Source organism: Cyclobacterium sediminis (assembly GCF_054781075.1).
This window is the reverse complement of the sequence record NZ_BAAGVC010000007.1, coordinates 173,015-288,357: the sequence shown is the minus strand read 5'-3', so window position 1 is coordinate 288,357 and position 115,343 is coordinate 173,015. Positions and strand designations below refer to the sequence as shown.

Here is a 115,343-nt window from a genome sequence, read left to right as displayed (position 1 = left end):
AGGTATTTGACTTAGTTTAAACCTCTCGGCCTTAATTCTTGTTACCCTACTATGAAAGGTTTTAGATTCAGTAAATTTGTCCCTCAAAAGGACGAAGATAAAAATACTTTTGAACAGCTTTTGGATATATTCCTTCAGTTGGTCACCATGACAGGAGGAGATGCTGCGGAGGCACTCAGCTGGCTCACCGATTTGGACAAGAGGTACAATATGACCAAGCCGGGCTATGGCATTGGAGACTTCATTGATGACCTCAAGAGCAAAGGTTACTTGGATGAAAAAAAAGGCAAGGGAGAAATAAATATTACCGGAAAGGCAGAGCAATCCATCCGAAAAAATGCCTTGGAAGAAATTTTCGGAAAACTCAAGCGGGGAAAAGGCGGACAGCACAAGACCAACCACACCGGCCCCGGAGAAGAAAGGGGTACAGACCGCAGACCTTTTGCTTTTGGCGACAATTTGGATCAGATTGCTTTGACAGATTCGCTAAGAAATGCTCAGATTAACCACGGTTTCTCCGGAGATTTCCTTCTAACCGAAGATGACCTTGAAGTAGTGGAAAGTGAAATGCGGACCCAGACTTCCACTGTTTTGATGATTGACATCTCCCATAGCATGATCCTCTACGGTGAAGACCGGATCACCCCGGCCAAAAAGGTAGCCATGGCCTTGGCCGAATTGGTGAAGACCAGATACCCCAAAGATACGCTAGATGTGATTGTGTTTGGGAATGACGCTTGGCAAATTGAAATCAAAGACTTACCCTACCTTCAGGTTGGGCCTTACCACACCAATACAGTGGCCGGACTTGAACTGGCCATGAATCTTTTAAGGAGAAGAAAAAATCCAAACAAACAGATTTTCATGATCACTGATGGCAAGCCTACCTGCCTTAAGGTGGGCATCAAATACTATAAAAACAGCTTTGGTATAGACAGCAAAATTCTCAAGGAAACGCTTAAACTTGCTGCACAATGCAGAAGGTTAAAAATCCCTGTCACCACATTTATGATCGCCTCTGACCCTTACCTGAAAGAGTTTGTTAAAGAATTTACTACGGTGAATAACGGCAATGCCTATTATAGCAACTTGCAGGGCTTGGGACATTTAATTTTTGAAGATTACCGAAGAAACAGAACCAAACGTTTTTAAAACATGGAATACAGCAAAATGAAAGCAAAAGATCTATTAAAAATAAAAAACCTGGGACAATTAAAAGCGGTTGGTTACAGTCCCAAATCCATCAAAGAAGAACTAAGAGACAATCTCATTCGCAAAATCAAAAACAAAGAAAATGTTTTTGAAGGCGTTTGGGGATATGAGGATACGGTAATACCGGACATAGAAAGGGCCATTCTTTCCAAACACAACATCAACTTTCTGGGATTGAGAGGGCAAGCCAAAACAAGGATTGCAAGAATGATGACCATGCTGTTGGACGATTATGTACCGGTAGTGGAAGGAGCAGAACTCAATGATGACCCACTCATGCCCATTTCAACTTTTGCCAAAACATTGATTGCTGAAAAGGGAGATGATACGCCCATCACTTGGTGGGCAAAAGAAGACCGCTATACGGAGAAACTGGCAACTCCTGATGTATCCGTTGCAGACCTAATAGGTGATGTAGACCCCATCAAGGCGGCCACCATGAAGCTGTCCTATAACGACGAAAAAGTCATCCATTTTGGCCTTGTTCCTAGGTCAAACCGTTCTCTATTTGTGATCAATGAATTACCGGATCTACAAGCCAGAATTCAAGTGGCATTGTTTAATATTCTACAAGAAGGAGATATACAAATCAGGGGGTTTAAATTAAGGCTTCCTTTGGATATACAATTTGTTTTCACAGCCAACCCTGAGGATTATACAAACAGAGGAAGTATCGTCACTCCACTCAAAGACCGGATTGAAAGTCAAATCATTACCCATTATCCGAAAAGCATCGAAATAGGAAGAAAAATAACCGAGCAGGAAGCTAAAGTCAACAACAGGCCAATGGATAGAATCCATGTTCCTGAGCTGATGAAAGACCTGATCGAACAAATTGCAGTAGAGGCCAGAGAAAGTGAATATGTGGATGAGAAAAGTGGTGTTTCTGCCAGACTGACCATTTCTGCCTATGAAAATCTTATTTCGGCTGCAGAACGAAGGTTGTACCTGAATGGTGAAAATGAAACCATTGTTCGGATAGTCGACCTAATAGGAGTAATTCCCGCCATCACCGGTAAGGTAGAACTGGTCTATGAAGGAGAACAGGAAGGTGCAGGATTGGTGGCTTACAACCTTATCGGCAAAGCCATTCGCACCCTATTTTCTCAGCATTTCCCTTCCCCTGAACAGAAAAAGAAAGCCAAAGAAGGCAATCCTTATGTCTTACCACTTTCCTGGTTTGGCGAAGGCAATAGCTTGGACATATTGGCCTCACAAAGCGATAAAGAATACAAAAAATTATTGCAGGATGTTCCGGGACTGGAGAAAATCACCACACAATTTGTAAAAGAGCTTCCGGAGAAAGAAAAAGAGTTTTACATGGAGTTCGCACTTCATGGTTTGGCAGAGCACAGCCAGCTGAGCAAGAAGCTACTGGACACAGGCATGCAATTCAATGATCTTTTCAGCAGCATGTTTGACTTGGGAGCACCCGGAGAAGATGATATTGAGGACGATTTTGATGAATAAATAATAGCTTACTCGAATTGACAAGTGTCTAAATTGACCGGAAAAAAGGGACAACTCCCAAAAGAGTTTGTTCCTTTTTTTATGTCTAGTTCCGGATACGGTTTTTCTATCCTATCTACCCTTTTTTTACCAAACCTACTAAGGGAATAGAAAATTGAAGCTTCTCCTTTTAATGCGTCTTACATGATTTGATACCAAACAAAGTATAAAGCGGACAAAAACTAACCAAACTCGTTATTAGAAAAATGGCGGAAATGATAATTAACACAATGCCCAATACTCCCGTTACAATTCCCGAGAAATAAAGGTACAAGGCAACAATTGCAATAATTGTCCTTATAATTCTGTCGGTTGATCCCATATTTTTTGTCATGATACAATTATTTTTATTGAAAAAGAATTTTTGAAAAACAGCAGATCCCTTAGAAGGATTCATACATTTAATACAATAAAAATAATGGTTACCCTACAGAAAATAAGTGATTTAAGTCACCAAAGCCAAGTTATCTTTACAAACTGTATTTCCTTAAATCTACTCATTTAATTGGAGTCAATAAATTTTAGAATTTCACTTACCATTAGTTCTTTCTCTGTAAAAGGAATCAGATGGCCTTCTCCCGGAATGGTTTTAACTTCCAACCATTTTTTTGGAATGTTTCGCATTGAAAAATTTATATTACCATAAGGCACCAAGCCATCCTTGTCACCATGGATGTGCAATATTGGGGAGTTTATTTTATCCCATTGATTTACGAATGTTCTAAGCTCTTCTTCATGGGAATATTTCTCATCTGCCGCAACCCTTAAAGACTTAGAAACCATCCATCGGGTACTTTTATACCAAGCCAACTTTCCAAACCAAAAGTATTTTTCCTGCTCAGGATCTATGGCCGGCGCGATCATTACACTGCCTGTGAGCCATTTCGGATCCCGAATGGCAATATAGCCGGCGATGGTTCCTCCATAGGAATGTCCTACTGTAAAGACCTGCTGATTGTTGGTGCGTGCTTTATTCAATAAGTTGTCGATGGCTTCGAATTGCCGGGGAATCGCTTGATAATTGCCATAATCTGAATAACCATACCCTAGCCGATCAATGATTAAAATAGAAAATTGCTCCCTTAAGGTGTCATCCTGAATATAGGAAAGAAAAGCTGAAGAAGAACCAGGTGCACCATGGATAAACAGCAATATAGGCGCCTCCTTGTCAGTATTTTCGTACCATAACCAGCGCAAAGGATATTCCTGCAAATAATTTATTTCAAAAGTAATGGCCTTCTTCTCCATCAACCGGTAGAGACTTTTGTCGCTCTCCCTAAATGAGAAACATCCGGACATGAATAGTAATAAGAAAATTAAAAACGAAGAAAACCTAAGGGGTTTGAAATTCATACAGTGTAATTTATTTAAGAAACGAGAATCTCAACGCATCAGTTTTAATTCGAGCCCGGATTATGCGATAGACTTTGTGATGCCTGTCCCGAACTTTCACTGGGAGGGTGGTATCAGACTTTTTTTTCAAGCGGTACATGCAGGTAATTGAAGGACCATTACCTTCTCTGTTAAAGCACAAAGCCATAAATAATCCTGCTCGATTAGCCCTAAGCATTGCATTTTAACCCAAAGATGTTTTTATTGTCCCCCGTTATGAAAGGAAAGTTAATCATTCAATTTGTATTATTGGTTTCTATTATGGGCATTTCAGACTTAAAAGCACAAATGTATTTTTCCGACCAGTACCCTGAGGTTTGGCAACGCAATATGGATTATTCACAGCTTGTAGCAGAAGCCATGCCCGCCGAACTTTATGATTACAAGCCAAGCCCTGAGTCCATGTCTTTTAGGGATCAGCTACTGCATATCGTGGACAATATCAGCTATCTTACCGCCAAAATCAATGGGCAAAAAAAATCTTTTTATAACAAAGAAAATAAAGACTCCATCGATAAAAAAGAAACCATGGAGCTGCTTTCACTGGCAAATAATTATGTATTGGGGTTAATTAAAAATGCAGAAAAAATCCAACTGGATGAAAAGATCGTCTTTGGCAATGAAAACATGACCAAAGAAAATATTTTTTATTTATTGCGTGGGCATCAAGTACACCACCGTGCGCAGTGTTTGGTATACCTGAGGCTTAAAGGCATAGCTGCTCCACCCTATGTAGGTTGGTAAGCATTTATAAAGAGGGATAAATTTTTAAAAATTTAGAAATTATTGGGACTAAAGTTTTGTTCTAGTTCCATGAAAGTTTTACACATTCTTTCCCTATGTTTATTTGTTTCCTCCCTTCCGGTAGAGAAAGGCTATGGTCAAAGCTTGGCTTATAAGGCATTACTTAACAGCACTTATGATCAAAATTTTGATTTGGTTTATCCCGAACAAAAGGAGCTCATCAATAATGCCATAGTATTGGACACCCGTGAAGCAAACGAATTTGAGGTAAGCCACTTGAAAGGGGCTCAATGGGTAGGGTATGAAACTTTTGACATTTCTTCGGTAAATGGAATTCCAAAGGACAGCACCATAGTTGTTTATTGTTCAATTGGTGCCCGAAGTCAAGAAATTGGAAAAATATTAAAACAAAATGGTTTTAGTAAAGTATATAACCTTTATGGAGGAATTTTTCATTGGGTAAATGAAAACAATCCCGTGTTTCAAGCAGACACCTTGCCGACCAACAAAGTCCATACCTACAATAAGATGTGGGGAATATGGCTAAACAAAGGCGAAAAAGTTAATTAATCCCCACAGACAATTTATAGTCACCCGCTAAATTAGAAAATTATGTCTTCCTCACCCCAATTGTTAATATTTGATGTGAATGAAACCCTGCTAGATACAAAAGCAGTGCAGACTGCAATAAATAAAGAAATAGGAAATTCTGAGGCAGCAGGCAAGTGGTTTCAATCTTTATTGCACTATTCATTGGTGGAAACTGTATCTGGTGATTTTGCTGATTTCTCTCTAATTGCTGATGCCTGTTTGGAAATGACTGCCGAAAATTATGGCAAAGCGCTTTCAGCTGAAAAACGAGAAATAATTTTAAGTGAATTCAAAAAGCTTTCTCCACATTCAGAAGTCTTTGAAGGCCTACAACGCTTAAAAAATGCAGGTTTTATAATTGTCGCCCTAAGCAATGGCACCCTGGAAACTATCAATGAACAGTTAAAATCTGCCGGCATCAGTCAGTTGTTTGATAGAATATTTAGCATTCAAAGTGTAGGTAAATTTAAACCACATCCCTCCACCTATGCGTATGTCCTCGACAAAATGGAAATTTCTGCAGATAAGGCCTTGATGATTGCTGCACATCCTTGGGACTTGCTGGGTGCTGCCAGAGCAGGATTACAGACCGCTTTTATCAAAAGGGCAGGAAAATCAGATTATCCGCTTTCACCAAAGAATGATTTTGTAGCGGAAGACTTGCTGCAGCTTTCCAACCAACTTATTCACTGACAGCCTAACCTATCATGATAAAACTGTTTATTTACTACAGCATTCTTTTGATCAACCTTTCTTGCGGAAGTTCCGGGTTGGGGCAATCAGGTACAAATCCACCTAGCCACGCATCTTTTGACAAGCTCCTTCATGCCCACGTAAGCGAGCAGGGAAAGGTAGACTATAAAGGATTTAATGCTGATGTGGATAAATTAGATGCTTATTTGGCTTTGCTCAGCACCAATCCTCCTGATAGGGAAACCTGGTCGGAACAAGAGCAGTTGGCTTATTGGATCAATACCTACAATGCATTCACCATTAAATTGATCCTCAATCACTATCCCGTAAAAAGTATCAAAGACATTGGACCAAAGCTAAGCATACCGATTGTCAATACCGTATGGCATCTGGAGTTCTTTGAAATAGGAGGTAAACCGGCAAGCCTGGATGAAATAGAACATAAAATCCTGAGAAAAGAATTCAATGAACCAAGAATTCATTTTGCCATAAACTGTGCTTCTATCTCTTGCCCCCAATTAATGAACCAGGCCTACACAGCCAATAATTTAGAGGCACAATTGGAGCAAGCTGCCCATGCATTCATCAATAATCCCAAGCACAACACCCTGGCCAATAAACAAGCGGAATTGTCACCACTATTTTCTTGGTTTAAGGAAGATTTTACCCGAAACGGTAGTTTAGCAGAATTTATCAATCAATATGCTGATAATAAACTGAGCAAAGAAGCTAAAATTTCTTTCAAAAAATACAATTGGTCACTGAATGAATAAAAAAAATTGCTACTGCTTGCCTGCTTTGGCAAGTCGGGATTTTGTAGTGGAAGGTGCTACACCAAAATCGCTATCTACCAAATGCACAAGTCCTTGATCTAAAAGGGAAATTTTAATCAAAGCCTGGTGGTGTATGCTATGCTCCAGACAATAAACCAACTCCCTTAGAAAAGAAGATGGAATAACGCATTCACAATCATCCAAAAGGGAAAAATTGGTAACGAGAGACGCATCACCCGAAAAATTTTCTCCCTCTAAAAACTGTACAAAATTGTCAACGGCAGCTAAGGCTATTTTAGGATCCTCTTCTATTGAATTATCTCGTTTTCTTTTGTCATAATTGATCGCCGTCATTTTTGAATCCACGGCTTCTCTAATACAAATATAAAATTCAAGAATATGCCGAATGTGTTGACCTATGGTGGCTCCTGAAAGAAATTTAGACTTATAATTGTATTGCTGGGCGCTTAGCTTTTCCAAAAGACGGGAAATTTGTTTAAGGTTCTGTTTACATTCAGCTTTCATAATTCAATATTCGGAATCCTAATTTCGATTACAGTATAAAACCATTCTTTAAAATAGACGTATCTGGCCATCAAACCTGACAAAATCCCGTCATTTTTTTATTTTTTCCCTTTGCACATAATGCTCCCAAGCTTCTTTTAATGAGGTAGTTGAATGCTTTGACGCACCATTTTTATTACTAATTTCATAGATCAAGCTCCAATGTTTTAATAGTGTTTTGATCCCTTCCCACAGCTTTGTGTTAGGGTCATAAATATGCGCCGGCTCCGCATTCACCCCATTTATCTCCAAGACCTTAATTCCTCTACCTTGAACAAAATCTTCCACAGAATTGGCCTTTAAATCTACCCTTCCATAATAAAAGCTGTCTAGCTGAAGACTCAACTTATCAAAAAACCGGACCAGGGTAGGGTTACTTAATTTTGTTCCATCGATAAATTTGGTTCCTCTATTGTGATTGCCAATGGGCTCAAGTATTCTTTCTTTTCCTAAAGGCAAAATCTCCTTAGGATTCGGACCATCACCTTTGAATAGATTTTTGCTTACGAGTCTACCTCGAGGAGATTCATCAACCAAATCTTTAAGGCTAGTTTTACCATCACCCACTACGGTCAAAAATTCCTTCAATACTATGGAAGGTATATTCCCTGCTTCCTCAGTAGGGAGCCTGTAATAAAAAACCCCTGCCTCAAAAGGCGTTTGGATAAATTCCTGCAATAGAATATCTGCCTTGCTATGTTCCAGATAGGCTGCCAAGCCCTTCTTGTCTCTAATGACCTTTACTGCCGTGCCCCTTTCTCCCCTGTCTGGTTTTGCGATCAAGGGAAATTTAATGCCTACATTAGAAAGGGCTTCAAGGGCGACTTCCACCGAAGTTCCCGGTTTGAGAAAAACTGTTTTTGGAATTAAGTTAGGTGGGAGTTTACGAAGTTGCCGGAATTTGCTGCAGTTATAAAGCCCTCCCATTTCCATATCCGGATTGGTTAGGGTGAAGAAAAAGAAAGACCTGGCCTTTGCTGAAAGTAACAGGTAATAAAATACGACAGGAGAATAAACCAACCAGGTTGGCCAATATTCCCAGTGGGTCAGTTTGGTGATGAAGTTACTTTTAAATTTCATTGTTTTAAAAAGCCTCTGCAAAATAAATGTAGAAACCACGTGAATCAGAAGTAAAGCTGTAATCCAACCTTACATTGGTCCTGTCTTTTTTACTTATACGCAACCTTAGGCCTCCACCGGCGGCAAGGTGTATGTTTTTATATAATTTTTCCTGTAAGCTTTTGTATACCCTTCCTGCAGAACCAAATACGACAAAACCAAACCTCCCGATCACATGATGCCTGTATTCAGACTGGAGGATCGCAGAATGGTTGTCCCTAAACCTTCCTTGATAGTATCCCCTATGAAGAAATGGTCCTCCCAAGGTTGGTAAAGTCCGAAATGGAACTTCACCGAAAGACAACTGGGTCAAAAATTGATTGGCCCAGGTAATATTGTCAGCAAGTGCCAAATAATGCCTCATGTCCAAACTTAGTAAACCAAAATTAATCGCAGAATGATTGCTTTTCCCTACACCAATTAAAGGACTAAACTCAATAAAGCTTCCGGAAGAAGGGGATAAAATATGATCCCTTTTGTCCCACATCACAGCCGGTCCAAAGCCCATATAGCCGTATCCTTCTCTTCCATTCTCCTCCAAAACATCCTCAAAAAGGAGTTCCATCTCCGGAAATTTCGGTTTCAGCCATTGACCTTGAAGTGCCAGACCAATATAGGTGTCTTTTTTTAGCCTTTTATAACTTTTACTCTTAAATGTAAGGGCTTTAAATGCATAAAGTGCCCTCGAGGTCTCCTTGGTATTATTTCCCAATCCATAATAATATTCAGGAAATTTGCGATAGTCAATGCTACCGTTCAAGAAATATTGATCCCCTGAGGTGTATACTTGCCAAGGCAGAATTAGTAAATACTGCTTGTTTTGGGTGTAGGTAACAAACATCCGCAAATTGGACTTTCTTTTGCTTTCTTTGGCATAAAAACTATAAAATGCAAAGGCCTCTACTGCAATCCTCGTTTCAGGGGTAAAATAGGCCAAAGGCAAAGCCTTAAATATTGTACTGTCTTGCTTTGACTGTCTGGATTCAGCTTCGGGAACCAAAGCAAAAAACAGGATGATGGCAATATAGCACTTCAACATTATAGACATTATATTAAGCTTTTAGCTAGTCATTGTCAGCAAGGGGTGGTGCTTACAAGCAATTTGCAAGGAAAAGGGGTTAAAGCAATAGGAATCTGAAGCAAGCAATTAAGCTGAACATTAATTCACAATAAGAAGGTCTAAGTAGACATCATCGGACATTACCCAGCTGCTCCCCCCAACCTTATAATCTCTTCGGTCGAGTTCGCCCTCGATACTAAATTCCCTTACTGATCCTTTGTTTATAATGGACACAGTTAGGGTTATTGGGAGTGTTTTCCCTTTTATTGTTAAGTCACCAAAAACCTTGAGCTCATCTTCTCCCACTGCTGATACCTTTGTAGACTTAAAGCTAATGGTAGGGTATTGGGCTACATCGAAGTACTCAGGATTTTTAAGGTGATTGTCTCGCTTGGTGATGCCTGTATCTATAGAATTACTTTGAATTTCTGCCGAAAAGCTACTTTTTTCAGGTTGAGATTCATTGTATTGCACCTTGGTTTTAAAGGACTTAAAAGCGCCTTCCACATTTAATCCAAGATTTCGAATATTGAATTTAATGTAAGATTCTTCCAGGTTGTCGCCAGGTTCCGGTTCAAGGGCAACTACATTTGGCGCCAAAAACCAATAAAACAGGAGGATGAAAATCGAAGATTTCATGATAACTATGGGTTAATTGTTAATCACTTGAAGGGATTGTAGGAAACTGCTACAAAAAACAGTGTAGCTTTGTTTCTGAACCTATCGTTTTCATTGGTCAGCACCTGATTGCTCGTATATTCTGAAAAGGTCATGTCGAAACCTGCCCTGAGCCATGCTTTTTCAGCAACAGCATATGCCAGGTAAAATTCGGATTTCAATTGACCAATATCATTGTCCCCCACCAATAGCAAGTTAAAGGAGGTAGGTTTTGCATTTAGGTTTTGTGGAAACTGACCTGTGTTTTCTGAACTGATAAAATTGGCACTTTGCTCCCCGCCAAAACCGAGACCTATGGCATCGATATTAAATCCAAGTTTTATTTTCGGGTGAAATTGGTATTGGATATTTATCATTGCATTCAAAGCCATGGTATTGGCTTTTCCCATATACAAGGTGTCAATGGTGGCATCATCCCCTGTTAGGTTTGCAGGAGCAGTGATATAATTTATTTCTTTACCGTTTAGTCCGGAAAAGCGAATACCATAACCTAACCTTAATTTTTTTGAGGAGAAGAGTCCATAATTCTTATTCCAAGACAGGGAATAACTGGTAAGGCTGTTTTCTCCCATACCAAAAGCCAAATCAAAATATTGATCTTTTTCAGGAATACTTGTTTGCTGTGCTTTGGCACAAGTGATGGCTAAAAAAAACGAAGCAATAAACAGATAAAATTTTAGTAAACGTAAATTTCCCATAATTACAGTGGTTTGGGTTTGATTAATAGGTGAATAATAGTATTTATTTTGATGGCACAATAGCTATCCAAACTCAGCGGTACTCCGGATTTGGATGATCTTTACTTGACCTATTGTCCCAAGCGTCTCTTTGATTCCCATAAGCGGGTATTCCTCCCTGCTTAAGCATATGGGCCAGATGCATCAAGTTCCAGGTCATAAAAGTGGTATTTCTATTGGTAAAGTCATTTTCCGGTCCACCGGAATTTTCATCCAAATAGGAAGGGCCCGGCCCGGCTTCCCCTATCCAGCCTGAATCTGCCTGTGGTGGAATGACATAGCCTAAATGTTGAAGACTGTATAAAATATTCATCGCACAATGTTTGATTCCATCTTCATTACCTGTAATCAAACAGCCGCCGGCTTTCCCATAGTAGGCATATTGGCCATTGTCATTCATTTTTCCGGAGTAGCCATACAAACGTTCTATCACGAGAGAGGCAATAGAAGATTTTTCTCCAAGCCAAATAGGACTACCTATGACCAAAATATCTGCCTCCATTACTTTTTCTTGGATTCCCGGCCAATCGTCCCTGTCCCAGCCATGCGTTGTCATGTCGGGATAAACGCCAAAAGCAATTTGGTGGTCTACCGGGCGGATGATTTCAGTTGCTATACCATTGGCATGCATGATACGCTCACTCATGCTGATTAGTCCTGCTGTATGAGAGTTTACGGGTGATTTTTTTAATGTGCAGTTTAAAAAGACTGCCTTTAATGCAGAAAAATCAAATGGGTTGTTGTGATTCAGTTCTTTTTGAAAAGTACTTAAGTCCATATTAAGTCTATTTTTATTTTCATAAATACATTGAGTGAAAAAAGACTTTATTCCTTTCTCTTCAATAGCATTTCACTGTGATAATCAAATAGACGCAAACTTGTTAGCTTCCTGACAAAATCATCAAAATATTTTAGCGATTAATTTCTTTTATAATTTCTGATTTAACTTTTGAGGGGAGTTCTTTTGACAAAACACTGCCTTCGGTCCATTTTTTCAAGGCTTTGTTTATGGTTTCGCTCTGATGCTGGTAGGCACTGCAAACTTTACAGAGCTTCAAATGGATGCTTAACCTGAACTTTTCCATAAAAGTCAGAGAAGATTCCATTTGCTTTTCTACCAAAAAGGTTGCTTCCTTGCATGAAAGTAGCATACGACTCATCAATTTTTCCATAAATATGCTCAGGTATTAATTTTTGGCAAACCAGTTGACTTCCAAACATTTCTTTAAAAGCAATTTGGCCCTGTGAATCACCTGCCAATAATTAGACGTCGTGAGATCCAAATCCTGACAAATTGCTACAGCTTCTTTTTCGAGCAAGAACTTGGACAAAATTGCCAGCCTCCATTTGGCCGGCAGATCATTCATGCAAATCTCCATCACCTCATTAAAGGCCTCATTATCCAACAAATGCTCTTCGGCTACCCATGCCTCCTCAAGTCCATTTGCCTTCCAATTTCCAACAGGGTTAAAAAATGAATCGGTAAACTGGCTAGTAGCATCCTCTTGCTTGCCTTCATTATTGGACAACTTCCTGTAGTGATCAATTATTTTATTATTCAGAATTTTCAACAACCAGGTTTTGGGGCTACTTCTTCCTTCAAACTTGTCATAGTTTTTGAATGCAGCAAAATATACTTCCTGAACCAGGTCCTCTGCCGTCTCATTGCAGCTCGTTTTATGATAAGCCCAACTATATAGGTAATCGCCGTAAACGTGAACCCATTCACTGATGGTCTTTTTTTTGGACGGATAATCTGATCTCTCTTTCATTTTTAAAATTACGATCCGGTTAAAGGGTAATTGCTATGGAAGACAGGAAGCACCAAAGCCCCTATTCTGGCAACTAAGCCTTTTATTTCATTCCAATGATTAATTCAGGTGATAGATAGGTCATAAAGGGGTAAACATTTTATTTAGAAATAAAGCAACTGGTATCCGCTACAATTTAAAAAGCCCATATATTATTTAAAACCCAAAACTAGCAATAAGCTGCTTTAATAGGACCAATACCTATTTCTTGAATTGAAAATAGGTAGTTGGATTTAATTTTCTGGAACAAAACGCAGAAGTTCCTTGGCTCCATCCATCAATGTCAAATTATCTTTGCTTACTTTAAAATCACTTACCATGGAAAGTGCATTCAAAAATTCATTTTCTCCTGAACCCTGACATGCTTTTTTGGTCATGGCACCGGGATCTAGTGAAAGACTTTTTCCATCTAAATTAAAATTTCCGGAAAAATTATTACAACCGGTGAAACCACTTAACTTGCCACCGTCCATAAAACTTAGCATTGGTAGAGCATCAGCAAATTTTCCAACATCTAGGGCTTTGCCCATCATTCCGGCAAGCTTCCATTTGTTTCCTGTAAGTAAACTTAGTGGGTTCATGGAACTAAGTGAGCTACAGGAGGTAAAAGATAGGAGTAAGATTAGAACAATTAAGTGTCTGGACTTTTTCATAAAAGTTTGAGTTTAAGTGACCCCAAGATTAACGAAGTCATTAACAGGTTAATTTTCAATAACTTAAAGTCTTTCAACAAACTTTAGTCAATTATTATCAGGTTATTTTGTCAATTGGTATTCTGCTATATTTTCTTATTGTATAGTTAATAGATCAAACTCAAAACATTCCCGTTAAGTTTAAATTCAGCTAAAATCTCCTTAAGCAATCTAAGCAAACTTGTTTCAATTATACTTATTTCCTACATTTTGAACAAAACCCCGGCGTTCTTAAGACCCAAGAATTTATTATAATTAAAGAAATGAAATTCTAAGCCGATATAATTCTTTTAGTAATTTAAAATAATTGTCGTAAATATTGTGACAGAAAACAAAAAAATGAGGCTGTGGCTTATAAATTTTTCTTAAATCTAATTTAGCCATAAGAAATATTCATCAGCACTTTCTTAATTTTAAAAGTAGAAATTCCAAAAAATAATTTCAATGACAAAGTCTAGATATAACAATAGGGTGGCAGTAATTACCGGAGCTGCAGATGGCATAGGCAAAGCCATTGCCGAAAGATTGGCTGCTGAAGGTGCAAGTATTGCGCTTTGGGACTTCAATCAGGACAAACTACTTGCCTTAGAAAAGGAATGGCAAGAAGCAGGCCTACCGGTAAAAGCTTTTGTCGTGGACATTTCCAATGAAGCTGCAGTACAAGATGCTTATCATGCAAGCATCAGTCATTTCGGAAAACTTGACATACTGGTAAATTCCGCAGGAATAGTAGGTCCTACCCAAATAAAAATAACCGATTATGCTACTGAGGAATTTGACAAAATATATAATGTCAATTTGAGGGGCTCTTTTTTAACTGCCAAATATGCCTTAAAATATATGGAGAAGGCCCAATATGGAAGAATTCTCCTTATCGCCTCCATTGCCGGTAAAGAAGGAAACCCAAATATGGTGGGATATTCTGCCACCAAAGCAGGAGTAATAGGCTTGGTAAAGGCTTTAGGGAAAGAATATGCCACCTCCGGAATCACAGTCAATGGTTTGGCCCCTGCGGTTATTCTTACTGCCATGAACAAAGACACGGATCCGGCGCAATTAGAATATATGGCTTCAAAAATCCCCATGCAGCGCCTTGGTACTGTAGATGAAGCAGCTGCTATTGCCAGTTGGATACTATCTGAGGAAGCCAGTTTTAATACCGGTTTTGTGTTTGATTTATCCGGAGGAAGGGCTACCTACTAGCTTTTCAAGCTTTCCATAAAATCGCAAATGGCAGCTTGCGTTTTTTCCTTTTGCTCAAACATTCCCATATGTCCGCAATCCGAAAGTTGACAGAACTGATCGACAAGCTTCTTGTGGTTCAGGCTGTCTGCTAGGGATACGGCAGTGTCTTCAACCCCACAGATCATCAGTTTTGGTTTTGGAAAGGCTGCAAGAGTTTCCCTATTGTCATCTCTGTCCCGCATGGCCTTCAGGTAATTTATGATACTGTCTCGGGAAAGTAGGCTGGCATGTGCTATAAGTTGGTCAATGGCTCCCTTGCAACGATCCCTATTTTCTCTTTTGAACAGCAGTGGCAATGAGGAGCTGATAAATTTATTTACCCCGTGCTTGTTCACAAATTCTATTGTCTTTTCCCTATTATCCTTTTTCTCTTCACTGTCTGGGTATGCCGTGGAATGAAACAATCCCAACCCACTTAAGTTGAGATTTGGCAGTTGTGCCATTTCCAGGGCCAAATAACCACCAAGGGAGTGACCTATTAGGCTTGCATGGCCTATATTATTGGTTAGCATCCAATGGGCCAGTTCTTTTCCTATATCTGAAATGGTAAAATCACCTTTATAGGCATCGCTGCTACCAAATCCCGGCAAATCAGGGCACCAGACTTCACAACTCGTCAATAGTGGCTCCACAAAATCTGTCCACATTTCTTTTGTTTCGCAAAAACCGGGAAGCAAAACGAGCGGTTGGCCCTTTCCTTTTTTCCAATAGGATATCTCAGGCATATTTCATCAATAAATTTAACAATTCCCTATCTAATTTTTCTCCGTACCAATCTTCATATGCTATATCTGTCCTTCCGGAGTTAAGCAGGCCGAAAGAGCCGGAAAACTCCCATAAACCAAAACCTATTCCATTGTCATCCAAAATGTCTAAAATATCCCCAAACCAGGATAAAAAGACTTTATGGGGAGTTTGGTTGTAACAACCCAACTCTCCGCAGTGAACACCTACCCCTTGCTCCAGCAAAGCAATCCAAGGTGCGTAATGTTTTTCCAAGTCTGCTTTGCCATAATGCCGCTCATTGTGCATGCCCGGCCAATTGGGCTCCGACAGGCTTTCAGGATCTTTAAAAACCCAAGGTGCTTTGTGATGGGAAATATGCATGGGAAAGTAACCCCGGCAACTTTGGTGCAAATCCAAATCAGCAAATTCAGGAATAGCCATCCCTCCACCTCCATTTCCATCTGCAATGACCAATCGGTTTTTATTGACGCCTTTAATTGTTTTCAACGCAGCCTCTGCCACTTTCCTATATTCATTTACCGGCACAGGACCGCCCGGCGAATGCTGGTCATTCGGGTCAAGTCTTTTGTACGGTTCATTGACCAAATCAAAACTTAACTTCTTAGAAGATATATTTTTGTAGCGTTTGGCCCACATTTCCCAGTGGGCACAAAAGGCTTCCAAAGCTTCCTCGTCCTCCCAAAGGTTGTACGGCTCTCTAAAACCTGCATTGATACAAAACCCAGGCGCTCTGTGTAAATTTAAACTAACATGCAATCCTTGTTGGTGACAATTGTGAACAATTTCATCAATCTCATCCAGTATTTTGTTATTGAATTGAAGTACCTCATCCGGACGTATGGGCTTGCTTCGATCAAAGGACAAATAACTTGGATAGGAAATAGGGATTCTGGCAAAATCAAAACCCCAATCGGCCATGTATTTATAATAAGCAGGTTTTGTCTTCCGTCCTTTTTCGGGAATGGGGTTAAAAAAATCCAGCAAATTAAAGCCTCGCCATTGTGGAAGCTTATTCTTTTTCTTTTCTAAGGGTTTTGTAAATGACGGCCGGCTAAGAGTCAGCGCAACAGATGCCGCCGTAGCTTTCTTCAAAAATTCCCTTCTTGGGTTTATTATATCGGACATGGAAGTAGCGGATTAAATTACTTATACATGGGTCCAATTTAAAAAAAAATGAGGAAACCGGCCGGATTTCCTCATCTATAATAAAACTGATATTTTTAAATCTTAATTTTATCTTCCACATTTAGGTTCATCATATCTTTCACCGTTTGTAGGATTCCGGAAGCATCAAAACCGCATTCATGGTGCAATTCTATTTGCTCTCCATGTTCGATGACTTTATCAGGTATGCCCAAACGTTTTATTCTTGCCTGATAACCGTGGTCCATCATCCATTCCAAGACAGCACTACCAAATCCCCCCATCAGACAACCGTCCTCCACCGTGATCACTTTGTCAAATTTACCAAAAACCTCATGCAGCAATGACTCGTCAAGAGGTTTGACAAAACGCATGTCATAATGGGCAACGCTAAGTCCTAGCGATTCAAACTTCTCCGAATTGTCGAGCACATAATTACCAATATGCCCAATACTTAGTATGGCAATGTCTTTACCTTCGGTAATTATCCTTCCCTGACCTGTTGGTATTTTCCTTAGCGGTTTTTTCCAATCAGGCATAACACCCTGACCTCTTGGATACCTGATGGCATAAGGGGCCTGGTGCTCCGCACCTGAAAACATTAGGTTTCGCAACTCCTCTTCGTTCATAGGGGCGCTAACCACTAGGTTAGGTACACAACGCAAATAAGCCAAATCATAGGCACCATGGTGAGTAGGCCCATCTGCACCGGCAAACCCCGCCCTATCCAGGCAAAGCACAACCGGCAAATCTTGAAGGCAAACATCATGAATCACCTGATCATATGCCCGCTGCATAAAGGTGCTGTAAATATTACAAAAGGGAACCAAGCCCTGAGTAGACAGTCCTGCGGAAAAAGTAACTGCATGTTGTTCTGCTATTCCCACATCAAATGATCGATCAGGAAAAGCCTTCATCATGATATTCATGGAAGATCCGGAGGGCATTGCAGGAGTAACCCCTACGATTTTATCATTCTTTTCTGCCAGCTCTACCAAGGTGTGTCCAAATACATCCTGGTATTTGGGTGCTTGGGGAGTAGTAGGTATTTTCTTAGAAATTTCTCCGGTAATTTTATCAAATTTCCCCGGAGCATGCCATTTGGTCTGGTCTTTTTCTGCGGGGGCAAAGCCTTTACCCTTTACGGTTATGCAATGAAGAATCTTTGGTCCCGGAATATCTTTAAGGTCATTGAGTACCTCCACCAGATGATTTACATCATGCCCATCCACCGGTCCGAAATAGCGCAAGTTTAAGGACTCAAATAAGTTGCTCTGTTTCAGCAAGGCAGATTTTATGGCTCCCTCCACTTTTGAAACTACATCTTGAGCACTGAATCCGAATTTACTGATTTTACCCAACAGGTGCCATACTTCGTCCTTCACTTTGTTGTAAGTATGGGAGGTGGTGATGTCTGTAAGGTAATCCTTCAATGCCCCAACATTAGGGTCAATAGACATGCAATTGTCATTGAGGATAATCACCATATTACTGTCTGAAACACCGGCATGATTCATTGCTTCAAAGGCCATTCCTCCTGTCATCGCACCATCACCTATTACGGCCACATGTTGCCTTTTGGTATCCCCCTTATATTTTGAAGCCATGGCCATTCCCAGAGCAGCCGAGATGGAAGTACTGGAATGTCCTACGCCAAAAGAATCAAAAGGACTTTCTTTCCTTTTGGGAAATCCGGATAGGCCCTTGTATAGTCTATTGGTATGAAAGTCATTTCTACGGCCGGTAAGGATCTTGTGTCCATAGGCCTGATGGCCCACATCCCAAATCAACTGATCATCAGGAGTATTGAGCACATAATGCAATGCTACAGTAAGTTCTACGACGCCTAAGCCAGCACCAAAGTGACCTCCATAAACAGAAACATGGTCAATGATAAACTGTCTCAATTCATCACAGATTTGAACCAATTGGTCTTTACTGAGGTTTTTAAGGTCTTCCGGGTAATGGATTCCTCTAAGTAATTTTCCAGGTTCTATTTGCATATACTTATCTTCATTTACAGAAAACTATAACCTATTCATAGGATATAATGTTTAATATTACCAATAATTATTCAGGCCTCCATACCTTTATGGAAATTATTGACATGCCTATTGATTTAACAAGATATGTGATATCTTTGAACACAATAAGAAATACAAAAATAACAAAAAATAATCTTATCCAGTGAGTTTCGAAATCAAATTACCTTTATTCGAAGGGCCATTTGACCTTATGCTGTTTTTCATTGAGCGTGATGAACTGGATATATATGATATTCCCATATCTAAAATCACCAATGATTTTCTTGATTATATTCACCATCTGGAAAAAATGGAAATTGAGGTGGCCAGTGAATTTATATTATTTGCAGCCACTTTGATGAAAGTGAAATCGAAAATGCTACTCCCCAGGCCTGAACTTAATGAAGATGGAGAAGAAATTGATCCCCGGGAAGATCTAATTAAGCATTTATTGGAATATAAAAAATACAAGTCCGTAGTTGGCGAACTTGCAAGTATGGAAGAGGAAAGGATGTCCAAATTTGCTAGAGGCAATGTGGTGCAAGAGCTAAAGCAGATCAATCAAATCGATCAGGTGGATGCCGAACTCCAAGACCTTGACCTGTATCGCCTATTAAAAGTGTACCAAAGGGTTTTGACGAAATATGCCCATAGCCAGGATACCACAAAGCATACGGTGATTCAATATCCCTATTCCATAGAACAACAAAAATCATTGGTTTTAGATCGACTGGAAGAAAATCCCAGAATCCCTTTTTCAGACTTTATTGTCCTGAATCCAGATAAAATTTTTATTATCTATACTTTTTTAGCCATTTTAGAGCTCCTTCAGCTTACGTTGGTGACAATAAAAATAGGAGAGGGTTTTAACAATTTCTGGGTAGAACGATTAGAAGCTATACCTGTAGAAAACTTATGAAATTAGACAATAGGGAAGTATTTAAAACCTTAAATCCAAATAAGGTTTGGGTTCCTGTGTTTATTGGGATCGCCATAGTCTTTGCCATGTTTTACATGGATCCGACTGTGAATGCCCAAACTTTAAGGGGAGTTTTTGACGCTTCAATTTGGTCCATATTATTGGCATTGGTTTTTATCATCTTACGGGATGCCGGCTACGTTTTTCGGATCAGGGAAGTAACCAATAAGCACTTGACTTGGTCCAGGGCCATATATGTAATCATTTTGTGGGAATTTGCCTCAGCAGTTACTCCTTCTATTGTAGGAGGAACGGCTGTAGCTGTGTTTATCCTAAATAAAGAAGGCATTCCCCTAGGTAAAGCTTTGGCTTTCACCATGCTGACAGCCATTATGGACAATTTATTCTTTGTCATAGGTGCGCCAATCATTTTGTTTTTAGCCCAGGGCTATATTTTCCCTGAAAGCAGAGTGCTGGAAATGAGATTGGGCTCAAGCATGGAATACCTGTTTTGGGGAAGTTATACCTTGTACACCATTTATTCAGTATTAATGGCCCTGGCCTTGTTTTACCGTCCCAGGGTCTTCAAGTGGATAATGCTCAGGTTATTTTCAATCAAATGGCTTCGAAAATGGAAATATCAGGCCAATAATTATGGGGATCAAATCATTGAGGCTAGCAAAGAACTCAAAGGGAAGAATTTCAAATATTGGCTGATTATTATCCTTACCACCGTTTTCATTTGGTCTTCAAGGTACTTAATGCTCAACTCCCTAATATCTGCCTTTGAAACACTTTCGGTTTTCGAACACGTGGTCGTTTTTGCGAGGCAGATTATCATGTGGATCGTAATGATGATCAGCCCAACTCCCGGAAGTAGTGGAACAGCAGAGTTTTTCTTTACACAGTTCTTCAACGAATTCCTGACCGGTTATACCTTTGTCACCAGTATACTTTGGCGGATGTTTTCTTATTATCCCTATCTATTGTTAGGGGCCATCTTTTTACCTAGGTGGGTGAGGCAAGTGTTTTTCAAGAAAAAAAGTGAAAATAAGGAAGCAAGGAAGTCCGACTAAATGGCATCCAAAACCATCACCCAATCGTGTCCCTTTCCGCCTGAGCTTGGCGCCGTATAAGTAAATGATGGAGAACTGCTGACAAATCCGGCATCAGTCCAGGCACCTGTTCGTGGGTCATACCATGAACATTTCAAGGTTTTGGATTTCATGATGGAGGTGTTTAAGGTGACTGTTTTTCCGGTGGGAATATAGATCATCGCATAACTTCCCTCCTGATCTCTGGTAGCTATTACATAACTTTCATCATCTTCCTGTTTATCAACCACCATGTTCTGATCCGGGATCCTGGTTAAGAAAGGCCTACTCAACATCAAGTTTTTGAGGTGTTGAACTTGTGTAGCCATGGGGAGGTCCAAGGCAACTTTCCATGGTCTCAAGGGAAAGTTGATTCCTTCCCGATCCGGTGTAAACATCTGCCAGACTGCATGACAGCCATAGGACTGACCAAATGCGCCGGCAAAAACATTCCAATACATAATTCTGCGAATATCCTCCGGTATGCTGTGCCCCAATTCCTCCGGCTTAAAGCAATTGGGGTGATCTTCGTAAAGTGGTTCCCCATCAATGGTAGGTTTAATGGGTGTTAGATTATAATCATGTGTGATCTTTTTATAGGTAGCTTGATTCGGGCAATGGCCCGTTTGGTGCATATTAAAGTCCAGCCACTTGTCTTGATGAAACCAATTGCTTGACCCTCCCGGAGCTGTAGGCTGGGGGTGAAAGGTCATCAGGGTGTTTTCATTGCCTCCGGTCTGGCTGGCAATACCTTTGGCCATTGCACGCCATATATCAATATCTGTGCTGTTCTCTCTTGGGTTTCTATCCCCTCCAATAACCCATATCACATTAGTGAAATCCTTGAATCGATTACCTATCCACCTACCAAATACCTCCGCATTCTCCACATTAAAAACCTCAGGGCCTACACCCCAACCCTTCTTAAAGACCTTATCTCCCCAAGTCGGCAGCAAGGCAACATATAAGCCTTTAGCCTCTGCCTTTTTCAATACTTCAGCGATATAATCAAAATAGCGGGGATTTGGTTGAGTGGGGTCATTTTCAAATAAAGGGGTCTCTCCCAAGGCATTTGGGCTGTTTAATCCATCAATTTCTGCCAGAGCGACCGCCTGAATTACATTGAACCCTTGTTCTGCTCTTTTATTTAGGTAGTAGTCTATCTCCTCATCATCACATCTATGGAATAACTCCCAGGCTGTATCTGCCATCCAAAAAAAGGGGCTGCCATCTTCGGTAACAAGAAACCTTTGATTGTCAGCGATTTTAATTCTAGGTAAAGACGCTTGAGAAAAACTTAGGGTAGCAAGGGTTAACAGAAAAAATAGCGAAGAAATTAGTTTTTTCATGGCATATCAGGTTTATCTGTTGCCAATTTAAAAAAAATCCTTTAAGGCTGTGATTTTTAATCTGATGAATCAACAGCAATTGTTAAAAAATCTTAAATTTTTCTATCCCTCTCAGAATCCGAGAGGGATAGAAAACAAACTCACTTTATTTTTCAAATGCATTAAAAAAGAAGCTTCCTTCGATTTCAGCATTTTCATCAGAGTCGGATCCATGAACAGCATTGGCTTCAATGGAGGTAGCATATAATTTTCTAATGGTGCCTTCCTCAGCATCATCAGGATTGGTCGCGCCTATTAATTTTCTAAAATCGGCAATGGCATTGTCTTTTTCTAAAATTGCAGCAATAATGGGCCCTGAAGACATATACTTACACAATGCGCTGTAAAAGGGTCTTTCTTCATGAACTTTGTAAAATTCTCCAGCCAATTCTTCATTCAATTGGGTTTTTTTCAAAGCAATGATTTTGAATCCTGCCTCTTCAATCATTTTTAAGATTGCTCCTGAATTCCCAGCACCGAAGGCATCAGGCTTGATCATTGTAAACGTTCTATTGGTAGCCATAAAATTTTATTTGGATTATTAGTTATGGCTGTAAAATTAATCCTTTTAAGTTAAAGTGCGAAAGTTTAAAACAGATAATAAATAAAGTCTATCTTTCGATAAAATAGGAATTGGGAATTTCAGAAAATTATATGGAACTTTGTCATCTGTGTTTTTTAAATACGGTACTCAATTATTACACATGCAGAATATAAATCTATTTAAAGAACAGATTTCTTCAGCTTCGTCCAAAAAGATTATAATCACAACCCATCATAAACCTGACGCAGATGCGCTTGGATCTTCATTAGCTTTAGCCGGCTATTTAAATAAGAAAAAACACCAGGTAGAAGTAATTACGCCGTCAGATTATCCTGTTTTCCTTCATTGGATGAAAGGGAATGATGAAGTGATAAATTATGAAGACCCTGAGCAAGTTGAGAAAGCTGAAAAATTGATTGCTGAGGCAGATATTATATTCTGCTTGGACTTCTGTTGTCTTAGTCGACTTCAAAAAATGGAAGATTCCGTGCGTCAATCCAAAGCTTATATTGTCAATATAGACCACCATCAGGAACCGGAAGACTTTGCGGATTTCAGCTTTTGCAGCACTGAAGCAGCAGCTACCTGTGAGTTATTGTATGACTTAATGGTAAAGGTAGGGGATAGAGATCTGATCGATAAGGACATTGCTGAATGCCTTTATTCGGGCATCATGACCGATACAGGAGGGTTCAGACATCCCAATACCACCAAAAATGTACATTTAGTAACAGCGGAATTAATCGATCTGGGCGCTGACAACTCCAAGATTGCTCGGTTAATATATGATACTTACTCAGTAAATCGACTAAAATTTTTAGGATTTGCCCTTACCAGAAGGTTGACTATTTTACCGGAACTTAACACTGCTTTTTTTGCTATTAGTAAAAAGGACCTGAGGAAATACCAATCCCAAACCGGGGATACAGAAGGTCTTGTAAATTATGCCCTTTCTTTGGATGGAATTAAAATAGCAGCCTTATTTACAGAAAGGAAAGATGGAGTCAAAATCTCTTTTCGTTCTGCTGAAGACGTATCTGTAAATAAATTTGCAGCCAAGTACTTTAATGGAGGTGGTCATAAAAATGCCTCCGGCGGTATTTCAGATGTAAATTTAGAACAAACCGTAGATCGGTTTAAAGAATTAATAAAAGAAAACAAACAAATCTTATTTAATCAATTAGAATTAGTCGATGAAAAAAATCAATAATTTAGTTTTTGGTGCCTTGGTGTTGGCATCTAGTTCCCTGTTGTACTCTTGTGAGAAAACAGAAACAACCTCGGACGGAATAGAATATCGATATGTAACACAAGGTGACAAAGAAACCAAAGACGGAGAATTTGTCGTTTACCACTTTACTGCCAAAACCGGAAGTGACTCCTTGTTTATTTCCAGTTATGATCAGCCAATGCCTCCGTATTTGCAGCATTTAGATACTGCAACAGCCAGAACAGGCGTTGATGAGATTTTCCTAAATCTTAACAATGGTGACAGTATCGTAATTACTTCTACTGCAGAAAAAATCTTTACTCCTGAGGGCGTGCCTCCATTCTTGGAAAATGACGAAACTGTAAGTATACAGATAGGTGTGGTAAATGTATTGGAAGAAGAAGTATTCCAAGACTACTTTAATGATCTGGCTGCCGAAGGACAAAGAAAACAGGCTGAAGAAGCTAAAGTTCAATTGGAAGATGATATCCAATCCATAGAAAGCTATATTTCTGAAAATAATTTGGACGCTGACAAGACAGAATCAGGTGTTTATTACGTCATAGAGGAAGAAGGTTCAGGTGCACAAATAGAACAAGGAGACGAAATCTCTGTAAACTATACCGGTTATGTGCTTGACGGTACTGTTTTCGATACCAGTGTTGAAAGCAAAGCCAAAGAGGCTGGAACCTATACTGAGGGAAGACCTTACGAACCATTTACATTCAGTGTAGGCCAGGGAATGGTTATTCCGGGTTGGGATGAAGGTCTTCAATTGTTAAAAAAGGGTTCAAAAGCCAAGTTATTGATTCCTTCTCCACTAGCCTATGGGCCTAGCCAAAGAGGGGCGGTAATTGTACCTAACTCTATTTTAATATTTGACGTGGAAGTAACTGACGTAAAAAAGCAGTAATTCCCTAAAGCCTGCTTTTGTAACTATTATTATATACATACCTACCATGATTAGAAATATTAAGTATTTGGCATTCATGCCTCTTTTCGCTGTTTTACTTTCCTGTGTCTCTGAAGAGGAAAATTTGGACGTGATTTTTCAAGAAGATCTCGATAAAATTGAAACCTATATTCAGAATTTCCCGGACGAATACATGAAAAAGGAAGAAATAGAAGGGACAGGTATTGTACTTTTGTTTACGGAAGTAGTAGAAGAAGGTGAAGTAGCAGTCGCCAGGGATACTTTGGCTGTGGATTATACCGGTATGCTATTGGACGGTACCGTATTTGACACTTCCATTGAGCAAACGGCAAGGGACAATGGACTCTACAGTGAATCCAGAACCTACGAACCCTATGAACTAGTGCTGGGAGTTTCAGGTGTTATCCAAGGTTGGCACGGGGCATTGTCTCTAATGAAGGAAGGAGAGAAAGCTACGGCACTTATTCCTTCCTATTATGGTTATGGAAGTCAGGGAGCAGGTTCTATCCCACCAAATTCTGTTTTGGTGTTTGAATTAGACCTGACTGAAAACAGACCTTATCAACCTTAAACAAATAGCTAAAGGATGCGTACTAATCAATTAATTATAATTTTCTGTCTGGCCATTTTCAGTTTTTCTTGTGATGACAATTTGAGTGGCTATGGCTATCCTACCTATGACACGGAAGGAAATTTAGCCATTGACAGGGAAAAAATTGATACCTATTTAGAAACTGCTCAATATGACAGCCTTTATAGGATCCACGATCCTTCGGGAGTGGTGGTCATCGTGACAGAGGAAGGAACCGGGTCAAGACCTGTTTCAGGGAATGTGGTTTATACCAATTACACCGGTTATTTGCTGGATGGAACTGTTTTTGACTCCAACCTTGAAGACGTGGCCATGGAAAATGATATTTATGATGAAGACAGAAATTACGATATATTTTCTTTCTTCCTTGGGCAAAGTACTTCTAATGGAGGGGCCATTCAAGGCTTTACTTATGGATTTCAAAGAATTCGAAGTGGCGCGAAAGCTACCATTATCATCCCATCCCCCTATGCCTATCAAGACAATGAGAACGTTGCAAGGGTTCCGGCCAACTCCGTGTTGGTTTTTGATATCGCCTTTCTAGGCATGGATTAAACTCGAAATAGGCAATAGAAAATCTATTTCATAATCCGGATTAAAAATCCCTTTTATACATTAAAAAAGGCCGGTGGAAAATTTCCACCGGCCTTTTTTATTATTATAAATGTCCCGTATTAAGATTTGGCACTATAGTTTGGTGCTTCTCTTGTTATGTTGATGTCATGAGGATGTGACTCCCTTACTCCGGCAGCTGTGATCTTGACAAATTTTCCTTTCTCTCTGAGGTCATCTATGGTAGCTGTTCCGCAATAACCCATGCCTGCCTGCAAGCCTCCTACCATTTGGTACAGCACTTCTGAAACCAGGCCTTTGAAAGCTATTCGTCCCACTATACCTTCAGGTACCAGTTTTTTAATGTTTTCTTCGGCATCTTGGAAATAACGATCTTTGGATCCCGATTCCATGGCCTCTAGAGAGCCCATACCGCGGTAAGATTTAAATTTCCTTCCGTCAAAGATTATTATCTCTCCGGGTGCTTCCTCTGTTCCAGCAAGGATAGAACCAATCATTACTGAAGCAGCTCCGGCAGCTAAGGCTTTTACAATATCTCCGGAATATCGAATTCCTCCATCTGCAATAACAGGAACATCTCTTCCTTTCAAGGCATTTGAACACTCCATGACAGCGGACAGTTGAGGCATACCCACACCGGCAATTACCCTAGTGGTACAAATACTACCCGGCCCAACGCCCACTTTTACTCCATCGGCCCCGGCATCTGCCAAAGCTATGGCGGCTTCTGCAGTGGCGATGTTCCCAACAATCACATCAAGGTCTGGGAATATGGTTTTGATCTTTTTACAAGTCTCAATCACTCCTTTGGAATGGCCATGAGCGGTATCGATACTAATAACATCTACTCCTGCATTTACCAAGGCTCCCACTCTTTGCTCTATATCAGCAGTAACACCTACTGCAGCGCCTACACGTAATCGGCCGAAACTATCCTTACACGCATGAGGTTTATCTCTGCGCTTTAGGATATCCTTATAAGTAATTAAGCCGGTCAACTTATAGTCTTCATCCACTATAGGCAGCTTCTCGATTTTGTATTCTTGAAGGACTTCTTCAGCCTCTTCTAACGTAATCCCTGCTTTTGCAGTGATTAGCTTTTCCATGGTCATGATCTCCTTTACCGGTCGACTTAGGTCCTTGATAAATCGTAAATCCCTATTGGTGATGATTCCTTTGAGAAACCTGTTCTCGTCTACCACAGGAATGCCCCCAATATTGTATTCACTCATTATAGCCTCTGCATCTTTTACCTTGGCATCAATGTCTAAGGTAATGGGATCCAAGATCATTCCACTTTGAGATCTTTTTACCTTTCTTACCTGAGCTGCCTGCTTTTCGATGGTCATGTTTTTGTGAATAAAACCAAGCCCGCCTTCTAAGGCAATGGCAATGGCCAATTCAGCTTCAGTAACAGTGTCCATGGCTGCAGAAACCAATGGAATTTCCAATTGAATGTTTTTGGTAAGGCGCGTAGAAGTGGAGGTGTCGCGGGGAAGTACCTCGGAATATCCTGGTACTAAAAGCACATCATCATAGGTGAGTGCTTCGAAGAGAAATTTATCTGTGTTTGGATTCATGGCAAATGGTTAAATACCCTATTTGCCCGTCAAAGATACAATGAATTTAACATGCGAATCAATTTTTTTCTAAAAAAAATGTTAAAAAAATTAAATTTGTCTCTGCTAAAAGGAATAATCTTTGGAGGGAGTCATTATTCCATATCCTTAACTGCCTTGGACAAAGCTGCACTTATGCCCCTCATTCCTCGGTCATTTGGATGAGAAGCCACCGCTTGATTTTCGAATTTTCCGATAGCCATATTATCAGGATCTGCTCCTAAGTCACTAATATCAACTACCTTCCATAAATTTTTATTGGCAGCATGAATCAATTGTTCATTCACTAGGGGTCTTGGCCAGAAAGTAGTCGTCACAATATATTTTGTATCCTCTCTTCCAAGATAAAAGGCAAATTCCTCAATGGCCTCGGCTAAATTCCAATTTGAAATTTCTCCATCTTCTATATTCTCCCCCAGCCTAATAATAATTATATCTGCATCAAAGGCTTTCAGGTGAGCATATTGTTCAAAGTTTAATGTTTCAAAGCCTCTTTCAAATGGATACACATTCTCACGCATCATATACAATTGAGACATTAGGTTTTGTAAATCGGCTTTCAATAATGCAAAATAATCCTGCTCGGGGCCACTGGCAGCCATGCCCCAATTGGCATTCCAACCTATGGAAGAATCCGGAGGGTGGATGGTGATACTGTTGCCTATCACCAATATTTTGTGTGAGGAAAGAGGTTTTTCGCTTGTCTCACATGATACTATTACTAAAATTAGCCCCAGTAAAAATGACCTCATTACTTTTTCTTTCTCAATTTGGCAATATAAAACCCATCAAAGCCACTTTCATGGGAAAGCACCTGAGTTTCTTCCATGAGTTCAAATTGCTGACCATTTTCACTGTTTAGGAAAGCCTCCACTTGCTTGTGATTTTCAGAAGGAAGAATACTACAAGTAGCATAGATCATAATTCCACCCGGTTTGAGCATGGAGGGATACTGAAACAAGATCTCTTTTTGTAAGGCTTCTACTTTTGCTATGGATGCCGGGTTGAGCTTCCACTTGGTATCCGGATTTCTCTTTAAAACTCCCAAGCCAGAACAAGGAACGTCTAACAACAAACGGTCAGCACTTTCATGAAGCCTTTTAATGGTTTTGTTACTCTCAATGGCCTTGGTTTCCATTATTGAAATCCCGGCTCTTCTGGCTCTTAACTTGGCGTTTTTTAACTTCCAGGCCTCTGTGTCCATGGCTAAAATTCTGCCTTTGTTCTGCATCAAGGCCGCCAAATGTAAGGCTTTACCTCCGGCTCCTGAGCAGGCATCGATCACCCTCATACCCGGCTCCACTTCCAAAGCTGCAGCTACCATTTGCGAAGAAGCATCCTGCACCTCAAATAGCCCCTCTTTAAATAATGGGGTCCGAAACACATTCTTGCGCTTTAGCAAAACCAAAGCATCAGGATATTCTTTTGGAACATATGCTTTTACTTCCAGTTCCTCCAGTTTATTTTTGAGCTCAGTGCGCTGTGTCTTAAGCGTATTGGCACGCAATACCACCTGCGCTTGTTCATTTAGACTGGCCAATTCGTGCTCCCAATTGTCACCCAATTGTGCAGCTCCCATTTCATCTAACCAATCAGGAATGGACTGCAACACGGCCCGGTCTTCTATCTTAGACCTATGTTGCCTGATTTTCTCTCCATTGATACCTTTGAACTCTCTCCAATCGGGCAAGACCCTGTCATGCAATACCCAATAGGTACCGAACCAGTGATAATAATCATTCGAAGGACTTAGTTTCTCAATCAACCTTTTCCATCGAACGATCTCATAAACACTTTCTGCAATAAATGCCCGGTCTCTGGCCCCCCATTTTGGATTTGATCGCAAAACTTTTTCTATTACTTTGTCAGCGTAATGGTTATTGTCAAATATTTCTTCCAACGCTTTGACCACTGCGTTAACTGTATTTGGAAAGAGCTTCATATAGGCATTTTTAATTTAACCACAAATATAGAAAATATGTACGGGGAATATGCCCAAGAAGCATAAGAGGAGTTGGCAGAAGATGGATATTTTGGTATTTTTGCCGCTATGGGAGAAAAAAAATGCCCAAATTGTGGAAAATGGACTGAATGGAATCAAAACCTGACAGATACCTGCGAACATTGCGGTGAAATACTCGGAAAGGAAGAATTGGCCTTCGAAGAAAAAAGAGCTGCTCAAAAGAAAGTCAATGAAGAACAGTGGATTTTCTACATTAAGGAAAGCGACAGTGCATTTGTAAAGAAATCCAAAATAGTGGGTAATTTCTTCTATAGCCTATATATCACCATTATCACAATAATTGCTTGGCTGATAGCTGCCTTGCCCGGATAATGTCGGTGCTCAAAAATCCCTTCTTCTGGTTTCCATGTATACTATTCTGGGCCAATCAATACCTTGAAAAGATTCAAGGCCTGTTTTTGCCATTTTTGCACAGTTACCTGGATGACCTCCTTGCCATACCGGTGGTCCTCGGCATTACCTTACAAGCGTTTAGGTGGATGCATCAAGACCCTACAAAACTGATCTTCACCAAAAAGCAAATCATCATTGGCCTGGTATACTTTGGCCTGTTATTCGAAGGGTTCCTGCCCGCTTGGTCTTCTGTGTATGTTCGAGACCCCTTGGATTTGGTCTGTTATGCTATAGGCGCCATTTATTTTTGGTTTTTCATCAATAACAAAGGGATCGGTAACCCAATTAAAAAATGAATTTAAGAGACGTATACAAGGCCTATGTAAGCCAATTAACCTCCCTTTATCCGGATACTGAAGCACGCAGTCTGGTGATGTGGCTTTTCGAAGCCTATTTGTCTGTGGACCGTAAAGATGTATTAAATAAAAAACCCATTCCTTTAGTTCCTGAAAACTTAGAAAATGCCATGGCCAAATTAATGGCTGGTGAACCCATACAATACATATTGGCAAAAGCACCGTTTTATGGAAGAGAATTTAGGGTTGGCCCCGGTGTACTGATTCCCAGAAATGAGACCGAAGAACTGGTCCAACTGATTCTACAAAACAACAAAGGAAAAATGAAAGTCCTTGACCTTGGGACAGGCTCTGGTTGCATTGCCATATCCTTGGCGCTGGAATGGGCAGAAGCGGAGGTGTCGGCCCTAGATATTAGTGAGCAAGCTTTGGCCATCGCCAAACACAATGCAGCAAAACATGGAGCAAAGCTCAATTTTATCAAAGCAGATGTTTTGAATAAAGATTTGCATTTGGATCAATATGACCTTATGGTCAGCAACCCTCCCTATGTGTTGGAAAAAGAACGTGCATTGATGCAAGCCAATGTGCTGAAACATGAGCCTGAATTGGCTTTGTTTGTACCCAATGAGGACCCCTTGCGCTTCTACAAAGCCATATGCCTTCATGCCAAAGAATCTCTCAACCCTAATGGCTTCCTGTATTTTGAAATCAATGAAGCTTTTGGTCCGGAAGTCGTTTCCATGATGAACAGTGAAGGCTTTGGAGAAGTCCGGCTTATCCGGGACATCAACGGAAAGGATCGCATCGTATATGGCCAAGTCCGGCAAACGGTACCTTAAAACTTTATACCAGGATTGTATAAAAGGGTTGCCATTGATTTATGGGCAGGAGAATCCTAATTTTTTTAGCCCATTCGTCTACAGCATATTTTTGGCTTGATTTTTCGGCTACACCAAGGTACCTATCCAAAACAAATCATTGCTACTAAAGGTATGAAAGCCCTCTTCAAGCTCTAAAAAGGTAGTGTATTGGATGCGAAAAACATTGGAAGCAGATGCCGATTGATGTTCAATAAATTGTCCTTCAGCACCATTTACCTGTATGGGACCTTCGGGGAACCATTTTTTCATTTTTCCTTTCCTTGCCGGAAAATACCTTATTCCATTGTAAAAAAATACGATGTCCAAATTTGATAGTTGAGGAAGCAACTCCCCTATACGCAAGGGATCAAAGTTCAGGATATTTACCGCATGATGCTCTTTTTCCCTAAGGTAGTTGAGGCCGGCTTCTAAGAAGTCACCTTCAGCCGAAGTGATAAATATTACCGGATGCTGTTCTTCAAGCAAGTAAGGGTTGGCATTCTGGAATTCCTTTGTGGCAAGAATCCCATCAATTTTGATACCCAAGGACATGATTTTTTGCACATTGTTTTGGGTAACCAGGACGGTAGGCACCCATTCGAGCAGGGAAGAGAGAGTTTCCGTATCTCCAATTTCTTCAAGCAACAGAAGCAAAGCCGGTTCTTGTTGTTCTTTTACAAAATGGTGTGAGGACATAAGGGCTTAAAAAAGGCTGAATTGAATCATTTTAGCGGGTCAAAGCAAAGCAATCATTTACTTTTTCGGGCAAGTTACTGAATAGCAATGATAAAAAATTGGTAGGTCACCATTTATTCAAAACCATGCAAAAAACCTTTGTAAACAATCATTTTTACCATTTTGTTAATGCTAAGGTTTATATAGTTCATTAATAGGATATTTTTTATAATTTTGGCCGTTCGCCTTAGGCCTATAATTCATTTCAGTAGGATCAAGAAAGCCCAGGCATAATCATTAAAACTATTCAAATTATGGCCGTTTCCCAACCAATCAATTTCACCAAATGGATAGATGATCACCGCCATTTATTAAAACCTCCAGTGGGCAATCAACAAATGTACCTGGAAAATGACGACTTTATCGTCATGGTGGTAGGAGGTCCAAACGCCAGAAAGGATTACCATTATAACGAAGGTGAGGAGTTCTTTTACCAAGTTGAAGGTGATATTGTTCTTAAAATAGTAGACGATGGGGTAATGAAAGACATACCCATCAAAGAAGGGGAAGTGTTTCTACTGCCTCCCAGAGTGCCTCATAGCCCCAGAAGACCGGCCAATACAGTGGGCCTGGTGATAGAAAGGTATAGAAAACCGGGTGAAGAAGATGGTTTCCTTTGGTTTTGTGAAAACTGTGACAACAAACTTTACGAAGAATATGCCACCATCACAGATATAGTAAACCAACTGCCACCTATAATGGATCGTTTTTGGGCCAACCCCGAAAACACATGCTGTAAAAAATGTGGTACAGTAATGCAAAAATAGGCCGGGTATGATTTCTGGAATTTTGATTTAAAATAAATACACCATTTTCCCATCCAGATATGGATCAGATTGCATTTGAATTAACACCGGAATTTGCGCACAGAATGGATCAAGCTGATCCACTGTCCACTTTCCGGGAAAAATTTTATATTCCGGAACAAAATGGCCAACCACTGATCTATTTTTGTGGCAATTCTCTTGGTTTACAGCCCCGAACCGTCAATGCTTACTTGAAACAAGAACTGGAAAAATGGGCTGATAAAGGAGTGGACGGTCACTTTGAAGGCAAAGTACCCTGGGTCGATGCCAGAAAACCTTCTAAAAGCCTGCTTGGACCTTTGGTTGGAGCCAATCCGGAGGAGGTTGTAGCCATGAATAGCCTAAGTGTAAACCTCCACCTATTGATGGTGTCATTCTATCAACCCAAAGGAAAAAAATTCAAGATCCTAACCGAAGCCGGGGCTTTTCCTTCTGATCAGTATATATTGGAGTCTCAGGTAAAATTTCATGGCTTGATTCCAGATGAAGCCATACTGGAATTGGCGCCAAGACCAAATGAACACCTGTTACGCACCGAAGACATTCTTCAAAATATAGAAAGCCATAAAGATGAATTGGCCTTGGTCATGCTTTCGGGACTTCAGTACTATACAGGACAGTTGTTTGACTTAAAAGCCATAAGTAAAGCAGCCAATCAACACAATATCCCTGTAGGCTTTGATCTTGCCCATGCCATAGGCAATGTTCCGCTCCAGCTTCATGACTGGGGAGTAGACTTCGCAACTTGGTGTAGCTACAAATACCTCAACTCAGGACCCGGTAATGTCGCGGGAATCTTCGTGCACGAAAAACACCGTGACAATCCCCTACTGCCTAGATTTGCCGGCTGGTGGGGACATGATGAAAAAGAACGATTTAAAATGAATAAGGGCTTCAAGCATATGCCTGGAGCAGATGGCTGGTTATTAAGCAACGACAATGTACTGGGCTTAGCTGCCCACCAGGCTTCGCTGGAATTATTTGCCAAAGCCGGCTTAGAAAATTTAAGAAAAAAGAGTATTCAATTAACCGGTTATCTCGAATTTGCTATTCGCGAAACAATTAAAGACCCGGAATTGTTAGAGATTATAACTCCTTTAAAACCAACAGAAAGGGGCTGCCAGCTCTCTTTATTGATTCACAAAAAAGGCAAAGAAGTTTTTGATTTGTGGATTGATAACGGAGTGGTGGCGGATTGGAGAAATCCGAATGTCATCAGACTTGCACCCACCCCTATGTACAATAGCTTTCAGGATGTTTTTGAATTCAGTAAAATCCTCAAAAACTCATTGAAAGAATAACCCCACGAATTAAACCTATTAAAAAATGAAAGAGAAAATAGACCTATTGGGCGCGGGACTCATCGGATCCCTACTTGCCATATACCTCAAAAAAAGAGGACTAGATGTGACTATCTATGAAAAACGTCAGGATTGGCGCAATTCAAATAAAACCGGAGAAGGCAGATCAATCAATATGGCGTTGAGTGACAGAGGCTGGAATGCCCTGGAAAAAGCAGGCTTGAAAGAAAAAGTTTTGCCCTATACCTTAGCCTTGTCCGGCAGAAGAATCCATGATGAACATGGGAATACCTACTTTCAGCCCTACGGAAAAGAAAACCAAGCCATTTATTCCATCAGCAGAAATGTATTTAACGAACTGCTAATGGATGAAGCAGAAGCACTTGGCACAAAGATTTATTTTAACCACAAGGTGGAAAATGTCAATGTTTCTAAGCGAGAAGTGGAATTTTGCCTTAAAGATGGCTCAGAAAAACGGATGACTTCAGATGTATTAATTGGTTCTGATGGTTCCTATTCTGCACTAAGAAATGCCTTTCAAAGTCAAGTAAGATTTAATTTTTACCAAAAATTTATCTCTCACGGCTATAAGGAATTACATATTCCTCCTACTGCTACCGGAGATTTCGCACTGGACCCCAATGCCCTTCATATTTGGCCAAGGGGAAAGTTCATGCTCATAGCATTGCCTAATTTGGACAAGTCGTTTACCTGTACCCTGTTTTTACCTTTTGAAGGTTATAAAGTTAGCTTTGAAAATATCTATGATGACAAGGATATCAATCTAATTTTTAAAACTTATTTCAATGACGCCTTTGATTTGATGCCGAATTTGTTGGCTGATTTTAAAAACAATCCTACTTCTTCACTTATCAATACAGAATGCTATCCATGGACCGAAAACAACGCCTTGCTCATAGGGGATGCGGCCCATGCCATGGTTCCTTTCTATGGACAAGGCATGAACTGTGGATTTGAAGATTGTTTTATTTTGGACAACCTTATCGAGAAATACGGCACCTCCTCCTGGGACTTGGTCTTCGGAAAATTTCAGAAAACAAGGAAACCGGATACTGATGCCATCTGCCAGCTGGCCATGGATAATTTCAAAGAGATGAGTGACAATATAGCTGATCCTAAATTTCTGATACGGAAAAAAATTGAAGCCAAACTGCATGAATTGTATCCCAAAGAATGGCAACCCCTATACAGCATGGTAACTTTTTCTAATATGCGTTATTCGGAGGCCTATGCCATTGGGAAACTTCAGGAAAAAGTGATGGATGAGGTAATGAAAGACCCGGATGTCCCCAAGAATTGGAATGATTTGGATTATGCTGCCATTCTAGAAAAAGTGGAAACTTCCGGAGAGGTGTAGGTCAAAACTTAATGCCGAGTCTTTGCTCATACCCGCGGATTCCTTGCAATCCTCCGGTGTGTAAAACCAATATTTTACTTCCCCTGGGGAAATAATCTTTCTGAATCAAGTCAAAAAGGCCAAATAGCATCTTTCCTGTATATACAGGCTCAAGTGGTAGATTGGCTTTTGTTTTTATTTCCTGTATAAATGATATCAAGGTTGGCTTTTGCTTGGCGTATCCTCCAAAATGATAGGCGGTCTGGATTTCATACGCACAATTGGGCTGAATCCCATATTTGCGGAGCAACTGATCCACCTCAGAAATTATAAAATCACCTTTCAAAGAAGAAAAGCCAATAAGCTTTTGCTTGAATCTGGCACTTGCCAAGAGCCCTGCAAATGTACCTCCGGTCCCAATAGGACAAGTAACAAAATCCATTGTCAAATCCTTGTCCTCCAATATTTCCTGGGTTCCTTTTATGGCCAGGGCATTGGTTCCTCCCTCAGGGATCAAATAAAACTCCCCAAATTTGTCTTTCAAGCTTTTAAGTATCGTATCACTGTCTTTTTGCCTGTACTCTTCCCTAGACATTGGGTACAATTCCATCCCTTGATTCCGCGCATCATCCAAGGTTGGATTAAGTGGAGTGACAAGTTCACCTCTAATGACTCCTATGGCCTTCAACCCCTTTGCAGAAGCCGCCAAGGCGGTGGCATGAATATGGTTGGAATATGCCCCTCCAAAGGTCAATACTTGTGAAAGCCCCGATTTCTTCGCCGCTTCAAGGTTATAATGTAGTTTATAAAATTTGTTACCTTGAACATCCGGATGAAGTAGATCCAGTCTTTTAACAATTACTTCTAAGCCCTTTTCACTGATTAACGGGTCGTAAAGTGGCTGATATATGGCAGGTTTTAACGCAGTCAAAATAAATTTATCCAATGATTTTAAGTCAAAACTCTAATTGTTTTTGATCAAATCCTAATTTTGCACCATGACAGAGATCACGAATGAAGAATTACCGGAAGAGGAAAGTTTTTTCGATCACCATGAATTGACTGTAGATCCCGGCCAAAGTTCGATTAGAATAGACAAATTTATTACCGATAAACTGGCCTATGCTACTAGAAATAAGGTTCAGCAAAGCATTCTTTCAGGAATAGTTAAAGTAAATGGGGAGGTAGTAAAAGCCAACTATAAAATCAAAGCCGGCGACCTGATTACCTTTGCCATGGAAAAAAGTCGCAAGGAAACAGAGGTGGTAGCGGAGGATCTTCCTTTAGACATCAGGTATGAAGATGACCACCTAATGGTGGTTTATAAACCTGCAGGCATGGTGGTGCACCCTGCACATGGCAACTGGACCGGCACCTTAGTTAATGCCTTGGCCTATTATTTTAAAAATCTTCCTGAATTACCCGGAAATTCAGGGCGTCCGGGTTTGGTACACAGGATAGACAAAGACACCAGTGGACTCTTGGTAATTGCTAAATCTGAAAGGGCCATGAGTCATCTTGCCAAGCAGTTTTTTGATCATTCCATATCAAGAACCTATGTGGCCTTGGTCTGGGGAGAACCAGTTGAGGATGAAGGAACAATCAATGTACCCATAGGCCGGGGTGTCAAAGACCGGAAAGTGATGCAGGCCTACCCTGAAGGTGATGCCGGAAAGTCAGCCATCACTCACTGGAAGGTTATCAAAAGACTTCGGTATGTCAGCCTTTTAAGCTGCGAGCTAGAAACCGGAAGGACACACCAGATTCGGGCTCATATGAAATACATCGGCCACCCGCTATTTAATGATGCCATGTATGGAGGAGATCAAATTCGAAAAGGTACCCAATATTCAAAGTACAAATCCTACATTCAAAATTGTTTTCAGATACTTCCCAGGCAGGCACTACATGCCAAATCTTTGGGTTTTATTCACCCGATAAGTGGCGAAGAATTGTATTTTGAAGGGGAAATACCGGAGGACATGTTAACGGTCATCGAAAAGTGGGAAAATTATGTGAAATTTGAAAAATAGCCAATTATTGAATCTCTAAAAGCGACAATATAATAAGACTTATAATTTCCAATAAGTCTTATTTTTAGATGCTTTTTTAAGAATATTATAATTTTTTAATATTTCTAATGATAATATTTTCTTAATCTCTACGATTTATTACATTTGCTATATCAAAATATAATTCGGTTTCCGCTCTGGAAAAGCGAAGTGATTTTTGATAAAGTTCTCAAACACTGTAGGGTGTTGAAATTGGCAGACATGCCCTCCTGTCTCGGGGGTGAGGAAACCGGTTTATCCGGCGTATTGGACAAAGCACACATCGAGCTCAATGTGTTGCCTAACAACCTCGTGGAGGTTCGAATCCTTCTCCTACAGCATTTATACCCAAGCCGGTGAATATATTGAAACATATATCCACCGGCTTTTTTATTTATGGCAGCTCAAATTTTTCTTTTAGCAGTCTTTCTTAAACATTTTCCTCTTTATTTTGTATTCTTGATCTGAAAAATGAGTGGAGAAGAAATAGATATCAAAAAATCCGGAAAAAAAAGAAAGCGATTGCTGAAAATCATTTCAGTTCTCGCCTTTCTTGCTGTCTCAACCCACTTTATTCTTTTTTTTGGAGCGGACTGGTTATTTAGAGAGTATATACAGCAACAGGTAGAGAAAGTTTCAAAAGGCAAATACGCTGTAGACTTTGAAAGGGTGTACCTTTCTTTGTTTCAGCGTGGTCTTTTTGTCGAAAAGTTTCAACTTGTACCAACAGACCCCACAATTTTTGATGCCCTAGAGATCCCCTATTATAAAATTTCAGTAGATCAATTGGATATATTGGGCCTAAACTTCCTAGGTGAAGACGGCAAGTTAACAGCTGATGAACTACGCTTGACAGCTCCCATGATCCAGTCCAAACAACAATTGGAACTTACTGATAACAAAGAATTCAGCCCACTCAAACAACTTGAATTCGAAATTAAAAAATCACTTAATGGTCCCTTAAAGGAGATTTTTATCAATGATTTTTACATCGATCAGGCCAATTTTTTAATAGAAAATTTCCTAAGTCAAAAATCCATTGCTGCCCAAAACACCAACCTTTACCTCAAAAACATTCACCTCATTGGAGAAAAGGAAGAGAATGCTCCTTTTGGCATCGAGGGCTTTCAATTGGATTTTGATGACTTTGAGGTTTCATTAGCAGATAGCATTCATAGGGTCATGGCAGAAAAGGTAGCCATCTCTTCTCTGGACAAGCAAATATTGGCGAGCAAGGTAAGGGTTACCCCTAATTTGGAAAAAGCTGCAGACGTCTACTATGAAATATTTTTGGAAAAGCTAGCCTTGACAGATGCTGACATCATGGAGATGTTCCAAACGTCAAAAGTCGCCATTGGAGACCTCAATCTTAATGCACCGCATATCGTTTTGTATACGGACAGGAATGCGATGGATGAGGAGGCAAGAACCACAGACATGTATGGCTTGGTGGAAGATTTACTGGAGTCGATCACCATAAAAGCTTTGACCATTGACGATGGACAATTCTTGCAAAGGGGTGTTCATAATCCAAATAAGAACAGGATTGAAGCAGATGAAATCCAATTTTCTTTGGAAGATGTATATCTGGGACAAGATGAAGAACTTAAAAAAGATAATTTCCTATATGCAAGAAATGCAACATTAGAAATTGATCGGGCAAAAATAGCATTGGCCGACGGGGTGCATTGGATTTCAGGACACAATATTTACCTGTCTACTTTAGATGACAAGGTTAAGATCAATGAAATAGAACTTAAACCGGAAGTGAATGAAGACAGCCTTGCGGAAGCTTCCCTTTTTGAAATAAAAGTACCACTGCTGGAATTTGCCAATGCAAATCTGAGAAAAGTTTACAATGAAAACATCATTGACATAGGAGAGTTGCTAATAAATGCACCGGATGTAGTGATCAAAGACATCCTTGGCAATGCTACCGAAGAAAGCGATCCCTCCCAAATGACCGACTTGCAGCAATTAACCAAAGGGTTTTTTAAAGCTGTATATGTCCAGAAATTAGAAGTAGAAAATGGTAGTCTGGTGCTAGACAATCACCTAAGAGTAAGGCAGGACAGTCTGGCTTTCGGGAAAATAAGCTTTCTGCTAGAAAATTTCCAGTTGGATGACAAATACATGTCAGACACTTCTTCGAGGATTTTTCTGGCCGACAACCTTAGGCTTGAGATTGAAGACTATGCCCTAAAATTGTCGGATAACCTGCATCTTTTTGTGGCGGACAAAATATTGATTGACACCCAAAAGGATCTATTGAATATAGAAGGGTTTAAACTTAAACCCTTCTCCCCTGAAGCGGTACTTCCCTTGCTGGATAAATATGGCAGAACAACCGTTTTGGACATTGAGATACCGGAATTTTCTGCTACCGGAGTGGACATCAACCAAGCATATTTTCAAAACAAGTTATTTATCAATCATATTGATATCCCCAGTCCTATCATCCATTGGACAAAATACATCCCCAAAGAAAATAACAAGCAAGAAAAGCTAAAACGTGGAGATGTATTGGATTTGATAACCAGCTATTTCAAAGTGATCAGCATTGACTCTTTGAGCACCGAAAAAGGTACTTTCAACTATGAAAACTTTGCCAATGAACAGTTTAGATCTTTCGCCGAAAATGACATCTCAGTAAAAATTAGGAATTTTTATCTGGACGAAAACATCAACCCTGCAGCTAACAGGACCTTGTTTTCAGATGAAGTAGACGTCAATCTCAACAATTATCTATTCAACTTGGCCAATGGAAAATACAGCATTGTGGCCGGCCGTATAGGCTTCAATTCTGCTCGGGAAGAAATCAATACCTTCGATGTTAAGTTAATGCCCAATAAAGACCTCGAATCAAAGGTCAGTATTGAGGCGAGTTTTCCCGATTTGAGCTTTAGTGGAGTAGACCTGGAAGCCTTTTTGTTTGACAACACCTTGGCATTGACCAAACTTCGGTTTTCAGATGCTGAAGTGAATTTGTCCATCAACCGGGCCTTTAACAAAGAAGAAGACAAGCCAAATGGGGAAAAAAAGAAAAGTAGAAACCTTCCAAAAACCATTGATGTAATCAAAATAGATTCCATTTTGGCCACCAATGGTTCTTTTAATGTGGCGAATTACCAGAATGGAAATGATTTACAATTGATCAATACCGGAATCAACATAGCCATAGCAGACTTTCTGCTTGATTCTACCAGGTTATCACATGGAGACATTGCCAGCTTCTTTTCGACAATGGCTTTGGATGTAGACAATTTTTCTCTGGCACTTAAGGACAGTGTTCATACAGTCACTTTTTCAAAAATCCAACTTGACTCTCGGAAGGAAGAAATATTAATCGAGAATGTGAATGTGGTGCCTAAAGAAGCCCCTGAAAATCTGCAAGGCCCAATAATTAAAGCACATATTCCCCAGATCAGCATCAATACCCGCTCCCTTACAAGTTTTCAAAAAACCGGAGAGCTTGATGTATCCCTATTGCGATTAACAGATCCTGAGGTCAACCTCTACCTAAGCAAAAATGAACCCCCTATTGAATTACCTAATGGGCAGGGAAAGGAAGTGAGCCGCAAAATATTGGAAAGCATCCTGATCAGGAATTTCAAACTCAATGGTGGAAGTTTTGCCTTGATAGACAAGTCTGACACCCTACCAAAAAGAGCTTTTCATAACCTACGTCTAATCCTTAGTGACCTGAATTTTGACTTTACACAAAAACAACAATTCAATTCTGATTTCTTTTTCAATGAGGATTTCCGCTTTGAGTTCAAGGACTATGAACTGAATTTACCGGACAGCTTAAATAAAATAAGCATTGGTAAATTAATGGTTTCTAAGGACAAATTGATCCTTAATGAAGTTCGGTTTTTACCTAGGGTAGGGCGGTTTGCCTATGCTCGAGCAGTAGGAAAGCAAACAGATGTGATGGAATTGTATGTGCCGAAAATCACTATAGAAGGCTTAAACCTAAAACGGTTTATTGCTGAAGAGAAGATTGAAGCCCTTAGCATGACCCTGGAAATGCCACAATTGGAAGTGTTTAGAGACAAAAGAATTGAAGAGGATACCACAGTGGTCAAGATGATGCCTCAGCAGTTGATGGAGCTATCCAAGCAGATCATCGAGTTGGACACCTTAATTGTAAAAGAGGGCATGCTTACTTATACAGAGTTTCCAATCAAAGGAATGGTCCCGGGTGAGATTACTTTTGATCAGTTCAATGCCAAAATGTACCCTTTTAGATTGGGGGAATTTGGAGAAGACAGGAAAAATCCCGAGGTGGAAGCCGATTTTAGAATCAACAAGGTAGCTCCGATAAAGGCCAAAGTTCAAATGGAATTTGAAGACCCTTACCCTATTGCAGTGGAGGCAGAGGTAGGTGCTTTTGACCTTCCTTCCATCAACTCCATATTGGCTACCAATGCTTTTATTACGGTAAAAAGAGGCAAGGTAAGGGAGGGAAAATGGCATTTTGTGGTGGATAAAAATGAAGCCATTGGTGAGATGACCTTAAAATACAACAAGCTTAAAGTGCAGCTTCTGGATGAGCGTACCTTAAAAGATGCCGGAGGAAGAAAAGGAATTTTAACTTTTGTCATCAATGCTTTGGCTTTAAGAAAAAACAACCCTAGGCCTATTTTTAACCGGCTGGTAAGTTCTCCAATCTATGTGGAAAGGATTCCTTATAAGTTTGTTTTCAATTATATGTGGAAGGCTACTTTTTCAGGATTAATGGGAAGTTCAGGATTAATGCAACCCAAAATTCCCAAGAAAGAAGAGGAAGAAGATAGCTTATAGTAGAAAGAATCCCTTTTAGCTCTTTTAAAAGATAGGTGGCCTCAAAAAATTATTTTAGATTTGTGGTCTTACAAAGATGAATTTCCACATGCATAGTGAAAAAATAAACCAGATTAAAGCTGAATTAGCAGCAGCCAAAGCCGATTCTGCAGAAGAACTAGAAGCTTTCAGAATGAGGTTTATAAGTAAAAAGAGCATTATAGGTGCCCTTTTTGCTGAAATGAGGAATATACCGAATGATCAGAAAAAAGCATTTGGCCAGGAAGTCAATGAAGTAAAAAATCTGGCTGAAGAAAAATTTAAGGAATTGATCGCCCAATCTGAAAGTGGTAGCCAACAGAAAAGAGTGCTCGATCAGGACCTCACCTTGCCACCCACGGCTTGGCCTGTTGGAGGAATTCATCCATTAACAGCCGTAAGGCAAAGAATTGTAACCATTTTTGAAAGAATAGGCTTCAACCTTTCTGAGGGACCTGAAATTGAGGACGACTGGCACAATTTCACCGCATTAAACTTCCCGGAAAACCATCCGGCACGTGAAATGCAAGACACGTTTTTCATTGAAAAAAACCCCGACATCGCATTGCGGACCCATACCTCTTCTGTTCAAGTTAGGGTGATGGAAAATGAAGAACCTCCTATTCGTACCCTGTCACCGGGTCGTGTATTTAGAAACGAGGCAATTTCTGCCAGAGCGCATTGTATATTTCATCAGGTGGAAGGTTTGTATGTGGATGAAAATGTCAGTTTCTCGGATTTGAAGCAGACTTTATATCATTTCGCAAAAGAGATGTTTGGGAAACAAACCCAGGTAAGGTTCAGGCCTTCCTATTTCCCTTTTACGGAACCAAGTGCAGAAATCGATATTTCTTGTCAACTCTGCGGGGGTAAAGGTTGCAATATTTGTAAAGGCAGTGGTTGGGTTGAAATTGGAGGTTCCGGTATGGTAGACCCCAATGTGCTTAAAAACTGTGGAATTGACCCTGAAAAATTTACCGGATTTGCCTTTGGTATGGGCATAGAGCGAATTGCCATGTTGAAGTATCAAATCAATGACCTTAGGCTATTCACCGAAAATGACATTAGGTTTTTAAATCAGTTTAGAGGGTTATTATAACTTATCGCAAATCCTTAAACAAAGGACAAATAGGATATTAGTGAATATTTAACATCATAAAATTTTCTGAATTTGTAAAGCACCCAAATTTTAATAACTTTGATTGATGCACAAAAATCATTCACTAATATCCTTAAAGCGAAAACTACAGCAGCAATACAAGTCTTTACGGTTCAACTTAAGTGCCTCTAATAATCTTGCTTTTATTGGGTTTTACAAATACTTTTATAAACCGAAGGAGGGAAGCCTAAGTGATTTTCTGAACCTATTCTCCCAGTCTAAAAAAAATAACTTTACGGTTATTCAGATCGGTGCCAATGATGGTATTACACATGATCCCATTCATAAATTTATAAAAAGAGACAACTGGAAGGGTGTTTTGCTAGAACCTCAACCGGGAGTATACCATCAATACCTTAAAAAAATTTATGTAAAAAATAAGGGAATCAATACCCTATGTGCCGCCATAGGGGAAAAAGACGGTTGCCAACCCATCTATAAAATTGGTTTTTCAGACATGAGGTGGGCGACAGGATTGACCTCATTTTCAAAGGAAAAAATTCTCAAAGCCTTTGAAGATGGGATAGTTGCCTCAAACTGTGAAAAATTTGGAATCGCAATACCCCAAGACAAAAGCCAATGGGTAAACCATGAAGACGTTGCTGTGATCTCTCCGAAAAGCCTTTTGGAAAAATACAAAATTTCAAAGATAGACCTTTTGCAAATTGATGCGGAGGGTTATGACTTAGAGGTTATCCGCATCTTTGACATTCCCAAAACTCAACCTGAAGCCATCATTTTTGAAAATGTTGGTCTCAATAATAGCGATTACAATTCCTGCTTAAGAATCTTGAGAGAAAACCACTATAGCATCAGAAAGTTTGGCCCAAATACCTTGGCACTTAAAGAACCCATTGACGATATGTTCCAAAAATTCTTTCATTGATGACTAAGGCACTGGTATCCATTGTGATTCCCTGTTATAATCAGGGCAAATATCTTGAAGAAACGGTTCAATCTGTTTTGGCTTCCTCTTATAAACCTTTAGAAATTATTATTGTAAATGATGGATCGAAGGACAATTCCTTGACAATTGCCCAACAACTGGCAAAAAAACACAGCGAAATAAAGGTGTTGGACCAAAAAAATGGGGGAGTTGCCAAAGCCAGAAATAAGGGGATAAGGGCGGCTAAGGGAACCTATATCTTACCTTTGGATGGTGATGATCTCATTTCTCCACAATACCTGGAAAAAGGGGTGGAAACATTGAGTAGCAGTCCCAATGTAAAGGTTGTTTATTGCCAAGCTGTCAAATTCAATGAAAGTGGCCAAAAACCCTGGAAGTTAAAACCCTTTAGTCGTAATCAACTGGCCAGAGACAATATGATCTTTGTCGCTGCTTTGTTCCGGAAGTCAGATTTTCTTGAAATTGGCGGTTTTTCTGAGGACATGAGCATGGGACGTGAAGATTGGGAGTTCTGGATCAAAATGCTAAAAAACGGAGGGGACGTCATCCAACTCCCATTTATAGGTTTTTACTATCGATTAACACCCACAAGTAAACGCAAGAAAACAGGTACCAATCAAAAGAAGAGAGAAAGGATTGCTTACCTAAATGCCCATCATAGGTCTTTCTTTGAACAAGAATTAAATGGCCCGCTTAGGTTTCAGCGCACCTGGTCAAAACCCTACAATACCCTTTTAAAGTGGTTGGGGAAACTATAGGACATCTTAATTATTAGACCAAAATATAGAGGCTACCTCTATTAAAAGCCTTTCCTTATGAATGCCCTAAACCCGGATTGTGTAATAGGGTTTCCGGTGTTTCCTGGAATTGTTGCAATCAGGGGATAATCAGGTTGCTTGGAGATTTTAGCTTAGCGGTGCTATGTTGAAACTCCCATCAAAAGCGAAGGACAACAATTCCCCATTTGAATAGCAGCATGCGCAAAAAAACGACATTCACAATAGATTATTTGCAATAGTCTATGCAAACCAACACAAGTCGTTAAAGGCCCCATGAAAACTTACTGATATTTTGGAATCAAGAGAAATAATATTAAATTAAGGTGACTTTGAACCCAAACCCATGAAAGAAAAAATCAATTTTACCCTCCACAGCATAAGCCTAATCCTTATTTTAGGGCTCCTTGCTTGGTATTTTGTAGGTACCGGAATTACTGCAGCTACTGCGTTTACCTATATGATCATGGTTTTAATCGTTGTTGAAATTACCAGTTTGGCTTTGATTAGCAGTACTTATCCGGAAAGCCATACCTCATTTAAAATAGGAATCATTGCAGCCTTATTTATCCTTTTTGGTATAAAAACAATGATGCCCTCTTTTTTCATTCCAATTTCCGTAACCCTGATTACCATTAATTTTCTCTATAATTTTTATAGCAACAATAAACGGAGAAAGGGTGCTTTTAAGCGAAGGAAGAACAAAACTGCTCGTTTCTAAGATTTCTTCATTCTACTTTTATTTAAAAAATGCGAATAAAGGGGTGATCAGAAGCAACAAGCATCCTGTATTGCTAATTCCAGCTCCTGCAAAAAGCAGATTTCACTTATTTCAACTAAATTTAGCTTAAAACCATTGATCGTTTTCAAAACAACTACTGTTCGGAATCGATCAGTAAAACCAAATTATTACCCACATTATCAACTACTTATATTTTTAATTATTTTTTTTTACATTATTTTTTAAAAGGTTTGAGCAAGTTTTTATGGTAAAATAATGAACGGTGCTTTAACAAAGAACCGTCCGATTGTCCGCTTTTGATACAACTTATCCTAATCTGCCTGATCTTTTAAGGTTGCATCAGCTTTAAAATAAGTCACTATTGGGTTTAGGGCTCGACTGCTTTCATCGATTTGGTATGTGCTTGGCAATAATCGAGAAAACAACAAAACCTCTAAACTTCACAATATCATGAAAGCATTAGTAACATTATTTCTCGTATTTGGAATGTCCTATTCAAGTTTTGCATGGGATAAAAGCCTAAAGGAAGTTTCCTCCGTAGAAACAAAAGAACAAAGGTTTATCATTAAATTAGCTGACTCCATAGGAAAAGTCCGAATCAGCATTTATGATAAGAATAACATAATCATAAGCAGGAATTTTTTCACAGTGGAAGGTCCTGAAAATATTCCTTTCAACTTAAGCAGTGTCCCTGAGGGTCAATACAGAGTAAAGCTTGAAACCAAAGAGGAAGCGCAAATTTTTGAAATAAAAAGCTATAAAAAAGTAGAAAAGAAACTGATGGCTTATGCCAAACCAATCGATGAGAAAAGCTTCAATCTTAAGGTACTTGGCCTAACAGATCCGGGCACAGAAGTCACTATTTTTAGAACAGATCACAAAGTGCTTTTGAAAGACAAAATTCAAGAAGAAGGTGGTTTTTCAAAAAATTATCGACTTAAGTTTTTAAAACTTCACCAGGTATATTTAAAAGTAGAAAATGAAGGAAAAAAGAAATTCTTGTATTTCGATTGAAAAAAATAAGTGCAATAAAAAGTAAAAGCCTTCCCATACACAGGAAGGCTTTTGCACTACAGCTATAATGCTACAATATCGGCTAGCTCCATCATTTTGGTATTATTTATCGATAGGCTGCAATGAGCTCCTTGAATTTCTCTTCGCTCATAAGCCCAGTATGAAAATGCCTGCTGCCATCAGCAGCAACAAACAAAGTAGCCGGAATGGCTCCTGACCAATCTTTCTCCAATTGCCTCTTCCAGTTTTTTTGTTCTTTTTCACTGAGCAACCAAACCGGTGATATTATCTCCAATTTTTCAATAAAAGCCTCTACCCGCTCCGGTTTTCTATCGTCGTCTATGGACACAAATACCAGCTTGGTGTTTTCCATATTTTTTACAGCAGCTTCAAAGTAGGGCATTTCCTTGATGCAAGGTGCACACCATGTGGCCCAGAAATTATAGATCCTCAATTCATCTGACTTCGTCTCAATTTTATTTTTAAAATCATCATAGTCCAAAGTTAGCATGGGTTCAGGGTTATTGAAACCTAGCCCTATGATGATTAACAATACTTTAATATTTATGAACATAAAATTCTACTTTTTTTAAATCAATTGTTTAAAGCCTGGTTGATGTAATAAACGGACTGTGGAATTTGGGCCACGGACTTGGAAGACTCATCCTCAATTATCAAAAATTGTGTGCCTCCTTTTTTCGCTTGCAAAATAATATTTTTGATGTCAATATCGCCTTTTCCAAGCACCACATTCGATTCTACATCGCCAGTTCCATCGCTACTTCCCGGGGTTCCCTTCTTTCTGTCTTTTAAATGCAGCAATGGGAATTTGTCAGGATGCGCTTTCAAAATTGCCAAAGGATCTCCTCCACCCATTTTTACCCAAAACACATCCATTTCAAACTTAAAATCTGTGGCATTGTCCAGCATATAGTCAAAAAGTGTTCCCTCGCCCTGGGGCTTAAATTCATAGCCATGTGGGTGGTAACAAAATGTTAATCCCTCTTCTTTTGCCCTTTTGCCAAATTCATTAAAAAGCTCAGTCGCTTCTTTTGCTTTTTCAAGGTCAAATGCTCCATTATGTGGAATCCAAAAAGTTACAATGTACTTGGCACCAAAATCTTTGGCCTTTTTTATCACTGCTTCAGGATCATTGATCAGCTCATCATAGGCTCCACCCACGCTTATCATTTGAAGGTTATATTTTTCCAGGAGGGCTTTGTATTTTTTATCACTCATTTCATAGGTACTTCCCCCCTCAATATAACGGATGCCCCATTGCTGGATAAGTTCATGATTTCTTTCAACATCCAATTTCATTTGCTCCCTTAAACTATATAGTTGTAGCCCAATCTCTTGAGCTTTAGAAGTCATGACAAGTGAAAGAGCGGCAAATATGCCAACGAGCATTAGTAAGTTTAAGTTTTTCATGGGGTTTATCATTATAAACTAAAATAATAAAATCCCCGCAGACATACAAAAAAATAAAAAATTAAGGCAGTAGATTAAGAGAAAGTCTCCAATCAATCCTCTTTAAAAGTATCTAATACATACAGAAATATATTAAGCGAAAGGGTTGATGTTTCCTCATTTGCAGTGCTATTTTTCACCCCATCGGCCTTTTTTTCCTGAAGCAAAATTTCTTTTGACTGAGATGATTTTTGAATCAATTCTTTATCGTAACCAATGAAGCGGTTTTTATTATTTTCAGAATTCTCTCCTTGAATCATTTCAGTCTTCTTCAAAGTCGCTTTTTGTTGCACATAATTGTAAACGTTACCGTCATCATTTTGTGAAAAAGTTTCTCCGGATATAAAACAGAAAAATAATCCCCCTAGAATAAAAGGCATATTGGAAAGAATCCGAATATTATTTTGACAAATCATGATATTGTTCGTAAATGGGCGAAGAAAGACTTCAATTAACTGTTTATAAATCAATAATAAACAATTATTTATTCTTATACAAATGAAAAACAAGGCCTTAAGCCTATCCTATAAAGCCTTGTTAATAAAGCCTTGTTAAAGAATTTTATTATTTCCACTAAACAATTTTAGCTAAAAATTTTAGTTCTAAATTTGTTGAAGTTCCAATTGCTTAACCCAGCTGAAACACCAATGCAAACGATCAATTTCTCTCAATTCGCTTCAAATAATGGCAGTCAATTTATTCATGGCAGTCCTGATGACAGCATTCTTTTTGGGGTTATTGACTCCAGAAAAATTCACGCCGGAAAAGAAACCCTTTTTATCGCACTGCAGGGATCGAGACATGCCGGGTGGGAATTTGCAACAGATGCTTTTGCCAAAGGTGTGCGAAACTTCGTATTGCCCAATCACTGTCCTCGTCCTCTCTTAAAAGAGCTAAAGAATGCCAATATTCTGCTTTCTTCTTCCCCTTTAAAGAAATTACAACAATTGGCACAAATCAACAGAAAGGCTTTTACTGGAGTTGTTATTGGAATTACCGGAAGCAATGGGAAGACCATTGTTAAAGAATGGTTGGCTCAGGTATTGTCAGCCAAATATAATTTATGGAAAAGCCCCAAAAGTTACAATAGTCAAATAGGAGTAGCACTTTCAGCGTTGGGAATAAATCCTCAACACCAACTTGCCCTACTTGAAGCGGGGATTTCTGCTCCCAATGAAATGCAGGCTTTGCAGGAGATCATCCAGCCCCAACTTGGTATTTTCACCAATATTGGAAGTGCCCATGATGAGAATTTTAAGGATACAGCATCAAAGATCATTGAAAAGTGCAAGCTTTTTAAAGAAGTCAAATTCTTGGTCTACAATAAGGATCAGGAGTTGGTAAATAAGCATTTAACCTCAACTTTTGACCCTTCTGTACTCATTAGCTGGTCTGACAAGCCCGGTGCTGATTATGTCCTGTCGGTTAAGTCTCATCGGAATGGCACCAAGATTTATATGATGGGCAAAAACCTGCAAACTTTTACATTTTATACTTCATTCAGAGACAAGGCCTCTCTGGAAAACCTAAGGCATGTAATCACCGCTGCCCTTAGTCTGGGGATGGAACCTGCCATGATTCAGCAAGGACTGGAACTGCTACATGCTGTTGACATGAGGCTTACCCTGAAGTCCGGTCTAAACGGCTGCAAACTGATTGATGACAGTTATAACAATGACCTTGCAGGACTGGAATTGGCCTTAGAGTTTATGAGCCAACAAGTCACTACAAGTGGCCGAAAGATGCTTATTCTATCAGAAATTCAACAAGATGGAGATGTGGCTACCACTTTTAAAAAAATAGCCTGGCTGCTAGACCAGTATGAGATAGACCTCTTTATTGGGGTTGGAAAAGGGTTTGAAGAATCCAAGGCCTTGTTTCCTTCTGAAAGCAGGTGCTATGACGATACCGAGGCACTCTTAAATGGCCTGGAAAGCTTGTCCCTGGCCAATGACCTGGTCCTCATCAAAGGGGCTAGGGTTTATCAATTTGAGCGCATCGTCCAAAAACTAGAAGCCCTCGCCCATGAAACCATTTTAGAAATCAACTTGAATGCCCTCCGCCACAATTTTATGCATTACCGCAAAAAAATTAAAGCCGGAACCAAGATCATGGTGATGGTAAAGGCTTTTGCTTATGGAGGTGGAGCTGCTGAAATCGCCAACTTTTTACAAGAAATTGGGGCTGATTACCTGTCTGTAGCCTATACTGATGAAGGAATTTTCCTTAGAAACAATGGCATCAGCCTGCCAATAATGGTAATGAACCCTGGAAGTTTTCATTTGGATTTGCTTCAGACGCATGCTTTGGAGCCTGTTGTATATAACCTACAGCAACTTCGGTCCTTGTCTACCAGCATTGATAATTATTCCGGAGAAATACCTGTTCATTTGGAATTTGATACCGGTATGCGAAGACTGGGAATGACAGATGAAGACCTTGGTGAAGCCATTGCTATTCTTCAACAAGCTAAAAACATCAAAGTCGCCGGGATTTTCACCCATTTGGCCGGAGCCGATGAAGCAATCCATAAAGATTACACCCTATCGCAGCTTGCTTCTTTTGAAAAATGGAGTAAAAAATTAATGGATAGTACCGGTTGCCGACCTTTGAGACATTGCCTTAATTCAGCAGGTATCATTCGTTATCCGGAATATGCCCATGATATGGTAAGATTAGGCATTGGCTTATATGGCATAGAAGTCAATCAAATGGAACAAAATAAATTAGAACCGGCCATGGTCCTGAAAACAGTGGTTTCTCAAGTAAAAACACTTGCCAAAGGTGCAACGATTGGCTACGGAAGAGTCGGGCAAATGAAAACAGAAGGCGAAGTGGCAACATTGGCTATCGGTTATGCAGATGGCTATAATAGAAGATTTAGCAATGGAAATGCCAAGGTTTTAATTAAAGGTAAATTGGTGCCTATCATTGGCAATGTTTGCATGGACATGTGTATGGCAGATGTTACTGGTTTAAATGTCTGTGTGGGAGATGAAGCCATACTCTTTGGTAAACAACCTTCTATCATTGACCTTGCTGATAAAATTGGGACCATACCCTATGAATTGCTCACAGGGATTGGCCCCAGAGTAAAGCGCCAGTATGTACTCGACTAAGACCTTATCCAAATTCAGCATAATTTGGCCTGAAATTGGATAATATTTTGTTTCTTTGTCTCTTATTTTGGAGCTTTTTGTACCCATTACTTAATGAAGGATAACTCATTGACATTTAACTTTTCGTTTTTTCGAAAACAAGGCTTAGGATTCATTGTTTTTTTTGCGGCATGCTGTTTTTCTTGTGAAGACATCCTCCGGGAAGAGATGATGGTATACAACAACGATTTCTCAAAAGCTGACCTTGCGAATTTTGAAAATGGAAAATTATTCATCTATGAAGAAGACACTGTCCTAGGATATTATCATGATGAAGAGGTTCGCTTAAGCTTGGATAATTTACCGGCTCACAATACCATTAAAATAACTTTAGAGATTCTCCTTCACGACAGTTGGGATGGCAATCCGGACAATGTCGGAGGCCCGGATTTTTGGTATTTAAAACTGGATGATCAATCCATCGTTCGTACCACTTTTTCTAACTCCCCTTGTGAATCCAGCTATTGCCTATACCAGTCCTATCCGGACAATTACCCAAGATTCAATGATCCAAAAACAGGAGCCCTTCGCACCGATCTGCCAGGAAGATGCCAGTATATTGATGTAGAGGGCTGGACAAGTCTTTATCGGATTACCAAATTAATTAAGCATAAAGACGGGCAATTGTCAATTGCAATAGGAGACGAACTGAAGCAGGAAAACACCCCTGAGCCTGTATGTGACGAAAGTTGGTCTGTAGCCACTATTCAAGTGAGTACCTTGACCATAAATTGAAGCCGAAATGAGTAAAAGATTTTCTTTATTTGTACCTATTTTTCTTTGGGCAGCTTTAATTTGTTTGACACCTATTTCAAAGGTTTTGGCCCAAAGTATTGGGCTGCATTACCCGGTTTATGACGATTATATGCGCAGGCAACAACTCCTTGGCAACCTGTCTGAGGAGAGTAGCTTTATGATTCGGCCCATATTGCCAAAACAAGTTTTCAATACAACAGGAGCATTTAATTTTGAGCAGAACAGTAGGGTTGAGGAGAAAAACCTGACCGGCTTAGCAAGTTTTGATGAAGTAAAGTTCATGACCCTCCCCGTCATGATCAAATCCAGGTACAATAGTAATCTTCCATTTGGAATCAACGATGGGGAAATGATTCCAAACAAGGGCCTACAACTGAATGCCAGCTTAGGCATTTATTTTGAATACGGTCCCTTGACCTTACAATTGCAGCCGGAGATTTTGCATGCAGCTAATTCAGATTTTACAACCTTTCCTTTGGAACACTGGGGTAGCACCTGGCTCCAGTATTTTGAATGGGTCAATACCTCAGATATACCGGAGAGATTTGATGGAGGGCCAATCACCCGCCTTTCATTAGGCCAGTCCAGCTTGCGTTTTAATTTCAAAGAATACTCTATTGGCATCTCTAACGAAAACCTATGGTGGGGGCCGGGCAGGAGGGCCTCACTATTGATGAGTAACAATGCCCCGGGATTTTTGCACTTCACATTCAATACCCGAAAACCGGTAAAGACCGTATTAGGTAGTTTTGAAGGGCAGCTTATTGCCGGGCAGTTAAGATCTTCCGGAGTGGATCCGGTCAACTCCTATTATACTTACACCAATACGCCGCTGTATGTCCCCAAAAGAGCAGATGATGACTGGCGTTATTTATCCGGCTTGACCATAAGCTACCAACCCAAGTGGCTTCCCGGTTTGTTTTTAGGTTTTAGTAGTGTTTCTCAAATGTACCACACTGACATGGATCAATTCGCTGATTACCTTCCGGTTTTCAATGGTGAAAAAGGTCCTGAAAGCATTACCAAACCCAATGTAGACCAAAGAAATCAACTCAGCTCCGGTCAATTCCGCTGGATAAACCCCAATGGCCATTTTGAGTTTTACGGGGAATATGGAAGCAATGGCAACAGTAGAACCCTGCATGACTTTTTGATAAATCCCGACAAAAACAGGGCTTTTACCTTTGGATTTACCAATTTAACCAGCCTAAAGAAGAAGGACGAATTCTTTCAGTTAGGAATGGAAATGACCCAAACAGGGCAGTCTGTGAGAGAAGAAATTCTAAGCCGAAACAGTTGGTACACCCATCCTTATGTAAGGCATGGCTATACACACAAGGGCCAAGTATTGGGATTTGGGTACGGCCCGGGGAGTAGTGTCCTTTCCTTTGACATGGCATGGGTAAAAAACTTTAACCGAATCGGTATTGAGTTTGAATACATCAATTATAACAACGATTTCTATTACAAACGTTTTGAAGTAATCAAAGACCTTCGCAGAAAATATGTGGACCTGGCGCCTGCTATCGTAGGAGAATGGAGATTTGACAAATTACTTGTTTCAGCCAATTTTAAATATGTCCGCTCATTGAATTATAAGTGGTACTTGGAAAATGATCCGGACGATTACTTTATTCCAGGTTTGGATAAGGATAATTTTGTTGGAAATTTAAGTTTCTCGTATATAATCGATTGATTCAAACTGCTTATTCCATGGCAGCATCAATTTCTAAAATACTGTTCAAGATAAGCTCACAGGCTTGTATATAAAATGTTTGATCAATGTTTTCGAAGGTATCAGTAGGTTGGTGATAATCTTTATGATCGGCCACTCCAAAATAAATAAAAGGTATCTCTTCCTTATGAAAAGGGCCATGGTCTGAAGCATTGGTCCAGTCAAGCTCTCCTTTGGCTCCATCATTTCCGAATACCAGTTGAATGGCTGATCGCTCTCCGCAGCTTTCAAGATAAGGCTTAAACTGAGGATAAAATCGTGTACCCACTGCATACAGAATATTGTCTTCACTTCGGCTGATCATGTCCATATTCACCACCAATTGGATCTGATTCAAAGGAAATGGGAAGTCTTTTAGTAAAGCTTTAGCACCCAACAGCCCTTCCTCTTCTGCATCTGTTGCAGCAAAAAGAATGGAATGAAGGGGACGGTTTTTCTTAAAATAGGCCGCCATATTCAACAAAGCAGCTGTACCTGATGCATTGTCATCTGCACCATTGTAAATGTCCTTTCCTTTTGTGCCCAAATGGTCATAGTGAGCCATGATTAAAAGTATCTTGGAAGAAGCAGACCCGGGTACAAAGCCAATGATATTTTCCCCAGTGCCTAATTGCTCCAATCTTTTATTCAAGGAAAACGATTGAGTATATTCCGGAAATTGGCTGCTTAGGTCCAAGTCTTTGAACCTTTCTTTAATATAGTTTGCTGCCTTTTTATTGCCTTCACTAGTAGCTGATCTTCCTTTCAGTTGGTCAGAGGAAAGGAATTGGATATCTTCCAACAAGACCCGGGTATCCATTTTTTGAGCCCGGGAATGGAAGGGTAAGCAACAAAAAAGTAATAAAATAAAGGAGGTAATCGTTTTCATAACGAAAGATTTTACAATGGCTTGTGTATATTCGTGAAAATACTAAACTTTCAGATGTGGAATTGGTTTTGTTTATGAAAAATATTTCTTTGACGGTGCTGGTAAGTTTTTTTTCATTGGTAAGTCTGGCCCAACCAACGCCTGTTGAGCAATTTTTAGATGGAAAATCGGTAGTACTTGTTTCTGCGGCCCCTGCCGAAACAGCTCCTATCACCTGGAAGGAATTGGTGGAAGAAGTTCATCCTGCATTTGTAGAGGCGGGCGGAGATCCTGTTGCCTATTTTGATCTAGAAGAAGTCATCCTCTCTGAGGGCATTAAAAACACCTATGCCAGCCATTTTATTACCCGGCAGATCAGAAATATTATATTGCTGATTAGAAAAACGGATGGTCGATTATTTTGTCATATTTACCCCTTTTCAGGCAATAGAAATATTATTTCTCCCGGAAACAATTGGTCAACCAAAGCTACTCATTTGGAAGATCTAAAAGAACAAATCCAATCCATAGGCCTCAACAAAAAAAGTCAAAACTTTCTGGTAATTGAAGTTCCTGAATATCCTTCCATTCCCGGATTAGAAAATAATTCAGTGGGGAACAATTATATACAAGCACCACCTTTAAACTTAGATGTCTTTAAACTGGGTATCCTACTTACAGGGGCTGCGGGAAATGAAGATTTTCTCAATACTTTCCGTCAAGATATTTACGGAAAAGATCCCAATCAAGTGGAAGCAGAACAGCTGGCAGAAAAAGAAGGCCTTGAACAGATATTTAATGCTGAATATCCCTTTGAAACCGAATTCCTGACTACCGCTAAGTCCAATCAAGAACTCATCAATGAAAAAGTACAGTTTATCCTTATGAAACAGGAAGGTCGGGAGGCGGACCTTATGAGAAGCATGGGAGTACCTTTGGAACAAGGTAAAAATCCTGACAAGATAGTGGTCAAGTATTACATCCGTTTCTTGGTAAGAAATGAATTGTATATTGGTGAAAAATGGGATGCTTCTCCCGACTGGAAAGTGGCCTTAAGAAACTTCTTGGAACAAATAACATCGGAAAATTAAATCCAATTAAGCTTGGTTTTACTTAATTTAAGTCGTTTTTATAAACTTGGCTAGCCTGCTTAGGATGCGGACCAAAAAAAGAGGTAGATCCTAAGGACCTACCTCCACACTTCGATATAGCAGATTTTTTATTTAGGGTGATAAACAACTTTTCTACTTCCCAAAGTGGAAATTATTTATCGATGGAACCCATTACTCTTTTGAGAAAAGCATTCATGGCTTCCTTCTTATCCATTCCTTCTTCCTTGATCATTTTCTGAACTTCCAGCGTGCCATATAAATTAGAAAGTAACTCGCCCATCACATCCAACTCTTCGTCTTTCAGCGTGCTAATTTCAGTCATTGACTCCAGGAGTTCTATGGTTTCAACTACCCAATCTTCATCGTTTTCTTCGATGAAACCCAGTACATGTTTAATTATTGGCAACCTCATCGATCAATGTTTTTAAAGCTTCTTCTTTATTTGTTTGAATTTGATTTTTTAGGGCCCCACCTTCAAAAACTGCGAAAGTTGGTAAATTATTTACTTCCGCAAGTTTTCTGGATTCTGGTAATTTCTCTGCATCCACGTACAAAAATGTGAGTCCCTCGTAGGATTTACTTAGCCTTTTCATTTTCGGCTTCATAATCCTGCAGTTTCCACACCAAGTAGCTCCGTATTGAACCACTACTTTATCATTGTCTTTAATTACTTGTCCTAAATTATCTGATTCTAATTCTTGTAGCATAATTCTTTTGGTTTAATTGAAGATCAAAGGTAATTACTATTGGTGTCAAAATCCAATTGAAAATATCTATGAGTCATTTCAACTTTTTAATACAGCTCTTTTTGAATAAAGGGAATAAGGGCCAGCGACAAGGCTTGTTGGTAATAGTTGGATCTGCTGATGGCACCTTTGGTTAAAATACCTACAGCTCCACCTGATTCTTTGGAATTCCTTTTATCGAATAGCTTGTCATCAGCTTCGCCTAGTTCCATTCCATCACTGACCATTTTATTTAAGGCTTCGGGCAGAAAAAATGTTGCGGTTTTAGCTTTTCCTATCTTGCCTTCACCATCCATGATAACCATCCAGGCAAATGAAACCATTTGTTCGCCTACATGGTCTACACCGCCTTCTATGCCCACCCAGAAATCTGCTTCTGGGAAAGCGTTTTTGGAGGCGTAGGCTCTATTGTAAGCCCCTGTATAGGTTTCTACATCACCCTTGGGCTGGTCACTCACTTTAGAATCCACATTCAATCCCTGAACAATGAAACTATCATCAAATATACTTGAAAATGCATTTTCGGTGCATTTAACTTTTACAGGGTTTTTACTTCCGACGATTACTAACTGCTGTCTTTTCTGCTCCTGTAAATTTCTTCTTTTAGGGAATGCCATTATGTGAATTAAAATTGCTAAATATTTGCTTTAGGCCATATTATGGTAAACATGATTGACGTCATCGTCCTCTTCCATCCGCTCAATCATTTTGTTGATGTCTTCCTCTTGCTCAGAGGTTAATTCTGTGGTAGACATAGGAAAACGCTGCATTTCAGCACTTATTACTTCTATGCCTTTGTCTTCAAGTGCTTTTTGCATGTTTCCAAAGTCTTCGAAGGCAGTGTAAACAAAAATTTCCCCCTCATTCTCGTCTATATCTTCCAAACCATAGTCAATTAATTCCAATTCAAGTTCTTCCAAATCATAGTCGGCTTTGGCAAATCGGAATACCGCTTTTCTATCAAAGGTGAAGCTAACCGAACCACTGGTGCCCAATGAACCACCCGCTTTGGTAAAATAGTGTCTTACATTGGCAACGGTTCTATTGATATTGTCTGTAGAAGTCTCTACGATGACGGCAATGCCATGTGGGCCATACCCTTCATACACTACTTCTTCATAATCGCTTTCATCTTTATTGCTTGCCCTTGATATGGCAGCTTCTATCCTGTCTTTGGGCATGGAGGCACCCTTGGCATTCTGAATGATGGTCCGCAGCTTGGAATTATTAGCCGGGTCGGGTCCACCTGCCTTGACAGCCATGACAATTTCTTTGCCCAAGCGTGTAAACACCTTGGACATTTGACTCCATCTTTTGAATTTTCTTTCTTTTCTAAATTCAAATGCTCTTCCCATAATTTTTTATTTTTCCAATTTTGTAAAAATAATTAAAATTTTTGATAGCACTAATATGATTACAAAACTTACCACGACTAAACTAATCACAAGGTTTTGTGGATTTAATGAACTATGACACCCGATATACGTTTTATTTTTAGGTAATACAACCCTCATCTAAAAATTTTTAGTTATGGATCAACCCCTTCCAAACCTCCCTAAATTATCCCTTCCTCGAATAGTTATTATAGGTGCAGGATTCGCAGGTCTCAAGCTTGCCAGAAAACTAAAAAACAAAAACTATCAGGTGATCCTATTGGACAAAAACAATTATCACCAGTTTCAACCTCTCTTTTACCAGGTAGCCACGGCAGGATTGGAACCCAGTGCCATTTCATTCCCTTTGCGAAAGGTTTTTCACAATACTCCTAATGTGACCTTCCGAATGGCTGAAGCACAAAGAATCGATCAAGAAAAGAATCGGGTATATACTGACATCGGCTATTTGGACTATGATTACCTCATCTTAGCCATGGGAGCAGATACCAATTACTTTGGGATGAAAAACATTATGGAAAACAGTGTTCCCATGAAATCTGTCTCCGAAGCCTTATTTATAAGAAATAAAATAATCTCTAACTATGAAAGGGCCATCAATATTGCTGATCTAGACAAACGAAAAGCATTAATGAATGTAGTGATAGTAGGAGGAGGACCTACTGGGGTGGAATTGGCCGGAGCAATGGCCGAACTTAGGAATAAGGTTTTTCCAATGGACTATCCCCAGCTTAACTTTGACAATATGAAGGTGGTTTTGATAGAAATGGGGCCATCATTGCTGGCCGGAATGTCCGCTTCTTCAGGCCAAAAGGCCAAAGAATACCTGGAAAGCCTAAAAGTAGATGTTATGCTTAATACTGCTGTTGAGAATTACGATGGGCTAAACGTCATTATCAATGGTGAAGAAAAACTTAAAACGAATACATTGCTTTGGGCCGCAGGGATTGCGCCCAACGGCATAGAAGGAATCGTAGACACACAAAAGTTCAAGAATGGGCGACTGCTGGTGGATGAATTCAACCTTGTTCACAACAGCAAAAACATTTATGCACTCGGAGATCTTTGTTTGCAACAATTGCCGGATTACCCTAAAGGCCATCCGCAAGTTGCACAAGTTGCCATTCAACAAGCAGATAACTTAGCGAATAATTTTCTGGGGCAATTAAAAGGAAAAGCACCAAAAGCTTTCCGTTACAAAGATCTGGGGAGCATGGCCACGGTTGGTAGGAAATTAGCTGTGGTTGACCTTCCATTTATTAAATTTCAAGGTATCCTTGCTTGGCTTACCTGGCTATTCGTCCATTTGATGGCAATTCTAGGTGTCAAAAACAGGATTTTTATTTTCCTTGATTGGTCTTGGAATTATCTGGCTTTTGATCCATCTCTAAGGTTGCTAATTAGGCCTACCTACGTAAAGCCCAAAGACAGGGAAGAATTAATTGAAGACAAAACCTAAAAATAAGGCTTTTTAACATTCCTTAACATCGGGTCATTAAACTTGTGTACTTGCAGCTGGTCTAACAGCTATACAAACACACAAAAAGTAAGAATTATGAAAAAGTTAGTAATTATTTGTGCATTGGTAGGAGCTACTTTTGCACAGGCCCAGGCCCAAAGGCAAGGAAATAGAGAAAGAGATCCCGAAAAAATGGCTGAAAGAATGAGTCAAAGAATGGGAGAAAAGCTTGACTTGACATCTGAACAGGAATCCCAATTGAAAAACCTCTTCATCGAAGATGCGAATAAGCGGAAAGAAATCGAAGAAGCCAGAAAAGCCGAAATGAAAGCCGCTAAAGAAAATCACCGGGAACAACTAGAGGCCATTCTTAGCCCCGAGCAGTTAGAAAAATGGGAAGCAGAAAGAAAAGAAATGGGTGATAAAATGCGAGAAAGAAGAAAAAGGCGTCGTGGCCCTAATGAATAATTGGCCGCTAAGGTGTCAAAAAAGGTATTGATGCTGTTTCAACCCTTGTTGTCAAAGCCTGAGAATGAGGATTGATAACACAGCAAAACCTAAGCTTTAGGTGCCTAATCATTAATCCTAAAGGTTCATTAGAAATGGACAAAGCATCAGACTTTATAATTATTATTCTGTACAGATTAGGTATCCCATTGCCTATTTGAGCCAAGGTTTCTATACGACCTAAACAATGTTGTTTTGGCCGTATAGAAACCATTGGCTTTTTTTATGCGTATAGCCAACTTAGTGTAATTTTACCCAGTCCATGAAAAAAGCCATCATTGTTTTCCAAAAATTTCCATCTCCAGGAAAAGTAAAAACCCGGCTAGCCGCGACTATCGGCAATGAGAAAGCCGTTTATATTTATTCCTATCTTTTAAACTATACCCATAAGATACTCTCCTCAATCAAGGCTGATGTTTTGATTTTTCATGAAGGCCAAATTGATAAACAACAATACGCAGAAGACAATTACTCTTTTTACCCGCAATGCGGTAAAGACCTAGGACAAAAAATGAGCAACGCTTTTGACCAAACCTTTGAGCAAGGGTATGATCAAATTATCATCATTGGCACAGATTGTCTCGAACTTCGTTCTAGACATATTGAAGAGGCCTTTGCTTGCCTAAAAAATAATGATCTGATATTAGGCCCTGCCGAAGATGGGGGCTATTACCTGATCGGGCTGAATAAAAATGATGGACAATTGTTTGAAAACATAGTTTGGAGCAGTGATTCCGTATTTGCAAATACCATGGCCATTGCCACCGAAAAGCAGCTAAAAGTACATCTCTTGGAATGCCTCAATGATATCGATGAATATTCAGACTTAAATGATCAATTAATAGCACTCATTTCAGAAATTGATTCCAAATAATTAAAACCAAATATGCAAGCCCAAGCCCACATAGAAACCTTGAAAGCCAAACAACTGGTAGGCCTTAGTTGCTCAACGAGTCTCGTAAAAAATCAAACAGTGGCCTTATGGAAACATTTTATGAAAAATAGACCAACTCATTCGAGCGAATTTATCGCCATGCAGGTCTATGGACCGGACTATTTCACCTCTTTTGATCCCACAAAAGTATTTCAACAGTGGGCTTGTGTGGAAGTTGATAATTTAGAAATTATTCCGGAGAATATGGTACCCTTTCTGATTCCTGCAGGCTTGTATGCCAAGTTTAATTATAAAGGCCCAAGTACAGACCATAGCATCTATGATTATATTTACAGGCAGTGGGTCCCACAATCAAAGTATCAATTAGACGATCGCCCTCATTTTCAGGTGATGGGAGAGAAATACAGCAATACCTCAGCAAGTTCAGAAGAAGAAATATGGATCCCAATTCTAAACAAAAAATCCTAATTAATCCCAATCTTGAACGCGGATTAGGCAATCGAGCCTTCGGTTTTACAGTGAAAATTTAAAAATAAAATAGAATCTGGGGACTTGTAATGATAGGTTCATGCTATTGAAGGCTTCGTCTAACTGATTTAAATTATAAAGGAGAAAATAAGACATACTCTTTTCGATTATAACTGGTAACAGGAATACAGATACTGGATAGTAAAGGACTACAGGTTTTGGTTATTTCTAAAATTTGCCTGTTACTTTTAAATGCTAAACCTAAAGTTGTATTTTCTATCACCTCAATCTCTGAAAGACCTTCGATTTCTTCAAATAGGTTAACACCTAAATTTAAAAGCCTACGTTCTTCTTCCAACACAAGTTCATTTCCTTCCAAAATATAATTTCCCACCAAATACATGGCATAGCCCAAAGTTTGATTGCTCTCCGGATCTTTAAAGTAAATATATCTAAAATACCTTCCGCTTTCATCAAACCCATAAGCATCTACTTGATTAACGCCCTGGTTTTCCATGTAAACTGAGTTTTCCCAGTTCCCAATAAGGCTTTGGACATTGATGTCTTGCTCCTCAACACAACCCACCCAAAATAAGGTTACGATAAGCATTAAAAAAATGGGATACCGTTTCATAATAATTTAATCTTGTTACCTATTTATGACGAACTTATGATCCATTCCGTCCTAAATAAAGCAAAATAAACTTTATTAATACAGTATAATCGTCTTTCCAATATTCTTAAAGAACTAAAAGTTAACTTTACATCTGGATTTCAGAATTAGTTCAAGTCAGCTGAAAGGCGAATATTTTCTACTTTTGGAATTAATTATTCATTAGCCTTAGGCCAAATTCAATAATCCAGAACCAATCTTTATAAAGATATCAAACCCCACCATACTCCCCTAAACCTAATGACTTTTTTATACCTCATATACATACTATTTGCCATTAATGTAGCGGTGGGTTTCAAAATCTACTTCAAGGTAAATGGCTTTTTAAAAAAACATAATCTTGCCATAAAAAAACAAAGCATCAACCTACAATATACTGCCAAGGAACTTGCCCAACTTTTTGAACAAACGGATTCGGAGGAATTAAAACTGCAAATTCATAAAATCATTCGCCAGACCAAATACAATTATTGGTTGGGCAGGATTTTCTTTGTCTTATTTATTGGCATAGTGATTTACCTAATTTTAGCACAATAAAAATTTACTCAAAACTAGTTCAAAATAACCACCTTCTACAAATACCACAATGGAGACTAAGCCAACTGTGCTTTCCTTTTATTCTTCTTTTTCGGTTTTTTCATTTTATTGATCCAAATCAAGGTACCAGTCACCGGTAGGCTTGTCGCAATTAAGCAGGAAATAAAATAGAGTAGCTTAGAAAAAGACCCATAAACATTGCCCAAATGTAGGGCTTTAATGGATCCGGATATGCGTTCATTCAAAGGCTTTTCCTTAAAAATATCTGCTTCCACAACCTCGGCACTTGCCACATCAAGAACCAATTTATCTGAGGCTGCCGGAGCAAAAAAACCAGCTTTTTTCTTGCTGATGCTAATGGTTTTGCCACCATCTTTAGGCAAGCTTAATGAATATTCTCCTTCATAATCCAAAACTTGGTCTGCACTGTATAAATAATCCTCTAGCGGCAATACCTCAATTTTTTCCGGCTTCTTTTGCTCTCCTTTACCTTTTTCTTTTTCCGCTCCAGCCGGACCATGTCCTCTTGCGCTTCTTTCCTTATAGGTTCCCAATGATTTTTGCAAGGCTTCTCTATACCATGGAAAGGAAAAGAAAGGCCCTGTCACACCCATTAAGAATAAAATGATGGCAGAATAAAATGCCAGAGAATTATGCAGATCATGGTTTATTCTCTTCCAATTTCCGCTCAATTTTACTTTTAATCCTTGACGCCAATGCTTCGCCTTGCGGGGCACCCATATCACCAAGCCGGTTAGCACACCTATGGTAAAAAGAATGGTGGAGGCTCCTGTAATATAGCTTCCCAATTTCCTGTTTTCTAAACCTTCAAATATTGGTTCTTCAATTTTGTCTAATAACAACCATCGGTGCAGGCTAAACATGTATCCCATAAAAGTCGCTGCAGCATTTTCTTCTTTGCTATTGCCCAGCATTTCACCGGTGTAGGGGTTAACGAAATAGGTGGTTCCGGACCTGCTTCTGTCTCCTTTTGCCCTGGCTGAAATCTGAAAGCTTCTTTCAGCATCTGAAGAAACCCTTACACCTGTAATGTTTCCATCAATCAGCTCCCTGTTTTTATCAAGTAATTCATTTGAAGAAAGCCTAGCTACACCATCAGTCTTGCTTACTTTATAAAGGTGAGAAGCATTCCATTCTCTAATTTCAGTATTGTAAACATATATTGTACCTGTGAGGCACACTACTAAAAGTACTATTCCACTAATCAACCCTGCCCACAGGTGTATGTCGTTGAAAAATTTCCTAGTTTTCTCCCACAAAGTGTTATTTTTTTGCTTCGCCATTTTCTTGGTTGTATTGATTTTGTAAACAACAGAGTAAATAACCCTTTCAAGCTATTTTCACCCTCAATATTTATAGGTTTCAAAACCCGTCTTTTTTCAAAATCATAACAAGCTTACCCTGCTGTGATTTATCCTCCGGACGGCCTTTAGTAGTAGACTACCGTATGAATTACCAAATTAAGTTTAGACCCATCACTAGAATTCTTTCCCTTAATCTTGTAGGAAAGGATGGAAACACAAATTTAAACATTATTTAGATTTAATCTAAGAAAGATTTAAATAAGCGACAAATATAAAAAAACCTCTCAATTGTAACGAAAGAATCGATAAAAAAATCAGGTCCGTAAGCAGCTAAAAAAGAGACCCTTAAAACCATCAGAATTTATTCAGGGGGTAAAAGGTTAAATTATTTTGGTGTTTTTTTGCAATGCCCATCCATCAAACCTTCAAAGGTTTTACTGAAGGACAGACGTAAAGCATAAATTCCCTACCGGAAAAAGCCAGTATTTTCCACAAAGAAACTTTCTCAAAAGTGCGATTGATTGCCATTTATCAAAGTAAAACACAGAAAAAATCGAGAATATTTATTAGGATAAATGGTATTATCCCAGCCGAAAATTAAAATACAAAAGCACCAAACAATCCCTAGCTTCCCCATCTAAAGATAGTGGTATCCAGTCGTTCGGCATAAAAGATACCACCCTTAATGCCTCGGCATCTAAGGCCTTATCTCCGGGCTTGGGAATAAAGGGCCGGACCATTTCCCCTTCTTTGGTAATGGTCACCATCACACCTACTGTGCCGGAAACTCTTTTTGCCCTTGCAGCATGTGGATACTGTACATTATTGGCCAAAAAATACAAAAACTTAGCATCCCCGCCGAGCAATACAGGAATAGCGCCGGTTTCTAATGGTACCAACTCTTGGTCTTTTAAAATATATACCGCCTTAACGGCATTAAAATTTTGCAGGTATTCGAAACTTTTTGTTGTGTAATTGTACTTTTGAATTAAATTATTATCTGTATCAAAAAATTCCCAGCTACCGGACTTATTCCCCTGCCTAAACTGGCCCTTCACCCGGAATCCCAACTTCCCCTTGTACTTCATTTCGGCAGCGCCTTCTTTTACTTGTGAGCCTTTAAGCACATGGTAAGTAAAAACTCTATTTGGATTTTTACTTTTCTCCTTTACTTTTTGAAGTTCTTGAGAGAAAGAGGAATACAATGCGGAACAACATAAGGTAATGGTAATTAAAGATTTTATCCTACTATTGTTCTTATTCATGGTTGAAAGGGCTTATTGAATGACTCAAAGTTACAATATTCTTTTAATTTACTAACCTTTTAGGAGTTCAATTTTTCAGCAAATAGTGCCTTGCAAAAAACAGCTTTTTATACCTATAAAATTATATGGCCAATATTTTAAAAAGCATCTTCCACCTTAAAAGACCTGAGGGTAAAAAACACATTGCTCCCAATGGTAAAAACCTTATTGGGTGATGATTTTACCAAAATTGATTTACCCAAATCATCTTCTAATGCTACCAGTTGGTGATCACCGTAGAAGGAACATTGCCTCACTGTTCCTATCAGGGCCTGTCTTAAGCCTTTTTTCACTTTGATCTCTTCGGGTCTAAAATTAATTTTCACCTTGTTATTAAAAACCTTGGAGCGCTCGTCATCTATAAACCCAAATGAAGTATAAAAACCATCATCTGTAGCCGTAGCTAGTATTTCATTTCTTTTTCCAAAGAAATTGGCTACATAAGAATTTAATGGCCGTTGATAAATATTTTGTGGGGTATCAATTTGTTGTAAATAGCCTTTATGAAACACAGCCAAGCGATCTGAAATAGCCATGGCTACAGCGCTATCACCTGTTTCCACCAAGACCGACATGCCGGCTTTTTTCAAACATTGCCTGGATTCTGCTATTAGGTCGTGCTTGTACATCGCCCTCAGCTGACTGAAAGGGGCTGACAAAACCAAAAGCTGGGGCTGGGGAGCCATGGCCCTGGCTAATGCAGTCCGGAACCGGTCTTCTACGGTTACCTCTTCGGCATATTTATCTGAAAGATTATCCAGACCTAGCCATTTCAAACAAGCCAAGGCCTTCTGCTCAACTTCCTGTTTTGAACCTTTTAAACCAAATTTTACATTTTCTAAAATGGTGAGATTTGGAAATAGGGCAAAGTCCTGAAAAACCACTCCAATTTTAGGCCTTTTAATCGTAAGTTTACCTAGGTTTGGGCCTGAAAAAAACAATTTACCACTGTCAAAATTTTCTAGGCCCAGTATACCTCGGATAAGGGTGGACACGCCTGAGTCTTGATCCCCTGACAGGGCCAAAATCTCTCCTTTTTCCAATTCAAAAGAAATATTTGATAAAGTAGCCGTCTTATCTTTGGCATTTAATTTTTGAATACTTTCCAGCTTTAGTAGGTGCATTGAAAACTTATGATCTCTTAAATCTTACACATTAATTTTGGATAAAATTCTGAGCCTTGGGCAACAAGATTTTTGCTAAACCGCTATATTTTCTCCTATTATGCACAGAATTGGTTACCAAAATTCAAAGTTAAGCCAATTTCTTGTGATAAGACTGAGAAGCGCTCAAAGGAATTGAATCTAAATATTTAGAACCGGAAATAGGATTAAATGCCGGTTTTATTTGGCCCAAAGCGGTAGAATTTCGTTAATTCATTACCCTAAACGAACATTATGACAATACAGCAACTGGAATATATATTGGCCGTAGAAAAATTCAGGCATTTTGGCCAGGCGGCTGATGCTTGTTTTGTTACGCAACCTACCCTAAGTGCTCAAATAAGCAAATTGGAAAGAGAGTTGGACATCCTCTTGTTTGACAGGTCTAAAATGCCGGTGATCCCTACTGAGCTTGGAGAAAAAGTTATCTTACAAGCCAAGCGAGTGGTCCTGGAAAGCAAAGGTATCTTGGAACTGGTGGCAGAAATGAAAGGGGAAATCGGGGGAACCATAAAAGTTGGTATTATTCCTACCCTTGCCCCCAACCTATTGCCACTTTTTATAGGGAATTTTATTGAAAAATACCCAAATGTACTAGTAGAAGTTCAGGAGATGGTCACAGAGGAAATCCTTAGCAGGTTAAAAAATGATGAACTTGATTTGGGTTTAGTGGTAAGTCCACTACAAGAAGATGGAATTGTTGAAAAACCTATTTTCTACGAGAAATTTTTTGTGTACCTGTCCAAAGAACATCCCCTTTTAAACCAAAAAGAAATTCCTGTAGGGGATCTTCCGGCAGAGGATTTGTGGGTGTTACAGCAAGGCCACTGTTTTCGGGACCAGGTTCTTAATCTTTGCGACAAAAATGTCTTTCAACGAAAAAATTTCCATTATGAAAGTGGCTCCATTGAGGGCCTTAAAAACATGGTGGACCGGTATACAGGAATTACATTACTTCCTGAACTTGCTACCGAAAACCTGTCCGATGAAGAAAAAACCAGACTCAGACCATTTGCAGGTGATCCTCCCGTGAGAGAGATCAGTCTGATAAGAACGCGTAACTTTTTAAAGCAAAGGTTGGTGAACTTGCTTTTTGAAGAAATCAAGGCTGCCATCCCTCCACACATGCAATCAAACAAGGATGGGCGACTTGTAAATTTTAAATTATAGCGCAAAATCCATTCAAATTGTATTAATTTTGTCGTTTAATTCAATCAATTCAGCGGTCATTCTAAGTGTTTTCTTTACCACTTTAAGAAACTAAATTACACGTATCGCAAAACGAAAAATATTCTGCACACTAGTTACCCTTATTGGGTATAAAACAAAATATAGCACCATGGAACTAAAAAAATACATTGAATCCAATTCCAAAAGATTTTTAGATGAGCTGTTGGATTTACTACGCATCCCCTCAGTTAGTGCTGATCCTGCTTATAAAAAAGAGGTTTTCACTGCTGCGGAATATGTCAAAAGCAGCCTGGAAGCGGCCGGCGTAGACCAAGCTGAAATCTGCAACACAGACGGTTACCCCATCGTTTATGGGGAAAAGATTATTGATCCTGCTGCACCTACAGTATTGGTATACGGACATTATGATGTGCAGCCTGCAGATCCTTTAGAATTGTGGGATTCTCCTCCTTTTGAACCTGTGATCAAGAAAACTGAGAGTCACCCCAATGGAGCTATTTTTGCCAGAGGATCAGCAGATGACAAGGGACAGTTTTACATGCATGTGAAAGCTTTTGAAGCCATGCTTACCAGTGGTCAGCTCAATTGTAACGTTAAGTTTATGATTGAGGGGGAGGAAGAAGTTGGCTCAGAAAACCTGGATGTTTTCGTGCGCAACAATCAAGAAAAGCTGAAAGCAGATGTGGTGTTAATTTCCGACACCTCTATGATTTCCCTGGAACATCCTTCAGTAACCGTTGGCTTGAAAGGCTTGGCATATATGGAAGTAGAAGTTACTGGGCCGAATAAAGATTTGCACAGTGGAACATTCGGTGGAGCGGTGGCCAACCCTATTAATATCCTTTGTAAGATGATCAGCTCTCTTCATGATGAAGACAATCGCATTACCATACCCGGCTTTTATGACAATGTTGAAGAGTACGATGAAGCATATCGCCAACAATTGAACAAAGCTCCTTTTGATGAAGCGGATTATAGGAAAAAATTAGACATTAAAGAAACCTATGGAGAAAAAGGCTACACTACCATAGAAAGGGTGGGCATCAGACCAACCTTAGATGTGAATGGGATTTGGGGTGGATACATAGGTGAAGGAGCCAAGACGGTGCTACCGTCAAAAGCCAATGCAAAGATCTCCATGCGTCTGGTTCCCAACCAGGACCATAAGGCCATAGCCAAGCTTTTTGAAGAACACTTTAAAAGCATTGCTCCTCCTGCAGTAAAGGTTAAGGTTGTGCCACATCATGGTGGACAAGCGGCAGTAATTCCTACAGATTCTATAGGTTATAAAGCGGCCGAAGCTGCCATAGATGAGGCTTTCGGGAAAAAAGCCATCCCAACAAGGGAAGGAGGATCTATACCTATCACTTCATTGTTTCAACAGGTTCTAGGCCTGGACCCAATATTGCTTGGTTTTGGACTGGATACAGATGGCATCCACTCTCCAAATGAGCATTATGGAGTTGACAATTATTTTAAAGGCATAGAAACCATTGCTTTGTTTTTTAAACATTATCACCGCCTTTCAAGTAAAGCTGAATAGATAGGAACAAAAGTAAAAGGTGATAAGGAACTAATCATTAACGTTTTTAATTACTATTGGATGTATCACCAAATAGGGTAAAAAAACGGTAATGAATTTCAATAAGTTAATTTTTATAACCTTAAGCTTCTTTTTCTTGAGCCTTGCATTAAGTGCTCAGGTAATTTCCCCTCCAAAATGGGAAATCCAACTGGACCAAAAAAATCCACAGGTAGGAGATGAGCTTGCCCTTATTTTTAAGGCCGCCATCCCTACCAATTGGTATATTTATTCCAATGAGTTTGACCCCAACCTTGGGCCTTTGCTAACTGAGGTAAAGCTGGAGGAGTCCAAGGGAATAGATCTGGTAGGAGGCTTGGAAGCCATTGGCTCCAAACAAAAATACGATGAGATTTGGGAAGGAGACATCACCTATTTTGAAAAAGAAGGACTGTTCCACCAAAAGCTTATCATAACCGAAGAAAATGCAGTAATTAAAGGCACACTGGAATACCAAATGTGTTCTGACATTACCAATCAGTGCATCAATTACCAAGAGGATATCAATATTACTTTAGGTGATCCAACATCAAGTGAGGGACCTAGTGAAGTTACCCCTGAGGAAATCTCTTTAGAACAACCTAAAGAATCCTTGGTTGGATTTATGCTTATTGCCTTTCTTGCAGGTCTGGCCGCACTATTGACCCCTTGTGTTTTTCCAATGATACCGATGACAGTTACCTTCTTTACAGGAAGAGGTAAAAACAAACTGGAAGGATATAGAAATGCCTTTATTTATGGCTTTTCGATTATTGCTATTTATACCATTGCCGGTACCTTACTTGCAGCCATTCAGGGTCCTGAATTTGCCAATTGGCTGTCAACCCATTGGCTTCCAAACGTATTCTTTTTCGGGGTATTTATTTTCTTTGCATTGGCCTTTTTAGGTTTGTTTGAGATCACTCTTCCCGCCGGATTTGTAAATAAGATGGATGCTCAGGCAGACAAAGGAGGCATGCTGGGTATTTTCTTTATGGCATTTACGCTCGTGCTGGTTTCTTTCTCCTGTACCGGCCCAATCGTAGGTTCAATCTTAATAAGTTCTGCCGGAGGTGCCTTGCTCAAACCCATTTTGGGCATGTTTGCCTTTTCCCTGGCTTTTGCATTGCCCTTTACCTTATTTGCTATTTTCCCCGGCTGGTTAAATTCTCTGCCAAAATCCGGAGGTTGGTTAAATTCAGTAAAAGTGGTTCTGGGCTTTTTAGAACTTGCCTTGGCCTTCAAATTCCTAAGTGTTGCCGATCAGGTTTACCATTGGGGCATTTTAGACAGAGACATCTATTTGGCCATCTGGATAGTAATTTTCACATTGCTGGGCTTGTACCTTCTTGGTAAATTACGGCTTCCGCATGACAGCCCTTTAGATTTTGTCAGTGTGCCGAGGTTAATGTTAGCCATCGCCACATTTGTTTTGGTGGTCTACATGATTCCGGGTATGTGGGGCGCACCACTTAAGGGCCTTAGTGGCTATTTACCTCCCCTTTCGTCCCATGATTTTGACCTGAGTCAAATCAGTCGCCAAAGCTCAGAAAACGAACTAGACGAAATTCCTAAGTACGCCGATTTCCTTCACTTCCCTCACGGCATCCAAGGTTATTTTGACTATGACCAAGCCTTGAGAGCAGCCAAAAGGCAAAACAAACCCTTGTTTATCGATTTTACCGGACACGGTTGTGTCAATTGCCGGGAAATGGAGGCAAGGGTATGGTCAGATTCCAGGGTGCTCAAACGTCTAAAAGAGGATTTTGTAATGGTAGCCCTGTACATTGACGAAAGATATACCTTGCCTGAAGAACAATGGTACACCTCTACCTATGACAATAAGGTCAAAAAAACCATTGGAAAGCAAAATGCAGATTTTCAAATTACACGCTTTAATAACAATGCCCAGCCTTATTACGTCATTTTGGATCATGAGGAAGAGTTGTTGATCAATCCCATCGCTTATGAAACGGATATCCAAAAATTCATAGACTTTCTGGATAAAGCAAGTAAGGAATTTAAGAATAGAAAAGCTTTAAATTAACGAGTTCTATATCTTTTTATGAATGATACTGAAGCCATCCAATTCCCGGATGGCTTTTTTATTGGAGGGCAATAGATAGAATCCCTAGGAGCCATACAAAATTGAAGGACAATTGAGGTAAACTATTTTCTATTTATTTATACCAAACATTGCTACCCATCTAACTATTGGCCAACTTTGCGGGCCAAAAGTCATTCTAGTTAACAGTGAGGAAGATTAAGCAAGGTATTCAAAAGGTCAAATTGATCGCCTATAAGGAAACCAGCCACCAACCCATAGATAACCTTTGGTCATTTTGTGGCGCCTTTATAGGCATTGCTGCTATAGGTATGCTCCAACAATTGTTTTATCATTTTGAAAGAGAAGATCAATTGTTTTTAATCGGTGCATTTGGTGCTTCTTCTGTATTGCTATTCAGTGCCTCCAACAGTCCTTTGGCACAGCCCAGAAACACCTTATTTGGGGGTACCCTTTCTGCATTGGTTGGGGTTTTGACCTATAAGTTGTTTTATTTAGAGGAATTTATTTGGCTTTCTCCTGCATTGTCTGTTGCCTTGGCAATCTTGGTCATGCAGTATACCAAAACTTTGCACCCTCCCGGAGGAGCCATTGCCCTAATTGCCAATATTGGTTCTGAGGAAATAAAGGAAATGGGATTTCTATATGTGCTCAACCCTATTTTCAGCGGCCTGGTGGTTTTGCTTCTTGTCGCTTTATTGTTTAATAATATTTCTAAAAATAGAATATACCCCTATCGGGAAGTGAATATTAGAAAGCTCAGTTACTCTGAGAAACTCTTCAAATGGAAAATAATGCGCCCCGGTTAAGTCCATACGATTGCAAAACATTACTTAGAACCTTAACAAGCAAGGGATAAACTGTAGGCCAACTCAAAATTATGCAGTCCTTGAAATCTATTGAAGACGGATAGTACAATAGGACACGTGCTACCTGTCCTAAGCCTTCTCAGGAAGGGTTGCAATCCCAGGAAAAAGCTTGTTTGAAGATTTAAGGTCTATGGCCTATTTCGGGTTAATTGGCCTGCCTATTCCTTATCTTTGTCTTCCTTTACATGGGCAAAGTTGAATTCTATTGGTATTTTCTAACAATAGCCCGTATTTTTGGTTAGCAAAACGGACAATTAAATAAATCATGAATAAGAGCAAATCCAAAACAGGCATTTTGTTGGTCAATTTGGGAACCCCTGATAGCCCAGAAACGGGAGATGTAAGGAAGTACCTCAGAGAGTTTTTGATGGATGGAAGGGTTTTGGATATCCCTTTTCTATCAAGGTGGATGCTGGTCAATTTTATTATTGCACCTTTCAGGTCTCCAAAATCTGCCAAAGAATACCGCAAACTATGGACAGAAAGAGGCTCCCCCTTATTATTCCATACTGAGGACTTAAGGGACAAGTTGGTTCCATTGCTTGATCAGGAAAAATACCAGGTTGAAATTGCCATGAGGTACCAAAGCCCAAGCATTGCCGATGGCTTGAAAGCCTTAAATAAAGCCAATGTAAAAGAAATTGTGGTTTTGCCTCTTTTCCCTCAATATGCCTCTGCCAGTAATGGTTCTGTCATAGACAAGGTAATGGAGCTTGCCAGAGAGTGGCAAATAATTCCAAGCATCCGCTTTATAAGTAATTTTGTGGAACATCCTTTGTTTCTTGAAGCCTGGGCTGAGTTGGGCAAAAAGCAAATGGCTGAGGGCGATTATGACCGTTACTTGTTTTCATATCATGGCCTGCCCGAAAGACAAATTTTAAAAGGTTCGGTAGACGGCTATTGCCAGCTGAATGGAAAATGCTGTGCAAGCTACCATAAGAAAAACAGGTATTGTTACCGTGCTCAAAGCTTCCATACCACCCGTTTGATTTCAGAAAAACTTCAACTACCAAAAGAGAAGGTGCTTACCTCTTTTCAATCCAGGCTTGGTAAAGACCCTTGGATCAAACCTTATACGGATGACCTTATCAAAGAAATGGCGGCAGATGGAGTAAAGAAGGTGATGGTCTTTTCTCCTGCCTTTGTGGCCGACTGTCTGGAAACCACTGTGGAGGTAGGAGAAGAATACAAAGATCTCTTTATCGAGCTAGGTGGTGAAAAATGGGACCTGGTACCAAGTTTAAACTCAGAAGACACCTGGGTTCAATGTGTTAAGGACCTTGTCACCACAGAAAAATAATGCCCTTTGGCCTTGGAATGATTAAGACAATAATTCCAGGGCCATTTTTTTATAGGCATCAAGCTTTGGAATCGGAATCCCAGTTTCCTTGGCCCTTTCATCCCATTCCCTCATTTTCAAAATTAGCTTGTGCTCAGGATCTGCCTCAAATTCTCTGGCCTCCTCAGCCGTCATTACTCCCCCTTGAAAGTTTAAGGTTTGCTTACTTGCCTCAGACAATTTCTGAAAGTAAACGGGGTTTTTAAAAGTAAGGTACCTTTTGGCCTCCACATGACTTTCCACCAATCTGGCCACTTTTTCAGGAAAACCTAACTTTCGCAGGTAATCTGCACCAAGTTTTTCATGATCCATTACGCCATACCCATCCATCTGTTCCAACTCCTCTCTTTGGGAAAACAAATGTCCCAAATCGTGAAAGAATGCTGCTAAGATCACCTCATTCCCATAGCCCTCCTCCTCTGCCATTTGAGCGGCTTGGCTCATGTGTTCTATTTGAGAAACAGGCTCCCCAATATAATCTGCATTTCCATAGGATTCATACAGGGAAAAAACTTCATTGATTTTGCTTTCGGTGGAAGGATCTGTCATGGTCGTATTGTTTTATGCTGAAATTAAAAACATTCTTTTATTTCGACAATTTTGAATGAAAAAAAAATTAACCATTAGTAATGCCCGCTTTTATTAGGTTACCGATATTTTTGATTATTTTAAGACATTGAAGTTTTATAGGAGACCATAAAATGCTTGAATCATGAATACCCCTATCAAGTTGGCTGTTTTTGATATGGCCGGAACCACAATTAATAACAATGCAGTGGTTCCCCAGCTATTATTGAAGGCATTTTCATCCAATGGTTTCGATCAACTTAACCTGGACTTGGTAGACGAAAAAACAGGTTATGCCATTCCTGAAGCAATCCGGCAAATACTCTCTGCTCATCCAACCTATTATAAAGAATATACTGAATCAAAGGCTGGTAAAATTTATGAAGTTTTCAAGCGTGAAATAAAACAGCATTATAAGGCCAATCCGGATATTTCCCAAATTGAAGATGCAATGGAGGTTTTTGAAGCCTTGCAGCAGCTGGGAATAAAAATAGGCCTCAATACCAATTTAGATAGGGATACAGCAAATCTCCTTTTAAAGGGCGTAGGCTGGGAAAACCATCCGCTTATAGACATAACAGTATGCAGTGATGAAGTGGCCCAAGGCCGTCCTTATCCGGACATGATTTTACAAATGATGGCAGCCTTAGGAATCGGCAGTCCCTCAGAAATAATAAAAATAGGCGATACCATAGTGGACATATTGGAAGGTCAACAATCCGGATGTATGATGAGTATTGGTATCACCAGCCCAAGGTACAATTATGATAGATTAATGCGTGCCCAACCTACCCATATTGTCAATGCGCTCTATGAAATCATACCACTTGTAACCCGTGTATTCACAAAAATTCCTGAAGAAAATAAATGATTCATTTCCCCTCACTTTCTAAAAGGTTATCTGTAGCAAACCCCATACTAATGAGCACCTTTGTGGCACTCATGGCATTTCTGACCTATAGCAGTATGTATGCTTTTCGAAAACCTTTTGCTGCAGCCACCTTTTCCGGTGAAGAATGGTGGGGAATAGATATCAAAGTATGGCTAATCCTAATGCAAACCATTGGGTACATGGCCAGCAAGTTTTATGGAATCAAACTGATCTCTGAGTTGAGCGGCAAAAAAAGAGGGCTATTGATCCTATCATTGGTAGGCTTTGCCTGGTTATCTCTGCTGGGTTTCGCACTTCTTCCTGCGCCCTTTAACATCCTTTGCTTTCTATTAAACGGTTTTCCACTAGGCCTGATTTGGGGATTGATTTTTCATTACCTGGAAGGCAGAAGATTTACGGAAATGATGGGCAGCATATTGGCCATCAGTTTTGTTTTTTCATCCGGTTTTGTAAAATCCATCGGCAGGTATTTATTGGTTGATTGGGCCATAGACCCTTACTGGATGCCATTTATCACGGGCGCTTTATTTATCCCATTCCTAATCATGGCAGTATTTTTCTTGGACCACACCCCTCCACCAAATGAGGGAGATGTGACCTTAAAGACCCAGCGAAAGTCCATGAATAAATCTGAACGGAAGGCATTCTTTCAGAAATTCAGTTTCGGCATTGTGCTACTTGTTTTGGTATACATGGCCCTGACAGCCTTTAGAGACATTAGAGATAATTTCGTGGTGGAAATATGGAAGGAGCTAAAAGTGGGACTGGCTCCGGAACTCCTTACCCAAACAGAAATCCCTATCACCCTGCTGCTTTTGTTAATGATGGGCTTGCTCGTATTGGTGAAGAACAACTTCAAGGCCCTATTTCTTTACCACCTGATCATAATTTCAGGTTTGATGCTCGCTGTAATATCAACCTTTCTGCTTCAAAACGGAATGATGAACCCCTTTTATTGGACCGTAGCTACTGGCACCGGTATTTATATGGCCTATATACCATTCAATTGTCTCTTATTCGACCGCTTATTGGCAGCTTTCAAATATGTTGGAAATGTTGGCTTCCTGATGTATTTGGTGGACAGCTTTGGCTATCTGGGATCTTGTGGTATCCTCATATTCAAACAGTTTGGAGACTGGGAGGCAATGAGTTGGTTTACCTTTTATTCAGAAGGACTGATGTTTGTAATGACATTTTGTGCCTTGGTCATGCTTGTCAATGGCTTTTACTTTTATAAAAAATTGAAGCAAAATGCATCCTTCGATCCGCTAGATTTGCCTATAGATAAGCCGGCGGTTCAAACTATTCCGATCAAAAAATAAATAAATCTCTATTTTTTGATGCTATTAATTCGTCTTTTAAACAAATACCAATAGCCAATCGGGAAAATAAGGGCCTTTAGCCGCCATTCATTTTTCTCATGGAAAGACAGCTTATCGGTTTTGCTTATCTGTCGATAAAAAAAACTGGCCATGACCAAATGACCCAATACCACAATCAACAATACACTATAAAATATCAGCTCATTCATTTTTTAAATCGGGGAAGAATTGGTGGAACATTTCTTTGGTAATCAACATAGACTTCACCATAAATTGCTATTAATTTTTTCTCCTCAAAATAAATTCCCGGAGGTAAATAAAGTAATAAAGCCAATAAATGAATCAATGAAGCCAAATTAGGAACATAAAGGAAATAACCTAAGAAAATTAAAATCAAGGCTAAATACAGTGGATGTCGAACATAACTGTACCAGCCATTCACAATCAGCTCATCCTTTTCTCTTAAGTCATCATGGGGAAGCCAGCCAATGAATCTGCCTGCGGAAATTTCTTTCATACTTTTGACGGCAATTATGGTACCTAGGGTAGCCAACATATAGCCGAAATAGGTGCTGCCATCTGAAGGCATAAAAACCCAATTCGGTTCTATACTTCCTGCATAAACAAACAGCCCTAAAAAAAAGATGGCAGCGAGCAGGCTATAGAATAGTCGGTACCATTTATATTGGGCACCCATCCAAAGCCTGAATTTTCTTTTTATATTGAGACTTGCCAGAAGGGTGTGGCTCGCATAAAACACAATCCATCCTAAAGCTAAAGTTATATATTCCATAAAGTTTCGAATATCCATATTTTGACTGACTAATGAAAAATTTAAACCGATATATTGAACATACTGCTTTGCATCCAGGAGTGGATGAGCAAGCAATCCAAACTGTATTAGACCAAGCGAAAAAATATGCTTTCAGAGGCGTATGCATTCCTCCTTTTTGGGTAAAAAAAGCCAAAAGGGAGCTATCAACTTTTGATATACAATTGGTAACCGTAGTGGGTTTTCCGTTGGGTTATTCTATGACACAAACCAAAGTCTTTGAAACCAGGCAAGCCATCAAAGATGGGGCAGATGAATTGGATGTGGTATGGTCAATTACCGGATTTAAGTCCCGTATGAACTGGCCAAAGATTGAACTGGCCAAACTGGCCAATATTTGTCATGAGGAAGAGAAATTGCTCAAAGTAATCATCGAAACAGCCTTACTTCAAGAAGAAGAATTATTGGAAGCTTGCCATATTTGTACAGATGCAGGCGTGGATTTTGTCAAAACATCCACTGGATTTGCCGACAAAGGAGCTCAGATAGCAACCATCCAACGCATGAGAGAAATCCTACCTAGTCAAGTAGGAATCAAAGCAAGCGGAGGCATCAAAACGCTAGATCAAGCAGAGGCGATGATAGCTGCCGGCGCAGATAGAATTGGCACCAGCAGTGGCCACCTTATAATGGAGGCTTGGCAGGATAAAAATCCGTAACCATCCTTACCTGCTCTCTTTTTTCACTTGTTGCTTTATCTGCTGTAGGCTTATCTTCTACTTGATTAAAATAAATAAGGAAAAAGGGAATGATAAAAAAGGTAAGTAAAATATAAGCAAAACCTATGGTTTTATTAAGGGAAGTTTGTTTACCAAACTTTTTGGCCAGCCTAACAGGAATTTCCCTTAACCTAGGAAAAGGAAGAAAAATCAGGTTACCAACCAAGTTAAATAGCACATGCACGATGGCTACGCTTATGGCGGCTTCCGTTTTATACAAGGCAGCAATTACTGCTGTAATCGTGGTTCCTAGATTTGCACCCATAATAAATGGAAAAACCTTTCTTAAGGCAACTTTTCCTGTAGCAACAGCAGTAACCATTAGAGAAGTAGTCACTGTACTTGATTGAACAGCCGCTGTAAAAAAGGCTCCATAGGCAAAAGACCTAAAAGGGTAATTAAAAATATGTTTTTTGATTTTTTTGAAATTGGGAGTGATCAATGATTTGTAGGCAAGGGAAGAAAGGATTTTAATGGATCCAATCATCAGTAGAATACCTGCAACCAATGCCAACAATGGCCAGACTAAAAAAGAATAAAATTCATAACTTAGGGGTCTAAGGAAAAAGCCATTCAGCCCTATACCTTCCATACTGGCCTTTTCTTCCCACACAAACCAATGGGTAAGCCAAGCAGCCATATGACTAAGAACCCCAAAATACACCTCTAATGGAAGCAAAATAATAACCGTGATAATATTAAAGATATCATGTAATACGCCTGCAGACAGGGCTTTTCTAAAGGTTTTTCTTTTCAGCACGTAGCCAAAGGCAACCAAGGTACTGGTTAAGGTAGTACCGATATTGGCCCCCATGATTACCGGAACTGCCTGAGCAAGGCTAAGATTTCCGGAAGCCACCAATACTACAACCATGGCGGATATGGTGGAACTGGACTGGATCAAGGCAGTAGTAAGCAAGCCAATAAAAAGCCCTACAAAAGGATTACTTGTGGCGGTGAATAAGGCATTGGCAGCCTCATTGTTTAATTCAGTCAATGAAAAGGTCAAAAAATCAATGGAAAACATGAAAATCAGTAAGCCCACAATTATAGTGGCTACTGTAATCAGGTTTTTCATGAAAGAATTGGCTTCAAACGCTTGTGTCATTCAGTAGTGGCTGTAGATTTTGCAAAGAATATAATTGCAAAATACGGATAGAGTAAAGAGAATTACACGCTTTTTAAGTAAAACTTCTGTTAATATTGGAAAACAATAACTTAGCGTAAAATAATCTATTAAAAATACGTCTTCTAGCTCAATAGGAAATAAAATATTTATATTTTTGAAAAAATACTTTTCTTCAATTTCCTATACAGGGTTCAACTTTACCATAAATTAATTCGGGACTTAACAATTCGGTAACATAATCCTTAATATTTCTTGTTTAATTTGCACCCGTATTTCAAAGCCGACAACTGATTATGGCCAAACTTAAAGATCAAAACATTAACCAGGACGCACTATCAAAGGCGGCCTATTCCCTTTTTGATTTCACAAAAAAGGAAAAATCATTCCTTTTGATCATCTGCATTTTGGTATCCATTGCGGGAATCATCACTCCTTATACGTATGCTGCCATGTGGTTTGGATTTGCTTTGGCGGCTTATTCTGCAATTGCCAATGACAGTATCCAAACCATCGGAACATTTATAGCCTCCAATCAGAAACAGAAATGGTATTTCTTATGGTTGTTTATGGGTTTAATATTTGTTGGTACAGTCACTTTTAGCTGGTTTTACTATAATGGAGATGTAAGTTATCAACGTTTAAGGGTAGATGGTCTCGACAAAGCCCCTGAAAGTTTTGTGTTTCTTCAAATCGCAGCTCCCATTGTTTTATTGGTGATGACGCGTTTAAGAATGCCGGTTTCCACCACATTCCTTTTGCTTAACGTATTTACCTATAAGGCAGGCACCATTATAGGTGTGATGCAAAAAAGCTTTATTGGTTATTTCGTAGCCTTTTTCTTGGCCATTATGGTTTGGTATGTATTGGAAAAGTTTGTAAACAACTACCTAAAAGGAAAACCGGGCAAATTTTGGTATCCCTTACAATGGGTTACCTCCGGAAGTCTCTGGGCCGTATGGATCATGCAAGATGCAGCGAATATTGCCGTATTCCTCCCAAGAGAGTTAAATGCCTGGGAATTTTCTGCCTACACAGGTTTTGTGTTTTTAGGGCTGGGTGTGCTTTTTTATATGAAAGGAGACAAGATTCAAGGCATTGTCAATGAAAAAACCAGAGTTACGGATGTCCGGGCAGCCACCATTGTAGATTTTGTTTATGCCATCATACTTTTTTACTTCAAAGCTTACAGTCAGATGCCAATGAGTACCACCTGGGTATTTATAGGTCTGCTGGGAGGTCGGGAATTGTCCATTGCCTTGGCAAAGTCTAAAAAGCTTAAAAAGCGTAAAGCAAGATTGGTAAGGGCTTACCGAATGGCCTCCAATGACCTTATAAAGGCAGGCATCGGTTTAATTGTTTCGCTTCTTTTAGCCTTAATTATTAATGAAGGCATCAGAGAAGAAGTATTCGGTTATATTTTTTAAAGCGGTAGCATTGGAAATCTTCACAGACGAGTACTGGATGAACGAGGCCTTGAAGCAGGCAAAAATGGCTTCGGAGGAGGGAGAAATTCCCGTTGGAGCAGTAATTGTGGTGAATAACCGAGCCATTGCCAAAGCCTATAATCAATCTGAAAAACTAACGGATGTCACAGCCCATGCAGAAATATTGGCCATTACTGCAGCCTCAAATGCCCTAGGTGCCAAATACCTGCCCGAATGTAAGTTATACGTAACATTGGAACCCTGTATCATGTGTGCAGGCGCCTGCTTCTGGGCACAATTGGGGGAGTTGCATTATGCGGCCTCAGACCCAAAAAGAGGGTATTCCAAAACTGATCCTGCCATAATCCATCCAAAAACCAAGGTTTTTCAAGGCCCATTTCAAGAAGAATCCAAAGAATTAATCCAAACTTTTTTTAAAAATCTAAGAAATTAAAGATTCAAAGGAATAATAGAACCATTTTTGGAGATTGATGGTTTATACGTTAGGTTTTTAATAAGACGAACCTACAACCATCAACAAAAACATTGTATAACCTAAAAAAGAAAAAAAATGGCTTTTGAACTTCCAAGTTTACCTTACGAAAAGAATGCATTAGAACCGAATATTGATGCCAAAACCATGGAAATTCACCATGGCAAACATCATAACGCTTATGTAACCAAATTAAACGACGCGATCAAAGGCACTGACCTTGAATCTAAAAGCATAGAAGAGCTGATGGAAAATGTTTCTGCTGCTCCTGCAGGGGTAAGAAACAATGGAGGTGGACACTATAACCACTCACTTTTTTGGACCATCCTTTCTCCAAATGGAGGTGGCGCACCTACAGGTGACTTGGCCGCTGCAATCGATGCAAAATTTGGTTCTTTTGAAAAATTTAAAGAAGAATTTGCAAATGCTGCTGCTACCAGATTTGGTTCAGGTTGGGCATGGTTAAGTGTAAGCAACGGTGAATTGGTCGTTAGCTCTACTCCTAATCAAGACAACCCGGTAATGGACATTGCTGAAACCAAAGGAACGCCAATTCTAGGATTGGATGTTTGGGAACACGCCTATTACCTGAATTACCAAAACAGGAGACCTGATTATATTTCAGCTTTTTGGAATGTTGTCAATTGGGACGAGGTAGCTAAAAGATATGCTGCAGCTAAATAATAATAGTTATTAAAGATTTGATTAAGCCTCCTTTGCTTTGCATTGGAGGCTTTTTTGTATCCAAACCGAACATAAAAAGTGTTCGATTTTGGTACAACCCCTCACCACTAAACATCTATAAAACAGGCTTAGATAGGCTTTAAAGCAATTTTTTCGGTTTTGGCACCTTTTTCCCTTTGAATTGGACTGAACAATTCAAGAACTGAAACCATGTACTTTACCAAATTAATTTTTACTACCTCACTTTTCTTCTTTCTCGGCTTAAGCCATCTTGCCGCCCAACAAGCGCCCGTAAATAAAGTCATTGGGTTGGTAATGGATAGCGAAGAACAGCCGATACCTTTTGCCAATGTGATATTGCTCGGTTCGGATAGCCAAGAACTTATTACCGGTACCATCTCCAATGAAGCAGGAGAGTTTGTGATTCAGTCTGTTAGAAACAATAAACTCAAGCTTAAAATTTCTACCCTGGGGCATAAAGATTTTTTAAGTGAAGAATTCCAAATTGAAGGAGAGACAAAAAATTTCGGCAAGATAAAATTGAAGGCCGATATGGGATCCCTCGATGAAGTAGAGGTCCGCGCAGCACGACCCAATGTATTGATTCAGGCAGACAAAACCGTGGTGAATATTGAAGGGACAGCCATGGCCGAAGGAAACAATGCCCTGGATGTGGTGGGTCGCTCTCCGGGAGTCTATGTAGATGCCGATGGCAATATCAACCTTAATGGAAAATCAGGTGTCATGGTACTTTTGGATGACAGGCAAACCTATATGTCTGCCAAGGATTTAGCAGATTTTTTACGAGCCATGCCGGCAGACAATATCCAAAGTATAGAGGTAATCAATAATCCTCCAGCCAAATACGATGCGGAAGGAGCTGCCGGACTTATCAATTTGGTATTGAAGAAAAACAACTACAACGGTATCAATGGTAACTTACATATTGGCCACCAATACAATGGTATCCATACCCCTTCTTTAGGAGGTACGGTAAACTTTAAGAAAAAGAAATGGACTTCCAATGTAAGTTTAAACTACAACCAATGGGGAAGAAAAATGGAACTGGATCTACTCAGGAGATTCCAAGTGGACAATGGTCTCTCTGTTTTTGACCAGAAAGCCAGAATGAAGCTAATAACCAAAAACTTATTCTTTTCAGGAGGCACAGATTATCAAATCAATGATAAGCATAGCCTGGGAATCAACCTACAGGCCTCCACACAAACTGGAGATGACGGAGGAAATTCTTTTACAACCATAACTAACCCTCAAAGTACAGAGGTCAACTATATCAATGCATTGAATGATACAGAGTTTGAAAACACACGAATATTTGGAAATTTTCACTATATCGGAAAGTTTGACACCTTAGGGACCAAGCTTACTGCTGATTTCGATTATTCCAATATGGATGCAAGTAGCCTTATTTTTCTGTACAATAGCTACTGGATAAATGAGGATAGGACCAATGAAGATCTCAATAGTGTCAAAACTGGCAATGATATGGTCTATTCCATTTATACAGCCAAAACGGACTTTACCAAACCAATGGGTGAAAACAAAAGCTTGGAGCTAGGGCTCAAAGGTAGCTGGGTAAAATCAGACAACCTATTGGACATAACAAAAAGCGAAGCCGAAGGTCCTTATCTTCCAGATGGCAATAGCAATCATTTTATATACAAAGAAAATGTTATGGCCGCTTATGTTTCATACAAAGCTCCTTTGGGAAAGAAACTGGATTACCAAGCAGGACTGAGAGCTGAGTATGCCAATATTGAGGGCAATTCAATCACCTCAAATCAGGTAAATACCCAAGAATACCTCAACTTATTCCCAAGTGTATACCTTCAACACAAACTAAATGACAATTACCAAATCGTGTACAATGTCAATCGACGAATCACAAGGCCTCATTACCGACAACTCAATCCTTTTGTTTTCTATATTGACCCATTAACCACAGAGGAGGGCAACCCAAATCTAAAACCTCAGTACGCCAATAATTTTGAAATGAACCACATTTACAAAGGAGCTTATCAGTTGGCCTTGTCTTTTTCCCAAACTGAAAATGCTTTCGGACAAATACTGGTTCAAGATGATGAAAGCCGTTCCACCCTTATACAAATGCAAAACCTGGACCGCACGCAAAATTTAGGACTTCGGGCAACCATACCGGTGGAATTTGCTCAGTGGTACAGCACCAGTAATATGCTACAATTCAATGGAAATACTTTTCAATCCCAAATAGGAGAAGACCTGCTTGATGTCAAGCAATTTTCATTCATGGCAAGAAGTCAACATAATATCTCCTTACCCAAAGGTTTTAAGCTAGAGTTGGTAGGGATTTATAGAAGTCCGTTTCAGGATGGACAGCTCAAAATTGATGGCATGAGTTGGTTAGATGCTGGGTTAACAAAAACCTTCAAAGACGAGAAATTAAGTCTCACAATTAATGGCTCAGATATCTTCCGAACCATGAAATTTACAGGGGGAATTAATTTTCACAAGATCAATACAGATGTCCGACAATACAACAGCATGCAAAATGTACGCTTTACTGTGCGGTGGAAGTTTAACAAAGGAGAGATGTTCAAGGTATCCCAACGAAGTGGCAGTACTGAAGAAAGAAATAGATTGTAATAAGTAATGATTAGGTTTTTTATAATGGTAAAAGCAACATCCCTTGGATGTTGTTTTTGTTTATACCTAAACCTTATTGCCTATTATTAATTCTATGCCTCCGCTCGGCATTTTCAACAAATCTTTAATCAACCAAAATGAGCTAATGAAGGAGTTAAATCCTTGGTAATACCTACTGAAAATGGTAAAGGAAAATTAATTGTGCAGCCAGTGCAGGCTTTCTCTCACCTTTGATTTCAATTTTTACCTTCATCTCAGTTTTTATGGTCCCTCTGAGGTCACTGATATTGGCCAGGGTAGCGTGCATGCGGATCTCATCATTCACCTTAACAGGGTTGGCAAACCTTAAATTTTCAATGCCGTAATTGACCATCATTTTCAGATTATTCACCTGTACGATCTGATTCCAAAGAAATGGAACCAAAGATAAGGTAAGGTATCCATGTGCAATGGTCCCTCCAAAAGCGCCTTCTGCTTTGGCTTTTTCTGGGTCAGTATGTATCCATTGGTGATCTATGGTAGCATCTGCAAAAAGGTTGATTTGCTCTTGCGTTACCTGATGGTATTCAGACACACCCAACTCTTTTCCTATATAATCCTGAAAGTCTTCAAAGCTATTAATAATCAGTTTACTCATCTTTTTTTTAGGTTTTAAAAAATGAAATTATCAAAACCAAGCGGATAATAAAACAAAAATTTAAAGAAAACTACAATACTGTTGATTCTTAACCAGGTTGACGGTTTCTCTTATTGTAATATAAAAAGCCCAAAACCATGCTGCTAACGAAAAAAATAAGGGTAGTCCATTCATAGGTCCGCTTTTCCTTCAATCCCGATTGAATTTTTTCATCCTTTAGATCCAAGGCCCTTTTAAGCTTTACAATGTCCTCCTCTGCTTTTTGGGCAATAAATTTATAGTCCTCTTTCTCATAACCAATTTCTGTTGTTTCTATCTCCTTCAACATCTCCAACTCTTTGATTATCTGATTGTCCTTATTCAAAATACGAATCAACCATTCATTGGTCGCCGTCATGTCCTTTTTTGTCCGGTTTCCGAATAAGCCCGATTTCTGAGATTCAGAGGCTTGCCACTGCTGATGCAACTGTGCCCTCTCTCCGATTAATTTTTTGAGCCGTTCTTGCCCACTAGCCTCCATGGGCAAAGTTATTAGCCAAATAATAAATCCTAAAAAGTACGTCGCTTTCATTTCAAATCAGAAAATTGATTACAATAATTTCAATCTCTCCAATATTCAAAAAACATGCCTAAAGCAATTTATGGGCTAGCTAATTATTATGGTTGAGAGTTATTGTCCAAAAACTTGGCGTAGCAGGTCGAGTTAAGCATCAACTAGCATAGGTTCTTCATGCCTTTGCTAAATGGATCTCACTTTTTTCTAGGCAAAAATTCATCCAAAACTTGTCGCAAATAATCCCTGTCTAAGTGGGTATATATTTCGGTAGTTGTGATACTTTCATGGCCCAACATTTCCTGAACAGCTCTCAAATCTGCTCCACCTTCCACAAGGTGAGTAGCAAAGCTATGTCTAAAGGTATGGGGACTTACTTTTTTAGGAAGGCCTGCTTTTTCTACCAGCTTCTTTATGATTAAAAATATCATCACTCTACTAAGCTTTTTTCCTCTTCTGTTGAGAAAAACGTAATCTTCATGCCCCTTTGCAATCACCTGATGAGCTCTTATTTCTTTGAGATAGATGCTTAAGTATTTGGTAGCAGATTTGCCAATGGGGACCAGCCGCTCTTTGTTGCCTTTTCCTAAAATTCTTAAAAAACCTATATCATCAAAATATTGACTCAATTTAAGATTAATCAACTCAGAAACCCTTAAGCCACTACTGTAAAGCATTTCCAGCATTGCCCTATTTCTATGCCCTTCCGATTCACCCAAGGGTATCGCTTCAAAAATCTCCTCGATTTCCGCATAACTTAAGGTATCGGGCAGGGTTCGAGTCAACTTTGGAGCCTCTAATAAGTCTGAAGGGTTTTCTTCTATTTTGTCCTCATAGATCATGAACTTAAAGAAGGCTTTGATACCGGAAATTATTCGTGCTTGAGAAAATTCAGAAATAGAAAACTCTCCAAGCAGGTTTACAAATTGCCTCAGGTGATACAATTGAACTTTTTCAGGTGAAACTTCTGGGAAGTTCTTTTCCATAAAATTCGAGAATTTCTGAATATCCTGCCTATAAGCTAAAATAGAATTCTCGCTGAGTGAACGCTCAATTTTTAAGTAATACCCAAAAGCTTTTATTTCCTTTTCCCAAGACATAAAGTAAAATTAATCTAATGATGGTATTTAATTAATAGTTTTATTAAAAACCTATCAATATCTCATCAAGTTGTTTTCCGATTGCTTAACTTTGCTCCTGTTTAGTAGTCAATTAAATCCTCCAAACTTTGAAAATCACAATCATAAACGGACCTAATTTAAATTTATTAGGAAAGCGCGAGCCTGAAATTTATGGCAGCCGCTCATTTGAAGATTATTTTGAGACACTGGTTCAAAAATATCCGGACCTGGAATTGACCTATTACCAAAGCAATGTGGAAGGCGAGCTGGTAAATAAACTGCACGAAGTGGGTTTTGAGAACGACGCAATCTTAATCAATGCAGGTGCCTATACCCATACTTCAGTGGCCATTTCGGATGCCATCGCAGGTATCAATACTCCGGTTGTGGAAATTCACATTTCTAATATCTACAAGAGAGAAACTTTCCGACACAAAAGCATCATTTCTAAAGAATGTGTGGGCATGATCGCTGGATTGGGATTAAAAGGCTATGAACTTGGATTGAATTACTTTATTGATAATCAGAAAGAAAACGCATAATGGCTATACTTACTTTTGCACCGGGTCCATCTAAGGTATACGATAAATTACCGGAATATTTTCAGGAGGCTTACCAACAAGGAATCTTGAGTGCCAATCACCGGAGTGCGGTTTTTATGGATCTATATAAGGATACAGAAAGCCTATTTAAGGAGAAACTGGGTGTACCCGAAGATTATAAATTACTGTTCACTTCCTCAGCCACTGAAAACTGGGAGATCATCACCCAATCCTTGGTTCTACAAGCTTCATTTCATATTTACTCCGGTTCATTTGGAAAGAAATGGTTTGGTTTTGCTCAAAATATTATTCCCGAAACAGGAGCTTTGATTGTAGATAAAAATGAAAGCTTAGAGGTAAATGACTTGGAGATTGGAAATGATTTTGATCTGATTGCCATAACGCAAAACGAAACGTCAAATGCCACTCAGATTACCAATAAAACCATCGCTGCTATTGGCAAAAAATATCCGGACAAAATGCTGGCCATAGATACCACCTCTTCCATGGCCGGAATCTTTTTGGATTTCAACCTAGCAGATATCTGGTATGCTTCTGTACAAAAATGCTTTGGATTGCCAGCAGGTCTGGGAATTTTGATAGTATCTCCTAAGGCCATAGAAAGAGCCAAAGAAAAGGGCGAAAAAGGCAGGTACAATAGCCTCAATTTTATGCTGGACAATGCGGCCAACTACCAGACCCACTATACCCCCAATGTGCTTAATATTTACTTATTAAACAGGGTTTTGGCAGACCTGGCACCTATAGAAAAAGTAAATGAAAAAACCGAAAAGCGGATGCGCATTCTGGAAGAGATAGTAGAGAAATCTCCGGCTTTGGATTTCTTGGTAAGCAATGAGGCCACCAGAAGTCGGACAGTTTTGGGTGTAGGTGGTGAAGAAAGCTTTATTAAACAAATAAAAGCTGAAGCTGAGGAGCAGGGAATGCAAATGGGCAGTGGATATGGCCCTTTAAAGCCTACCAGCTTTAGAATTGCCAATTTCCCTGCATTGAACGACAATGAGTTTGAAAAACTGATAGCCTTCCTCAAGGCCTATTAAAATGGATCTGTGGTGTTTGATTTAAAGGAAATATTATCTGTGACATTAATTCTTTTTTCTGTGATTGATATCTTGGGATCTATACCAATAGTAATCAACCTAAGAAAGAAAGTTGGCCATATTCAGAGTGGCAAGGCAACCATCGTTGCGGGGATTTTGATGGTAGCCTTTCTTTTGGTTGGAAAATCAATTTTAAACCTATTTGGCATAGATGTAGAAGACTTTGCCATTGCCGGTGCCTTAATCATCTTTGCTATTGGAGCAGAGATGATTTTAGGTATAGAAATATTTAAAAACGACCCTGAAGCAAGCTCTACCAGTACTTCTATAGTTCCAATAGCTTTTCCTTTGATTGCCGGGGCAGGCACTTTAACCACCATTCTTACCTTAAAGTCAGAGTTTGGACAAGCCAATATTGCCATTGGCATCATTTTAAACCTTGTCATCATCTATGCGGTATTGAAAAGCACACATTTCTTGGAGCAAAAACTTGGTAAAACAGGCCTGGATATATTGAGAAGAATATTTGGAATCATCCTGCTTTCAATTGCGATAAAGATCTTTAAAACCAACCTTTTCCCCGGGTAAAATTTAAGCCCATTTTGGGCTATGAAAATAAATTTGAAAAAATATTTAAAATAATGTCCATTCCTTTTTGATTTACTCAATTTTTATTTACTTTTGTCCTCCCAATAGGGAATAAACGGGGTGTAGCGTAGCCCGGTCATCGCGCCTCGTTTGGGACGAGGAGGTCGCAAGTTCGAATCTTGCCACCCCGACAAAGCCAGTTCATTGCGAACTGGCTTTTGTTTTTTCCGGCCAATTGTACTTCTTATCATCCTTTTTTTCTACCCTTTTGCGACCCCCAAAAGTTTGCTGATCAATCAAAGGTACCTAGAGTATACCTAATATATTACACCCATTAAAACTCTATCCGAACTTTATACCCCCCCAATAAATAATATTTACTTCATAAAATAATGTTTATACCTACCCCATTTAAGGTTTAAAAATTATTCAAAGATTTAATAAGATTAAAGGAATATTCAATTTTTGGCACAGCTCTTGAACCATTTAGGTCAAATGATTTTCTCATTAAACCAACTATTGAAATGAAAAATGCAAATAATTTTCAGTTAAGAAGTTCGGAATTAATTTCACGCAATGTAAAAACGGCAAGAGATGAATCCGTAGGTTCTATTAAAGATATTGTTCTAAATGCATCCACATCTCAAGTAGACTATGTAGTATTGAAGGTGGATGAGGGATTCTTGAACCTTGGTTCAAAACTTTTGGCAATGCCATTTGAATCTTTCAATTTTAATCCTCCTCATGGAGAGGCTGCACTCGTGCGAGAGACCAAAGAAACATTGGAAAACGCACCGGGTTTTGAAAGCGACAACTGGCCTACAGGCCCACAAGGTGAGTTCTTACATACCATGCGGAGCTATTACAGTGCCGAAGACCGAAGTCTATATGGACGTTACGACATAGAAAACCGAACCATTTTTGATCACCAGGACAATTTAGATGTAAGAGAAGACAGAATTAGAGACAAACGCTCGGGAAACGGGTTTTTAGAAAAAGACCGTAGGGGTGAGAGGTCCTATAATGCCAGAAGAGGCGGAGATCCTGTAATATAAAGAATAGTATTTTCTTATAAATGAGTAAAGCCAATCCAATAAATGGATTGGCTTTTTTATGGAATCAGGATTGATAAAACCTAACCAGCAATATCCATGGATCTCTTTTTATTTCAAAAGGGAAAAATTGCCAAGCAGCAAGGCAATTTGACCTAACCTTTACCGACGTAAATGCTGAATCTTTGTATCGTAATTATTCAACAAACAAATTTAAAGACATTTAATTATGACAACTACAGCAACAGCATTCAACGTACCTACAAAATCTGAAGTTTCTGAAAACAATCAAGCAATCTTTGAACAGCTAGGAAAACAAATTGGCTTTGTACCTAACCTTTATGCCTACTATGCCAAAAATGAAACGGCCTTACCGGACTACTTGGCATTGCAGGGAAGAAAAACCACACTAAAAGCCAAAGAGAAAGAAGTGGTAAACTTGGTTACTAGTCAAATCAACGGCTGTAGGTATTGCCAATCTGCCCATACTGCCCTTGGTAAGATGAATGGATTTACCAATGAGCAAATTCTTGAAATCCGAGGCGGATCTGCCGATTTTGATGAAAAGCTTGATGCTTTGGTAAAATTCACTGCCGCAACGGTAAGCAACCACGGCAAGGTGCAAGAAGAAATTAAAGAAGCCTTTTTTGCAGCCGGCTACAATGAAGCAAATTTGATAGATGTGGTCATCCTAATTGGCGATAAAATCATGAGCAATTACCTTCATAACCTTGCGGGTTTTGAAATTGATTTCCCAGTGGCTCCAGAATTATAAGTTTTAACAAGGGTTTTGCAATAGGTATTCGTTTAGAATATTGTTGCAAAACCCATTTGAACCCAAATTATGTACAACAAAATATCATCCCTAGGTTATTATATAGGCGTATTTGGCACAGCCCTTATTCTTATATGGATTGGAATGTATAAATTTACTCCCACAGAGGCTGCAGCAATAAAGCCATTGGTGGAAAATCATTTCGCCATGAATTGGCTTTACAAACTCATGTCCTTACAGGCAGTTTCAATTCTTATCGGTTTATCAGAAATTGTCATCGGTAGTTTATTATTTGCCTCATTGTATTGGCCACAGCTAGGGAAAATTGCCGGAATAAGTTCCGCTGTCATTTTTATTACCACGCTTAGCTTTCTTATCACCACTCCTGGTATTTGGAGATTTGTCGATGGCTTTCCAATTACAGATTTCTTTTTGGTAAAAGACATTCCATACCTCGCCATTTCATTGATGGTTTGGGGAAATTATTCAAACGAAAATAAAAGAATAAAGCTATGATCGAAATCACATTATACGGTGCAGATTGGTGTCCGGATTGCCTGAGGGCCGAAGCTTTTCTAAAGGAAAACGATATACAATTTAATTTTGTGGATGTGGACCTTGATGAAACCGCCACTAAAAAAGTGGAGGCAATAAACAAAGGCAAACGCATCATCCCAACCCTAATCATCAACGGAAAGAGCTATACCAACCCTGACAATGCTACCCTTTCCGGTATATTGGGCATCAATGAACAGGCTAGAGTTGTCCTTTACGGCGCTGATTGGTGTCCGGATTGTATCAAGTCCAAATCCTTTCTGGTGGACAATAGCATCAACTTTCAATACATCAATATTGATGAAAACGAATGGGCCATTCCCATCATTGAAAAGATCAACAATGGGAAAAGGAAAATTCCTACCATTCTCATTGACGAGGACATCCTGGTGGAACCGGAAAACGAAGCACTACGGGTGGCGCTCAAATTAGATGAAGAGAGAATCACCAAAGTATTTGATAGCATCATTATCGGTGCCGGTGCAGCAGGTTTGACCACTTCCATCTATGCGCAGCGAGACCATTTCAGTACCTTAATACTAGAGAAAAAAACGGTTGGGGGAAATGCCTTTTTAACAGATAAAATTGAAAACTACCCCGGCTTTACCTCCATATCAGGTCCTACTTTAATGGCAAAAATGGAAGAGCAAGCGAAAGTTTATGGTGCAACCATAAAAACAGGTGAAGAAGTGGTGAGCATAGAGAAGGTCAACAATCTCTTCAACGTGAGAACCAAGACGAATTTGTTTTTAGGACGCTCTGTAGTGTTGTCTACCGGCTCAACCTACGAAAAACTCAATATCCCGGGAGAAAGTGATTTATTAGGGTCTAGCGTGCATTTTTGTGCCACCTGTGACGGTGCTTTCTACAGAGACCGTGAAGTAATTGTGGTAGGGGGTGGAAACTCCGCCTTGGAAGAAGGCATCTTTCTTTCCGGCTTCACGAAAAAAGTAAAAATCGTCAACCGAAAAGCAACCTTTAAGGCATCACAAACTTATATAGATAAGCTTCCTGAACTTAACAATGTCATCACTTACTATAATAAAGACTCCATTGCCTTGAATACAGACAAAGAGGGGAAATTTGCAGGCTTGCTTGTTAGGGATACCCAAACCGGAAAAGAAGAAGTAATCACTGCTGATGGAGTTTTCGTTTTTGTAGGCCTAAAGCCAAACAACGAAAGCTTTAAAGGCCTTGTAGATTTGAATGCGCATGGGTTTATTACTACTTCAGGTCTTGCTAAAACTTCAGTGGATGGCATCTTTGCAGCCGGAGACAACCGTGAAGGAGCCATCGCTCAGGTAGCTGCCGCAACGGGTGAAGGAGTATTGGCCAGTTATGGATTGAGGGAATACCTTAAAGATTAAGCTAATTCTGTTGAATGCAAGTCATTCCTCCTTACTCTTCTTCCTGTCTTTCCAATACATTAAAGCATAGACATAAAATCTACTGAATAAATCCGTACCTGAAATTAATTCTTCACCTATTCAAATTCATTGGCATTGATTTTGGCGGATCACCTTAATACAACTCAAATAAAATAACTGCACCATGACTGAACAAATGAAAACTACGCTACAAGAAGAATTACAAGCGAAAAAAGATAATTTTAATGAAACAGCTTCAGAGGAAATAAAAACCATATATAAGGCCGGAATAGATGATGTCAAAAACAATGGCATCGTCAAGCAAGCCAAGCAGGAGGGCGCGAGTGCACCAGATTTTTCACTTCCCAATGCCACAGGGGAACAGATAAAACTATCTGACCAATTGAAAGAAGGACCTGTAATACTAACCTGGTACCGAGGGGGATGGTGCCCCTATTGTAACCTCACACTCCACCACCTGCAACAGACTTTACCGGCCTTTAAGGAACAAGGAGCGCAATTGCTGGCCTTAACTCCTGAACTACCCGACAACTCTATAAGCACCTCTGAAAAAAACAATTTAACTTTTGAGGTTTTAAGTGATTTAGGCAATCAAGTGGCGAAGCAATATGGTATAGTTTTTAAACTTACCGAGGAGGTGGCAAAAGTGTACCAAGATAAATTTGACTTGCATGCTTACAATGGCAACGAGGATGATGAACTTCCACTTGCCGCTACTTATATTATTGGTCAAGATGGCATAATAAAATACGCTTTCCTTGATAGTGATTATCGAAACAGGGCCAATCCGGAGGATTTGTTGAACTTTTTAAAGGCAATGAAATAAAGGAATTGTAACGCTCGTAGGTAGTGATCAATAGAATATAATTTTGATGGTAAGTAGGATTTTCTTTCAATGGATTACTGAATTTCATCCCAACAGTTTATAAAACCCAAGTAAGGTTTATAAATAAAATCTAATTAAATACTGGAACAGTTATTGAACTACTATCAACAACTTAAAAAATTAAATTTTGACCAATTTTAAATCAAGTTGTCATGTATAAAATAGCCTTGTTTCTTAGTTTTGCCCTACTATTGACCGCCTGTAATTTAAATTCCGATGAAGATCCTGAGAAAGATGATAATCCAGAAGTTCCGGGAACAATTTATGGGTCAAGTACGATTTCGCTGAACGAAGCTTACAGCACATTAAAAACATCCCTTGAAAATAATGACCAAATTGGCATTGTAGCAGAAATAGATCATTCGCAAAATGCCGCTTCTATAAACAAAGATCTCGGTCCTACAAAAATCATCTTCTTTGGCAACCCTGGCTTGGGCACTCCTTTGATGCAAGAAAATCAGCTTGCAGGCTTAGATCTCCCGCAGAAAGTACTGTTTTACGAAAATAAGGATCAGGTTTTTGCTCTATATAATAGTACTGACTATTTAGCTTCTCGTCATGCCTTGGGAGAGGTGGAGTCTCTCAATCAAATCTCAGTAGCACTTGAGAACCTGGTAGGAGATGCAGTCAAAAATGACCTAGAAAGTAGCATTTCCAAATCTGTCACTGCCTCCGAAGGGATAGAAACGGTGACTAGTTCTCAAAACTTTGAAACGACCTACCAAAGTTTACAATCCATTATTTCCGGAAATGAGAATCTCTCCATTATTGCCGAATTAGACCATCAAGCCAATGCCCATAGCAAAGGACTTGAATTAAGACCTACAAAAATCATAATTTTCGGAAACCCCAATCTTGGTAGCCCATTAATGCAAGCCTCCCAAACAGCAGGCCTGGACCTTCCCCAAAAAATACTGGTTTGGGAAGATGCAAATGAAGTAGTTCATCTTTCCTATAATGATCCTGCATTTCTAAAGGAGCGTCATGAAATAAAAGGGAGCGATGATGAAATACAGCAAATTACCGATGCACTACACAATATAAGCAATGCCGCTACCGGCAATTAAATGACCCAAGCGAAAACAACTGAATAAAGGCTTCGCAACTAAAAAATTGAAGGCTGTTGAACTTGTCAACAGCCTTCAATCCACAACCCCTAAAGATCTGAGTAATCAGTAGGGTATAAGAAAGTGGTTACATTTTTTGAAACATTGTTTTGGTATTGTGGCAGGGAGGACAATTCTTTCCAATAGGCATCTGAACGAAAGGTATCCCAGTGGGCATCACGGTCAGCCTTATTTTCAAAAGTTGTCATGTACATCAAGTTAGGCATGGTAGGGCCTGAAACCACCTCACCATAGAAAACAGCATTAAAGCCCAGCCTTTTAAAAAGACCTACCTCATCGCCATCATTGAACATCTTGATTTTATTCTTAGAAATCTTCTCCGTATGCCCTTCATAGCTTCTCAACTCGTAGATTCTATCTTTCTTAGGCCCCTTCAAATCAGGTACACCATAATTCGGGTTTTGCTCGAATGCGTCCAATAAAATCGATTCGATTCTATCATAAGGAGGATTGGTATAGGCTGCATCCAAATAGGTCGCCCCTGCCGATTGAAATTGTTGGTCCTTGGCAAGCTTGGAATCTATTTTAGAAAACTCCTTTCGGGAACTAAAGGGTATCAGCACATAAATCAACTTCTCTTCAGGCTTATTTCCTTCAGTTGATGCCCGAGGCTTGAATACTCCAATATGATCAATTCCGGCTCTATGCATGGCCGGTAAATAGGCTTTCTCAAGAAATTCATCAATCACCTCTTCCTGAGCACTTGAGGAGTAATGATAAATTTTTATTTGGTAAAAGTCTCCTTTGCCGGCAAAGGAAAATGCGGTTGTAAGCAATAAAATGGCTATCGCTGAAAATACTGCAATGGTGTTTTTCATAATTATTTTTAGGTTTAATTCTACCTCTCCTTTTGTAAGGCAAAGCACATTCTTAGTAAATAGCGCAATTTATTAGGAAACAAAAATGATAAGCACGCTATCTTTCATAATTTGTTAAAGTTATCTAAAAAATAATTAATGCAGAAATTCTAAACCTTCATTTAAATTTATAGCTTAAACATCAATTTTGCCCATACCGGCAAATGATCTGAAGCAAAATGCTCTTGAATGGCTATACCGAAAACTGGCCATTTTATATTTGCAGTTTAACTAAACCGTGATTTTGACGGGATTTTTGTCATTGTCAATGGCTACAAAAGTAAAGGTTCCGGAAATGGCTTTTTCCCTACCTTTCTCATACATCTGCTCAATAAAAATCTCTACGCTTACTTTTAAGCTTGTATTGCCCACATGGACCACACGCCCACACAGTTCAATGATTGTCCCTGCCGGTATTGGTTTGGTGAAATCAATTTTATCACTGCTGATGGTCACCATACGTTGCCGGCTAAAGCGCGTAGCCGTTATAAAGGCCACCTCATCCATCAATTGCATGGCCTTACCCCCAAACAGGGTATCGTAATGATTGGTGGTATTAGGAAAAACAGCTTTATAGATCTTGGTTTCTGATTCGTTGATTTTTTCTTCCAGACTCATGTTTAAATTTTTAGGGCAAGATATATAAGGGCGGTTTAATCTGGGTTAATTATTAGAGGATCAATGGTTTATTTCAGTAAAAAGCTACAATTGGTGTCAAATAAATCCTAGTGAAACCTTCAATAAATAATTTTAAAGGCAAAAAAAAGCGAGTCTTATTCAGACTCGCTTTTTATAATTATTTCTAAAGGTTCTCCTGAAATATCCAGGAATTTATACTCCGTCACCGGTAGTGAAGAATCTTTGATCAAATTGACCCATTTATAATATTTAAAAAACCACTGCAGCCTTTTTGAGAAAATGCCATGAGTAAAATAGGCATGTAAATAGGGGTGCAATGCGATTTTAATCTTTGATTCGTTTTGGTGTACTGCAATATGCTCTAAATCTTTTTCCAGTTTGTCTGCCACAAGAATGGAGGCTTGTATTTTGCCTGTACCATTACAAGAAGGACAAATTTCTTTGGTAACTATGTTCATTTCAGGTCTCACGCGCTGCCTGGTGATCTGCATCAAACCAAACTTGGTAAGGGGAAGTACCGTATTCTTGGATCGGTCTTCTCTCATTGCTTCCTTCATCGCTTCAAAAATGGCCCTTTTATTTTCGGCCTTTTTCATATCGATAAAGTCAATCACAATTATTCCTCCCATATCGCGAAGCCTTAGTTGCCTTGCAATTTCTTTTACGGCCACCATATTGGTTTTAAGGCCAGTATTTTCTTGATCACTTTCCTGGTTGGACTTGTTGCCACTGTTAACGTCCACTACATGCAAGGCTTCTGTATGCTCAATAATGAGATAACCGCCTTGGGGGAGACTAACGGTAGTTCCAAACAGGCTTTTGATCTGTTTTTCTATACCAAAACTTTCAAAGAGCTTCGCTTTTCCGTTGTAAAGCTTAACAATTTTTTCTTTTTCTGGAGCAATGGACCTTATATAAGATCGCATTTGATCGTAAATTACTTCATCTTCTACCGTGATTGCGTCGAAAGATTCATTGAGAAGGTCTCTTATAATTGAAGAGGCCAAACTCATTTCTCCGATGATTTTGTCTTTAACTTTGGCTTTTTGAAGCTTTCTCATCCCATCTTCCCAAGTCTCTAACAAATTTCTGAGATCTTTATCCAGTTCAGTGACAGATTGACCTTCTGCCACGGTACGAATAATTACACCGAAATTGACCGGTTTGATGGAAGTGATAAGCCGGGATAACCTTTTTCTTTCATCAGCACTACGTATTTTTTTGGATACGTTCACCGTGTTTGAAAAGGGTACCAATACCAAGTATCGACCAGCAAGGGAGAGCTCACACGATAATCGAGGCCCTTTTGTAGAAATTGGCTCTTTGACAACCTGCACCAATACCTGATTATTTTTTGACAATACTTGGCTTATTTTTCCAAGTTTGTCTATCTCAGGTTCGTTTTCAAAACCTTTAAGGTCGAAACCTTTATGGTTTTTATTACGGGTTAACTTTACCAGCTTACTTAAGCTGTTAACCTGTGGTCCTAGGTCTTGATAGTGTAAGAAAGCGTCTTTTTCATAGCCTACGTCTATGAAAGCAGCATTTAAGCCATTTACAATTTTCTTTACAGCACCAAGATAAATGTCGCCAACTTTGAACTTGTTGTCTTCCTCTTCTACGTGAAGCTCAATCAAGCTCTTATTCTTAAGCAGGGCTATTCGACTACCATTTTGAGAGGAATCAATTAATAATTCTGAACTCAAATTGTGTCTCTGTTATGAAATAAAAGAACGTGTTAATTGAACAGAAATTAAATTATTTCTTGTTCTTGTGTCTGTTTTTTCTCAATCTCTTCTTACGCTTGTGTGTAGCGATTTTATGTCTCTTCCTTTTTTTTCCGCAAGGCATAATTTTATAGTTTTAGTTTAACAATATTTTGATTATAATCTATCTAAGTAATTCTCTATTCCCGAAAGAATCTGAGGATCTGTAGTTTGCTTACGTAATTCTTCTAGTTGAGTTTTGGCCAACTTCTTTTGGTTCGACTCAAACAAACTTACCCCCAAATAAAATTGACCCTGAATATTTTCAGGGTGATGCTCAACAAGTTTTTCAAATCGCTCCACAGCCCTTTTATACTGGCCGCTTTGCATGGATAAAATGCCCATATTAAACAATGCCTCTTCATTTTCAGGATCTTCTTCCAAAACAGCCCTTAGCATGGTGATGCCTTGCATAGGGTTGGCAGAAGAAACATAAGTCATTGCAATCTTTGTTTTTAAATCAAGTCGTTCCGGATTGGCTTCTAAAACCTTGCCTAAATATAAGCGCGTTTTATCTCCCAACCTTTTGGTCTTGAGCTCTTCCATGGAAAAACCAAAAGCTTCATAATAAGCATTCCCTGCTTTTTCCCAGTTTTTCGGATCCGGCGCCTTTTCAGCAATTAAACCGAAATAATATGCCGCGCTATCCAATTTACCTCCACTTTGGTAAACTTTAGCAATTGAATCAGCGAATATAACAAATTTTTCGGTACTAGCCTCTCCTTGTATTTCTGCCATCAGGTTCTCGATGACCTCAAGGTCACTGCTACTTAGGGAGTTCCCGTGGTTAATTTCTTCATTGCTTGAATCAGATCCCAAACTAGTTCCATCCTGAGACAGTCCCTTGTCCTCATTGTCCACTACCACTTTGGGTAAACTGTACAGTAAGAAACAAACAACAATACCTGCAACAACGAAAATAATTTGGGATCTCTTCATAGTCAAATTTGCCAGGATTATTAGTCCTGAGGAGCCAATTCTCTTACGTTTTGGCTGTTTTTAATTTTTTCAATAAATGATTTAGACGGCTTAAAAGCTGGAACATAATGTTCATCAATCACAATGGCTGTGTTTTTAGAGATATTCCTTGCGATTTTTTTAGCTCTTTTTTTGTTTATAAAACTGCCAAAACCTCTAACATAGATATTTTCTCCTTCTGCCATTGAATCTTTTACAACCTTGAAAAACGCCTCAACGGTCTGTGTAACATCATCCTTTTGGATTCCTGTCTTCTCCGAAATCTTTGTGATTACCTCTGCTTTAGTCACTGTATTATTTTTTTTGTGTAATTCAATTGAGGCTTAACCTCCTATTAACCAACTAATTTTGGGAGTGCAAATTTACAATATCCATTCCAATTAAAAAATTAAATCGATAAAATTAGCTTCATTTGTTCAATTATTAGCGAATATTAAAATTTTAAAATTTTGAATTTCAACTATTTCACTGAAAATCTACTCCGTTGGTATCCCCTCAATCGCCGTGATCTGCCTTGGCGGGAGACAAGGAATCCATATATCATTTGGTTATCGGAAATCATCCTTCAACAAACCCGAGTAGCTCAAGGATTACCTTATTTTCATGCTTTCATTAATAAATTCCCCTCTGTAGAAGCCCTTGCCGGTGCACCGGAAGAGGAAATCCTGAGGACATGGCAAGGATTGGGCTATTATAGCAGGGCAAGAAACTTACATGCTTGCGCACGCAATATTGTCCATGAAAGAAATGGAAAATTTCCTGACAATTATAAGAAATTGTTGGAGATGAAAGGAGTGGGACCCTATACTGCCGCCGCCATTGCCTCCTTCGCTTATCGAGAACAGATTGCTGTGGTCGATGGAAATGTCTACCGGGTTTTGTCCAGGTTTTTTGGTCTCGATGTGGACATTTCTTCCCACCAAGGGAAAAAAGCCTTTGGCAAACTGGCCAATGAAATCATTCCCGCCAAAACCCCCGATGAGTACAACCAAGCCATCATGGAATTTGGCGCACTGCAATGTGTTCCCAAAAACCCCAATTGTCAGCAATGTCCCTTGCGCACTAGATGCCATGCCTTACAAAACGGACTGGTGGAAACACTTCCTGTCAAGGAAAAAAAAGTGAAAGTAAAATCTCGTTACTTTTTATATTACCATATCCAAATAGATGGACATACGGTCGTTAGAAAACGAAATGAAAAAGACATATGGCAAGGCCTGTTTGACTTTCCGTTAGCAGAATATTCTTCATTGGACCGCATTGTCAATATTGAGCCGGATTCGCTTGACCTGCCGGAAAAACTCCGCCTTCTGGAACCGAATTATACCATAAGTTCTGAAAAACCCTTTAAACACCTGCTCACACATCAAAGAATTTTTGCTTCCTTTGTAAATATAAAATTCGGAGCAAATCATAAGGAAGCCTTGAAAAAATGGGTCCTATCTGAAAACTATTCTCTGGTAAATGCGTCCAGTCTGGAATCACTCGGCAAACCAAAATTGATTGTCCGGTATTTGAATCAAGAATATTAATTGTTTATATTTAATCAGCTATTTATAAAACCGAAAATATCTACCAATGGCAGGAGTAAATAAAGTAATTTTATTGGGTAATCTAGGTGCAGATCCTGAAGTAAAACATTTGGAAGGAGATAAGGTAGTAGCGAACCTTAGACTAGCCACAACTGAATCCTATAAGGATCGTAGCGGTAACCGTGTCGAAAATACTGAATGGCATGACCTGGAATTATGGGATGGTCAGGCAAGAGTGGCCGAACAATACCTAAAAAAAGGTAGTCAAATTTATGTAGAAGGAAAAATTAAGTCCGACACCTGGCAGGACGATCAAGGCAATAACCGTAAAAGAACCAAGGTTAGGGTACAAAGTTTTACCATGCTAGGATCAAGAAACAGTGGGGCTGACAACTCACAGGGTGGTGGCCAGTCAATGCCCGCTCAAAACAGCAATCCGAACACAGGAATGAATACCAATTCTTCACCGGCTTATGATTCCGGAGAAAATGACGCTGACGATTTACCATTTTGATAGTATTGGAATTCGGTAAAATCATTAGTTTTGCATAAAATTATATTATTAAATTAATGGACGACCCCTATCCGAGTTTGCTGCTCCTGACTGAAGTCATAGCTGTATCACCGGTTTATTTGGTGGGTAATGCGGTATTTTTTATTGCATTATTGATAATCTCAGCTTTGGTTTCCGGATCGGAAGTGGCTTTTTTTTCTCTAAATCATGAGGATATTGAAGGTATTAAAGAGGCTTCAGACCCAAAGTCTGAAAAAATCATTACGCTTATAGAAAATCCTCAAAAGTTGTTGAGTACCATACTGATTCTCAACAACCTTATCAACATTAGTATCGTTACCCTTACCACTTTTTTTACTTGGAGTATATTTGGAACGGATGCGACAGGAATTGTAATCATTCTTTTTCAAACCATTGGGGTGACCTTTTCCATCGTATTCATAGGAGAAATTGTCCCAAAGGTTTATGCCAACTCTGCAAGTGTAGGGTTTGCGAAAATTACTGCTGAGTTTCTTTATTTTTTCTATATAATTTTTGGCCCCTTATCTTCATTATTGATGTCCATCAGTGACGTGATTGAGAAACGGATAGAAAAAAAGGGCTATTCTTTGTCTGTAGATGAATTGCATCATGCATTAGAAATAACCTCCATTGACACCAGTAACAACGAGCGAGACATACTCAAAGGGATAGTTAATTTTGGCACCCTATCTGTGAAGCAGGTAATGCGTTCCAGAATGGACATCACGGCTGTGGATATAGAAATGGATTTTCACGAGTTGATGGACAAAATCAATAAAAGCGGCTATTCCAGAATACCAGTCTATGAAGATACCATCGACCAAATTAAAGGGATCTTATATATCAAAGACCTATTAGATCATATAGAAAATGACGAACACTTTAACTGGAAGGCTCTTATCCGTAAGGGTTATTTTATCCCGGAAAATAAAAAACTAGCAGACCTACTCAAAAACTTTAAAAACAAGCGGGTACATATGGCCATTGTGGTGGATGAATATGGGGGCACCTCGGGCTTGGTAACCCTGGAAGATCTTATAGAAGAAATCATTGGGGATATCAATGACGAATTTGATGAGGTAGAAGAATATTTATTCAAAAAACTGGACGACAGGACTTTTATTTTTGAAGGTAAAATTTCTTTAAATGATTTCTGCAAGAAATTAGATCTCGATATTCAATTGTTCGATGAAGTAAAAGGTGAAAGTGAATCATTAGGTGGCTTGCTTTTGGAATTAAATTCCAATTTACCCAACAATGGTACCAAGATAAAATTTGACAATTTTGAGTTTACCATAATGGCGGTTGATACCAGAAAAATTAAGAAAGTAAAAGTAGTTTTAGATGGGCCTATAGATAAAAATGTGCCTGACCAAATCGATTGATTTAAAGATTAGTTAAAGAGGCTAATTCGAAGACCTGTCTTATTTTTTATGGCCTGTGTGTGTATTTTTTTCTTTTTTTTTCGTAGTTTTAAAATTGGCAATTTTAGACATGTTTGCGTAATTCAAGAGGCTGTGTTTCCCAAATGAACTTGAATTTTAGACTGAAACAATACACTTTTACGAAATTTTGTATTTTTTCAGTTAAAATTTTAAGGCGTTCCTACATTGGCTTAATTATAATTTTTTGTTCCATATTCAGCTATTCTTTCATTTTTGTTTTACCTTTATTGTCTAGAATTTAATAATTGAAAAATTTATTGTGGATTTTTCAAAGTAAATTCAATACCTAATACAATTAAACATAACAGAATGAATCAAGGTTTATATCGTTCACAGTTTGAGCATGATGCCTGCGGAATTGGGGCAGTTGTTAATGTGAAAGGCCATAAAAGCCACGAAACTATAAGTGATGCTTTGCTTATGCTAAGCAATATGGAGCACAGAGGAGGCCGAGGTAGTGATCCCAAAACTGGGGATGGTGCCGGAGTCTTAATTCAGTTGCCTCATACTTTCCTTAAGGAGGTTACGCAACGGTTAGGTTTTGGGTTGCCCGAGGAAGGATGTTATGGCGTAGGGATGGTGTTTTTTCCAAACAACAAACAACTCTACAAAAAATGCAAATCAAACTTAAACAAGATAATCAACGAATTGGGCTTCAAGCTTATCGGATACAGGGCTGTACCTACAGATGATACAGTACCGGGATCCGGAGCTTTAGAAGTAATGCCCACTATTGAGCAGGTTTTTGTGGAACACAAAGACAATCTTTCAGGGATTGATTTGGAGCGGAAACTTTACATCCTAAGAAATTATTCAACACGAATCATCAACTCCACCATACCCGGAGTAAATAGTGCCTTTTATTTTGCAAGTTTTAGTAGCCAAACGGTCATTTACAAAGGACAGCTACGTACGGATCAAGTATTGACCTTTTACAAAGACTTACAAAACAACAAGCTTAAGTCAGCAATTGCGCTGGTACACTCCAGGTTTTCTACCAATACATTTCCTAACTGGAGACTGGCTCAGCCCTTCAGGTTTTTGTCTCACAATGGTGAAATCAACACCATCCGTGGTAACCTGAACAAAATGCGCTCTAAAGAGACATTGATGAAATCCATGCATTTCACTGATGAGGAACTTGAAATGCTAATGCCGATTACCAATGCTAAGAATTCAGATTCTGCAAACTTGGATTCTATGGTGGAATTGTTGGCATTGAGCGGCCGTAGTCTTCCTCACGTGATGATGATGCTTGTGCCTGAAGCTTGGCAGGACAACAAAACAATGGACAAAAAGAAAAAGGCTTTTTATAAATTCCATGCTTCTTTGGTAGAGCCATGGGATGGACCTGCAGCCCTATTGTTTACTGATGGTAAATCTTTGGGTGCAACATTGGATAGAAATGGTCTTCGTCCATTGAGGTACTTTGTTACTTCCGATGATCGCCTTATTCTTTCTTCAGAAGCAGGCGCATTGCCTATTAGAGAGTCCACTATCATAGAAAAAGGACGTATCAGTCCGGGCAGAATGCTCTTGGCTGATCTGGAAAAAGGTAAAGTTTCTTTTGACGAAGAAGTGAAAAACGAAGTGGTCAATAGAAAGCCGTATGATGCCTGGATCAAAAAAGAGCGGCTAAAATTACGAATGATCCCTGCGCCCACAACGCTTTCCTTGCCTTACAGCACAGAGAAAATAAAGAAAAAACAAACCATTTTTGGTTACAGTCAGGAGGATTTAAAAGTAATCTTATCTCCTATGGGAGATACTGCCTACGAGCCGATTGGTTCCATGGGTGCAGATACTCCTTTGGCTGTTCTTTCCAAGCAAAGTCAACATATCTCCAACTACTTTAAGCAACTATTTGCTCAGGTAAGTAACCCGCCAATTGATCCAATTAGGGAGCGTTTGGTAATGTCTTTGTTTACCAGAATTGGTGAGAGCTACAATATTTTGGACGAAAGTCCTAAACATACCCGACAGATTCATATTTCTCAACCGGTCTTGCTCAATGAAGACTTAGAGAAATTAAGAAATCTTGAGGATAAAGGGTATCATTCAGCTACTTTGAAAGCGCATTTCGAAGCGGATGGCAAACCCGGACGTTTGTTAGAAGCATTAAATAAATTATGCCAAGCAGCTGAAAATGCCATAGGTGAGGGAAAAAACATCCTTATCATTTCCGATAGAGATTCTCAGCAGGATACTGCTCCAATCCCATCATTATTGGCAGTAGGAGCCGTTCACCATCACTTGGTGAACCAGAAATTGAGAACCAAAGCAGGCTTGGTAATAGAAGCAGGAGATATTAGGGAAACCCATCACTTTGCCACCGCAATAGGCTATGGGGCAAGTGCTATCAACCCTTACCTGGCTTTAGAAACCCTTCTTTCGCTCAATGAAAATGGTATGTTGAGCAAGAAGATACCACAAAAGAAATTATTTGAAAACTATAAGGCTGCCATAGGAAAGGGACTTCTAAAGGTGCTTTCTAAAATGGGGATCAGTACCCTACAGTCTTACCAAAGTGCTCAAATCTTTGAAGCTGTTGGTCTTGGCGCAGAGGTAATTGACAGGTGTTTCAAAGGAACCGTAAGTAGAATTAGTGGGGTATCTTTTGATGAATTGGCTGATGAAGTATTGGTAAGACATCATGCTGCTTATAAAACCAAAAGCCCACTTTTGGAAGCAGGAGGAATTTACCAGTGGAAAAGAAGGGGAGAAAAACACCTTTTCAATCCGGAGACCATCCATCTTTTACAGAAATCTACAAAACTGGGAGATTATGAATTGTACAAGAAATTTGCACAAAAAATCAACGACCAGACCAAAGATGCAATGACCCTAAGGGGCTTGCTGGAATTTAAAAAGAGAATTTCTGTTCCATTAGATGAAGTGGAACCGGTAGAATCCATCATGAAGCGCTTCGCTACAGGAGCCATGTCTTTCGGGTCTATATCCCACGAAGCTCACAGCACTTTGGCCATTGCCATGAACCGAATTGGAGCAAAAAGTAACAGTGGAGAAGGTGGAGAAGATGAAGTTCGATTTGAGAGAAAAGAAAATGGCGATTGGGAAAGATCTGCTATCAAGCAAGTAGCTTCCGGTAGATTTGGGGTAACAAGTAATTACCTAACCAACGCTGGTGAAATACAAATTAAAATGGCACAGGGAGCCAAGCCTGGTGAAGGTGGACAGCTTCCGGGGCATAAAGTGGATGATTGGATAGGAAGAGTAAGACATTCTACTCCCGGAGTAGGATTGATTTCACCTCCACCTCACCACGATATCTATTCAATTGAGGATTTGGCTCAGTTGATTTATGACCTTAAAAATGCCAATAGAAAAGCAAGAATAAACGTAAAACTAGTATCTCAGGCAGGTGTAGGAACCGTAGCTGCAGGGGTGGCCAAAGCACAATCAGATGTAATCCTAATCTCAGGAGCAGATGGTGGAACAGGAGCCTCTCCACTTAGCTCAATCCGACACGCCGGATTGCCATGGGAGCTGGGCTTATCTGAAGCCCACCAAACCTTGGTGATCAACAACCTCCGCAGTAGGGTAACCTTGCAAACGGATGGTCAGTTGAGAACAGGAAGGGATTTGGCCATTGCCACCCTACTGGGAGCTGAAGAATGGGGTATTTCAACCGGAGCTTTGGTTGTAGAAGGATGTATCATGATGAGGAAATGCCACCTGAACACCTGTCCGGTTGGTATAGCAACACAAAATGCTGAATTAAGAAAGCTCTTTACAGGTGATCCAGACCATGTGGTCAACTTCTTCACCTTCTTGGCTCAAGACCTAAGAGAGATTATGGCTTCTCTAGGTTTTAGGACAGTCAACGAAATGGTAGGTCAAAGCAACATCTTGAAAGAAGCCAATGGTCAAATGAACCACTGGAAATGGGATAAATTAGACCTAAGCCCAATCTTCCATAAAGTTGAGGTGCCTGACCATGTAGGAATTCACAAACAAATAGATCAGGATTTCCGACTGAAAAAGGTACTTGATAGAAAACTCATAGAAGCTGCTACACCTGCTTTAGAGCAAGCCAATAAAGTGAAAGGTACCTTTGATATCATCAATGTGGACCGATCTGTGGGCGCCATGCTATCCAATGAAGTGTCTAAGTTCTTTGGAAGTCCCGGATTGCCTGACAATACCATCCACTTTAAGTTCAAGGGCTCAGCTGGACAAACCTTTGGAGCATTTTTGACCAAAGGAATTACCTTTGAGTTAGAAGGTGAAGCCAATGATTACTTCGGTAAAGGCCTCTCCGGCGGTAAACTGGTGGTCTACCCGAATAGGAATGCAGATTTTGTCGCCGAAGACAATATCATTATCGGTAATGTGGCCTTTTATGGCGCCACATCCGGTCAATCATTCATTAAAGGTAAAGCCGGAGAACGTTTCTGTGTAAGAAACTCCGGAGTAGAAGCTGTGGTTGAAGGTATAGGAGACCATGGATGTGAATACATGACAGGAGGATTGGTGATCATTCTTGGAGAAATAGGTAGAAACTTTGCCGCCGGTATGAGTGGTGGAATAGCCTATATTTTCAAAGAAAATCTTGGCAATATCAATAAAGAAATGGTAGACATTGATCCCCTCAATGAGGATGATTTTGCCACCATCAAAACTTCTTTACAGAGCCATGTAGAATTCACTTCCAGTAATACAGCCAATAGACTACTTGAAGATTGGGAAGCCGGAAAAGAACGGTTTATAAAAGTAATTCCTAAGGATTACAAAGAAGTATTGAGAAAAAGAGCATTAGAAAATTCTAAAACATTAGTATAAGATGGCGGATAAAGAAGGTTTCTTAAAATATAAAAGACAACTACCTGGATCCAGATCACCTGAAGAAAGGAAAAAGGATTACAAGGAAATTTACAAGCCTTTGGAATCCAAAGTGCTTAACGAGCAAGCCGCAAGGTGTATGGATTGTGGCGTTCCTTTTTGTCACAATGGTTGTCCCCTAGGAAATGTCATCCCGGACTTTAATGATGCCGTTTACCATAAAGAATGGGAACTGGCTTATCAAATACTCCGTGGAACAAATAACTTTCCGGAGTTTACCGGAAGAATTTGCCCTGCACCATGTGAGGCAAGTTGTGTATTGGGTATCAATAAAGACCCCGTTGCAATCGAATTGATCGAAAAAAGCATTGCAGAAAAGGCTTATGAGCTTAATCTTGTAAAGCCTAATGTGCCTGCAGAAAGAACCGGAAAAAAAGTTGCCGTAATTGGCTCCGGACCTTCAGGTCTTGCTGCTGCAGATCAAATAAACCAAGCAGGTCATGAGGTGACTGTCTTTGAAAAAGACAAAGAAGTAGGTGGCCTTTTAAGATATGGTATTCCTGATTTCAAATTGGAGAAATGGGTGATTGACCGCAGGGTTGATGTGATGAATGAAGAAGGCGTAATTTTCAGCAAAGACACCGAAGTAGGTTTTAATATCAAAGCTGAAAATATTCTTCAGAATTTTGACGCTGTAGTGCTTACTACGGGTGCACAACACCCTAGAGACCTGAAAATCAATAACCGTGATGCCAAAGGGGTTCATTTTGCCATGGAATTTCTTGGCAGACAAAACCAAGTGATTTCAGGCGAGTTGGAAAGCAATCCTATCCATGCAAAGGACAAGCATGTCATTGTAATTGGCGGTGGAGATACCGGAAGTGACTGTATTGGTACTTCCAATCGTCATGGAGCAGCATCTATCACCCAACTCGAGTTATTGCCTAAACCACCTCAAAGCAGAAAAACCCTTAACCCTTGGCCTGAATGGCCAATGACTTTGAGAACTTCTAGTTCTCACGAAGAAGGTGCCGAAAGGGTATGGTCCGTACTTACCAAAGAGTTTACCAAAGACGAAAATGGTAATGTTACAGGACTTACTGTGGTAGACATTGAATGGAAAGAGGAAAACGGCAGAATGCAGTTTTTCGAAATCGAAGGAACAGAAAGAACCCTTCCTTGTGACTTGGCATTTTTAGCTATTGGTTACTTAGGGCCAAAAGCCGGTCTCCTAGAATCTTTCGGTGTAGCGTTTTTGGAAAATGGACTGCCTAAGTCTAAAAACTACCAAAGCTCAGTTCCTAAAGTATTTCTTGCCGGAGATATGAGAAGAGGTCAATCTCTAGTTGTATGGGCTATCGCTGAAGGCCGTGAATGTGCGGTGGAAGTTGATAAGTTCTTACAAGGAGAATCAACCCTCGCAAGGAGAGATCAATCCTTCTACTCTTATGAACAAGAAGTGACACAGAGCTAATTTCGCTCAGTCAGCAAATATACTTAAGGCAATCCAAATTGGATTGCCTTTTTTATTGTCCAATTTTTTGAACAAAATATATCGGTGAACTGCTCACCCGAAAGCTTGAGTAACTTTGTGAGCAAATCATTTCCGCACAGGTGAATAAACTACATTTTTTTATCCATCCTTTTTACAATTTCTCTTAGTAAATCATTTTGCTCTGTCTTTAACACTATAAATTTATTGACCCAGCTATAAACCAAATAACACAACAACCCAAGGATCAAAAGGTAGAATACAAAGTAAAGAATTGGAAACAATATAGACATGGCTATTAAAAGTTTTGGTATAACAAATAATTAGGGTTTTGGAATAACCTCCTTCTTTTGCTAATATAATAAAATATACTCTTTAAATTACTTTTAGTTGATGTTTTCAAAACCAAGCATCTAATAAAATTACTTTATTTTCATTTTACTCAGTCACTTTTACTCCAAAGGAAGTTTTGCCAACCACTAAGGAATTTTCACCTATCACATAAACTACTACTATCAATAGGTTTGTAAAGTTGAATGACTAGCATTACTTCAATGCCAATCATTCAACACTGTCAATTTCATCCACGGTATATTTCTGGATTTTAACCTTAACATATAATGAATACAGATAGAATTAAAATATTAAACAAAAAGGGAAATGAATTGTCAACATCAATCGACTTTCCTAACCACCAGAAACCCAAACAATTTGTTCTGTTTGCCCATTGCTTTACCTGTACGAGCCAGCTTAATGCAGTAAGAAACATTGGGCAGGCCTTGAACAATAAGGGCATTGCTGTGGTCAGGTTTGATTTTACAGGTTTAGGAAAAAGTGGGGGAGACTTTGCCAATAGCCATTTTGAGGCCAATGTGGATGACTTAATGGTTGTCAACGATTATATCACCAAGCATTATCAAGCGCCTGCGCTTCTCATTGGTCATTCCCTTGGCGGAGCAGCAGCAATTGTGGCTGCTTCTAAACTGAACAATATAAAAGGGGTAGTGACCATTGGGTCTCCTGCTGAAGTAAAGCATGTCACAAAACACTTTGCAGGACAGGCAAAAAAACTGGCTAGTGGTGAAGAAACTGTAGTTCTGATTGGTGGCAGGGAATTTACCATTACTGGAGAATTTATTAATGGATTCGAAAAACATGATCTGCCGGCTACCATCGAAAATCTAAGAAAGCCAATTCTAATCATGCATTCCCCTGTAGATGAAATTGTATCGATCCACAATGCCCATGAAATCTATCAAAAAGCTAAACATCCGAAAAGTTTTGTCTCCCTAGACAATGCCAACCATCTTTTAACAAAAAGTGAAGATAGTATGTATGTGGGTGAGCTAATTGGTTCATGGGCTTCCAAATATATAGACCTAAAATCCTTTGACACCCCCAACCCCAACAAGCATCAATTGGTGGCCCATTTAAATTTAAAAGAAGATAATTTCACTACCTATATCAACACCCAAAATCATGGCATTATTGCCGATGAACCTAAAAGTGTGGGAGGGTTTGATTTTGGTATGTCACCATTTGAATTGGTATCGGCAGGTTTGGCAGCCTGTACAGGAATGACGCTCAAGTTGTATGCAGAACGTAAAAAATGGGATCTTCAGGAGGTTTATACCTATGTTAACCATAGTAAAGAAATGTTTGAAGGTGACAATAAAGATGTTTTTGCAAAGTCCATTGAGTTCGTTGGTAACCTGGACACGAAACAAAAAGAAAGGTTAAGGGTTATTGCAGCAAAATGCCCAGTACATAAAACTTTACAACAATCCTCCACAATAAAAACAGAAATAAAAGGGGAGCCAAATAATGAATAGGAGTAATGTTAAAAAAAATCGCACAAAAATTGCGGGAATTATGTTGAGCCTCTATAGGGTAAAGAGGAGTTACTCCTTTGGTTGAATTAAGAACAGTATCACATAAAAAATAAAATAAGGAGCAAAAATGGGAAAACTTAAAAAGGCCTATTTGGCCGGAGGTTGCTTTTGGGGCATGGAAGACCTTTTTCGAACCCAAAAAGGAATAAAAGATACAGAAGTAGGTTACCTAGGTGGAGAAAATAAAAACCCTACCTATAGAAATCATCCCGGTCATGCCGAAGGTATAGAGATCACTTATGATTCTGAGGAAACTTCATTCACTGCACTGTTGGATTATTTCTTTCGGATCCACAATCCTACTACGCTAGACCGCCAAGGAAATGATATGGGCTCGAGTTATCGATCAGCTATTTTTTTCCAAAACGAAGCAGAGAAAAACGATGCTGAAGAAATGATAAAAATTGTCAACGCTTCCCAAAAATGGGATGCTAAGGTTGTTACAAGCCTAGAGCCTTTTGAAGAATTTTGGCCGGCAGAACCGGAGCACCAAGATTACTTACTGAGGTATCCCAATGGATATACTTGTCATTTTGAAAGGTTTGAGGAAAGTTATTTGAAATAAACAATTCATAAAAGACCTGCTAAATTAATTTTGGCAGGTCTTTTCTTTTGTATCTAAGGTAAACCTGATCTTGCTCAGAGCAATTAATAAAAGTTGGATAACTTTATAAACCTGAGACAACAATTTCACTGGAGAAAGTACATTTTCTGAATAATCTCGAACCTTCCTTTTTAGTTTGAATTCATGATTGATTAAAACAAGCCCTATAAGGCTTTTGAATCAATTATTTTTTGTCTCCCTTGTCAAGTTTTACATTAAAGTGGGGAACTTGATAATCTTTGGGAAGGTAATCAGCAGGTATAGTGCTCATGTTGCCATCTCTTGCTGCCCTATAATGTGGGGATAAAATCTCTATATCACTTTCATTACATGCATCCTGGATATTTTGATGCAAACTAGAGTAAATTAGTGCTTGTTTACTCGCCTCTCGGGTATAAGCATTGATTTGATAAGCCACATAAAAATCCTCCAAACTCGTTTGTAAAACAAAGGGTTTGGGGTCATCCATAATCATGTCTGTTCTATTGGCTGCCTCTATTAATACTTGATGGACCTTGGGCCAAGGGACATCATAGCCAATAGTAACCGTGGTATGAACCACCAGGCCTTTATCCTTTGCCTCTATGCTATAATTTGTGGTGTTTTCTGTAAGTACCGATGAATTGGGAATAGTGATCACTTCATTCTTAATTGTTCTCACACGGGTGACGAGAAGGGTTTTCTCTATGATATCTCCGGTCACATTGTCAATTTTAATACGGTCCCCAATTTTAAACGGTCGCATGTATGTAATCACCAAGCCAGCTACCATATTGGCAATGGCTGATGAAGAGCCTAGTGAAAATAATACCCCTACAAAAACAGATACACCCTTAAAAATATCTGAATCCGAGCCCGGTAAATGAGGGAAAATTAAGATAAACATAAATGCATATAGCAAAAATTGCACGATGCTAAATGTAGGCATGGCCCAATCGGAATGGAAGCCGGACAACACCAGTTTCTCAGCCTCTATTTCCCTAAAGATATATTTCACAAACTTGATCACATATTTCATTACATAATAGGTCACCAGAATTGTGAAAAGATTGGGCAGATAATTCCATATGGATAACAATAAACTTCTAAATGGAGCCCAAATGAGGTAAAAGAGGGTATTGGCCCAATCGCGTGAAAAAGGAAAAATACTGAAAATGATGGGCAGGGTAATGTAAAGCAAAAGAAAATACACAAACCATTTCAAGAACTTTATCAAAAAATACAGCATTTGGGTTTCTTGATCCACACTCAAGAAGGTGTAGTCCTTATAGGACAAATCCTTTAGCAATTTATCTTTTTTGTTCTCAAACTTTAAAAGAAGCTTGTCATAGCCTTTTGAAATCAAGCCTATAGCAAACCAAGCAATCATCACCACAAGGATTACCAAACCAACCCTCGACAATAACTTTAGCCAACTGTTTTCCTCCCTGGCCTCCTCAATGGCCCCTTTTATAATTTGCAAGGAATTTTCAGCCAGTTCTTCTTTTGATTTCCCGGACCATAGGGCATCGTTTTCTGAAATACTGGCTATAATTAAATCCTTATAAATAAGGTCATAAGTATCTTCTACTTTAGTTATTCGGATGGAATCATCAATTAAAAAATCATCCTCATAAAGCTGCTTGATTTTATTGGATACACTAATGGCCCTTTCCTTCGGAGAAACGGCCCCCATCTTGGAATAAATTAAAAAAAGCGTATCCTTCTTAACCCCTAAAACAGGGTAACCCTTGGCAGTAGCTCTTAAAGAATCAATTTGAGCGATCTTATCGGAAAGTCGTTTTTTTTCATTCTCTTTGATCGCTTCCAGCTGTTGGATCAAATCAATTTTTTGAAGGTTATCAGTGGTTTTAAGTTCCAAGAGCTGTGCCTCAAGCGTAGCCTTTTTAAGGGAGTCTACCTTTCTTTCCAGTTCTACTACAGCCAACTTCCTGTTAAATTCCTCCATGGCCGCATTGTCAATTGAGTCCTTGTTTTGTAACAAAGTATCAAACTCTAAGTCTTGGCCAAGGGCGCTAAACACTAAAACGCTATGGAAAAATAGCGATAATATAAATTGAGATAACTTCCCCATTGTTGTAATTATAAGCCATAAATATAGTGAAAGTCGGTGTAATTCAAACCTTTATTTTCACAAGCAAAAAACAACTTTTAACTCTTTGACTGACTGTATTTTACAAACAATATAGAAGGTCAAAATTTCGAGTATCCAATTATCTTTTGGTTATCAAAAGAATATGGATTAACTTTTGATGGATCATAAAGCATGGCTTCTTTTCAGGAAGTAATCTCGGAAATAAGCTTACTTAAAATGAAAATGTTATGCCAAGGCCTCAATCAAAAGACGAACTCATCTTTTTAAGTCAAAAGAACTTTGACAAGCTTATGGATGAAGTAAATGCTTATCCTGATGAAAAAAGGACGCTAACTTTTCCACCTCCTACTTTGAATAGAAATATTAAAGACGTCTTGGCCCATCTTCACCGGTGGCACCTAATGATGCTGGAATGGTACAGGGTAGGAATGAAAGGGCAGCAGCCTAATATACCGGCCAAGGGCTATACTTGGAAAACCCTTCCCGAACTCAACCGAAAAATTCAGGAAGAAAATAAAACCCTTCTCTTAGAAGAAGCCATTGATTTGGTACGTGGTTCTCATAAAAAGATTCATATAATCATGGACCAACATACCAATGAGGAACTATTTGAAAAAAAACGGTACAAATGGACAGGCAGTACTTCGCTGGGTGCGTATCTTATTTCCAATACTTCCAGTCATTACGACTGGGCATCAAAACTTATAAAAAAATCCTTAAAAAATTTATGAAATTCGGCTACACAATATTCTACGTAAAAGATGTCCAAAAAACACTGGGACTCTATGAAAAAGCATTTGGTTTCAAAATAAAATTCAAAACTCCTGAAAACGATTACGGAGAACTGGTTTCCGGGGAAACAACCTTGTCCTTTGCTTCCCAAGAATTAGGAAAAGCAAATTTTGGCAGTAATTTTCAACCGGAGTCCATAAAGGAAAAATCCTTTACAATGGAGATTGCTTTTGTCACTGAAAATATCTCTGAGGATTTTAATAAAGCCATTGCAGCAGGTGCTGTGTTATACAAGGGAATCGAAGAAAAGCCATGGGGACAAAAGGTAGGTTACTTAAAGGACCATAATGGAATTATAATCGAGATTTGCACACCTATTGCCGGTCAGTAATTATTAGAAAAATATAAATTCAAATTAACAATCAATGGACTTATTCCTCAGGTACAGGGTCAGGCGCTAGCTCATAACAACCGATGGTTGGAAAGCTTCGTACCTCATTTCCCTCCAAATCATAGGCTAAATTGATTGTTGGAGAAGCAGCTCCAACCAAAGGTGAGCCATGAGCGGGTCTGTAATTCCCTTCTGCCATGTTCACAAAATAGGCTGGCTTTAAGGGACTTGCAGAGGAAATAATTTTCCCTCCACCCATTCCTGCCAACCTACCAAAAACCGTATTTATAATGGTAGTTTCTGCCCTCCTATCAATTCTACCCGGAACGGTACAATTTCTTATTACAGTGCCTGAAGTGTCCGGAAAAATCACTATTCCCGGTGAATCCCCCAAATTGCACATTTCTATAAGCGTATCAGTGGCTTCTTGAGCAATGGTCAGTCCCCCTTTGGCCCATGAGGAGTTCATCACATCAATGTATTTAAAATAAATTCCAACCGGTTTTTTATCCGTTGGACCATTATTTACCGATTGAGAAATAAACCGGGTACACCCGTCTATTAATATATGCTTGTACCCGGAATTTTTTATTCCAAAACTGGCATCCAGGCCATTGTGAGCAATGTGACGAAAGGGATTCATCGCATCCTGATAACCCTTTAGGTAAAACCACTCGTAGCAATGGGCCTCTGCCCTAATTTGAATACCTAAGCTCCTTCTGTTGTCTTTGCACCGCAGGTCAGCATACTTTAGGTCAACAAATGGGGCGTTGGCTGCAGATAGAGGCGTTTCTGAATCCATAACCGAGGTATAACAGCGAAAATTTCGCCCTTTTATCCCTCCACTTTCAAACTTTATCGCCCTGTATTTACTATCATAGGTCTCAATATCTTGAAACAAGGCCTCAATAAAACCGGAACCTTCTGCTCCCGGATGGTTTTTTACCCAGAAAAAGCCATCTTCCCATTCCAGACATGTACTGCATTTTAGCCGGATAAATCTATTTCCTTTCCCATACATCCCTACCTGATATGGATACCAACTTCCTTCTCCATCAAAATCCGTTGCAATATCCATAATGCAGATATTGTGAGCCACTCCTTCCGGATTAGTGGCCGAAGTTACAGAGGTTCCATTTAATCTGGCATCTCCAACATCACAAA

Annotated in this window: 112 protein-coding genes and 1 tRNA gene (1 of these 113 cut by a window edge); 66 read left to right on the top strand and 47 right to left on the bottom strand. The window is 39.4% G+C overall.

Annotated elements, in window-relative coordinates; translation table 11 throughout:
• The first annotated feature begins 51 nt into the window (after window positions 1-51).
• A complete protein-coding gene (locus ACYVHJ_RS09905; protein WP_339900742.1) occupies window positions 52-1,152 on the top strand; it encodes a vWA domain-containing protein in 1,101 nt (366 codons plus the stop codon).
• Between the two features lie 3 nt (window positions 1,153-1,155).
• Window positions 1,156-2,682 (top strand): magnesium chelatase, encoded by a 1,527-nt coding sequence (locus ACYVHJ_RS09900; RefSeq protein WP_460514335.1) that lies wholly within the window; start codon window positions 1,156-1,158, stop codon window positions 2,680-2,682.
• A 169-nt stretch (window positions 2,683-2,851) separates the two neighbouring features.
• Here the strand turns inward: ACYVHJ_RS09900 and ACYVHJ_RS09895 are convergent, their stop codons facing one another.
• On the bottom strand, window positions 2,852-3,043 hold the full coding sequence (locus tag ACYVHJ_RS09895) for a YgaP family membrane protein (protein ID WP_339900769.1): 192 nt from the start codon (window positions 3,041-3,043) through the stop codon (window positions 2,852-2,854).
• 179 nt (window positions 3,044-3,222) lie between these two features.
• The gene (locus ACYVHJ_RS09890; RefSeq protein WP_460514334.1) at window positions 3,223-4,074 is read right to left on the bottom strand and encodes an alpha/beta fold hydrolase; all 852 of its coding nucleotides are present in this window, start codon (window positions 4,072-4,074) and stop codon (window positions 3,223-3,225) included.
• A gap of 255 nt (window positions 4,075-4,329) precedes the next feature.
• Here ACYVHJ_RS09890 and ACYVHJ_RS09885 point away from each other — a divergent pair, with 255 nt between their 5' ends.
• The 4 genes from ACYVHJ_RS09885 (at window position 4,330) to ACYVHJ_RS09870 (ending at window position 6,914) form a co-directional block, all read left to right on the top strand.
• Complete coding sequence (locus ACYVHJ_RS09885; RefSeq protein WP_460514333.1) at window positions 4,330-4,857, top strand: DinB family protein; 528 nt, start codon at window positions 4,330-4,332, stop codon at window positions 4,855-4,857.
• A 69-nt stretch (window positions 4,858-4,926) separates the two neighbouring features.
• The gene (locus ACYVHJ_RS09880; protein ID WP_460514332.1) at window positions 4,927-5,427 is read left to right on the top strand and encodes a rhodanese-like domain-containing protein; all 501 of its coding nucleotides are present in this window, start codon (window positions 4,927-4,929) and stop codon (window positions 5,425-5,427) included.
• Between the two features lie 42 nt (window positions 5,428-5,469).
• Complete coding sequence (locus ACYVHJ_RS09875) at window positions 5,470-6,141, top strand: HAD family hydrolase (RefSeq protein WP_460514331.1); 672 nt, start codon at window positions 5,470-5,472, stop codon at window positions 6,139-6,141.
• 14 nt (window positions 6,142-6,155) lie between these two features.
• The gene (locus ACYVHJ_RS09870) at window positions 6,156-6,914 is read left to right on the top strand and encodes a DUF547 domain-containing protein (RefSeq protein ID WP_460514330.1); all 759 of its coding nucleotides are present in this window, start codon (window positions 6,156-6,158) and stop codon (window positions 6,912-6,914) included.
• A 9-nt stretch (window positions 6,915-6,923) separates the two neighbouring features.
• On the opposite strand, the gene ACYVHJ_RS09865 is transcribed toward ACYVHJ_RS09870, so the two are convergent.
• The 9 genes from ACYVHJ_RS09865 to ACYVHJ_RS09825 all read right to left on the bottom strand — a co-directional run bounded on the left by ACYVHJ_RS09865 (window position 6,924) and on the right by ACYVHJ_RS09825 (window position 13,536).
• The gene (locus ACYVHJ_RS09865) at window positions 6,924-7,394 is read right to left on the bottom strand and encodes a hypothetical protein (RefSeq protein WP_339900731.1); all 471 of its coding nucleotides are present in this window, start codon (window positions 7,392-7,394) and stop codon (window positions 6,924-6,926) included.
• A gap of 135 nt (window positions 7,395-7,529) precedes the next feature.
• Window positions 7,530-8,558, bottom strand: coding sequence for an ATP-grasp domain-containing protein (locus tag ACYVHJ_RS09860; protein WP_339900730.1), 1,029 nt, complete (start codon window positions 8,556-8,558; stop codon window positions 7,530-7,532).
• 4 nt (window positions 8,559-8,562) lie between these two features.
• A complete protein-coding gene (locus ACYVHJ_RS09855) occupies window positions 8,563-9,636 on the bottom strand; it encodes a BamA/TamA family outer membrane protein (protein ID WP_460514329.1) in 1,074 nt (357 codons plus the stop codon).
• Window positions 9,637-9,756: 120 nt separating this feature from the next.
• Window positions 9,757-10,296 (bottom strand): YceI family protein, encoded by a 540-nt coding sequence (locus tag ACYVHJ_RS09850; protein WP_460514328.1) that lies wholly within the window; start codon window positions 10,294-10,296, stop codon window positions 9,757-9,759.
• Between the two features lie 23 nt (window positions 10,297-10,319).
• The gene (locus ACYVHJ_RS09845) at window positions 10,320-11,033 is read right to left on the bottom strand and encodes a hypothetical protein (RefSeq protein WP_460514327.1); all 714 of its coding nucleotides are present in this window, start codon (window positions 11,031-11,033) and stop codon (window positions 10,320-10,322) included.
• Window positions 11,034-11,106: 73 nt separating this feature from the next.
• A complete protein-coding gene (locus ACYVHJ_RS09840; protein ID WP_460514326.1) occupies window positions 11,107-11,850 on the bottom strand; it encodes a flavodoxin family protein in 744 nt (247 codons plus the stop codon).
• 133 nt (window positions 11,851-11,983) lie between these two features.
• The gene (locus ACYVHJ_RS09835) at window positions 11,984-12,244 is read right to left on the bottom strand and encodes a hypothetical protein (protein ID WP_460514325.1); all 261 of its coding nucleotides are present in this window, start codon (window positions 12,242-12,244) and stop codon (window positions 11,984-11,986) included.
• Between the two features lie 15 nt (window positions 12,245-12,259).
• Complete coding sequence (locus ACYVHJ_RS09830; protein ID WP_460514324.1) at window positions 12,260-12,844, bottom strand: sigma-70 family RNA polymerase sigma factor; 585 nt, start codon at window positions 12,842-12,844, stop codon at window positions 12,260-12,262.
• Window positions 12,845-13,116: 272 nt separating this feature from the next.
• Complete coding sequence (locus ACYVHJ_RS09825) at window positions 13,117-13,536, bottom strand: META domain-containing protein (RefSeq protein ID WP_303613241.1); 420 nt, start codon at window positions 13,534-13,536, stop codon at window positions 13,117-13,119.
• Between the two features lie 483 nt (window positions 13,537-14,019).
• Here ACYVHJ_RS09825 and ACYVHJ_RS09820 point away from each other — a divergent pair, with 483 nt between their 5' ends.
• The gene (locus ACYVHJ_RS09820; RefSeq protein WP_339900721.1) at window positions 14,020-14,778 is read left to right on the top strand and encodes an SDR family NAD(P)-dependent oxidoreductase; all 759 of its coding nucleotides are present in this window, start codon (window positions 14,020-14,022) and stop codon (window positions 14,776-14,778) included.
• On the opposite strand, the gene ACYVHJ_RS09815 is transcribed toward ACYVHJ_RS09820, so the two are convergent.
• From ACYVHJ_RS09815 to dxs, 3 genes are all read right to left on the bottom strand, one after another.
• Window positions 14,775-15,545, bottom strand: a complete 771-nt coding sequence (locus ACYVHJ_RS09815) for an alpha/beta fold hydrolase (RefSeq protein WP_460514323.1) — start codon at window positions 15,543-15,545, stop codon at window positions 14,775-14,777. The genes ACYVHJ_RS09820 and ACYVHJ_RS09815 overlap by 4 nt on opposite strands.
• Entirely contained in the window at window positions 15,538-16,692 is a 1,155-nt protein-coding gene (locus ACYVHJ_RS09810; protein WP_460514322.1) for a glycoside hydrolase family 5 protein, read from the bottom strand. Before ACYVHJ_RS09810 ends, ACYVHJ_RS09815 begins: the two co-directional genes overlap by 8 nt.
• Before the next feature lie 95 nt (window positions 16,693-16,787).
• Entirely contained in the window at window positions 16,788-18,713 is a 1,926-nt protein-coding gene (dxs, locus tag ACYVHJ_RS09805) for a 1-deoxy-D-xylulose-5-phosphate synthase (RefSeq protein ID WP_460514320.1), read from the bottom strand.
• Between the two features lie 184 nt (window positions 18,714-18,897).
• On the opposite strand from dxs, the gene ACYVHJ_RS09800 reads away from it, so the two are divergent.
• Window positions 18,898-19,653 carry a segregation and condensation protein A gene (locus tag ACYVHJ_RS09800; RefSeq protein ID WP_460514319.1) on the top strand — a complete coding sequence of 252 codons (756 nt, stop codon included), beginning with the start codon at window positions 18,898-18,900 and terminating at the stop codon, window positions 19,651-19,653.
• Complete coding sequence (locus ACYVHJ_RS09795) at window positions 19,650-20,729, top strand: lysylphosphatidylglycerol synthase transmembrane domain-containing protein (protein ID WP_460514318.1); 1,080 nt, start codon at window positions 19,650-19,652, stop codon at window positions 20,727-20,729. Before ACYVHJ_RS09800 ends, ACYVHJ_RS09795 begins: the two co-directional genes overlap by 4 nt.
• Here the strand turns inward: ACYVHJ_RS09795 and ACYVHJ_RS09790 are convergent.
• Both ACYVHJ_RS09790 and ACYVHJ_RS09785 read right to left on the bottom strand, forming a co-directional pair.
• Entirely contained in the window at window positions 20,726-22,096 is a 1,371-nt protein-coding gene (locus ACYVHJ_RS09790) for a glycoside hydrolase family 140 protein (RefSeq protein WP_460514317.1), read from the bottom strand. The two genes, ACYVHJ_RS09795 and ACYVHJ_RS09790, sit on opposite strands and share 4 nt — an antisense overlap.
• Before the next feature lie 145 nt (window positions 22,097-22,241).
• The gene (locus ACYVHJ_RS09785) at window positions 22,242-22,658 is read right to left on the bottom strand and encodes a nucleoside-diphosphate kinase (protein ID WP_014019721.1); all 417 of its coding nucleotides are present in this window, start codon (window positions 22,656-22,658) and stop codon (window positions 22,242-22,244) included.
• A gap of 181 nt (window positions 22,659-22,839) precedes the next feature.
• On the opposite strand from ACYVHJ_RS09785, the gene ACYVHJ_RS09780 reads away from it, so the two are divergent.
• Genes ACYVHJ_RS09780 through ACYVHJ_RS09765 form a run of 4 tightly spaced genes read left to right on the top strand, consistent with a single transcriptional unit; the run spans window position 22,840 to window position 25,970 of the window.
• On the top strand, window positions 22,840-23,889 hold the full coding sequence (locus tag ACYVHJ_RS09780; RefSeq protein WP_339900711.1) for a DHH family phosphoesterase: 1,050 nt from the start codon (window positions 22,840-22,842) through the stop codon (window positions 23,887-23,889).
• Window positions 23,873-24,802: an FKBP-type peptidyl-prolyl cis-trans isomerase gene (locus ACYVHJ_RS09775; protein ID WP_460514316.1), complete on the top strand. Its 930-nt coding sequence runs from the start codon at window positions 23,873-23,875 to the stop codon at window positions 24,800-24,802. The genes ACYVHJ_RS09780 and ACYVHJ_RS09775 overlap by 17 nt, the downstream gene beginning before the upstream one ends.
• A gap of 46 nt (window positions 24,803-24,848) precedes the next feature.
• Window positions 24,849-25,394, top strand: coding sequence for an FKBP-type peptidyl-prolyl cis-trans isomerase (locus ACYVHJ_RS09770; RefSeq protein WP_460514315.1), 546 nt, complete (start codon window positions 24,849-24,851; stop codon window positions 25,392-25,394).
• Between the two features lie 15 nt (window positions 25,395-25,409).
• Window positions 25,410-25,970 carry an FKBP-type peptidyl-prolyl cis-trans isomerase gene (locus ACYVHJ_RS09765; protein WP_460514314.1) on the top strand — a complete coding sequence of 187 codons (561 nt, stop codon included), beginning with the start codon at window positions 25,410-25,412 and terminating at the stop codon, window positions 25,968-25,970.
• Between the two features lie 119 nt (window positions 25,971-26,089).
• Here ACYVHJ_RS09765 and guaB read toward each other — a convergent pair whose 3' ends face one another.
• From guaB to ACYVHJ_RS09750, 3 genes are all read right to left on the bottom strand, one after another.
• Window positions 26,090-27,568: an IMP dehydrogenase gene (guaB, locus tag ACYVHJ_RS09760; protein ID WP_339900707.1), complete on the bottom strand. Its 1,479-nt coding sequence runs from the start codon at window positions 27,566-27,568 to the stop codon at window positions 26,090-26,092.
• Window positions 27,569-27,702: 134 nt separating this feature from the next.
• A complete protein-coding gene (locus tag ACYVHJ_RS09755; RefSeq protein ID WP_460514313.1) occupies window positions 27,703-28,359 on the bottom strand; it encodes a hypothetical protein in 657 nt (218 codons plus the stop codon).
• Window positions 28,359-29,549 carry an RsmB/NOP family class I SAM-dependent RNA methyltransferase gene (locus ACYVHJ_RS09750; RefSeq protein WP_460514312.1) on the bottom strand — a complete coding sequence of 397 codons (1,191 nt, stop codon included), beginning with the start codon at window positions 29,547-29,549 and terminating at the stop codon, window positions 28,359-28,361. The genes ACYVHJ_RS09755 and ACYVHJ_RS09750 overlap by 1 nt, the downstream gene beginning before the upstream one ends.
• A gap of 72 nt (window positions 29,550-29,621) precedes the next feature.
• Between ACYVHJ_RS09750 and ACYVHJ_RS09745 the strand changes: the two genes are divergently transcribed.
• From ACYVHJ_RS09745 to prmC, 3 genes are read left to right on the top strand one after another with little or no spacing between them, the layout of a single operon-like run.
• A complete protein-coding gene (locus ACYVHJ_RS09745; protein ID WP_303613257.1) occupies window positions 29,622-29,942 on the top strand; it encodes a hypothetical protein in 321 nt (106 codons plus the stop codon).
• Complete coding sequence (locus tag ACYVHJ_RS09740; RefSeq protein ID WP_460514311.1) at window positions 29,915-30,319, top strand: magnesium citrate secondary transporter; 405 nt, start codon at window positions 29,915-29,917, stop codon at window positions 30,317-30,319. Before ACYVHJ_RS09745 ends, ACYVHJ_RS09740 begins: the two co-directional genes overlap by 28 nt.
• Window positions 30,316-31,161, top strand: a complete 846-nt coding sequence (gene prmC / locus ACYVHJ_RS09735) for a N5-glutamine methyltransferase family protein (protein WP_460514310.1) — start codon at window positions 30,316-30,318, stop codon at window positions 31,159-31,161. The genes ACYVHJ_RS09740 and prmC overlap by 4 nt, the downstream gene beginning before the upstream one ends.
• A 108-nt stretch (window positions 31,162-31,269) precedes the next feature.
• Here prmC and ACYVHJ_RS09730 read toward each other — a convergent pair whose 3' ends face one another.
• Window positions 31,270-31,878, bottom strand: coding sequence for a thiamine pyrophosphokinase (locus ACYVHJ_RS09730; protein WP_460514309.1), 609 nt, complete (start codon window positions 31,876-31,878; stop codon window positions 31,270-31,272).
• A 293-nt stretch (window positions 31,879-32,171) separates the two neighbouring features.
• Here ACYVHJ_RS09730 and ACYVHJ_RS09725 point away from each other — a divergent pair, with 293 nt between their 5' ends.
• From ACYVHJ_RS09725 to ACYVHJ_RS09715, 3 genes are read left to right on the top strand one after another with little or no spacing between them, the layout of a single operon-like run.
• A complete protein-coding gene (locus tag ACYVHJ_RS09725; protein ID WP_460514308.1) occupies window positions 32,172-32,684 on the top strand; it encodes a 3-hydroxyanthranilate 3,4-dioxygenase in 513 nt (170 codons plus the stop codon).
• 59 nt (window positions 32,685-32,743) lie between these two features.
• Window positions 32,744-34,024, top strand: a complete 1,281-nt coding sequence (kynU, locus tag ACYVHJ_RS09720) for a kynureninase (protein ID WP_460514307.1) — start codon at window positions 32,744-32,746, stop codon at window positions 34,022-34,024.
• A gap of 25 nt (window positions 34,025-34,049) precedes the next feature.
• Entirely contained in the window at window positions 34,050-35,402 is a 1,353-nt protein-coding gene (locus ACYVHJ_RS09715) for an FAD-dependent oxidoreductase (RefSeq protein WP_460514306.1), read from the top strand.
• 1 nt (window position 35,403) lies between these two features.
• On the opposite strand, the gene ACYVHJ_RS09710 is transcribed toward ACYVHJ_RS09715, so the two are convergent.
• Window positions 35,404-36,327 (bottom strand): 1-aminocyclopropane-1-carboxylate deaminase/D-cysteine desulfhydrase, encoded by a 924-nt coding sequence (locus ACYVHJ_RS09710; RefSeq protein ID WP_460514305.1) that lies wholly within the window; start codon window positions 36,325-36,327, stop codon window positions 35,404-35,406.
• A 52-nt stretch (window positions 36,328-36,379) separates the two neighbouring features.
• On the opposite strand from ACYVHJ_RS09710, the gene ACYVHJ_RS09705 reads away from it, so the two are divergent.
• The 7 genes from ACYVHJ_RS09705 (at window position 36,380) to ACYVHJ_RS09675 (ending at window position 46,854) form a co-directional block, all read left to right on the top strand.
• Window positions 36,380-37,414, top strand: coding sequence for an RluA family pseudouridine synthase (locus tag ACYVHJ_RS09705; RefSeq protein WP_339900690.1), 1,035 nt, complete (start codon window positions 36,380-36,382; stop codon window positions 37,412-37,414).
• A gap of 489 nt (window positions 37,415-37,903) precedes the next feature.
• The gene (locus ACYVHJ_RS09700; protein WP_460514304.1) at window positions 37,904-42,238 is read left to right on the top strand and encodes a hypothetical protein; all 4,335 of its coding nucleotides are present in this window, start codon (window positions 37,904-37,906) and stop codon (window positions 42,236-42,238) included.
• Between the two features lie 88 nt (window positions 42,239-42,326).
• Window positions 42,327-43,355, top strand: a complete 1,029-nt coding sequence (gene pheS / locus ACYVHJ_RS09695) for a phenylalanine--tRNA ligase subunit alpha (RefSeq protein WP_460514303.1) — start codon at window positions 42,327-42,329, stop codon at window positions 43,353-43,355.
• A gap of 106 nt (window positions 43,356-43,461) precedes the next feature.
• Window positions 43,462-44,301: an FkbM family methyltransferase gene (locus ACYVHJ_RS09690; RefSeq protein ID WP_460514302.1), complete on the top strand. Its 840-nt coding sequence runs from the start codon at window positions 43,462-43,464 to the stop codon at window positions 44,299-44,301.
• The gene (locus tag ACYVHJ_RS09685; RefSeq protein WP_460514300.1) at window positions 44,301-45,080 is read left to right on the top strand and encodes a glycosyltransferase family 2 protein; all 780 of its coding nucleotides are present in this window, start codon (window positions 44,301-44,303) and stop codon (window positions 45,078-45,080) included. The genes ACYVHJ_RS09690 and ACYVHJ_RS09685 overlap by 1 nt, the downstream gene beginning before the upstream one ends.
• Window positions 45,081-45,444: 364 nt before the next feature.
• A complete protein-coding gene (locus ACYVHJ_RS09680; protein WP_460514299.1) occupies window positions 45,445-45,819 on the top strand; it encodes a hypothetical protein in 375 nt (124 codons plus the stop codon).
• A 471-nt stretch (window positions 45,820-46,290) separates the two neighbouring features.
• Window positions 46,291-46,854, top strand: coding sequence for a DUF3244 domain-containing protein (locus ACYVHJ_RS09675; RefSeq protein WP_460514298.1), 564 nt, complete (start codon window positions 46,291-46,293; stop codon window positions 46,852-46,854).
• Between the two features lie 106 nt (window positions 46,855-46,960).
• Here ACYVHJ_RS09675 and ACYVHJ_RS09670 read toward each other — a convergent pair whose 3' ends face one another.
• The 3 genes from ACYVHJ_RS09670 to ACYVHJ_RS09660 all read right to left on the bottom strand — a co-directional run bounded on the left by ACYVHJ_RS09670 (window position 46,961) and on the right by ACYVHJ_RS09660 (window position 48,740).
• Window positions 46,961-47,428: a TlpA family protein disulfide reductase gene (locus ACYVHJ_RS09670; protein WP_460514297.1), complete on the bottom strand. Its 468-nt coding sequence runs from the start codon at window positions 47,426-47,428 to the stop codon at window positions 46,961-46,963.
• 20 nt (window positions 47,429-47,448) lie between these two features.
• On the bottom strand, window positions 47,449-48,285 hold the full coding sequence (locus tag ACYVHJ_RS09665) for a sugar phosphate isomerase/epimerase family protein (protein WP_460514296.1): 837 nt from the start codon (window positions 48,283-48,285) through the stop codon (window positions 47,449-47,451).
• Window positions 48,286-48,377: 92 nt separating this feature from the next.
• Window positions 48,378-48,740 carry a hypothetical protein gene (locus tag ACYVHJ_RS09660; RefSeq protein ID WP_339903990.1) on the bottom strand — a complete coding sequence of 121 codons (363 nt, stop codon included), beginning with the start codon at window positions 48,738-48,740 and terminating at the stop codon, window positions 48,378-48,380.
• A 231-nt stretch (window positions 48,741-48,971) separates the two neighbouring features.
• Here ACYVHJ_RS09660 and ACYVHJ_RS09655 point away from each other — a divergent pair, with 231 nt between their 5' ends.
• The 3 genes from ACYVHJ_RS09655 to ACYVHJ_RS09645 all read left to right on the top strand — a co-directional run bounded on the left by ACYVHJ_RS09655 (window position 48,972) and on the right by ACYVHJ_RS09645 (window position 53,934).
• Window positions 48,972-51,443, top strand: coding sequence for a type III PLP-dependent enzyme domain-containing protein (locus tag ACYVHJ_RS09655; RefSeq protein ID WP_460514295.1), 2,472 nt, complete (start codon window positions 48,972-48,974; stop codon window positions 51,441-51,443).
• Between the two features lie 93 nt (window positions 51,444-51,536).
• Window positions 51,537-52,217, top strand: coding sequence for a hypothetical protein (locus tag ACYVHJ_RS09650; protein ID WP_460514294.1), 681 nt, complete (start codon window positions 51,537-51,539; stop codon window positions 52,215-52,217).
• A gap of 7 nt (window positions 52,218-52,224) precedes the next feature.
• Window positions 52,225-53,934, top strand: a complete 1,710-nt coding sequence (locus ACYVHJ_RS09645; RefSeq protein WP_460514293.1) for a capsule assembly Wzi family protein — start codon at window positions 52,225-52,227, stop codon at window positions 53,932-53,934.
• A gap of 10 nt (window positions 53,935-53,944) precedes the next feature.
• Here ACYVHJ_RS09645 and ACYVHJ_RS09640 read toward each other — a convergent pair whose 3' ends face one another.
• Window positions 53,945-54,772, bottom strand: coding sequence for a zinc-binding metallopeptidase family protein (locus ACYVHJ_RS09640; protein WP_460514292.1), 828 nt, complete (start codon window positions 54,770-54,772; stop codon window positions 53,945-53,947).
• A gap of 143 nt (window positions 54,773-54,915) precedes the next feature.
• Between ACYVHJ_RS09640 and ACYVHJ_RS09635 the strand changes: the two genes are divergently transcribed.
• Complete coding sequence (locus ACYVHJ_RS09635) at window positions 54,916-55,911, top strand: NTPase (protein WP_339904996.1); 996 nt, start codon at window positions 54,916-54,918, stop codon at window positions 55,909-55,911.
• A gap of 172 nt (window positions 55,912-56,083) precedes the next feature.
• Here ACYVHJ_RS09635 and ACYVHJ_RS09630 read toward each other — a convergent pair whose 3' ends face one another.
• The 4 genes from ACYVHJ_RS09630 to ACYVHJ_RS09615 all read right to left on the bottom strand — a co-directional run bounded on the left by ACYVHJ_RS09630 (window position 56,084) and on the right by ACYVHJ_RS09615 (window position 58,033).
• Window positions 56,084-56,344, bottom strand: a complete 261-nt coding sequence (locus ACYVHJ_RS09630) for a DUF6952 family protein (RefSeq protein ID WP_014019754.1) — start codon at window positions 56,342-56,344, stop codon at window positions 56,084-56,086.
• On the bottom strand, window positions 56,325-56,639 hold the full coding sequence (locus tag ACYVHJ_RS09625; protein ID WP_339904994.1) for a thioredoxin family protein: 315 nt from the start codon (window positions 56,637-56,639) through the stop codon (window positions 56,325-56,327). The genes ACYVHJ_RS09630 and ACYVHJ_RS09625 overlap by 20 nt, the downstream gene beginning before the upstream one ends.
• A gap of 86 nt (window positions 56,640-56,725) precedes the next feature.
• Window positions 56,726-57,295, bottom strand: coding sequence for an inosine/xanthosine triphosphatase (gene yjjX / locus ACYVHJ_RS09620; protein ID WP_460514291.1), 570 nt, complete (start codon window positions 57,293-57,295; stop codon window positions 56,726-56,728).
• 30 nt (window positions 57,296-57,325) lie between these two features.
• Window positions 57,326-58,033, bottom strand: a complete 708-nt coding sequence (locus tag ACYVHJ_RS09615) for a YebC/PmpR family DNA-binding transcriptional regulator (protein WP_339903338.1) — start codon at window positions 58,031-58,033, stop codon at window positions 57,326-57,328.
• A gap of 175 nt (window positions 58,034-58,208) precedes the next feature.
• Here ACYVHJ_RS09615 and ACYVHJ_RS09610 point away from each other — a divergent pair, with 175 nt between their 5' ends.
• From ACYVHJ_RS09610 to ACYVHJ_RS09595, 4 genes are all read left to right on the top strand, one after another.
• Window positions 58,209-59,531, top strand: coding sequence for an NAD(P)/FAD-dependent oxidoreductase (locus ACYVHJ_RS09610; protein ID WP_460514290.1), 1,323 nt, complete (start codon window positions 58,209-58,211; stop codon window positions 59,529-59,531).
• A 96-nt stretch (window positions 59,532-59,627) separates the two neighbouring features.
• Window positions 59,628-59,999, top strand: coding sequence for a hypothetical protein (locus ACYVHJ_RS09605; protein ID WP_460514288.1), 372 nt, complete (start codon window positions 59,628-59,630; stop codon window positions 59,997-59,999).
• 301 nt (window positions 60,000-60,300) lie between these two features.
• Window positions 60,301-60,912, top strand: coding sequence for a TIGR04282 family arsenosugar biosynthesis glycosyltransferase (locus ACYVHJ_RS09600; protein WP_339903341.1), 612 nt, complete (start codon window positions 60,301-60,303; stop codon window positions 60,910-60,912).
• A gap of 12 nt (window positions 60,913-60,924) precedes the next feature.
• Window positions 60,925-61,401, top strand: a complete 477-nt coding sequence (locus ACYVHJ_RS09595) for a GyrI-like domain-containing protein (protein WP_460514287.1) — start codon at window positions 60,925-60,927, stop codon at window positions 61,399-61,401.
• Between the two features lie 133 nt (window positions 61,402-61,534).
• Here the strand turns inward: ACYVHJ_RS09595 and ACYVHJ_RS09590 are convergent, their stop codons facing one another.
• Entirely contained in the window at window positions 61,535-62,035 is a 501-nt protein-coding gene (locus ACYVHJ_RS09590) for a hypothetical protein (protein ID WP_460514286.1), read from the bottom strand.
• Window positions 62,036-62,314: 279 nt separating this feature from the next.
• Between ACYVHJ_RS09590 and ACYVHJ_RS09585 the strand changes: the two genes are divergently transcribed.
• The gene (locus tag ACYVHJ_RS09585; protein ID WP_460514285.1) at window positions 62,315-62,611 is read left to right on the top strand and encodes a hypothetical protein; all 297 of its coding nucleotides are present in this window, start codon (window positions 62,315-62,317) and stop codon (window positions 62,609-62,611) included.
• Window positions 62,612-62,667: 56 nt separating this feature from the next.
• Here ACYVHJ_RS09585 and ACYVHJ_RS09580 read toward each other — a convergent pair whose 3' ends face one another.
• The 3 genes from ACYVHJ_RS09580 to ACYVHJ_RS09570 all read right to left on the bottom strand — a co-directional run bounded on the left by ACYVHJ_RS09580 (window position 62,668) and on the right by ACYVHJ_RS09570 (window position 66,364).
• Window positions 62,668-63,915 (bottom strand): PepSY-associated TM helix domain-containing protein, encoded by a 1,248-nt coding sequence (locus ACYVHJ_RS09580; protein ID WP_460514284.1) that lies wholly within the window; start codon window positions 63,913-63,915, stop codon window positions 62,668-62,670.
• Between the two features lie 602 nt (window positions 63,916-64,517).
• Window positions 64,518-65,201 carry an energy transducer TonB gene (locus ACYVHJ_RS09575; protein ID WP_460514283.1) on the bottom strand — a complete coding sequence of 228 codons (684 nt, stop codon included), beginning with the start codon at window positions 65,199-65,201 and terminating at the stop codon, window positions 64,518-64,520.
• A 137-nt stretch (window positions 65,202-65,338) separates the two neighbouring features.
• Window positions 65,339-66,364: an ABC transporter ATP-binding protein gene (locus ACYVHJ_RS09570; RefSeq protein WP_460514282.1), complete on the bottom strand. Its 1,026-nt coding sequence runs from the start codon at window positions 66,362-66,364 to the stop codon at window positions 65,339-65,341.
• Between the two features lie 273 nt (window positions 66,365-66,637).
• Here ACYVHJ_RS09570 and ACYVHJ_RS09565 point away from each other — a divergent pair, with 273 nt between their 5' ends.
• From ACYVHJ_RS09565 to hemH, 5 genes are all read left to right on the top strand, one after another.
• Window positions 66,638-67,573, top strand: a complete 936-nt coding sequence (locus ACYVHJ_RS09565) for a hydrogen peroxide-inducible genes activator (RefSeq protein WP_460514281.1) — start codon at window positions 66,638-66,640, stop codon at window positions 67,571-67,573.
• A gap of 169 nt (window positions 67,574-67,742) precedes the next feature.
• A complete protein-coding gene (locus ACYVHJ_RS09560) occupies window positions 67,743-69,137 on the top strand; it encodes a dipeptidase (RefSeq protein ID WP_339902411.1) in 1,395 nt (464 codons plus the stop codon).
• A 91-nt stretch (window positions 69,138-69,228) separates the two neighbouring features.
• On the top strand, window positions 69,229-71,202 hold the full coding sequence (locus ACYVHJ_RS09555) for a protein-disulfide reductase DsbD family protein (protein WP_460514280.1): 1,974 nt from the start codon (window positions 69,229-69,231) through the stop codon (window positions 71,200-71,202).
• Window positions 71,203-71,408: 206 nt separating this feature from the next.
• Window positions 71,409-72,029, top strand: coding sequence for an HPP family protein (locus ACYVHJ_RS09550; RefSeq protein ID WP_460514279.1), 621 nt, complete (start codon window positions 71,409-71,411; stop codon window positions 72,027-72,029).
• A 325-nt stretch (window positions 72,030-72,354) separates the two neighbouring features.
• Window positions 72,355-73,389 (top strand): ferrochelatase, encoded by a 1,035-nt coding sequence (hemH, locus tag ACYVHJ_RS09545; RefSeq protein WP_460514278.1) that lies wholly within the window; start codon window positions 72,355-72,357, stop codon window positions 73,387-73,389.
• Window positions 73,390-73,410: 21 nt separating this feature from the next.
• On the opposite strand, the gene ACYVHJ_RS09540 is transcribed toward hemH, so the two are convergent.
• On the bottom strand, window positions 73,411-73,977 hold the full coding sequence (locus ACYVHJ_RS09540) for an HD domain-containing protein (RefSeq protein ID WP_460514277.1): 567 nt from the start codon (window positions 73,975-73,977) through the stop codon (window positions 73,411-73,413).
• A gap of 163 nt (window positions 73,978-74,140) precedes the next feature.
• Between ACYVHJ_RS09540 and ACYVHJ_RS09535 the strand changes: the two genes are divergently transcribed.
• A complete protein-coding gene (locus ACYVHJ_RS09535; protein WP_339902416.1) occupies window positions 74,141-74,866 on the top strand; it encodes an HAD-IA family hydrolase in 726 nt (241 codons plus the stop codon).
• 50 nt (window positions 74,867-74,916) lie between these two features.
• Window positions 74,917-76,209 (top strand): DUF5690 family protein, encoded by a 1,293-nt coding sequence (locus tag ACYVHJ_RS09530; RefSeq protein ID WP_460514276.1) that lies wholly within the window; start codon window positions 74,917-74,919, stop codon window positions 76,207-76,209.
• Window positions 76,210-76,217: 8 nt separating this feature from the next.
• On the opposite strand, the gene ACYVHJ_RS09525 is transcribed toward ACYVHJ_RS09530, so the two are convergent.
• Both ACYVHJ_RS09525 and ACYVHJ_RS09520 read right to left on the bottom strand, forming a co-directional pair.
• A complete protein-coding gene (locus ACYVHJ_RS09525) occupies window positions 76,218-76,418 on the bottom strand; it encodes a hypothetical protein (protein ID WP_339902418.1) in 201 nt (66 codons plus the stop codon).
• Window positions 76,415-77,020: a methyltransferase family protein gene (locus tag ACYVHJ_RS09520; RefSeq protein ID WP_460514275.1), complete on the bottom strand. Its 606-nt coding sequence runs from the start codon at window positions 77,018-77,020 to the stop codon at window positions 76,415-76,417. The genes ACYVHJ_RS09525 and ACYVHJ_RS09520 overlap by 4 nt, the downstream gene beginning before the upstream one ends.
• Before the next feature lie 14 nt (window positions 77,021-77,034).
• On the opposite strand from ACYVHJ_RS09520, the gene deoC reads away from it, so the two are divergent.
• Window positions 77,035-77,700 carry a deoxyribose-phosphate aldolase gene (deoC, locus tag ACYVHJ_RS09515; protein ID WP_339902420.1) on the top strand — a complete coding sequence of 222 codons (666 nt, stop codon included), beginning with the start codon at window positions 77,035-77,037 and terminating at the stop codon, window positions 77,698-77,700.
• On the opposite strand, the gene ACYVHJ_RS09510 is transcribed toward deoC, so the two are convergent.
• A complete protein-coding gene (locus tag ACYVHJ_RS09510; RefSeq protein ID WP_460514274.1) occupies window positions 77,666-78,868 on the bottom strand; it encodes a Na/Pi cotransporter family protein in 1,203 nt (400 codons plus the stop codon). The two genes, deoC and ACYVHJ_RS09510, sit on opposite strands and share 35 nt — an antisense overlap.
• Window positions 78,869-79,182: 314 nt before the next feature.
• Here ACYVHJ_RS09510 and ACYVHJ_RS09505 point away from each other — a divergent pair, with 314 nt between their 5' ends.
• The 4 genes from ACYVHJ_RS09505 to ACYVHJ_RS09490 all read left to right on the top strand — a co-directional run bounded on the left by ACYVHJ_RS09505 (window position 79,183) and on the right by ACYVHJ_RS09490 (window position 84,133).
• Entirely contained in the window at window positions 79,183-80,313 is a 1,131-nt protein-coding gene (locus ACYVHJ_RS09505) for a hypothetical protein (protein WP_460514273.1), read from the top strand.
• Window positions 80,273-80,767, top strand: a complete 495-nt coding sequence (locus tag ACYVHJ_RS09500) for a nucleoside deaminase (protein WP_339901788.1) — start codon at window positions 80,273-80,275, stop codon at window positions 80,765-80,767. Before ACYVHJ_RS09505 ends, ACYVHJ_RS09500 begins: the two co-directional genes overlap by 41 nt.
• 117 nt (window positions 80,768-80,884) lie before the next feature.
• Window positions 80,885-81,490, top strand: a complete 606-nt coding sequence (locus ACYVHJ_RS09495) for a superoxide dismutase (RefSeq protein WP_339901789.1) — start codon at window positions 80,885-80,887, stop codon at window positions 81,488-81,490.
• A gap of 210 nt (window positions 81,491-81,700) precedes the next feature.
• Window positions 81,701-84,133 carry a TonB-dependent receptor gene (locus tag ACYVHJ_RS09490; protein ID WP_460514271.1) on the top strand — a complete coding sequence of 811 codons (2,433 nt, stop codon included), beginning with the start codon at window positions 81,701-81,703 and terminating at the stop codon, window positions 84,131-84,133.
• Window positions 84,134-84,305: 172 nt separating this feature from the next.
• Here ACYVHJ_RS09490 and ACYVHJ_RS09485 read toward each other — a convergent pair whose 3' ends face one another.
• The 3 genes from ACYVHJ_RS09485 to xerD form a co-directional block, all read right to left on the bottom strand.
• The gene (locus ACYVHJ_RS09485) at window positions 84,306-84,770 is read right to left on the bottom strand and encodes a MaoC family dehydratase (RefSeq protein ID WP_303613307.1); all 465 of its coding nucleotides are present in this window, start codon (window positions 84,768-84,770) and stop codon (window positions 84,306-84,308) included.
• Window positions 84,771-84,858: 88 nt separating this feature from the next.
• Complete coding sequence (locus tag ACYVHJ_RS09480; RefSeq protein ID WP_460514270.1) at window positions 84,859-85,341, bottom strand: Clp protease ClpB; 483 nt, start codon at window positions 85,339-85,341, stop codon at window positions 84,859-84,861.
• Window positions 85,342-85,520: 179 nt separating this feature from the next.
• Window positions 85,521-86,423, bottom strand: coding sequence for a site-specific tyrosine recombinase (xerD, locus tag ACYVHJ_RS09475; protein WP_460514269.1), 903 nt, complete (start codon window positions 86,421-86,423; stop codon window positions 85,521-85,523).
• Window positions 86,424-86,551: 128 nt separating this feature from the next.
• On the opposite strand from xerD, the gene aroQ reads away from it, so the two are divergent.
• The 10 genes from aroQ to ACYVHJ_RS09425 all read left to right on the top strand — a co-directional run bounded on the left by aroQ (window position 86,552) and on the right by ACYVHJ_RS09425 (window position 94,358).
• Window positions 86,552-86,986, top strand: a complete 435-nt coding sequence (gene aroQ / locus ACYVHJ_RS09470; RefSeq protein ID WP_460514268.1) for a type II 3-dehydroquinate dehydratase — start codon at window positions 86,552-86,554, stop codon at window positions 86,984-86,986.
• Window positions 86,986-88,047 (top strand): aminotransferase class V-fold PLP-dependent enzyme, encoded by a 1,062-nt coding sequence (locus ACYVHJ_RS09465; RefSeq protein ID WP_460514267.1) that lies wholly within the window; start codon window positions 86,986-86,988, stop codon window positions 88,045-88,047. The genes aroQ and ACYVHJ_RS09465 overlap by 1 nt, the downstream gene beginning before the upstream one ends.
• A gap of 12 nt (window positions 88,048-88,059) precedes the next feature.
• Window positions 88,060-88,635 (top strand): MarC family protein, encoded by a 576-nt coding sequence (locus ACYVHJ_RS09460; protein ID WP_339901793.1) that lies wholly within the window; start codon window positions 88,060-88,062, stop codon window positions 88,633-88,635.
• A gap of 116 nt (window positions 88,636-88,751) precedes the next feature.
• Window positions 88,752-88,826 (top strand) — tRNA-Pro (locus ACYVHJ_RS09455).
• 333 nt (window positions 88,827-89,159) lie between these two features.
• Window positions 89,160-89,690, top strand: a complete 531-nt coding sequence (locus tag ACYVHJ_RS09450) for a PRC-barrel domain-containing protein (RefSeq protein WP_339901794.1) — start codon at window positions 89,160-89,162, stop codon at window positions 89,688-89,690.
• A gap of 226 nt (window positions 89,691-89,916) precedes the next feature.
• Entirely contained in the window at window positions 89,917-90,462 is a 546-nt protein-coding gene (locus ACYVHJ_RS09445; protein ID WP_339901795.1) for a carboxymuconolactone decarboxylase family protein, read from the top strand.
• Between the two features lie 69 nt (window positions 90,463-90,531).
• Window positions 90,532-90,978: a DUF417 family protein gene (locus ACYVHJ_RS09440; RefSeq protein ID WP_339901796.1), complete on the top strand. Its 447-nt coding sequence runs from the start codon at window positions 90,532-90,534 to the stop codon at window positions 90,976-90,978.
• Window positions 90,975-92,384: an FAD-dependent oxidoreductase gene (locus ACYVHJ_RS09435; protein WP_460514266.1), complete on the top strand. Its 1,410-nt coding sequence runs from the start codon at window positions 90,975-90,977 to the stop codon at window positions 92,382-92,384. Before ACYVHJ_RS09440 ends, ACYVHJ_RS09435 begins: the two co-directional genes overlap by 4 nt.
• Window positions 92,385-92,568: 184 nt before the next feature.
• Entirely contained in the window at window positions 92,569-93,231 is a 663-nt protein-coding gene (locus ACYVHJ_RS09430; RefSeq protein WP_339901798.1) for a peroxiredoxin-like family protein, read from the top strand.
• A gap of 212 nt (window positions 93,232-93,443) precedes the next feature.
• A complete protein-coding gene (locus ACYVHJ_RS09425; RefSeq protein WP_460514265.1) occupies window positions 93,444-94,358 on the top strand; it encodes a DUF302 domain-containing protein in 915 nt (304 codons plus the stop codon).
• An 89-nt stretch (window positions 94,359-94,447) separates the two neighbouring features.
• Here the strand turns inward: ACYVHJ_RS09425 and ACYVHJ_RS09420 are convergent, their stop codons facing one another.
• From ACYVHJ_RS09420 to ACYVHJ_RS09400, 5 genes are all read right to left on the bottom strand, one after another.
• Window positions 94,448-95,236, bottom strand: coding sequence for an NIPSNAP family protein (locus ACYVHJ_RS09420; RefSeq protein ID WP_339901800.1), 789 nt, complete (start codon window positions 95,234-95,236; stop codon window positions 94,448-94,450).
• 270 nt (window positions 95,237-95,506) lie between these two features.
• Entirely contained in the window at window positions 95,507-95,893 is a 387-nt protein-coding gene (locus ACYVHJ_RS09415; RefSeq protein ID WP_339901801.1) for an acyl-CoA thioesterase, read from the bottom strand.
• 155 nt (window positions 95,894-96,048) lie between these two features.
• A complete protein-coding gene (locus ACYVHJ_RS09410; protein WP_460514264.1) occupies window positions 96,049-97,620 on the bottom strand; it encodes an Rne/Rng family ribonuclease in 1,572 nt (523 codons plus the stop codon).
• Window positions 97,621-97,797: 177 nt separating this feature from the next.
• Window positions 97,798-98,619 carry a tetratricopeptide repeat protein gene (locus tag ACYVHJ_RS09405; RefSeq protein WP_339901917.1) on the bottom strand — a complete coding sequence of 274 codons (822 nt, stop codon included), beginning with the start codon at window positions 98,617-98,619 and terminating at the stop codon, window positions 97,798-97,800.
• A gap of 20 nt (window positions 98,620-98,639) precedes the next feature.
• Window positions 98,640-98,948 (bottom strand): HU family DNA-binding protein, encoded by a 309-nt coding sequence (locus ACYVHJ_RS09400; protein WP_014019802.1) that lies wholly within the window; start codon window positions 98,946-98,948, stop codon window positions 98,640-98,642.
• Between the two features lie 159 nt (window positions 98,949-99,107).
• Between ACYVHJ_RS09400 and mutY the strand changes: the two genes are divergently transcribed.
• The 7 genes from mutY (at window position 99,108) to msrA (ending at window position 110,922) form a co-directional block, all read left to right on the top strand.
• Window positions 99,108-100,190 (top strand): A/G-specific adenine glycosylase, encoded by a 1,083-nt coding sequence (gene mutY, locus ACYVHJ_RS09395; RefSeq protein ID WP_460514263.1) that lies wholly within the window; start codon window positions 99,108-99,110, stop codon window positions 100,188-100,190.
• Between the two features lie 46 nt (window positions 100,191-100,236).
• On the top strand, window positions 100,237-100,704 hold the full coding sequence (locus ACYVHJ_RS09390) for a single-stranded DNA-binding protein (protein WP_339901919.1): 468 nt from the start codon (window positions 100,237-100,239) through the stop codon (window positions 100,702-100,704).
• 56 nt (window positions 100,705-100,760) lie between these two features.
• Window positions 100,761-102,110 carry a gliding motility-associated protein GldE gene (gene gldE, locus ACYVHJ_RS09385; RefSeq protein WP_339901920.1) on the top strand — a complete coding sequence of 450 codons (1,350 nt, stop codon included), beginning with the start codon at window positions 100,761-100,763 and terminating at the stop codon, window positions 102,108-102,110.
• 369 nt (window positions 102,111-102,479) lie between these two features.
• A complete protein-coding gene (gene gltB / locus ACYVHJ_RS09380; RefSeq protein WP_460514262.1) occupies window positions 102,480-106,973 on the top strand; it encodes a glutamate synthase family protein in 4,494 nt (1,497 codons plus the stop codon).
• Between the two features lies 1 nt (window position 106,974).
• Window positions 106,975-108,447 carry a glutamate synthase subunit beta gene (locus tag ACYVHJ_RS09375; RefSeq protein ID WP_339901922.1) on the top strand — a complete coding sequence of 491 codons (1,473 nt, stop codon included), beginning with the start codon at window positions 106,975-106,977 and terminating at the stop codon, window positions 108,445-108,447.
• A gap of 638 nt (window positions 108,448-109,085) precedes the next feature.
• On the top strand, window positions 109,086-110,297 hold the full coding sequence (locus ACYVHJ_RS09370; protein WP_460514261.1) for a bifunctional alpha/beta hydrolase/OsmC family protein: 1,212 nt from the start codon (window positions 109,086-109,088) through the stop codon (window positions 110,295-110,297).
• 127 nt (window positions 110,298-110,424) lie between these two features.
• The gene (gene msrA, locus ACYVHJ_RS09365; protein ID WP_460514260.1) at window positions 110,425-110,922 is read left to right on the top strand and encodes a peptide-methionine (S)-S-oxide reductase; all 498 of its coding nucleotides are present in this window, start codon (window positions 110,425-110,427) and stop codon (window positions 110,920-110,922) included.
• Window positions 110,923-111,145: 223 nt separating this feature from the next.
• Here msrA and ACYVHJ_RS09360 read toward each other — a convergent pair whose 3' ends face one another.
• On the bottom strand, window positions 111,146-113,035 hold the full coding sequence (locus tag ACYVHJ_RS09360) for a mechanosensitive ion channel family protein (protein WP_460514259.1): 1,890 nt from the start codon (window positions 113,033-113,035) through the stop codon (window positions 111,146-111,148).
• Window positions 113,036-113,283: 248 nt separating this feature from the next.
• Here ACYVHJ_RS09360 and ACYVHJ_RS09355 point away from each other — a divergent pair, with 248 nt between their 5' ends.
• Complete coding sequence (locus ACYVHJ_RS09355; protein ID WP_339901926.1) at window positions 113,284-113,787, top strand: ClbS/DfsB family four-helix bundle protein; 504 nt, start codon at window positions 113,284-113,286, stop codon at window positions 113,785-113,787.
• The gene (locus ACYVHJ_RS09350) at window positions 113,784-114,179 is read left to right on the top strand and encodes a VOC family protein (RefSeq protein WP_339901927.1); all 396 of its coding nucleotides are present in this window, start codon (window positions 113,784-113,786) and stop codon (window positions 114,177-114,179) included. Before ACYVHJ_RS09355 ends, ACYVHJ_RS09350 begins: the two co-directional genes overlap by 4 nt.
• 40 nt (window positions 114,180-114,219) lie before the next feature.
• Here ACYVHJ_RS09350 and ACYVHJ_RS09345 read toward each other — a convergent pair whose 3' ends face one another.
• A protein-coding gene (locus tag ACYVHJ_RS09345) for a hypothetical protein (protein WP_460514258.1) crosses the window boundary here: on the bottom strand, window positions 114,220-115,343 show its 3' portion. The gene runs 676 nt beyond the window's last position; the window shows 1,124 of its 1,800 coding nt (coding positions 677-1,800); its start codon lies beyond the right edge, outside the window — the gene reads right to left on this strand; it ends in the stop codon at window positions 114,220-114,222.

Coding starts and splice junctions, on each gene's coding strand:
- ACYVHJ_RS09905 (WP_339900742.1), top strand. CDS start 52: ATGAAAGGTTTTAGATTCAGTAAATTTGTCCCTCAAAAGGACGAAGAT.
- ACYVHJ_RS09900 (WP_460514335.1), top strand. CDS start 1,156: ATGGAATACAGCAAAATGAAAGCAAAAGATCTATTAAAAATAAAAAAC.
- ACYVHJ_RS09895 (WP_339900769.1), bottom strand. CDS start 3,043: ATGGGATCAACCGACAGAATTATAAGGACAATTATTGCAATTGTTGCC.
- ACYVHJ_RS09890 (WP_460514334.1), bottom strand. CDS start 4,074: ATGAATTTCAAACCCCTTAGGTTTTCTTCGTTTTTAATTTTCTTATTA.
- ACYVHJ_RS09885 (WP_460514333.1), top strand. CDS start 4,330: ATGAAAGGAAAGTTAATCATTCAATTTGTATTATTGGTTTCTATTATG.
- ACYVHJ_RS09880 (WP_460514332.1), top strand. CDS start 4,927: ATGAAAGTTTTACACATTCTTTCCCTATGTTTATTTGTTTCCTCCCTT.
- ACYVHJ_RS09875 (WP_460514331.1), top strand. CDS start 5,470: ATGTCTTCCTCACCCCAATTGTTAATATTTGATGTGAATGAAACCCTG.
- ACYVHJ_RS09870 (WP_460514330.1), top strand. CDS start 6,156: ATGATAAAACTGTTTATTTACTACAGCATTCTTTTGATCAACCTTTCT.
- ACYVHJ_RS09860 (WP_339900730.1), bottom strand. CDS start 8,558: ATGAAATTTAAAAGTAACTTCATCACCAAACTGACCCACTGGGAATAT.
- ACYVHJ_RS09855 (WP_460514329.1), bottom strand. CDS start 9,636: ATGTTGAAGTGCTATATTGCCATCATCCTGTTTTTTGCTTTGGTTCCC.
- ACYVHJ_RS09850 (WP_460514328.1), bottom strand. CDS start 10,296: ATGAAATCTTCGATTTTCATCCTCCTGTTTTATTGGTTTTTGGCGCCA.
- ACYVHJ_RS09845 (WP_460514327.1), bottom strand. CDS start 11,033: ATGGGAAATTTACGTTTACTAAAATTTTATCTGTTTATTGCTTCGTTT.
- ACYVHJ_RS09840 (WP_460514326.1), bottom strand. CDS start 11,850: ATGGACTTAAGTACTTTTCAAAAAGAACTGAATCACAACAACCCATTT.
- ACYVHJ_RS09835 (WP_460514325.1), bottom strand. CDS start 12,244: ATGGAAAAATTGATGAGTCGTATGCTACTTTCATGCAAGGAAGCAACC.
- ACYVHJ_RS09830 (WP_460514324.1), bottom strand. CDS start 12,844: ATGAAAGAGAGATCAGATTATCCGTCCAAAAAAAAGACCATCAGTGAA.
- ACYVHJ_RS09825 (WP_303613241.1), bottom strand. CDS start 13,536: ATGAAAAAGTCCAGACACTTAATTGTTCTAATCTTACTCCTATCTTTT.
- ACYVHJ_RS09820 (WP_339900721.1), top strand. CDS start 14,020: ATGACAAAGTCTAGATATAACAATAGGGTGGCAGTAATTACCGGAGCT.
- ACYVHJ_RS09815 (WP_460514323.1), bottom strand. CDS start 15,545: ATGCCTGAGATATCCTATTGGAAAAAAGGAAAGGGCCAACCGCTCGTT.
- ACYVHJ_RS09810 (WP_460514322.1), bottom strand. CDS start 16,692: ATGTCCGATATAATAAACCCAAGAAGGGAATTTTTGAAGAAAGCTACG.
- dxs (WP_460514320.1), bottom strand. CDS start 18,713: ATGCAAATAGAACCTGGAAAATTACTTAGAGGAATCCATTACCCGGAA.
- ACYVHJ_RS09795 (WP_460514318.1), top strand. CDS start 19,650: ATGAAATTAGACAATAGGGAAGTATTTAAAACCTTAAATCCAAATAAG.
- ACYVHJ_RS09790 (WP_460514317.1), bottom strand. CDS start 22,096: ATGAAAAAACTAATTTCTTCGCTATTTTTTCTGTTAACCCTTGCTACC.
- ACYVHJ_RS09785 (WP_014019721.1), bottom strand. CDS start 22,658: ATGGCTACCAATAGAACGTTTACAATGATCAAGCCTGATGCCTTCGGT.
- ACYVHJ_RS09780 (WP_339900711.1), top strand. CDS start 22,840: ATGCAGAATATAAATCTATTTAAAGAACAGATTTCTTCAGCTTCGTCC.
- ACYVHJ_RS09775 (WP_460514316.1), top strand. CDS start 23,873: ATGAAAAAAATCAATAATTTAGTTTTTGGTGCCTTGGTGTTGGCATCT.
- ACYVHJ_RS09770 (WP_460514315.1), top strand. CDS start 24,849: ATGATTAGAAATATTAAGTATTTGGCATTCATGCCTCTTTTCGCTGTT.
- ACYVHJ_RS09765 (WP_460514314.1), top strand. CDS start 25,410: ATGCGTACTAATCAATTAATTATAATTTTCTGTCTGGCCATTTTCAGT.
- guaB (WP_339900707.1), bottom strand. CDS start 27,568: ATGAATCCAAACACAGATAAATTTCTCTTCGAAGCACTCACCTATGAT.
- ACYVHJ_RS09755 (WP_460514313.1), bottom strand. CDS start 28,359: ATGAGGTCATTTTTACTGGGGCTAATTTTAGTAATAGTATCATGTGAG.
- ACYVHJ_RS09750 (WP_460514312.1), bottom strand. CDS start 29,549: ATGAAGCTCTTTCCAAATACAGTTAACGCAGTGGTCAAAGCGTTGGAA.
- prmC (WP_460514310.1), top strand. CDS start 30,316: ATGAATTTAAGAGACGTATACAAGGCCTATGTAAGCCAATTAACCTCC.
- ACYVHJ_RS09730 (WP_460514309.1), bottom strand. CDS start 31,878: ATGTCCTCACACCATTTTGTAAAAGAACAACAAGAACCGGCTTTGCTT.
- ACYVHJ_RS09725 (WP_460514308.1), top strand. CDS start 32,172: ATGGCCGTTTCCCAACCAATCAATTTCACCAAATGGATAGATGATCAC.
- kynU (WP_460514307.1), top strand. CDS start 32,744: ATGGATCAGATTGCATTTGAATTAACACCGGAATTTGCGCACAGAATG.
- ACYVHJ_RS09715 (WP_460514306.1), top strand. CDS start 34,050: ATGAAAGAGAAAATAGACCTATTGGGCGCGGGACTCATCGGATCCCTA.
- ACYVHJ_RS09705 (WP_339900690.1), top strand. CDS start 36,380: ATGACAGAGATCACGAATGAAGAATTACCGGAAGAGGAAAGTTTTTTC.
- ACYVHJ_RS09700 (WP_460514304.1), top strand. CDS start 37,904: ATGAGTGGAGAAGAAATAGATATCAAAAAATCCGGAAAAAAAAGAAAG.
- pheS (WP_460514303.1), top strand. CDS start 42,327: ATGCATAGTGAAAAAATAAACCAGATTAAAGCTGAATTAGCAGCAGCC.
- ACYVHJ_RS09690 (WP_460514302.1), top strand. CDS start 43,462: ATGCACAAAAATCATTCACTAATATCCTTAAAGCGAAAACTACAGCAG.
- ACYVHJ_RS09685 (WP_460514300.1), top strand. CDS start 44,301: ATGACTAAGGCACTGGTATCCATTGTGATTCCCTGTTATAATCAGGGC.
- ACYVHJ_RS09680 (WP_460514299.1), top strand. CDS start 45,445: ATGAAAGAAAAAATCAATTTTACCCTCCACAGCATAAGCCTAATCCTT.
- ACYVHJ_RS09675 (WP_460514298.1), top strand. CDS start 46,291: ATGAAAGCATTAGTAACATTATTTCTCGTATTTGGAATGTCCTATTCA.
- ACYVHJ_RS09670 (WP_460514297.1), bottom strand. CDS start 47,428: ATGTTCATAAATATTAAAGTATTGTTAATCATCATAGGGCTAGGTTTC.
- ACYVHJ_RS09665 (WP_460514296.1), bottom strand. CDS start 48,285: ATGAAAAACTTAAACTTACTAATGCTCGTTGGCATATTTGCCGCTCTT.
- ACYVHJ_RS09660 (WP_339903990.1), bottom strand. CDS start 48,740: ATGATTTGTCAAAATAATATTCGGATTCTTTCCAATATGCCTTTTATT.
- ACYVHJ_RS09655 (WP_460514295.1), top strand. CDS start 48,972: ATGCAAACGATCAATTTCTCTCAATTCGCTTCAAATAATGGCAGTCAA.
- ACYVHJ_RS09650 (WP_460514294.1), top strand. CDS start 51,537: ATGAAGGATAACTCATTGACATTTAACTTTTCGTTTTTTCGAAAACAA.
- ACYVHJ_RS09645 (WP_460514293.1), top strand. CDS start 52,225: ATGAGTAAAAGATTTTCTTTATTTGTACCTATTTTTCTTTGGGCAGCT.
- ACYVHJ_RS09640 (WP_460514292.1), bottom strand. CDS start 54,772: ATGGATACCCGGGTCTTGTTGGAAGATATCCAATTCCTTTCCTCTGAC.
- ACYVHJ_RS09635 (WP_339904996.1), top strand. CDS start 54,916: ATGAAAAATATTTCTTTGACGGTGCTGGTAAGTTTTTTTTCATTGGTA.
- ACYVHJ_RS09630 (WP_014019754.1), bottom strand. CDS start 56,344: ATGAGGTTGCCAATAATTAAACATGTACTGGGTTTCATCGAAGAAAAC.
- ACYVHJ_RS09625 (WP_339904994.1), bottom strand. CDS start 56,639: ATGCTACAAGAATTAGAATCAGATAATTTAGGACAAGTAATTAAAGAC.
- yjjX (WP_460514291.1), bottom strand. CDS start 57,295: ATGGCATTCCCTAAAAGAAGAAATTTACAGGAGCAGAAAAGACAGCAG.
- ACYVHJ_RS09615 (WP_339903338.1), bottom strand. CDS start 58,033: ATGGGAAGAGCATTTGAATTTAGAAAAGAAAGAAAATTCAAAAGATGG.
- ACYVHJ_RS09610 (WP_460514290.1), top strand. CDS start 58,209: ATGGATCAACCCCTTCCAAACCTCCCTAAATTATCCCTTCCTCGAATA.
- ACYVHJ_RS09605 (WP_460514288.1), top strand. CDS start 59,628: ATGAAAAAGTTAGTAATTATTTGTGCATTGGTAGGAGCTACTTTTGCA.
- ACYVHJ_RS09600 (WP_339903341.1), top strand. CDS start 60,301: ATGAAAAAAGCCATCATTGTTTTCCAAAAATTTCCATCTCCAGGAAAA.
- ACYVHJ_RS09595 (WP_460514287.1), top strand. CDS start 60,925: ATGCAAGCCCAAGCCCACATAGAAACCTTGAAAGCCAAACAACTGGTA.
- ACYVHJ_RS09590 (WP_460514286.1), bottom strand. CDS start 62,035: ATGAAACGGTATCCCATTTTTTTAATGCTTATCGTAACCTTATTTTGG.
- ACYVHJ_RS09585 (WP_460514285.1), top strand. CDS start 62,315: ATGACTTTTTTATACCTCATATACATACTATTTGCCATTAATGTAGCG.
- ACYVHJ_RS09580 (WP_460514284.1), bottom strand. CDS start 63,915: ATGGCGAAGCAAAAAAATAACACTTTGTGGGAGAAAACTAGGAAATTT.
- ACYVHJ_RS09575 (WP_460514283.1), bottom strand. CDS start 65,201: ATGAATAAGAACAATAGTAGGATAAAATCTTTAATTACCATTACCTTA.
- ACYVHJ_RS09570 (WP_460514282.1), bottom strand. CDS start 66,364: ATGCACCTACTAAAGCTGGAAAGTATTCAAAAATTAAATGCCAAAGAT.
- ACYVHJ_RS09565 (WP_460514281.1), top strand. CDS start 66,638: ATGACAATACAGCAACTGGAATATATATTGGCCGTAGAAAAATTCAGG.
- ACYVHJ_RS09560 (WP_339902411.1), top strand. CDS start 67,743: ATGGAACTAAAAAAATACATTGAATCCAATTCCAAAAGATTTTTAGAT.
- ACYVHJ_RS09555 (WP_460514280.1), top strand. CDS start 69,229: ATGAATTTCAATAAGTTAATTTTTATAACCTTAAGCTTCTTTTTCTTG.
- hemH (WP_460514278.1), top strand. CDS start 72,355: ATGAATAAGAGCAAATCCAAAACAGGCATTTTGTTGGTCAATTTGGGA.
- ACYVHJ_RS09540 (WP_460514277.1), bottom strand. CDS start 73,977: ATGACAGATCCTTCCACCGAAAGCAAAATCAATGAAGTTTTTTCCCTG.
- ACYVHJ_RS09535 (WP_339902416.1), top strand. CDS start 74,141: ATGAATACCCCTATCAAGTTGGCTGTTTTTGATATGGCCGGAACCACA.
- ACYVHJ_RS09530 (WP_460514276.1), top strand. CDS start 74,917: ATGAGCACCTTTGTGGCACTCATGGCATTTCTGACCTATAGCAGTATG.
- ACYVHJ_RS09525 (WP_339902418.1), bottom strand. CDS start 76,418: ATGAATGAGCTGATATTTTATAGTGTATTGTTGATTGTGGTATTGGGT.
- ACYVHJ_RS09520 (WP_460514275.1), bottom strand. CDS start 77,020: ATGGATATTCGAAACTTTATGGAATATATAACTTTAGCTTTAGGATGG.
- deoC (WP_339902420.1), top strand. CDS start 77,035: ATGAAAAATTTAAACCGATATATTGAACATACTGCTTTGCATCCAGGA.
- ACYVHJ_RS09510 (WP_460514274.1), bottom strand. CDS start 78,868: ATGACACAAGCGTTTGAAGCCAATTCTTTCATGAAAAACCTGATTACA.
- ACYVHJ_RS09505 (WP_460514273.1), top strand. CDS start 79,183: ATGGCCAAACTTAAAGATCAAAACATTAACCAGGACGCACTATCAAAG.
- ACYVHJ_RS09500 (WP_339901788.1), top strand. CDS start 80,273: ATGAAGGCATCAGAGAAGAAGTATTCGGTTATATTTTTTAAAGCGGTA.
- ACYVHJ_RS09495 (WP_339901789.1), top strand. CDS start 80,885: ATGGCTTTTGAACTTCCAAGTTTACCTTACGAAAAGAATGCATTAGAA.
- ACYVHJ_RS09490 (WP_460514271.1), top strand. CDS start 81,701: ATGTACTTTACCAAATTAATTTTTACTACCTCACTTTTCTTCTTTCTC.
- ACYVHJ_RS09485 (WP_303613307.1), bottom strand. CDS start 84,770: ATGAGTAAACTGATTATTAATAGCTTTGAAGACTTTCAGGATTATATA.
- ACYVHJ_RS09480 (WP_460514270.1), bottom strand. CDS start 85,341: ATGAAAGCGACGTACTTTTTAGGATTTATTATTTGGCTAATAACTTTG.
- xerD (WP_460514269.1), bottom strand. CDS start 86,423: ATGTCTTGGGAAAAGGAAATAAAAGCTTTTGGGTATTACTTAAAAATT.
- ACYVHJ_RS09465 (WP_460514267.1), top strand. CDS start 86,986: ATGGCTATACTTACTTTTGCACCGGGTCCATCTAAGGTATACGATAAA.
- ACYVHJ_RS09450 (WP_339901794.1), top strand. CDS start 89,160: ATGAAAAATGCAAATAATTTTCAGTTAAGAAGTTCGGAATTAATTTCA.
- ACYVHJ_RS09445 (WP_339901795.1), top strand. CDS start 89,917: ATGACAACTACAGCAACAGCATTCAACGTACCTACAAAATCTGAAGTT.
- ACYVHJ_RS09440 (WP_339901796.1), top strand. CDS start 90,532: ATGTACAACAAAATATCATCCCTAGGTTATTATATAGGCGTATTTGGC.
- ACYVHJ_RS09435 (WP_460514266.1), top strand. CDS start 90,975: ATGATCGAAATCACATTATACGGTGCAGATTGGTGTCCGGATTGCCTG.
- ACYVHJ_RS09430 (WP_339901798.1), top strand. CDS start 92,569: ATGACTGAACAAATGAAAACTACGCTACAAGAAGAATTACAAGCGAAA.
- ACYVHJ_RS09425 (WP_460514265.1), top strand. CDS start 93,444: ATGTATAAAATAGCCTTGTTTCTTAGTTTTGCCCTACTATTGACCGCC.
- ACYVHJ_RS09420 (WP_339901800.1), bottom strand. CDS start 95,236: ATGAAAAACACCATTGCAGTATTTTCAGCGATAGCCATTTTATTGCTT.
- ACYVHJ_RS09415 (WP_339901801.1), bottom strand. CDS start 95,893: ATGAGTCTGGAAGAAAAAATCAACGAATCAGAAACCAAGATCTATAAA.
- ACYVHJ_RS09405 (WP_339901917.1), bottom strand. CDS start 98,619: ATGAAGAGATCCCAAATTATTTTCGTTGTTGCAGGTATTGTTGTTTGT.
- ACYVHJ_RS09390 (WP_339901919.1), top strand. CDS start 100,237: ATGGCAGGAGTAAATAAAGTAATTTTATTGGGTAATCTAGGTGCAGAT.
- gldE (WP_339901920.1), top strand. CDS start 100,761: ATGGACGACCCCTATCCGAGTTTGCTGCTCCTGACTGAAGTCATAGCT.
- gltB (WP_460514262.1), top strand. CDS start 102,480: ATGAATCAAGGTTTATATCGTTCACAGTTTGAGCATGATGCCTGCGGA.
- ACYVHJ_RS09375 (WP_339901922.1), top strand. CDS start 106,975: ATGGCGGATAAAGAAGGTTTCTTAAAATATAAAAGACAACTACCTGGA.
- ACYVHJ_RS09370 (WP_460514261.1), top strand. CDS start 109,086: ATGAATACAGATAGAATTAAAATATTAAACAAAAAGGGAAATGAATTG.
- msrA (WP_460514260.1), top strand. CDS start 110,425: ATGGGAAAACTTAAAAAGGCCTATTTGGCCGGAGGTTGCTTTTGGGGC.
- ACYVHJ_RS09360 (WP_460514259.1), bottom strand. CDS start 113,035: ATGGGGAAGTTATCTCAATTTATATTATCGCTATTTTTCCATAGCGTT.
- ACYVHJ_RS09355 (WP_339901926.1), top strand. CDS start 113,284: ATGCCAAGGCCTCAATCAAAAGACGAACTCATCTTTTTAAGTCAAAAG.
- ACYVHJ_RS09350 (WP_339901927.1), top strand. CDS start 113,784: ATGAAATTCGGCTACACAATATTCTACGTAAAAGATGTCCAAAAAACA.